Annotated in this window: 97 protein-coding genes (1 of these 97 running past the window's edge); 40 read left to right on the top strand and 57 right to left on the bottom strand. The window is 40.1% G+C overall.

From position 1 onward, the window contains the following. On the top strand, positions 1 to 991 hold part of the coding region annotated (locus KK060_RS06430) for a potassium/proton antiporter (protein ID WP_254152880.1) (this coding region is incomplete at its 5' end). 262 nt of the annotated region lie to the left of the window's left edge; 991 of 1,253 annotated nt are visible. Between the two features lie 54 nt (positions 992 to 1,045). Here the strand turns inward: KK060_RS06430 and KK060_RS06425 are convergent. Then, positions 1,046 to 1,465 (bottom strand): BLUF domain-containing protein, encoded by a 420-nt coding sequence (locus KK060_RS06425; protein WP_254152879.1) that lies wholly within the window; start codon positions 1,463 to 1,465, stop codon positions 1,046 to 1,048. A gap of 120 nt (positions 1,466 to 1,585) precedes the next feature. Between KK060_RS06425 and pgeF the strand changes: the two genes are divergently transcribed. Next, positions 1,586 to 2,368: a peptidoglycan editing factor PgeF gene (gene pgeF / locus KK060_RS06420; protein ID WP_254152878.1), complete on the top strand. Its 783-nt coding sequence runs from the start codon at positions 1,586 to 1,588 to the stop codon at positions 2,366 to 2,368. Between the two features lie 70 nt (positions 2,369 to 2,438). Here pgeF and KK060_RS06415 read toward each other — a convergent pair whose 3' ends face one another. From KK060_RS06415 to KK060_RS06405, 3 genes are all read right to left on the bottom strand, one after another. Then, on the bottom strand, positions 2,439 to 2,927 hold the full coding sequence (locus KK060_RS06415; RefSeq protein ID WP_254152877.1) for a DoxX family protein: 489 nt from the start codon (positions 2,925 to 2,927) through the stop codon (positions 2,439 to 2,441). Positions 2,928 to 2,931: 4 nt separating this feature from the next. Next, positions 2,932 to 3,291: a response regulator gene (locus tag KK060_RS06410; protein WP_254152876.1), complete on the bottom strand. Its 360-nt coding sequence runs from the start codon at positions 3,289 to 3,291 to the stop codon at positions 2,932 to 2,934. Positions 3,292 to 3,395: 104 nt separating this feature from the next. Next, positions 3,396 to 4,901, bottom strand: coding sequence for a PQQ-dependent sugar dehydrogenase (locus KK060_RS06405; protein WP_254152875.1), 1,506 nt, complete (start codon positions 4,899 to 4,901; stop codon positions 3,396 to 3,398). A 360-nt stretch (positions 4,902 to 5,261) separates the two neighbouring features. On the opposite strand from KK060_RS06405, the gene KK060_RS06400 reads away from it, so the two are divergent. The 4 genes from KK060_RS06400 to KK060_RS06385 all read left to right on the top strand — a co-directional run bounded on the left by KK060_RS06400 (position 5,262) and on the right by KK060_RS06385 (position 9,794). Next, the gene (locus tag KK060_RS06400) at positions 5,262 to 5,783 is read left to right on the top strand and encodes a nucleoid-structuring protein H-NS (protein WP_254152874.1); all 522 of its coding nucleotides are present in this window, start codon (positions 5,262 to 5,264) and stop codon (positions 5,781 to 5,783) included. A 19-nt stretch (positions 5,784 to 5,802) separates the two neighbouring features. Further along, entirely contained in the window at positions 5,803 to 6,384 is a 582-nt protein-coding gene (locus tag KK060_RS06395) for a hypothetical protein (protein WP_254152873.1), read from the top strand. 97 nt (positions 6,385 to 6,481) lie between these two features. Continuing rightward, on the top strand, positions 6,482 to 7,375 hold the full coding sequence (locus KK060_RS06390) for a hypothetical protein (protein WP_254152872.1): 894 nt from the start codon (positions 6,482 to 6,484) through the stop codon (positions 7,373 to 7,375). Further along, on the top strand, positions 7,365 to 9,794 hold the full coding sequence (locus KK060_RS06385) for a leucine-rich repeat domain-containing protein (protein ID WP_254152871.1): 2,430 nt from the start codon (positions 7,365 to 7,367) through the stop codon (positions 9,792 to 9,794). The genes KK060_RS06390 and KK060_RS06385 overlap by 11 nt, the downstream gene beginning before the upstream one ends. Positions 9,795 to 10,698: 904 nt before the next feature. Here KK060_RS06385 and KK060_RS06380 read toward each other — a convergent pair. The 3 genes from KK060_RS06380 to KK060_RS06370 form a co-directional block, all read right to left on the bottom strand. Continuing rightward, positions 10,699 to 11,103, bottom strand: coding sequence for an SWIB/MDM2 domain-containing protein (locus KK060_RS06380; RefSeq protein WP_254152870.1), 405 nt, complete (start codon positions 11,101 to 11,103; stop codon positions 10,699 to 10,701). Between the two features lie 1,288 nt (positions 11,104 to 12,391). Continuing rightward, positions 12,392 to 13,186, bottom strand: a complete 795-nt coding sequence (locus tag KK060_RS06375; protein ID WP_254152869.1) for a hypothetical protein — start codon at positions 13,184 to 13,186, stop codon at positions 12,392 to 12,394. 17 nt (positions 13,187 to 13,203) lie between these two features. Then, on the bottom strand, positions 13,204 to 13,356 hold the full coding sequence (locus KK060_RS06370; RefSeq protein ID WP_254152868.1) for a hypothetical protein: 153 nt from the start codon (positions 13,354 to 13,356) through the stop codon (positions 13,204 to 13,206). 558 nt (positions 13,357 to 13,914) lie between these two features. Between KK060_RS06370 and KK060_RS06365 the strand changes: the two genes are divergently transcribed. The 5 genes from KK060_RS06365 to KK060_RS06345 all read left to right on the top strand — a co-directional run bounded on the left by KK060_RS06365 (position 13,915) and on the right by KK060_RS06345 (position 21,702). Continuing rightward, complete coding sequence (locus KK060_RS06365; RefSeq protein WP_254152867.1) at positions 13,915 to 14,508, top strand: chemotaxis protein CheB; 594 nt, start codon at positions 13,915 to 13,917, stop codon at positions 14,506 to 14,508. A 140-nt stretch (positions 14,509 to 14,648) separates the two neighbouring features. Then, positions 14,649 to 15,230: a biliverdin-producing heme oxygenase gene (locus KK060_RS06360; protein WP_254152866.1), complete on the top strand. Its 582-nt coding sequence runs from the start codon at positions 14,649 to 14,651 to the stop codon at positions 15,228 to 15,230. 61 nt (positions 15,231 to 15,291) lie between these two features. Continuing rightward, positions 15,292 to 16,803: a GAF domain-containing protein gene (locus tag KK060_RS06355; protein WP_254152865.1), complete on the top strand. Its 1,512-nt coding sequence runs from the start codon at positions 15,292 to 15,294 to the stop codon at positions 16,801 to 16,803. 14 nt (positions 16,804 to 16,817) lie between these two features. Next, entirely contained in the window at positions 16,818 to 21,305 is a 4,488-nt protein-coding gene (locus tag KK060_RS06350; RefSeq protein WP_254152864.1) for a chemotaxis protein CheB, read from the top strand. Positions 21,306 to 21,315: 10 nt separating this feature from the next. Then, positions 21,316 to 21,702 carry a response regulator gene (locus tag KK060_RS06345; protein WP_254152863.1) on the top strand — a complete coding sequence of 129 codons (387 nt, stop codon included), beginning with the start codon at positions 21,316 to 21,318 and terminating at the stop codon, positions 21,700 to 21,702. Here KK060_RS06345 and KK060_RS06340 read toward each other — a convergent pair. The 3 genes from KK060_RS06340 to KK060_RS06330 form a co-directional block, all read right to left on the bottom strand. Continuing rightward, positions 21,693 to 23,195, bottom strand: coding sequence for an alanine/glycine:cation symporter family protein (locus tag KK060_RS06340; protein ID WP_254152862.1), 1,503 nt, complete (start codon positions 23,193 to 23,195; stop codon positions 21,693 to 21,695). The two genes, KK060_RS06345 and KK060_RS06340, sit on opposite strands and share 10 nt — an antisense overlap. Positions 23,196 to 23,459: 264 nt before the next feature. Next, positions 23,460 to 26,930, bottom strand: coding sequence for a DUF5689 domain-containing protein (locus KK060_RS06335; RefSeq protein WP_254152861.1), 3,471 nt, complete (start codon positions 26,928 to 26,930; stop codon positions 23,460 to 23,462). Between the two features lie 166 nt (positions 26,931 to 27,096). Beyond that, positions 27,097 to 27,861, bottom strand: a complete 765-nt coding sequence (locus KK060_RS06330; protein WP_254152860.1) for a PI-PLC domain-containing protein — start codon at positions 27,859 to 27,861, stop codon at positions 27,097 to 27,099. Between the two features lie 105 nt (positions 27,862 to 27,966). Here KK060_RS06330 and KK060_RS06325 point away from each other — a divergent pair, with 105 nt between their 5' ends. Then, positions 27,967 to 28,605: a hypothetical protein gene (locus tag KK060_RS06325; RefSeq protein ID WP_254152859.1), complete on the top strand. Its 639-nt coding sequence runs from the start codon at positions 27,967 to 27,969 to the stop codon at positions 28,603 to 28,605. Here KK060_RS06325 and KK060_RS06320 read toward each other — a convergent pair. The 4 genes from KK060_RS06320 to KK060_RS06305 form a co-directional block, all read right to left on the bottom strand. Further along, positions 28,549 to 29,874 carry a DUF5690 family protein gene (locus tag KK060_RS06320; protein WP_254152858.1) on the bottom strand — a complete coding sequence of 442 codons (1,326 nt, stop codon included), beginning with the start codon at positions 29,872 to 29,874 and terminating at the stop codon, positions 28,549 to 28,551. The genes KK060_RS06325 and KK060_RS06320 overlap by 57 nt on opposite strands. A gap of 169 nt (positions 29,875 to 30,043) precedes the next feature. Continuing rightward, entirely contained in the window at positions 30,044 to 32,299 is a 2,256-nt protein-coding gene (locus tag KK060_RS06315) for a xanthine dehydrogenase family protein molybdopterin-binding subunit (protein ID WP_254152857.1), read from the bottom strand. A gap of 11 nt (positions 32,300 to 32,310) precedes the next feature. Next, complete coding sequence (locus KK060_RS06310; RefSeq protein ID WP_254152856.1) at positions 32,311 to 33,345, bottom strand: FAD binding domain-containing protein; 1,035 nt, start codon at positions 33,343 to 33,345, stop codon at positions 32,311 to 32,313. Next, on the bottom strand, positions 33,342 to 33,890 hold the full coding sequence (locus tag KK060_RS06305) for a (2Fe-2S)-binding protein (protein WP_254152855.1): 549 nt from the start codon (positions 33,888 to 33,890) through the stop codon (positions 33,342 to 33,344). Before KK060_RS06305 ends, KK060_RS06310 begins: the two co-directional genes overlap by 4 nt. Before the next feature lie 200 nt (positions 33,891 to 34,090). Between KK060_RS06305 and fbaA the strand changes: the two genes are divergently transcribed. From fbaA to KK060_RS06290, 3 genes are all read left to right on the top strand, one after another. After that, entirely contained in the window at positions 34,091 to 35,149 is a 1,059-nt protein-coding gene (gene fbaA / locus KK060_RS06300) for a class II fructose-bisphosphate aldolase (RefSeq protein WP_254152854.1), read from the top strand. A gap of 81 nt (positions 35,150 to 35,230) precedes the next feature. Continuing rightward, positions 35,231 to 35,599 (top strand): hypothetical protein, encoded by a 369-nt coding sequence (locus KK060_RS06295; protein WP_254152853.1) that lies wholly within the window; start codon positions 35,231 to 35,233, stop codon positions 35,597 to 35,599. A gap of 120 nt (positions 35,600 to 35,719) precedes the next feature. Beyond that, a complete protein-coding gene (locus KK060_RS06290) occupies positions 35,720 to 36,520 on the top strand; it encodes an alpha/beta hydrolase (RefSeq protein WP_254152852.1) in 801 nt (266 codons plus the stop codon). A gap of 80 nt (positions 36,521 to 36,600) precedes the next feature. Here the strand turns inward: KK060_RS06290 and KK060_RS06285 are convergent, their stop codons facing one another. The 3 genes from KK060_RS06285 to KK060_RS06275 all read right to left on the bottom strand — a co-directional run bounded on the left by KK060_RS06285 (position 36,601) and on the right by KK060_RS06275 (position 41,498). After that, on the bottom strand, positions 36,601 to 37,113 hold the full coding sequence (locus tag KK060_RS06285; protein ID WP_254152851.1) for a DUF1003 domain-containing protein: 513 nt from the start codon (positions 37,111 to 37,113) through the stop codon (positions 36,601 to 36,603). A 34-nt stretch (positions 37,114 to 37,147) separates the two neighbouring features. Then, entirely contained in the window at positions 37,148 to 39,202 is a 2,055-nt protein-coding gene (locus KK060_RS06280; RefSeq protein ID WP_254152850.1) for a cation:proton antiporter, read from the bottom strand. 79 nt (positions 39,203 to 39,281) lie between these two features. Then, complete coding sequence (locus KK060_RS06275; protein WP_254152849.1) at positions 39,282 to 41,498, bottom strand: family 1 glycosylhydrolase; 2,217 nt, start codon at positions 41,496 to 41,498, stop codon at positions 39,282 to 39,284. A gap of 268 nt (positions 41,499 to 41,766) precedes the next feature. Here KK060_RS06275 and KK060_RS06270 point away from each other — a divergent pair, with 268 nt between their 5' ends. The 6 genes from KK060_RS06270 to KK060_RS06245 all read left to right on the top strand — a co-directional run bounded on the left by KK060_RS06270 (position 41,767) and on the right by KK060_RS06245 (position 51,411). Then, a complete protein-coding gene (locus tag KK060_RS06270) occupies positions 41,767 to 42,375 on the top strand; it encodes a hypothetical protein (protein ID WP_254152848.1) in 609 nt (202 codons plus the stop codon). A 195-nt stretch (positions 42,376 to 42,570) separates the two neighbouring features. After that, positions 42,571 to 44,187: a catalase gene (locus tag KK060_RS06265; RefSeq protein WP_254152847.1), complete on the top strand. Its 1,617-nt coding sequence runs from the start codon at positions 42,571 to 42,573 to the stop codon at positions 44,185 to 44,187. 505 nt (positions 44,188 to 44,692) lie between these two features. Then, positions 44,693 to 48,217, top strand: coding sequence for a carbohydrate-binding protein (locus KK060_RS06260; RefSeq protein ID WP_254152846.1), 3,525 nt, complete (start codon positions 44,693 to 44,695; stop codon positions 48,215 to 48,217). A gap of 291 nt (positions 48,218 to 48,508) precedes the next feature. Continuing rightward, entirely contained in the window at positions 48,509 to 49,036 is a 528-nt protein-coding gene (locus KK060_RS06255) for a hypothetical protein (RefSeq protein ID WP_254152845.1), read from the top strand. Positions 49,037 to 49,038: 2 nt separating this feature from the next. Then, positions 49,039 to 49,506, top strand: coding sequence for a DUF421 domain-containing protein (locus KK060_RS06250; RefSeq protein WP_254152844.1), 468 nt, complete (start codon positions 49,039 to 49,041; stop codon positions 49,504 to 49,506). A 51-nt stretch (positions 49,507 to 49,557) separates the two neighbouring features. Then, positions 49,558 to 51,411, top strand: a complete 1,854-nt coding sequence (locus tag KK060_RS06245) for a glycoside hydrolase family 15 protein (RefSeq protein WP_254152843.1) — start codon at positions 49,558 to 49,560, stop codon at positions 51,409 to 51,411. A gap of 304 nt (positions 51,412 to 51,715) precedes the next feature. On the opposite strand, the gene KK060_RS06240 is transcribed toward KK060_RS06245, so the two are convergent. Together KK060_RS06240 and KK060_RS06235 are read right to left on the bottom strand one after the other, a co-directional pair. Then, entirely contained in the window at positions 51,716 to 52,435 is a 720-nt protein-coding gene (locus KK060_RS06240) for a hypothetical protein (RefSeq protein WP_254152842.1), read from the bottom strand. A gap of 39 nt (positions 52,436 to 52,474) precedes the next feature. After that, positions 52,475 to 53,116 carry a DUF421 domain-containing protein gene (locus KK060_RS06235; RefSeq protein WP_254152841.1) on the bottom strand — a complete coding sequence of 214 codons (642 nt, stop codon included), beginning with the start codon at positions 53,114 to 53,116 and terminating at the stop codon, positions 52,475 to 52,477. Positions 53,117 to 53,365: 249 nt separating this feature from the next. Here KK060_RS06235 and KK060_RS06230 point away from each other — a divergent pair, with 249 nt between their 5' ends. From KK060_RS06230 to KK060_RS06220, 3 genes are read left to right on the top strand one after another with little or no spacing between them, the layout of a single operon-like run. Then, the gene (locus tag KK060_RS06230; protein ID WP_254152840.1) at positions 53,366 to 54,055 is read left to right on the top strand and encodes a DUF421 domain-containing protein; all 690 of its coding nucleotides are present in this window, start codon (positions 53,366 to 53,368) and stop codon (positions 54,053 to 54,055) included. A 21-nt stretch (positions 54,056 to 54,076) separates the two neighbouring features. Continuing rightward, positions 54,077 to 54,760, top strand: coding sequence for a DUF421 domain-containing protein (locus tag KK060_RS06225; protein WP_254152839.1), 684 nt, complete (start codon positions 54,077 to 54,079; stop codon positions 54,758 to 54,760). A gap of 20 nt (positions 54,761 to 54,780) precedes the next feature. Further along, entirely contained in the window at positions 54,781 to 55,869 is a 1,089-nt protein-coding gene (locus KK060_RS06220) for a M20/M25/M40 family metallo-hydrolase (protein ID WP_254152838.1), read from the top strand. Between the two features lie 43 nt (positions 55,870 to 55,912). Here the strand turns inward: KK060_RS06220 and KK060_RS06215 are convergent, their stop codons facing one another. From KK060_RS06215 to KK060_RS06180, 8 genes are all read right to left on the bottom strand, one after another. Then, complete coding sequence (locus KK060_RS06215; protein ID WP_254152837.1) at positions 55,913 to 57,094, bottom strand: S1C family serine protease; 1,182 nt, start codon at positions 57,092 to 57,094, stop codon at positions 55,913 to 55,915. An 83-nt stretch (positions 57,095 to 57,177) separates the two neighbouring features. After that, positions 57,178 to 57,834 carry an alpha-ketoglutarate-dependent dioxygenase AlkB gene (locus KK060_RS06210; RefSeq protein WP_254152836.1) on the bottom strand — a complete coding sequence of 219 codons (657 nt, stop codon included), beginning with the start codon at positions 57,832 to 57,834 and terminating at the stop codon, positions 57,178 to 57,180. Positions 57,835 to 57,850: 16 nt separating this feature from the next. Continuing rightward, positions 57,851 to 59,335 carry an aldehyde dehydrogenase family protein gene (locus tag KK060_RS06205; protein WP_254152835.1) on the bottom strand — a complete coding sequence of 495 codons (1,485 nt, stop codon included), beginning with the start codon at positions 59,333 to 59,335 and terminating at the stop codon, positions 57,851 to 57,853. Between the two features lie 2 nt (positions 59,336 to 59,337). Then, positions 59,338 to 60,204 carry an aldo/keto reductase gene (locus KK060_RS06200; RefSeq protein ID WP_254152834.1) on the bottom strand — a complete coding sequence of 289 codons (867 nt, stop codon included), beginning with the start codon at positions 60,202 to 60,204 and terminating at the stop codon, positions 59,338 to 59,340. 399 nt (positions 60,205 to 60,603) lie between these two features. Beyond that, a complete protein-coding gene (locus tag KK060_RS06195; protein WP_254152833.1) occupies positions 60,604 to 61,404 on the bottom strand; it encodes a glycosyltransferase family 2 protein in 801 nt (266 codons plus the stop codon). Positions 61,405 to 61,521: 117 nt separating this feature from the next. Next, a complete protein-coding gene (locus KK060_RS06190) occupies positions 61,522 to 62,256 on the bottom strand; it encodes an SDR family oxidoreductase (protein WP_254152832.1) in 735 nt (244 codons plus the stop codon). 7 nt (positions 62,257 to 62,263) lie between these two features. Then, the gene (locus KK060_RS06185; protein ID WP_254152831.1) at positions 62,264 to 63,268 is read right to left on the bottom strand and encodes a glycosyltransferase family 4 protein; all 1,005 of its coding nucleotides are present in this window, start codon (positions 63,266 to 63,268) and stop codon (positions 62,264 to 62,266) included. A 12-nt stretch (positions 63,269 to 63,280) separates the two neighbouring features. Further along, complete coding sequence (locus KK060_RS06180) at positions 63,281 to 64,408, bottom strand: glycosyltransferase family 9 protein (RefSeq protein ID WP_254152830.1); 1,128 nt, start codon at positions 64,406 to 64,408, stop codon at positions 63,281 to 63,283. A 220-nt stretch (positions 64,409 to 64,628) separates the two neighbouring features. Between KK060_RS06180 and KK060_RS06175 the strand changes: the two genes are divergently transcribed. Next, a complete protein-coding gene (locus KK060_RS06175; protein WP_254152829.1) occupies positions 64,629 to 65,381 on the top strand; it encodes an endonuclease/exonuclease/phosphatase family protein in 753 nt (250 codons plus the stop codon). A gap of 64 nt (positions 65,382 to 65,445) precedes the next feature. Here the strand turns inward: KK060_RS06175 and KK060_RS06170 are convergent, their stop codons facing one another. From KK060_RS06170 to KK060_RS06155, 4 genes are all read right to left on the bottom strand, one after another. Then, the gene (locus tag KK060_RS06170) at positions 65,446 to 65,850 is read right to left on the bottom strand and encodes a VOC family protein (RefSeq protein WP_254152828.1); all 405 of its coding nucleotides are present in this window, start codon (positions 65,848 to 65,850) and stop codon (positions 65,446 to 65,448) included. Between the two features lie 110 nt (positions 65,851 to 65,960). After that, positions 65,961 to 66,752, bottom strand: coding sequence for a carboxylesterase family protein (locus KK060_RS06165; RefSeq protein ID WP_254152827.1), 792 nt, complete (start codon positions 66,750 to 66,752; stop codon positions 65,961 to 65,963). A gap of 336 nt (positions 66,753 to 67,088) precedes the next feature. Next, positions 67,089 to 67,688, bottom strand: coding sequence for a DUF6624 domain-containing protein (locus KK060_RS06160; protein WP_254152826.1), 600 nt, complete (start codon positions 67,686 to 67,688; stop codon positions 67,089 to 67,091). A gap of 50 nt (positions 67,689 to 67,738) precedes the next feature. Beyond that, a complete protein-coding gene (locus tag KK060_RS06155) occupies positions 67,739 to 68,158 on the bottom strand; it encodes a winged helix-turn-helix transcriptional regulator (RefSeq protein ID WP_254152825.1) in 420 nt (139 codons plus the stop codon). Between the two features lie 129 nt (positions 68,159 to 68,287). Between KK060_RS06155 and KK060_RS06150 the strand changes: the two genes are divergently transcribed. Next, positions 68,288 to 69,043, top strand: a complete 756-nt coding sequence (locus KK060_RS06150) for an SDR family NAD(P)-dependent oxidoreductase (RefSeq protein WP_254152824.1) — start codon at positions 68,288 to 68,290, stop codon at positions 69,041 to 69,043. 89 nt (positions 69,044 to 69,132) lie between these two features. On the opposite strand, the gene KK060_RS06145 is transcribed toward KK060_RS06150, so the two are convergent. From KK060_RS06145 to KK060_RS06105, 9 genes are all read right to left on the bottom strand, one after another. Next, the gene (locus KK060_RS06145; protein ID WP_254152823.1) at positions 69,133 to 69,498 is read right to left on the bottom strand and encodes a nuclear transport factor 2 family protein; all 366 of its coding nucleotides are present in this window, start codon (positions 69,496 to 69,498) and stop codon (positions 69,133 to 69,135) included. A gap of 37 nt (positions 69,499 to 69,535) precedes the next feature. Next, entirely contained in the window at positions 69,536 to 69,985 is a 450-nt protein-coding gene (gene arr, locus KK060_RS06140) for an NAD(+)--rifampin ADP-ribosyltransferase (RefSeq protein WP_254152822.1), read from the bottom strand. Further along, a complete protein-coding gene (locus tag KK060_RS06135) occupies positions 69,972 to 70,430 on the bottom strand; it encodes a MarR family winged helix-turn-helix transcriptional regulator (protein ID WP_254152821.1) in 459 nt (152 codons plus the stop codon). The genes arr and KK060_RS06135 overlap by 14 nt, the downstream gene beginning before the upstream one ends. 103 nt (positions 70,431 to 70,533) lie before the next feature. Further along, the gene (locus tag KK060_RS06130; protein ID WP_254152820.1) at positions 70,534 to 70,944 is read right to left on the bottom strand and encodes a VOC family protein; all 411 of its coding nucleotides are present in this window, start codon (positions 70,942 to 70,944) and stop codon (positions 70,534 to 70,536) included. 174 nt (positions 70,945 to 71,118) lie between these two features. Next, positions 71,119 to 71,637: a GNAT family N-acetyltransferase gene (locus KK060_RS06125; protein ID WP_254152819.1), complete on the bottom strand. Its 519-nt coding sequence runs from the start codon at positions 71,635 to 71,637 to the stop codon at positions 71,119 to 71,121. 19 nt (positions 71,638 to 71,656) lie between these two features. After that, positions 71,657 to 72,100 (bottom strand): DUF1801 domain-containing protein, encoded by a 444-nt coding sequence (locus KK060_RS06120; protein ID WP_254152818.1) that lies wholly within the window; start codon positions 72,098 to 72,100, stop codon positions 71,657 to 71,659. Between the two features lie 311 nt (positions 72,101 to 72,411). After that, complete coding sequence (locus KK060_RS06115; RefSeq protein WP_254152817.1) at positions 72,412 to 73,443, bottom strand: PepSY-associated TM helix domain-containing protein; 1,032 nt, start codon at positions 73,441 to 73,443, stop codon at positions 72,412 to 72,414. Between the two features lie 21 nt (positions 73,444 to 73,464). Beyond that, the gene (locus tag KK060_RS06110; protein ID WP_254152816.1) at positions 73,465 to 75,840 is read right to left on the bottom strand and encodes a TonB-dependent receptor; all 2,376 of its coding nucleotides are present in this window, start codon (positions 75,838 to 75,840) and stop codon (positions 73,465 to 73,467) included. A 381-nt stretch (positions 75,841 to 76,221) separates the two neighbouring features. Further along, complete coding sequence (locus tag KK060_RS06105) at positions 76,222 to 77,016, bottom strand: hypothetical protein (protein ID WP_254152815.1); 795 nt, start codon at positions 77,014 to 77,016, stop codon at positions 76,222 to 76,224. Positions 77,017 to 77,480: 464 nt separating this feature from the next. Here KK060_RS06105 and KK060_RS06100 point away from each other — a divergent pair, with 464 nt between their 5' ends. Next, positions 77,481 to 78,479 (top strand): helix-turn-helix transcriptional regulator, encoded by a 999-nt coding sequence (locus KK060_RS06100; RefSeq protein ID WP_254152814.1) that lies wholly within the window; start codon positions 77,481 to 77,483, stop codon positions 78,477 to 78,479. A 211-nt stretch (positions 78,480 to 78,690) separates the two neighbouring features. Here the strand turns inward: KK060_RS06100 and KK060_RS06095 are convergent, their stop codons facing one another. From KK060_RS06095 to KK060_RS06085, 3 genes are all read right to left on the bottom strand, one after another. Continuing rightward, positions 78,691 to 79,746: a glycosyltransferase gene (locus tag KK060_RS06095; RefSeq protein ID WP_254152813.1), complete on the bottom strand. Its 1,056-nt coding sequence runs from the start codon at positions 79,744 to 79,746 to the stop codon at positions 78,691 to 78,693. Then, a complete protein-coding gene (locus tag KK060_RS06090) occupies positions 79,727 to 81,643 on the bottom strand; it encodes a glycosyltransferase family 2 protein (protein WP_254152812.1) in 1,917 nt (638 codons plus the stop codon). Before KK060_RS06090 ends, KK060_RS06095 begins: the two co-directional genes overlap by 20 nt. Before the next feature lie 351 nt (positions 81,644 to 81,994). Continuing rightward, entirely contained in the window at positions 81,995 to 82,336 is a 342-nt protein-coding gene (locus KK060_RS06085) for a hypothetical protein (RefSeq protein WP_254152811.1), read from the bottom strand. A gap of 127 nt (positions 82,337 to 82,463) precedes the next feature. On the opposite strand from KK060_RS06085, the gene KK060_RS06080 reads away from it, so the two are divergent. From KK060_RS06080 to KK060_RS06070, 3 genes are all read left to right on the top strand, one after another. Continuing rightward, positions 82,464 to 83,330 carry an SDR family NAD(P)-dependent oxidoreductase gene (locus KK060_RS06080; RefSeq protein ID WP_254152810.1) on the top strand — a complete coding sequence of 289 codons (867 nt, stop codon included), beginning with the start codon at positions 82,464 to 82,466 and terminating at the stop codon, positions 83,328 to 83,330. An 80-nt stretch (positions 83,331 to 83,410) separates the two neighbouring features. Next, positions 83,411 to 83,680: a DUF6496 domain-containing protein gene (locus KK060_RS06075; protein WP_254152809.1), complete on the top strand. Its 270-nt coding sequence runs from the start codon at positions 83,411 to 83,413 to the stop codon at positions 83,678 to 83,680. 242 nt (positions 83,681 to 83,922) lie between these two features. After that, the gene (locus KK060_RS06070; RefSeq protein ID WP_254152808.1) at positions 83,923 to 84,792 is read left to right on the top strand and encodes an NAD(P)-dependent oxidoreductase; all 870 of its coding nucleotides are present in this window, start codon (positions 83,923 to 83,925) and stop codon (positions 84,790 to 84,792) included. Between the two features lie 5 nt (positions 84,793 to 84,797). Here KK060_RS06070 and KK060_RS06065 read toward each other — a convergent pair whose 3' ends face one another. Further along, complete coding sequence (locus KK060_RS06065; RefSeq protein WP_254152807.1) at positions 84,798 to 84,998, bottom strand: hypothetical protein; 201 nt, start codon at positions 84,996 to 84,998, stop codon at positions 84,798 to 84,800. 112 nt (positions 84,999 to 85,110) lie between these two features. Between KK060_RS06065 and KK060_RS06060 the strand changes: the two genes are divergently transcribed. Continuing rightward, positions 85,111 to 85,341 carry a hypothetical protein gene (locus KK060_RS06060; protein WP_254152806.1) on the top strand — a complete coding sequence of 77 codons (231 nt, stop codon included), beginning with the start codon at positions 85,111 to 85,113 and terminating at the stop codon, positions 85,339 to 85,341. Positions 85,342 to 85,421: 80 nt separating this feature from the next. Here KK060_RS06060 and KK060_RS06055 read toward each other — a convergent pair whose 3' ends face one another. The 4 genes from KK060_RS06055 to KK060_RS06040 all read right to left on the bottom strand — a co-directional run bounded on the left by KK060_RS06055 (position 85,422) and on the right by KK060_RS06040 (position 92,940). Then, positions 85,422 to 86,429, bottom strand: a complete 1,008-nt coding sequence (locus KK060_RS06055; RefSeq protein ID WP_254152805.1) for a hypothetical protein — start codon at positions 86,427 to 86,429, stop codon at positions 85,422 to 85,424. 115 nt (positions 86,430 to 86,544) lie between these two features. Then, positions 86,545 to 90,690: an ATP-binding protein gene (locus KK060_RS06050; protein ID WP_254152804.1), complete on the bottom strand. Its 4,146-nt coding sequence runs from the start codon at positions 90,688 to 90,690 to the stop codon at positions 86,545 to 86,547. A gap of 45 nt (positions 90,691 to 90,735) precedes the next feature. After that, on the bottom strand, positions 90,736 to 91,110 hold the full coding sequence (locus KK060_RS06045) for a hypothetical protein (protein ID WP_254152803.1): 375 nt from the start codon (positions 91,108 to 91,110) through the stop codon (positions 90,736 to 90,738). A gap of 111 nt (positions 91,111 to 91,221) precedes the next feature. Continuing rightward, positions 91,222 to 92,940, bottom strand: coding sequence for a glycosyltransferase family 39 protein (locus KK060_RS06040; protein WP_254152802.1), 1,719 nt, complete (start codon positions 92,938 to 92,940; stop codon positions 91,222 to 91,224). Positions 92,941 to 93,381: 441 nt separating this feature from the next. Here KK060_RS06040 and KK060_RS06035 point away from each other — a divergent pair, with 441 nt between their 5' ends. Continuing rightward, the gene (locus KK060_RS06035; protein ID WP_254152801.1) at positions 93,382 to 94,335 is read left to right on the top strand and encodes an FkbM family methyltransferase; all 954 of its coding nucleotides are present in this window, start codon (positions 93,382 to 93,384) and stop codon (positions 94,333 to 94,335) included. A gap of 80 nt (positions 94,336 to 94,415) precedes the next feature. Here the strand turns inward: KK060_RS06035 and KK060_RS06030 are convergent, their stop codons facing one another. Next, the gene (locus KK060_RS06030) at positions 94,416 to 94,928 is read right to left on the bottom strand and encodes a hypothetical protein (protein ID WP_254152800.1); all 513 of its coding nucleotides are present in this window, start codon (positions 94,926 to 94,928) and stop codon (positions 94,416 to 94,418) included. Between the two features lie 11 nt (positions 94,929 to 94,939). After that, on the bottom strand, positions 94,940 to 96,097 hold the full coding sequence (locus tag KK060_RS06025; RefSeq protein ID WP_254152799.1) for a zinc-dependent alcohol dehydrogenase: 1,158 nt from the start codon (positions 96,095 to 96,097) through the stop codon (positions 94,940 to 94,942). Between the two features lie 527 nt (positions 96,098 to 96,624). On the opposite strand from KK060_RS06025, the gene KK060_RS06020 reads away from it, so the two are divergent. Next, complete coding sequence (locus KK060_RS06020; protein WP_254152798.1) at positions 96,625 to 98,919, top strand: GH92 family glycosyl hydrolase; 2,295 nt, start codon at positions 96,625 to 96,627, stop codon at positions 98,917 to 98,919. A gap of 27 nt (positions 98,920 to 98,946) precedes the next feature. Here KK060_RS06020 and KK060_RS06015 read toward each other — a convergent pair whose 3' ends face one another. Continuing rightward, entirely contained in the window at positions 98,947 to 99,333 is a 387-nt protein-coding gene (locus KK060_RS06015) for an acyl-CoA thioesterase (RefSeq protein ID WP_254152797.1), read from the bottom strand. A 186-nt stretch (positions 99,334 to 99,519) separates the two neighbouring features. Here KK060_RS06015 and KK060_RS06010 point away from each other — a divergent pair, with 186 nt between their 5' ends. Beyond that, positions 99,520 to 100,779, top strand: coding sequence for a metal-dependent hydrolase family protein (locus KK060_RS06010; RefSeq protein WP_254152796.1), 1,260 nt, complete (start codon positions 99,520 to 99,522; stop codon positions 100,777 to 100,779). 92 nt (positions 100,780 to 100,871) lie between these two features. Here KK060_RS06010 and KK060_RS06005 read toward each other — a convergent pair whose 3' ends face one another. The 3 genes from KK060_RS06005 to KK060_RS05995 all read right to left on the bottom strand — a co-directional run bounded on the left by KK060_RS06005 (position 100,872) and on the right by KK060_RS05995 (position 102,255). Then, the gene (locus KK060_RS06005) at positions 100,872 to 101,324 is read right to left on the bottom strand and encodes a cold-shock protein (RefSeq protein ID WP_254152795.1); all 453 of its coding nucleotides are present in this window, start codon (positions 101,322 to 101,324) and stop codon (positions 100,872 to 100,874) included. A 41-nt stretch (positions 101,325 to 101,365) separates the two neighbouring features. After that, on the bottom strand, positions 101,366 to 101,710 hold the full coding sequence (locus tag KK060_RS06000) for a hypothetical protein (RefSeq protein ID WP_254152794.1): 345 nt from the start codon (positions 101,708 to 101,710) through the stop codon (positions 101,366 to 101,368). A 257-nt stretch (positions 101,711 to 101,967) separates the two neighbouring features. Continuing rightward, a complete protein-coding gene (locus KK060_RS05995) occupies positions 101,968 to 102,255 on the bottom strand; it encodes a hypothetical protein (RefSeq protein WP_254152793.1) in 288 nt (95 codons plus the stop codon). A 296-nt stretch (positions 102,256 to 102,551) separates the two neighbouring features. Here KK060_RS05995 and KK060_RS05990 point away from each other — a divergent pair, with 296 nt between their 5' ends. The 4 genes from KK060_RS05990 to KK060_RS05975 all read left to right on the top strand — a co-directional run bounded on the left by KK060_RS05990 (position 102,552) and on the right by KK060_RS05975 (position 111,651). Continuing rightward, the gene (locus KK060_RS05990) at positions 102,552 to 103,529 is read left to right on the top strand and encodes a sterol desaturase family protein (protein ID WP_254152792.1); all 978 of its coding nucleotides are present in this window, start codon (positions 102,552 to 102,554) and stop codon (positions 103,527 to 103,529) included. A 276-nt stretch (positions 103,530 to 103,805) separates the two neighbouring features. Beyond that, entirely contained in the window at positions 103,806 to 106,283 is a 2,478-nt protein-coding gene (locus KK060_RS05985) for a zinc-dependent metalloprotease (RefSeq protein ID WP_254152791.1), read from the top strand. Between the two features lie 273 nt (positions 106,284 to 106,556). After that, positions 106,557 to 109,964 (top strand): SUMF1/EgtB/PvdO family nonheme iron enzyme, encoded by a 3,408-nt coding sequence (locus KK060_RS05980; RefSeq protein WP_254152790.1) that lies wholly within the window; start codon positions 106,557 to 106,559, stop codon positions 109,962 to 109,964. A gap of 250 nt (positions 109,965 to 110,214) precedes the next feature. Further along, a complete protein-coding gene (locus KK060_RS05975; protein ID WP_254152789.1) occupies positions 110,215 to 111,651 on the top strand; it encodes a family 16 glycosylhydrolase in 1,437 nt (478 codons plus the stop codon). Positions 111,652 to 111,788: 137 nt separating this feature from the next. On the opposite strand, the gene KK060_RS05970 is transcribed toward KK060_RS05975, so the two are convergent. From KK060_RS05970 to KK060_RS05960, 3 genes are all read right to left on the bottom strand, one after another. Next, positions 111,789 to 112,562, bottom strand: a complete 774-nt coding sequence (locus KK060_RS05970) for an isocitrate lyase/PEP mutase family protein (RefSeq protein WP_254152788.1) — start codon at positions 112,560 to 112,562, stop codon at positions 111,789 to 111,791. A gap of 39 nt (positions 112,563 to 112,601) precedes the next feature. Then, the gene (locus KK060_RS05965) at positions 112,602 to 113,084 is read right to left on the bottom strand and encodes a YybH family protein (protein WP_254152787.1); all 483 of its coding nucleotides are present in this window, start codon (positions 113,082 to 113,084) and stop codon (positions 112,602 to 112,604) included. Between the two features lie 91 nt (positions 113,085 to 113,175). Next, on the bottom strand, positions 113,176 to 113,991 hold the full coding sequence (locus KK060_RS05960) for a helix-turn-helix transcriptional regulator (RefSeq protein WP_254152786.1): 816 nt from the start codon (positions 113,989 to 113,991) through the stop codon (positions 113,176 to 113,178). A gap of 289 nt (positions 113,992 to 114,280) precedes the next feature. Between KK060_RS05960 and KK060_RS05955 the strand changes: the two genes are divergently transcribed. After that, entirely contained in the window at positions 114,281 to 114,622 is a 342-nt protein-coding gene (locus KK060_RS05955) for a PadR family transcriptional regulator (RefSeq protein ID WP_254152785.1), read from the top strand. Next, positions 114,619 to 115,343, top strand: a 725-nt coding sequence (locus KK060_RS05950) for a permease prefix domain 2-containing transporter (RefSeq protein ID WP_254152784.1), incomplete at its 3' end; no start/stop codon positions are given. The genes KK060_RS05955 and KK060_RS05950, both read left to right, overlap by 4 nt.

The following is a 115,343-nucleotide window of genomic DNA, read 5'->3' as shown; positions in this document are numbered from 1 at the left end:
ATTGGAAAGCGGTAGTAACGATCCAATGGCATACTTTCTCACAATAAGCTTTACTTACCTGGTAAAACATCCTGAAGCTTCAATTGCTGTGTTTATCCCCAAGTTCTTTATAGGAATGGCACTCGGAGGATTGTGTGGCTTCCTTTTCGGGAAGGCAATGATCTGGATTACCAACAAAATCCGACTCGATATAGAAGGATTATATCCCGTTCTTATTCTGTCAATGGTATTCTTTACATACTCATTCACCAATTACATACAAGGTAACGGCTTTCTTGCTGTGTATATCTCAGCGTTAATCTTAGGCAATGCCAACTTTATTCATAAGAAAAGTCTTATGAAGTTCTACGACGGGCAGGCATGGCTTATGCAGATCATCATGTTCATTACTTTAGGGTTGCTCGTCTTTCCCTCGCAAATGATTCCCCAAATTGACAAGGGCATCTTCCTTTCTTTTGTCTTGATCTTCATTGCAAGGCCTATTGCAGTTTTTATATCTCTGGCCCGGTCAGACATAAGCTGGCGCAAGAAACTTTTTGTCTCCTGGGTAGGCTTGCGCGGCGCTGTACCAATTGTCTTTGCAACCTATCCGCTAATAGCTGGCGTTCACAATGCCAGTATGATTTTTAATATTGTCTTTTTTATCTCCGTATCCTCCGTGCTGTTACAGGGTACAACGCTTCCGCTGGTTGCTAAGTTGCTTAAGCTCACGGTTCCTGAAAAACTAAAACGCAAGTTTCCGCTTGACATCGAAGTAAAGGATGATCTAAAGACCGAGCTTGTTGAGCTTGACATTACATCTAATTCAAATGCAGTAGGAAAAGCAGTTGTTGATCTCGATTTGCCGAGAAGTGCGCTTATTGTACTTATTCATAGAAATGGCAAATACCTTACTGTAAAAGGGGATACAACCATCGAAGCCAATGACCACTTGCTTATTATGGCCGACAGCAAAGATGCCATTGCCAAAACATTAAATACTTTTGCCTGAGTAATGGAAGATGAGTAATGCCCAGCCTTGGGCTGTTACTCACCTTTCTGTTTTCTATCTGAAAAATTTCTTCATGATATGCAGTGCTTTGTTATCCTCCTGATTCTTTCCCGAAAGTATTTCATTAAAGGTCAAGCGATCCTCCTCGGTAATTGATGTTTTAAAGGTTACACTTTCGTTATCTATCTTTTTAGCACCCATTTGCCAGCTTGGAAATGTTCTCTCTTTGATGGGAGCGCTGGTAATTAAAATAGTTTTTTGATGCCTGTTATCGGTTTTAATCCTGTCGTACAGATCGATGATCTCACTGTAGTTGCCCTCCAGGTATTGAACAAAATGTTTATCTGAGTACAGCAATACACCAGTAATATCCCTATTCGCATTGTTTCTTTGGCACGACTGAAGGATTTTATCAATTTCTTCGTCAGTACAATTTGCATTTCTGTTACTTACGTACACCAATTGAGATAGCATAAAAGTTTAGTTTAATCTAGTAACAGCTGCTTTGATAAAATGTTTAAAAAAGATAGAATCTGTTTAGAAAATAATTATCCCTGTAACCCTTATTGAGTTAATTTGCCTGGATTATAAGTTATGAAAAGAATAGATTTTAACGGAACACAGCTTTGGCAGTTCGAAAATTTTAGTAGAGAAGATAATATCAGGCACTTTGTTACGGACAGAAAATCTGTTACTGCTCCTAATGAATTTACACTGAGCTATTCCAGCTCACCAGATAAAGAAGAAATAAAAAGCAACAGACGCCTGTTAGCAGAGGCCATGCGTATTGCGGAAACTTCTCTTTATTTCCCGTCGCAGGTACATAAAGTGAGAATTGTAAACGTAACCTCACGAACCGTAAAGGAAGAACTCATGGAAACTGATGCCCTCATCACCAATCAACCGGGCTTGTGCATTGCTGTTATGTCAGCCGATTGTGTTCCTATTCTTCTTTATGATAAAAAGAACCAGGCGGTGGGTGCTGTTCATTCCGGATGGCGTGGTACGGTGGCTAAAATCCTAAGCAAGACACTTGAGGAAATGCAACGTGTTTTCGGAACAAAAGGTGAAGACGTAATTGCTGGCATAGGCCCTTCTGTATGTCAGGATTCTTATGAGGTAGGAGAGGAAGTTGTGAATGAAGTAAATAGTGCCTTCGGAAAGGATGTAGGGTTAATGATTCCTCAGGCCAATAACAAAGCGAAGCTGGATCTATGGAAGGCCAACAAATTTCAATTACTCGACTTTGGAGTACGAGAGAACGCAATTGAAGTATCTGATCTATGTACCGTTAAAAACAACTCACATTTCTTCTCTGCAAGAAAAGGCGATGCCGGAAGATTTGCCGCAGGAATTATGCTGTCACCTGAAAAATAAAAGTAGCATTACTACAATTATAAGGGTAGGTACTGTGTTAAGCCAGGGCTGGATTATCTTTTATCAAGGTTTATTGTTCTCCTTTTTGAGAAGACACAGTTTGCCTTTCTTTTTTATATCCAAAATACCACACCCATAGGATGAAAACGATTTGCATGGGAATCCTGATCCATAAATACTCAGGACCTTTGCCATCAAAAGTAGCTGTCTGGTAGTTTACATGGTGTAGTGAGGCATAAATGTTAGATGGAAGTATGGATACAAAAAAGATAATAATAAGAATAGAGGTGAGTCTTTGTGTTTTACTTACTAGAAGACCAATTGCTCCTAAAATTTCAAGAACGCCTGTCAACCAAACAATGAGTTCACGCTTAGGTAAGAATTGAGGCAGCATCAGGCTCATGCCTTTTGTAAAAATAAAATGGGATACGCCCGTGAGGATGAGCATTACAGCCATTGCTATACGTCCTGCCTGAGCAACGTAAACTTGTTTTTTTACTAAGCGCTGAATGAAAAGGGTTATTCCAAAGGCAAGCAAAAGAACAACAAGGGTTATCATACGCTCAGAGTTTCAGGTATTTCTTTAACTTCTTGTTAAGCTTCTCTGTATCGATTGGTTTTGAGATGAATTCGCTAACCCCCGATTTTAATGCAAGCTTAACTACCTCCTCATCGTCATCACTCGAGATCATGATAATAGGAATGGCTTTCTTTTGCTCTTCCCTTACGAGTTTTAGAATAGCGTCCCCATTAAAATAGGGCATGTGAATATCCGTAATAATAAGGTCAAAGCTTTGTTTTTTAAGCTGATCCATAGCCCTACTCCCATCCCGTGCAAAGGTAGCTTCAACATTTTTATCACTCAGCGTCAGCTGAATTACTTTTACAACAACATCATCATCTTCGCATACTAAAACCTTCATGCTGGCAGAAGTTATACGAGGGCAATATAGCCACTATCCTTTATACAATTAACTAAAAATTGGCGAAACTGCTTCTGACTTTAATAAAGAAGTAGCGGATCATCTTATTTTCTGCTTGTGTCACTGATGTTACCTTCGTAGCTATATTCAATAATACAACCTTTAAAGGTATTCTCTTTACTATGTTTCGCTGACGGTCCTGAGGTTACCTTGCTGTTATCGGTTGCCACATAAATCTTTTTGCCATCAGCTGATATCGCTATATCGCGGTATCTTGCATTTAGTGGAAAGTAGGAAATCTTATTATCTATTACACCATCGCCTCTTTCATTAAGCTTCAGCCTGATGAGCTTGCCAGTTTTTAAAGTAGGTATCAACAAAGAATTTTGCCAGCCAGGAATAGCGGAGGAAGTATACACTGCAATACTGCTTGGTGCTTCCGCCGGCCAATCAGGTTTCTTAGGGTCGTTGGCTACAGTTCTTTCAAAAATGGATTTGAGAGAATCCGGGGAAACTACATGCAGTACTTTAATCGGGTCGCGGTATGAGGCTCCAATTTTTATTGCATTGTTGTTTTCATTTTCAATTATCGGATAGGTACTATGCCAGGGTGCTGGCAACGTACTATGCTCAGTAACTCCTGCTGCGTAACCATTGTAATTGTTATCATTATATCCAATAATTAGCGGATGGCCGTAATTCATGCCACGTTCAATAATGTTAATCTCATCATCACCAAAAGGTCCATGTTCGGATGAGAATATCCTTCCTTTTCCTCCTATTTCCGCGTAAGCGATACCTTGTGCATTTCTATGGCCAATAGACCATACCGCGTTCTGCGTTTTAGTGTTAAAGGGATTGTCATTTGGGATCCACCGTTCAGCAATATTTTTGTCGTTGTCGGGTTCCAGATTAAAACGTAATACCTTGCCTTCATACTTGGTTACGGTCTGCGCATAGTTTTGTCGTCCTGCGTTTTCATGTTGGCCCGCGCCCATGTCTCCAACCGTATAAAATAAGTAAGGCTTGCCATCGTGCATACCAATCGCTAACCTTCCTGAATTATGGTCATTACTCTGGGGTATGGTATCGCACAAAACGACCGGCCTATGAAGCTTTTGATTTTTTTGATCGTATTCATAACGTACTAACCTGGCAGTATAGAAGCATCCTGTAAAATTATCAGAGCATCCGGTACTATCTTGATCAACACCGGCAAACCTGTAGATGTAAGTCAGATAAACAAAAGGTTTACCATTTAATAAAGAAGGGTGCAAGGCCAATCCCATCAGTCCTCCTTGTGGCCATGCCTTTCCTTTATCTTTATCATCTCCTATGGTATCATACCTCGGAAAATTTCTTTCAGTATTCAGGTCAATTAAAATTGACTTACTGCCGTCTTCAGGATTTATCCGGCTTACCCTGTATCCTTTTGCTTCTGTAACCCACAGGAAGTTGTCGGGCCCATACGTAATTTCCCAAGGGTCGCTTAGGTCAGACTTAACAACCCTGCGTGTAAAGTTTTCACCCTGCTCGCCGGTAACAGGTTGTGCCTGAAGTTTAGTTATGAAAAGAAGAATGAGAATCGGGCAACAGAATATTAATTTCATCAACTATCGTTATTACTTATTTCAAGAACGCTTAAAAGTGTGCATGCCCTTTGTTTGAGCTGCTATGAGGCATAGATAAAATCTTAAGCCACCTGGAGGATATAATCAACAGTTCGGTATTGCTTTTGCAAGTAACACCTCTTAAGATATGTTCACATCGGATGTAGTGATCTTCCGTTAGGGTGCATCTTCAACTCGGTATTGTAATTGTGGAATTTTTCCGCATTCTCACATGAATTTTTCCATTTTTACAATTACCTATACATTAATTCGTTGTTATTTCATTTATTTTCAAACTCCCTTAACCGGGCATAATAATTACTAGGAGATAAACTCTGAAGATTTAAAAACTTAATAAACATGATGCGCACAATTCGAAATTCGTCTAAACTAAGCATGATAGCTCTTTTGGTATTACTCATGTTTGGTGGAGCCGGTTGTAAGAGTAAAAAGAAAGCTATGGAAGCACAGGCCGCTGCTGAAAAAGCAAGATTAGAACAAGAGGCCGCAGCACAAAGAGAAAGAGAAGCTGAACTAAAAAGACAAAGGGAAGCTGAAGAAGAAGCAAAACGAGCTGCTGAAGCAAGAAGGGAAACACCGGCTCAAAAACTTGATCTCTATTTTAGTGCTATTGCTAATTCAGGCAATGTAAACTCTGCGAATAGCAGCATTAATGAAGCCCTTTCTCTGTTCTCATCTCCTGATACTCCTGTACTTATCGTTATCGCAGAAGAGAATGGCCAGAAGGACTACGACAGACCTACAACCATCCGTGATTATATGAACTACCTGAAAGATACCAAGAAGAATATGAACAAAATTGGAAATATCAAGTTTGATAACACAGGTAAAATCACAGAACTAGAATTGATCAGACAATAACTCCCAAACTCCCATAACCATGCTTAACTCTAAATTTTTATATACAGTAATTGCTAGTCTTTTTATTACCAGCGCTGTATTTGCCCAATCAGGTGCTGATATTAGCCCTAAAAGAAAACAAGCGATAGATTCTCTTGCGCTTGAAAAGGTAAGAGACCTTAGCAAGTACATCAGTATCATTGGCGATAAGAGAACGCCTTTTTCAGAAGCTACCCGTGTAATGGACAGGGCGGAAGAACTTTTCGCACCGGACAGTGAAATGGGTGTTTCTTCTATCAACAAGAAGGAAGTTTCTTACTATAAGGTGCGCAAGTACTTCGAAAGACTCATGGCATTAAACTACGACCGCGTGAGCATCGAGTGGTACAATATCTTTTATATCAGCGATCTTGAAAGACAACCCGATGGCCGTTATGTAGGTGTAGTAACTATCTACCAGCGCTTTGAAGGTACTTCTGATGATGGTCTCAAATACAAAGACACGACCAAGAAAGATATCACTATCTATGTCGAGAGAAAGAAAACCCAGATTGCAGGTAGAACTGTAGAGTTCTGGGATGTGTTGTTAGGTGATATTAAAGTAACAGAAACAAGCGCTTAAGCTTGAAAAAAACGCATCAGGCATTGGGCATTTAAGCTATTTTCTGGCTGAAAGTGCCCAATGACATTTTTATATATTACAATTGTATTTTAGTTTGATGTTTACTATTCGGTTAATCTCCTTTATTAATAGATCGTTCTTTAAGACGGCGTACACTGTACCGCGTATCTTTCTACTCCCTCTTATTTTCATCGTGCTCACACTATGCTCTACCAATGGTTATGGCCAGATGGTGAAGGATGGTGAAGACGAGAGCCGCTTATATGCACAAACGAAGCAAATCAACCAGTTCTTCCGGAGGTTTAATGGAGAAGAAGACGAAAAAGGTGAGCGCTACTACCCCAACAATAAGCAGTATAGAAATGTAAAACTTCGTAAGAAGTACCTAAGCATTCTATTCGACGAAAACAATGGGGGAATCAGCAAAGACCTGCAGGTGCAATTTGCCAAAGACGTTCTTGAGAAGAATCTCTTTTTGAATTTTCATGGAGGTAACTGGTTTGCTGAAGTACATACCATCTTTACAATGAACGGAAAGGATCAGCCCGTAACGTTATTTATGGAGCTGGAGAAACATCATCAGGGTACAAGGTGGATAATCTCCAAAGTGTATGCAGATATGTTTGAACCCTACTTCAAAAGAGATACTACTAAAATAGGTCAGTTTCTGCATCCTTTAAGTCATGAACTTGCTTTCATGAATCTTAGGAAAGCATTCAACAACCCGGATAGTGCCAACCACTATATCAATAAACGATTCAGGCCAGACCATTCTACCCTGTTTTTATACGAAGTGAAAAGAGGAAATCTAAGATTTAAAACAGTAGAGGATATGAAGTTTCACTTCTTCCAGGCTGCGGGATGGTACTTCGAATTATCATTATTTAACAGACCAGGATACAATACCGGATGGCTCATATCCAACCTTGTAAAAATCAATACAGATAAAGACAAAGAAATTCTTAGAAAACATCTCTATTATGAGAAGTAGCAGACTTTGTATTGCCGCTGTCTCTTTACTGATCTTTTTTTCAGGAGCATACGGCCAGAAGAAGGCAAAACGCGAACCCGTTAAACACGAAAAGGAAGTAAGAGACATGGTGGCCTTCCTTCAATTCATGTTAAATACGTTGGGCGATGCCACTACCGCCAGCCGCGATAAAGATGTGCTGATCACAGAAAGCTATACCAAAGTATTTCGCGATGCAAAAGTACAGGTAGAAGACGACCTGGACGAAAACAGAAACGTGATCACCAATAAAGATGTAACTGCTTACCTTAAAGACGTAGACTTCTTTTTTAAGGACGTAAAATTTGAATTCACCATAGAAGATATTAAAAGTGAAGGTGCTGGCGATAGACTATTTTATCGCGTCATTCTTACCAGAAATCTTACGGGCACTACCATAGGCGGTAAGAAGGTAAATAATACCAAACCGCGTTATATTGAAATTAATTATAACGCCAAAGACCAGGACCTTAAGATTGTTAGCATCTACACCAATCAGTACAATGAGAAAAAGGCATTACTTAGCTGGTGGAAGGAGCTCTCCTATGAATGGCAAAGGGTTTTAAGACAAAAGTTTGAATTATCAGACAGCGTTTCTGAGGACGACCTGAGAAAAATAACGGCAATCGAAAACCTTGATCTTAGTGGCAACACTTACCTGCAATCCCTTGAGCCACTGTCTCAACTGCTGGACTTGCGCATATTAAATCTTTCCGGAACGAGTATCGATGACTTGAGCTCGATAAGAAATCTTACCGAGCTGGCAGAACTGGATATATCCAATACCCGCATTGATGATATTTCTTCAATAAGATACTTTAACAATCTAACCAGATTAAATATCAGTCAGACGCGCGTCGACTCTATTGATGTAGCTGAAAAGCTAACAAAGCTTCAGCAACTCGATCTGAGTAATACGGTTATTACAGACTTCCAACCCCTGCAATATCTAACCGAGCTACAGGTTCTGAACCTTGAAAATACCCGGATCACTACGCTCGATCCGATAAGTTATCTCAGCAATCTTCGCGAACTTAATGTAGCAGGTACATCCGTTAATAATTTAAATGCTATTACGGCGCTTTCAAATCTGGCCGACCTAAACCTGGAGGCTACAAGAATCAATGACCTTGCCGCCCTTAGCGGTTTAAGAAATCTTAAGGTATTAAATGTTAATCGCACTGCAATTGCAGATCTCGATCCGCTTCTTGAGCTGGCACAGCTTGAACGTGTTTACTGCGACCATACCGGTATCAATCAGCAGTCGGCAAGCGCATTTATGGCTTCTAACCCCAAGGTGCTTGTTATTTTTGCAACAGAAGATCTAAGAACCTGGTGGGATAATCTTCCTTCTGTCTGGCGCGATGTGCTTAGCAGAAAGGCGAGAATAAATGTAAACCCTTCTAAAGAAGAACTTGCCAGAGTTACGAACCTCGACTCACTAAACATTGCGAATTATATATCTATAAAAACACTTGAGCCTCTGCAACGCCTTCAAAAGCTTAAGGTTATTATTATGGATCATACCGGAGTAACTGATCTTTCTCCTATTAAGGATCATAAGAACATTCACACCCTCGACATAAGCGATACATACACCACTGATCTTTCGCCTCTTCGTGATTTTGCGAGACTAAAGGTGCTGAAGGCAGACAACAGCAGGGTGAAGAATATTGATACGCTTTCCTATATTCCAGGGCTGCAAAAGCTCTTTGTTGATGGTACAGACCTTCCGGATAGTGTTGTATACAACTTCCTCCAAAGAAACAACGAATGTCTTATCGTGTATAAAACCGATCGTCTTGAAAGCTGGTGGAATGGACTTTCGGAAGATTGGAAGCAGGTTTTTCAGTTACAGATTAAGATTGATAACAGTGCATCACGTGAAGCCCTTCATAGGCTTGTTGAGCTGGAACGTATTGTTTTTGGAGATGTTCCTGTAAACGATCTCTCACCGCTTACCGAGTTTGTACGCCTCAAGGAACTACGTTTCTCGGCGACGGCTGTAAGTAGTCTTTCGCCGCTGGCCGATATACAAACACTTAAAATATTGTACGCTAATGACAACCCTATTAAAGATCTCACACCTGTAAGCAAATTAAAGGAGCTTCAGGAGATTGATATTTCCAACACACCTGTTGCAGCATTGGAGACACTCGGTGCTCTGGATAAACTTTTAAAGATGAACTGCGCAGGTACGCAGGTTAAAAAGCTCAACGCCCTGCAAAAGATGAAGAGCCTCGAATACCTCGACTGTTCTAATACCGACGTGAAAAGCCTTAGTCCTGTTATGGGACTGCCTTTAAAAACATTGAAGTGTTATAACACCAAGATCTCGAGCGGCGCTATTAAGAAATTCCAGAAGCAGAACCCGTCATGTAACGTAGTGTACTACAGGTAAACACTATGGTTCTCTTTTAACATAACTCTGTAAAGGCAAAGGGAGGAGCAAAGCCCTCCGGGTAATGATACAGGCTTTAGTTATACAAATACTTTAAAGAAGTAATACCTTAGAAGGAAGTGGTACACATCAATGCAAAGCACTGCTTCCTTTTCTCTATATATAATGGTCTTACATCCTGCTGAGAGCGATATGCAATGTTCTACTCTCACCTGTTCTGCATTTATAAATTTTGCTCCTTATTCCCTCTACTTTGTCCTTAGGTTGTAAAGCAGCATTGTAACCCGTGTATGCATACGTAGCAACATCTAATTATGCCGCGCTGGTAGCAGTAAGGTTCTATTCACACCGGGGAAGTGTTCTTAGTTTACCAGAGGAAAAACGATGATAGGAGAACGTGCTTCCTGGAATATTTAAGGCTGCAAATCCAAATGAGATGGCGTATGAATTGAGTTTAAAAGAGAACGGATGACCTGCATGCCTCCTGTAACATCTCTTCTTGTGGCTTCTGTAAAGGGCTCCCTTATGATGGAATGACGAATGTAATACGGCGGAGTATTGTGCTTGCAAGAGGGCTTGAACAAGCATTAACAGCATCTGTAACGAACAGTGGCTAACCCTCAGGAACAATTACATAGGGGAGGAACACATGGAAACATTACGTTACAGCACACTTCCCACGTGCTACGCAGGTAATCGAAAGACCTTTTATCCCGGTGTATTGACACAAGTTCAATCAACCATTTTTATGGTTAACATACGTCCCGGCGGTATTTAAAAGGCAACCTAAGGGCTAATGCAGTGGTTTAAGAATGTCTTTTGTGGATAACTTTTATCTTAAAACGGTAGAAAACAAAAAAGCCTGAGCAACTGCCCAGGCTTTTTCATTAAGAATCTCTCCTGATTACTTAACGTGTTTGTTAACAATTTTCGCTAACTCAAACATTGAGATTTGACCTTTGCCACCGAAAACAGTTTTCAACTTGTCATCAGCGTTGATCATTCTCTTGTTCTTCTGATCTTGAAGTTTGTTCTTCTTGATGTAATCCCAGATCTTCTTAATGATCTGTGTTCTTGGCAATCCTTTGTTGCCTACTACCTCAGCTAGTGCTGGACTAGGAGTAAGAGGCGCCATGAACGCCGCGTTCGGTTTTCGAGCCGACTTCTTCTTAGGAGCAGCCTTCTTAGCAGCTTTCTTTGCAGTCTTCTTAGCTGCCTTTTTTGCTGCCTTCTTAGGAGCTTTCTTCGCGGCTTTCTTTGCCGTACTCTTTACTGCTTTCTTAGCAGTTTTCTTCGCTGTTTTTGCCATAGCGTTTTTGTTATAATTAATTAGTAAAAGTTAAGTTGTTCTTATGTAAAGATGTATAATCTGAACTCTCCATGCAAATATACGAGTGTAATTGAGCTTTAAAATTTTTCATTAAGCATTCTCTTCGATGAACTACATGTTCAGATCAAACTGAACACTAAAATAGTAGTGCTACTATAAATATCCTAATGGTTACATTTCCATAGAGGAAAATTAAGTATCACTTCATGTATTACTTCTCTCTCTTAAGAAGAATTACATCTACTTCTCTCATTTGAAGTAACGCTTTAATCACTTCTCACTAAAGAAAATGTGCCCACTTGTATACTCGCTTATGGTTTTTACCTGGGTAAAATCATGTTTACCTCTCTTTCTTCTCTTTTTCATAGGTAATTTCTATGGTAAAAGAACATTTTCCCTAGGGAAAACAGACGTTATCACTGCGCTTATACCTATACATTACTACATCATCTTCCCTGCTAACGCACCGCTTCACCCTCATGTTACAATGACTTTCTCATGGTAATGGATCTCATTCCCCTCGGAAAACTGCTCTTTTACCAGGTAATTTTCCTTCTTCACTCTCTTTTATTAATGATTTTCTCCTCCCGAATGGGTCACCTTCTCCTACTGATTCGTATTTGTGGTGATCTTTTCTCCCTGTTAATAGCAGGGAGAAGTATAGGGCATTCACTCATTTTTGTATTGATGATAAAGGAAGCGGGGATACATTTTACTTAAGGCTTAGGCCCATTGAGCACGGCAATTTGAGTTATACATAGACAAATAGGTGCAGACGGATATCCTCATTCAGGATAAAAAATGCCTATCTCCCTAGGGAAAAAGGTATTTAAAGACATCGGCTCACCTGGTTTTACCTTCTGAATCTTCTTTATGAGGCAATAACCTGCCTTATAAAGTTGACCCTACAATCAATTTTTCCATAGGAGAATGGTGGCAATAAGCGTAGATACCATGGGCTGCGTTGTCTTTTACTATCGTGATTATAAAGCTGCATCATCGCTTCGTTGAAGTAAGAATTATTGAATTATTGAAGGGAGACTAAGACCTGACTCCCCTTTGTTCATCTGCTACACCTCTGCTTTACCTGGCGGATTAACCTTATCTGCTTATAGCAGGAGTATACTTTGCTGTTCTGTTCACCTAAGTATCAGGGTTGTTACACCTTCTGTTCGTTTTAGCTCAATACTCATTGTCAGAATAATAGCAAAAGCAAACAAAGCCCTCCCCGGAGGAGAAGGCTTTGTAAGATTTCAATAACAATTCACTAGAATACGCGCACTACCTTAAGCGCACTACCCTGTAATAATGGATAGTAGTCAGACTTTAGTTGCTGGAAGAAGCTGATACCGATACATTGGATTACACTTACATCTTCTGTAAGCACCGGGTTTCCGGGCAACAACGAGTTAATGGTAAACGATACCGGCGTGTTACCATTCAGTGGTATGTACTCACTTTCTGTAACAGTACCCAGTCCGTCCAAAGCTGGCGCCAATGCAGCGTAGCGCTTCAGGTTCTCGTCGTAAGCGTAATCGGAGACTACACCCAGAGCCTGGGTAAACAATACGTGGGTTGAACCTTCAGGACCTTTCGCAGATTTTTTCATCAGCACTTCATCCACTGTAATGGATGCACTGGCACGTTGTGCTGTGCTTGTTGCCGCAAAGGTAGCTGTAAACAAGGTTGTAAAACTACGATTGATGTTAAACTCAAGGTTTGCCAATTGAATCTGATGCTCAGACAGGGTGATGTCGCGTTTACCGCGAACACCGTCACCTTTGCTGTTAATCTCCTTAAAGATTCCCGTAAGCCTGGATGTGAACCTTGCATCCGCCATGTGGATAACAGGAGCAAATGCCCTTCGCATTGCTTTTGAGACCATAGCGCTTCCACCAAATTCGGTGTTGTTCTCGCGCGTTCGCTCAAATCGCGGATCATTGGCGATCTTCTCCTTATCCGGACCGTTAGACATTTTTGCGAGGTGTTTACCTTCGCTCTGAAAGAAAGAGATACCACCCATGTTCCCTTTCAACTTAATTAAACCGATCTGTTTCGACATATATTTATTTGTTTATGTTACTGTGTTTGTTCCAATGCAATGTTAGCCGCGCACTTTGCTACCAGCTTGCGCACTGAATTTTTCCTGAATCTTTTTTTAAATCTTTTTTCTCTTCCTTCTGTCTTTACATCGCCATAGTGCATTGCATTAAGCGCAATAGCTGAGCGCATAGGTTTAGTAAAGATTTTCGCGACATCTAAAGCACAGGACAAAAGTATCCGGGCACTAGGCAGCCAGCCTGCCCACTGAAAAAAAGTTGAAATTTTTTTTAAAGATTTTTAAGCGTTCCGCGGCAGATCAGTTGGGGTTGAGCCGTACTTGAGCCGTATATGAGCCGTATAGGTTGCGTTTTTACTGAAATTTAAGGCCTTACCCGGCTCATATACGGCTTATATACGGCTCAACCCCGGCTTATATACGGCTGAAGCTTCGCGGTTTTGAGGTAGGCCGTTAGAAAATAAAATTATCCTTAATAGCGATAGCATCGGGTGCTTACATGGAGTAAGAGATTCGGTAAAAACAACCGAAGGCCTTGACTTTCGGGGGGATCGGAGAGGGCGGACAAGTAGGTGCTTTCTATAAGTTGGAGCGCCGGTAAAAAGCGGTTTCAGGAGAAGTAAGCTGCGAGGTATTTAAAAGGTTTTAATTCGAACAAAATCTTTTAGAATGTGTTTTTACTATCCGAATAGTGAAAGTTTTACAGGCATAGAATTGGTAATAAAGCTTTTATGGCTAGCAATGATTTGTATGTGGTGGGGATAGGGGCATCGGCCGGTGGCCATGATGCACTGAAGAGTTTTTTTGAAAATCTGGATGACGATCTACCTGCCGCCTATGTGGTTGTCACCCATCTTTTAAGAAGTCACGAGAGCCAATTAGATAAGATTATAGCAAGGTTTACACCGATGCCTGTTCATCGTATTAAAGGGATTACACAGGTTCGTAGAGGCGAGGTTTACGTGTTGCCCGAGAACGCCGAGGTTAAAATAAAAGATGGCTTTCTGTACCTGTATCCAAGAAGGGAAAATGAGGGTATTAACAGGGCGATAGACATTTTTTTTGAATCGCTGGCTATTGATAAAAAGGAACTGGCAGTAGGTATTATTATGTCTGGTATGGGTTACGATGGTTCTGATGGCGCGCAAAAGCTGTTTGAATATAATGGAATGGTGTTGGTTCAGGAACCAGCTTCAACAAAATTTAACTCGATGCCCTGGGCCGCTATTATGAAAGACCATCCGGATTATATTCTTCCACCTAAACAATTAGCAGGTACAATCGGTAAGCTTATTAAAGAAAAGCCAATCAAAGTTGCGAGTTAAATTCTCTTATGTGATAAATTTTGTGCTGTAAAAAAGTATGCCATTCAATTTTTTCCGGAGACGGGCTGAAATTTAACCTTGCGAATTATTAATTCACTATTTCGCATAGTAATTTACCACCTTAACAGACTTAAAGCCTAATGCTTCACCAACACCTTAAAGAACAAACAGCTTATGCTCACCAGGTTTTGGAGAAGAAGCTGGTAACAAGAATTAAAAACATTAGGTCGGTTGAGGATTACGCGACTTTGTTAAAAGTAATGTATGGGTATTATGCAGCGATTGAGATACAAATACAACCATATATTACTGATGAATCACTTTTAAATTTCACGGCCCGCAGAAAAGCGGATTCTATTCTAGACGACATAAGTAGCTTTATGCCTGTTGGGCAATTACCACTTTGTACAGATTTACCAGTAGTAAAGTCATACGCACAGTCGCTCGGTGTGCTTTATGTACTGGAAGGTTCAACCCTGGGTGGGCAGATTATAGCAAAAATGATTGCCAATCAGTTGAACCTTAAGGACAAAAAAGGGATTTCTTTCTTTCTGGGATATGGTGAAAAGACTCAGGTGATGTGGGAATCGTTCAAGGAAAAATTGGATCAACCTTTTAATGATTTTGAGAAAGAAGAAATTATTGGTGCCGCCAACGACACGTTTATAACTTTCAAAAATTGGATAGATAAGCAGGAAATATTATTGCCCTTAGCAGTTTAACAACAGGTTCTATTGCTTCCCCTCTCATTTTACTTCCTCCTCTCTTTTAAGATTATATAAAATGAAACCAACTAATTACGATTCTGACTTTTGTGGCAGTTTGCCCATACACCTTACTAATCTTATTCAACCCTATGGTGTGCTGCTTATTGTTAATAAGGTAACGGCAGAAATTATTCAGGCCAGCGAAAACACAGATGCTGTTTTTGGAAAGCCCGTTCAGGAAGTGGTTTCATCTGCTTTAAGTGACCATTTGCAGGAGAAAACTTTTAAGCACCTGCAGGAGAAACTGAATAATGAATTTAATGACCATATACCTTCGGTTTGGGAGATAAACAAAAAGCATTTCCTGGTGTTAATACATCGCAAGGAAAAATACCTGGTGGTAGAAATTGATGCAGAGCCAGTAACGTTGGGCAAGCAGGAGTCTTTTGTTGAGGTTTACCAGGAGGTGAAGGTTGCTATGTCTTCTATAGAGGCTACAAAGACTATAGAAGAGACTTGCATGCTTGCCACGAAAGAACTGAAACGTATTTCAGGGTTTGATAAGGTAATGATCTACAGTTTCGATTCGGAATGGAACGGAACTGTTTTGGCAGAGGAAAAGGAGAGTGACATGGAAGCTTATATGGGCTTTACTTTTCCTGCATCAGATATTCCCAAACAGGCTAGGCAGTTGTATCTGAAAAATCCTTACCGTTTTATTCCTGATAGAGATTACAAACCGGTGAAGTTGTATCCGGTTATTAATCCTGCCACCGGCTCTTTTATTGATCTTTCAGATTGCAACCTCAGAAGTGTTGCTGCGGTGCATGTAGAGTATCTGAAAAATATGGGTGTAACAGCGTCAATGTCTACCCGCATTATGCATCAGGATACACTATGGGGGCTTATTGCCTGCCACCATAAAACAGCAAAGTACATGAGCTTTGAGATGTGCTCTATATTTGAAATGATTTCGAGTATGATCTCAGTAAAGATCACATCATTGCAGAACCAGTCCTCATTGGCATTGGAGAATAATATCAAAACCGGTTATGCTCAACTCATCGAATCTGTTTTCAAAAGCAATGAATTAGATAAAAACTTGCTTTCGCAACAGGGTGTGTTGCAGCTCTTTGATGCCAGCGGTGCTGTTGTTACCAGGAATGGAAGATTCTATACTGAAGGAGAAACGCCAAGACAAGATCAATTGGAGGAGTTGCTGCTTTGGCTGCATACAAAAGAACTAAAGAAGGTATTTGCAACCGAAATACTGGGGTATGAATATGAGTATGGCCGCGACTATGCAGACGTTGGCAGTGGCATGCTTGTAATTCCCATCAACTATTTAAAAGATCAGTATCTCATCCTGTTTAGAAAAGAAAAAGTACGCATCATTAACTGGGGGGGCAACCCGGAAGAGCGCATTCAATTTGAGAAAGACGAAAAGAATTACCATCCCCGTAATTCTTTTAAACAATGGCAGCAAAAAGTACAAGGGGTTTCGCAGTCGTGGAAAAAAGAAGAGCTGGATATAGCAGAGACATTGAGAAGCTTTATCTATGAATATGAGACTTCTTCAGCGTATTGAGGAGTAATTTTGAAATGGTAAAGAAAGTAGTAAAAGATAAAGGTCATTACATTGTAGCTATCGGAGCTTCAGCCGGCGGTCTTGAAGCTATTCATGAGTTCTTTGACAATATGCCAGAGAGCAGTAATCTTTCTTTTGTTATTATTCAGCACCTCTCCCCCGATTATAAAAGTTTGCTGGTAGAACTTGTTTCGCGCCATACGCACATGAAGGTGTTTGAAGCAGAGCATAACCTGCCCGTTCGTAAGAATTGCGTTTATGTTATCCCTAACAACAAGTTTATTGCTGTTAAGGACGACAAGCTTATTCTTACAGAAAAGCAGAATTTAAAAGTGCCTAATAATGCTATTGATGTTTTTATGCATTCTTTAGCAAAAGAAAAAAAATCGGAAGCTATTGCTGTAATCTTGTCAGGAACTGGTACCGATGGAACAAAAGGAGTGGCATCTGTTAAGGAAGAAGGGGGCCTTGTAATTGTACAGGAGCCAGGTTCATCCAAATTTGATGGAATGCCAAAAAGCGTGATCACCAGTGGTAATGTAGACTTTGTGCTTCCTGCCAATGAAATACCTCAGCAGATCATGAACTTTGTTGCTGATGCTGAATACTCAGAAGACAGTATTGATGATGAAACGCTCAAGCTCATTTTTGAAGAGATACACCGGCAGGCAGGGTTTGATTTCCATTACTATAAAACACCTACCATTACCAGGAGGGTGTTTAATAGAATGCGTAAGGAGAATTTTGATAACGTTAAAGACTACTATAATTTTTTAAAAGGTAACCCGGAAGAGTGTAAACTGCTGGGTAAGGATTTTCTTATAAACGTTACCAGGTTTTTCCGTGATAAAGAGGCTTTCGATGTGTTGAAGGAGAAAGTATTTCCTGAAATCATTAAACAGAAAGAACTTGGTGAACAGATCAAACTTTGGATTTGTGCCTGCAGTACAGGGGAAGAAGCATATTCACTGGCTATTGTTTTGGATGAAGTAATCCAGCAAGTGAATGCCCAACATCTACCTGTAAAGATCTTTGCAACCGATATTGAAAAATCTAATATAGAGATTGCCTCTAAAGGCTTCTATCCGAAAAGTATTGAAGAAGATGTAGATGCTAAAAGGCTGGCAACATACTTTACTAAACAGGACGATGGTTACGTTATTACTCAAAAAATAAGAAAGCAGATTGTATTTGCTGGGCATAACGTAATTAAAGATCCGCCCTTTATAAAAAACGACCTGGTTAGCTGCAGAAACATGCTCATATACATGGGGCCTGCCTTACAAAACAGGGTATACTCAGTGCTCTTGTTCTCGGCTAATAAAAATGGTTACATCTTTCTGGGCACTACAGAAAATGCCAACTCTATAAAACAGCATATTGCTGAGGTAAGCGTACGCTGGAAAATATACAAGAAGGTTTCGGAAGCCAAGCTTTCTCCATACCTGCCCGAAGTAGAAAGCAGGTCGCAACGTAGTAATGCGCAGGTGCTGGTATCGGCACATGAACGTAACAGTAAACGTAATACTAATCTTTGGGATGAGTTTAAGGAAACCTTGTTTACCGAGTTTAACTTTGCTGCATTCTACATTGATAGAAACTTTGAAATAAAAGAAGCGGTTGGAAATTTTGATCAGATCCTTTCGCTGCCCAAGCGTATTCTAAAACTTAACCTCCTGCGCATGCTGCCGGGTAGTGTTTCTTCTACGTTAGTAGGGGAGATAAAAAATGCCTGGAAGACCAACCAGAAAAAGGTAATACGCAACCTCCATATCCGCCACGGCGAAAAAGATATTGCTTTGCAAGTGATGGTGAAACCGGAGAGCCAGTCATATAATAAACAGTTTACCCTGATAGCATTCCATTTCATGCTGATAGAAGAGTCTCTGGTAACAGAGCCAGTTAAACTTGTTTATCCTGATGCGGGGCAGAGTGACTATGTTCTTTCGCTGGAAGAAGAGTTGAGTGAAACCAAAAACAACCTTCAGCATGCAATAGAAGATCTGGAGACAGCCAATGAAGAACTTCAGTCAAGCAATGAAGAGCTGCTTTCGGCCAATGAAGAACTGCAAAGTTCGAATGAAGAACTGCAGTCGTTAAATGAAGAACTACATACTTTAAATACCGAGCATCAACTTAAGATCAAAGAACTTATTGAACTTAATGATGATCTCAACAACTACTTCCGTAGCAGTAACATCGGTCAGATTTTTCTGGATAAGAATATGTTTATCCGCAAATTTAACCCTGCTGCCGTTCGGATGATCAATTTGATCGAGACTGATATAGGAAGGCCTTTCTCGCATATCTCTACCAACCTGAAGTACAGTGGCCTGAACAGTGATATTGAGAATGTTTTAAAGAACAGCGGTACGGTTGAGCGGGAGGTGGAGTTGCATAATGGTATGAATCTTCTGCTGAGGATAATGCCTTACATTACCCAGGATCAGAGAACGGCGGGTATTATTATTTCGTTTATTGATATAACCACAATAACGAGTCTTAATAATATTATTCGTGGTGTATTTAACGCAAGCCTAAGCGCAATTTTTGCCCTGGAAAGTGTACGAAATTCAAGAAGACAAATTGTTGATTTCTCTATTGTAACCGCTAATCATGCAGGTGCGAAATGGTTGAAAAAAGAGATGGACAATATTAAAGGCTTGCAGATAAAGCGCGATCTGAAGGCACTGTTTTTCGAGAACCTGTTTCAGCAGTTTTGCACTATTGTTGAGGAAGGCACGCAGCTGCATACTGATATCTTTTACGAGGAAGAGAAATTGTGGTTTGAAGTTACGGCCGTGCAGATGGCGGATGGCCTGGTAGCCACTTTTTCTGACATCACACAGAAGAAGAATGCAGAAGACAGACTCAAGAAAAATTATGTTGAGCTTGTTACGACAAAAGACAATCTGAAAAAACTAAACAGTGAGCTTGAGCGAAAGGTAACGGAAAGAACGCAGATGCTTTACGCCAGTGAAGAGCGGTTCAGGTTGGTAGCACGCGCTACCAATGATGCCATCTGGGACTGGGACCTGGTAAATAATAAGATTTGGTACAGCGATGCATTCTATCTGAAGTTTGGCTATAGCGAGGCAGATTCATTCACACATCAGGAGTGGCTTTCAAAAATACACCCGGAAGAACGCAAAGGAGTAGAGAGCAGTATTCATCAAACATTTAATTCTGGCAAAAAGCAATGGTCGAAAGAATACCGTTTTGCAAAAGCAGATGGTTCTTATGCCAATATTCTTGACAGGGCCTCTGTAATTCAGGATGAGTATGGCACCCCTTATAGAATGCTGGGTTCTATGCTCGATCTTACAGATCTGAAGAAGGCGGAGCAGGAGATTGAAAATATTATAGAGCAGCGTAGATTCCTGGCACAGTCAATGCCATTGATTGTATGGACTTCTGATGCAGAAGGAAAGGTTGATTTTGTAAACAGGCAATTTGAAACCTATACAGGTGTTAAACTGCAGCATGCGCTGAATGACGGGTGGAAGCGCGTGATTCACCAGGATGATTTGCGGCGTATTGAAGAACGCTGGGGCGATGCAATTACTTATAAAAGCGATTTTCAGGCAGAGGTGCGCATACGTCTTTTTAATGGAACGTACCACTGGAATATACTACGGGCCAAGGTTAGAAAAGACGAAGGGGGCAATGTAATCAATTGGGTAACCACCACTATAGATGTACATGAGCAGAAGCAGTCGCATGACGTGTTAGAGCAAAAGGTGACTGAGCGTACAGAAGAGCTCCTTAAAATGAATGAGGCACTTGAAGTAAGTAATAGTGACCTGCAGCAGTTTGCTTCTGTTGCCTCTCACGATCTGCAGGAACCTTTGCGGAAGATACTTTTATATACGAACCTGATTAAAGACAGGTATACATCTGAACTGGGTAGCGGTGCAAACTACCTGACAAAGATTCTTCATTCATCTACAAGGATGAAGTCCATTATTAACAACGTACTTAACTACTCCAAGTTATCTGCTGAAAATAATAAGTACGAAGCGACTGATATGAATCAGCTTATCTCTGAAATTATTGAAGACCTGGAAGTAGCAATCCAGGAAAAGCAGGCACATATTCAGGTAGATGATTTTCCATTGATAGATGTAATACCGGGACAAATAAGGCAGGTATTTCAGAATATGATTGGCAATGCCTTAAAGTTCTCAAAGCCTGATGGTATTCCGGAAATAAAAATAAGTGCAGTACGTATTGATAATAAAGCTTTTGACGGGAAACCAACTGCTGAAGGTGCATATTGCCGAATAACCATTTCCGACAACGGTATAGGCTTTGATAAAAAATTTGCAGAGAATATTTTTGTGTTGTTCCAAAGGTTGCATTCAAAAGATGCATACGAAGGAACAGGTATTGGTCTGGCCATTGTGAAAAAAATAGTTGAAAAACATAGTGGTATAATTACAGCATCAGGGGAGGAGGGACAAGGAGCTTCGTTTACCATCGTTCTTCCCATAGAGCAATAACAATAAAAGAATGAAGAGAATATTGCTAGCCGAGGACGACGCAGATGATCAGGAAATTTTTAAGGAGGTGGTAGAGGAGATTGATGGAGGTTATAATGTGCTTATCGCAGAAAACGGCGAGAAATTGATTCAGTTGGTCGAGGAGCTTTCCGATGGTGAATTGCCTCAGCTTATTGTTTTAGACCAGAACATGCCCCGACTAAAAGGGCTTGATACTTTAAATGTATTGAAAAGTAAGGATCGTTATAAGGATATACCCGCTGTGATATATTCTACTTACCACGATCCTAAATTTATACAGGACTGTAAAGATCGTAACATTGAATTACTACTTAAACCCGACAACTTCGAATCTTTAAGAGTTATGATCAGCAGTCTTCTTGACCGCTATTTCTGAGCCCAGAAGTCGGCATCTTTAATTCCCAATTCCTCGGGGTTAAATACGGGCTCTTCCCTTTCCTTCTTTTGTCTTTCGTAATCTTTTAATGCATCAATAGCTGGCTTTTGCAGAATGAGGATTGCAATAATATTTAGCCAGGCCATCAATCCTACACCCAGGTCACCAAGATCCCACGCTAGCTGTGCTGTTTTAACAGCACCGAAATAAACAGATATAAGCATGGCAATTTTTAGGAGGAACATAAGCAGTGGCCCTCCGCGTTTGTGTGTGAGGTAGGCCACGTTTGTTTCTGCAATGTAGTAGTAGGCCATTAGCGTGGTAAAGGCAAAGAAAAAAAGCGCAATGGCAACGAGGTAACTTCCGGCACCTGTGTAGTTATAATCAAAGACTTCTTTTCCGCTTAGCGCATTGTCAATAGCTGCCTGCGTATAAACAGAGTTGCCATCAAAATTCTTTACACCACCTTGCATGTAGTATACACCGTTATCAACGATCAGGTCTTTTTCAGGTCCTTTTACATTGTACATACCCGTAACAAGAATCATAAATGCAGTGGCAGAGCAAACCAATAAGGTATCTATATACACAGAAAAGGCCTGAACTAGACCTTGGTTAACAGGATGTGTAACTTCAGCCGCGGCTGCCGGATGCGGCCCTGTTCCTTGTCCTGCTTCATTGGAGTAAACACCACGTTTTACACCTATTGAAATCATGGCGCCTACTATACCACCAAAAGTTGCATTGGCACCAAAAGCGCTTGAGAAGATTAATCCGAAAACTTCTGGTATTTGATCAAACTTGATCACCACAACAATCAGTGAAATCAGTACATAAGCAATAGCCATGAAGGGCACTATAAATTCTGCTACCCAGGCAATTGTTTTAATTCCACCAAAAATGATTAAGCCTAACAAAACGGCGAGAAGTATACCGATATAAGTATGGTCAATAAAAAATGCATTGTGTACGGCGGAAGCAATGCTGTTGGCCTGAACGCCGGGTAACAATAAGCCTGTAGCAAGTATGGTAGCAATGGCAAAAATTATGGCGTATACTTTGCCGATGCTTTTATTCTTAAATCCCTTTTCGATATAAAACGCGGGACCGCCACGGTAAAGTCCTTTCTCATTGCGCTTGTAAATCTGCGCCAGTGTAGATTCTATAAACGCAGAACTTGCACCTAAAAATGCAACAGCCCACATCCAGAAAACAGCGCCCGGCCCTCCTAAAAAAATCGCGGTAGCAACTCCAGCAATATTGCCTGTACCCACGCGCCCTGATAATGATACTGCCAATGCCTGAAAAGGAGAGATACCCGCACTTGACTTTTCTCCTTTAAACATTACCCTTAACATTTCCCTGAACAACCTGACCTGGAAGAAGCGCATTCTTACGGAAAAGTAGATTCCTACCGTGAGTAGCAGGTAGATCAATACGTCACTCCAGATGATACCATTGGCTACAGAAACAAATTTTTCGAAGTATTCCATGTGTAGTAAGTAAGTTCAGGGTTAATGAGTAATTTTTTAAATGAACGAAAGAGCTAAGCTAATGCTATTCAGTAATTATTGAAATACACAAGGATTAGTTTTCGCGGTTTTCCTGTAAAAGGTGTTGCAATCGTTCTAAAATTTTAATGAAACCCGGACAGAATGGTAAGGGAGAGAAAAATAAAAGGAGCAGATCAAAACAAAAATCTGCTCCTTTATGAAATGTACTACTGATAGTTATTTTGGCTAATGCGTATGTGAGCCTTAGTTCCTGATGATCCTTACGGTGTACGTTTCGTCATCAACAACTGCCTTGAGAATATACGTGCCCCTTTTAGAAGAAAGTAATGACAAACTTAATCTTTGATTCAACTTTTCTATTGAACCAGTACCCTGGTATATTATCGATCCTCTTTCGTTCGTGAGCACTGCTCTTATCGTAATATCTTCTTCACATTCTTCGCAAAGCAGTTTAAAGATGCCATTGGTTGGATTAGGATAAGCGTAGAAATTTCGTTTTTTCTTTACATCAATAATTCCAAACAATGAGTATTTAGGAGTTGCGATACGAAGGCCGTCACTCACTTCAGCGAGGTTGAAAGTTAAAAGCTCTATTGGTAGTTCGCGTTTATTATCAGCTTTAGCCTGAATCATAAATCCGGCTTCTGCGCTACCCGCGGGAATATTTACTTCAACTTTATTCGTTGATGCACCTTCAACTTCATAGTCTGCACCTGATGATATCCACGGCGCACCGTAAATGTTGATAATGGCAGTCTGCTCACTTGCTGCAGGTGTTGAGAGGTTAAGTTTAACATAGTAAGCATCTGATCCTTCTTTGGCACTTGCGTATCTTTCATTAAAAGCTATAGAAGGGATATCATTATCTTCAACAGTTACAGTAAGTGTTGAGTTTGCTGCAATTTCAATTCCCGGATGTGGTTGTATAATAAACTTGATGCTCTCCGCCAGCTCGTCAAGCTTGTCATCAAGAATTGAAATAGTAAAATGTGCCTCAGCTGCCCCTTGGTTAACAGTTAAAGTTAAGCTGTTGTTTTGCGTGGCAGGAGTGGTTGTAAAATCTGAGCCGTATAGCGCATTACCTTCTATATGAATTGCTATTTGAGTTGTTTGTGTAACGGGCTTGTTAAATTGTAATTGTACGGTATATGCACTGCTATCTTCACTAAGTGTAATTGAATTCTGTACAAATACAACAATAGGCTGGTGAAGTTTATACCTGGTGAGCACCGGGAGATGATCGGAAGTGGTGGCTGCGTAATTTTCAACCTGCCTGAAAGGAACAATAATTTGAGCAGAGCCTTGCAAGTATTCTTCATGAAGATCATCAGAAGCAATCTGATGATCGATTACATCATTAAAGCTTACTGTTGACCGGGCACCAGCCTCACTTAATACTTTTGTAAGCGCATTATAATTTGAGGTGTCGGCCACAAAACTTGCATAAGGTGATGGCTGCCCTGCAGTAATTGATTGATCCAGGTCATCATTCAGGTCGCCGAGAATAATAAATTGCTCTCCTGCAAATTGAGTGTCAAGTGTATCTTTTAAAACCTGGGCATCGTAAGCCCTGCGGTTTCTGTCTTCAGGTGCTGATCCTGATTTTGCATGGATATTGATGAAGGATACTCTTTCAGTAACGTTACCAATCCTTACATCTGCAGTTAACAAAAAGGGTAATCTGCCACTGGAGTAGAAACTTGATGGGCTTCCTCCTGGATATCCAGGTAACAGGGTCGGATTTATTGTTCTTACAGAATCGTACAGGTTTTCAAACATCACTCTTGTTGAAAGTATGTTAATGGTTGTAGTGTCATAAATGAAACAAACTTTTTGGGGAGGAAATGTATTGCTTGGTCCTTCAAAGGAGTATGAATAGCGCTGCGAACAGGTGTAGCTATAACCTGAAAGCTGGCTTACGAGTTCTCCGAAATAGGCTTCATCTGAGATTTCCTGTACAGCAATAATATCCGCATTTAACGAGGAAAGAACCGTGCGAATATTTTGTAACTGCAGCGCCTCATCCTCAGGGCCATATTCTTCATTATAATCTTCTCTACGTGCACCAAAGAACTCAAAGTTCCAGTTTACAACATCAAACGTAGTTGCTTTTGGAATAGAGTCATATTCAGTACCAGGCTCGGTTGCTCCGGGTATATCTTCAATAAAACGGGGCTGAAGTTGAGCATTGGCTCTGAACCGCCCTACTACACCAGTAATATCTACTGTTTCCTGTGGTTTTTGAAAGCCCGGAATACCCGTATCACCATCAATGCGTAGGTCTGCTTCTGTTGTGCCATCTGTTATGCGCTCTGTACTTTGCGGATAGAAGACAAATTTATTGTTGACAAGCGAAACATTTTGAATAGTAACAAGCAAGCCCTCATTTGCAGCAAGGTCATGAAGCATAATTGGTTTGGGAGTAATCCCGCGCGAAGGTGTATTTATTCTTGTATAACGAATGCCGTTACCACTGATTTGAACCTGGTCGTTAAATGATCCGATAGGACCAGTAACAATTACAGAATCACCTATAGAGACACCTGAAGCCAAAGGAGCATAGAAGACAGGTATACCACCGGTTGCATCCTGTATGTACGCCGGATTCCCTAGTTCATCTGCTACTGTTACCCGGCCTGCAACTGTTACTTCAGTGCCTATTGACCTTGTACTTGCTGAAGATATTGGTATAATGCTACTGACCTGGTCAAAACCGGTACCGGAAACAGTAAAGTTTGCATTGATGCCATCGGAATAATGTGAGATCGTTCCGTTATAATTTCTGTTTTCTACAGGAGTAAAACGGACATACACAACACCGCCTTCTGCAGGTAGTCCGGTAGAATCCGAGAAGAAGACGTTGTCTGTGGATATTGAGAAGGATGGATCCTGTGAGAAAATAATAACGGGATAATTGTTGATATTAGTGGTAGTTACTTCATAACGTAGCGTGTCACTTTCGTTTGCATTGACGTTCCCAAAGTTTAGAGTGGCAGGAGAAAAAGTAATAGCTGGTTGGTTACCAGTTGTACCCGTGGCAATAATGGAGAAGTCATCTACAGCCAATGCATCATCAGATGATGCAACATTAAAATCAAGCCAGCGAATAAAGAAGGAGCTTCCGGGAGTAATCTCTAATCCGGTAACCCGGAAAGAGATGGCGCTGCGGTTAGCATCTGCATTACCATCTAAAGGGCCTGCTGTACCGGACGTAATGGGACTTGAAAAATCAAGTGCATCAACGTCAGTCCATGTGCCGGTAGAGAGATTGATTGCATTGGTGCTGTATTGGAAATCGAGTCTGTCTGCTCCACGGTTGATGGCACCAAGACGCCATTGCTCGCCGCTGTAACTTATCGTTAAAGACGTAATTGTTGATGCTGTGTTGTTTACAAAGGCAGCACCTATGGTAGGGTTAAGTGATCCCGATAGCAAACCACCGAGAGCTCGATCGGTAGTATCTGTGCCGAGGCTATAGGTATTGCCAGCGTTGGATGTACCATTGCCTGCAGCGTACGTGGTGTTGGCGTTGGTTCCCGTTTCTATGAATGTCCAGCCCAATGGTAGTGTTGAAACATCATTTGTAATACCGGTAGCAGAAAGCCTGTTAAAGTTCTGCTCGTAAGCAATGTTAAGGTTAGTTATAGCAACCTGACCATAACTTGTAAAGAAGAGCAATAACATCGAGATGTGAATGAGGTAGAGTTTTTTCATAATGGTTTGTTTGTTGAAGGAAAGCTAGCGTAAACGTATTAAGGCAATGTTTTGATGGAGTTAATTTACGCATTTAATCCACCTTCAACCAAGAGCCGGTACCCTGTTAAACATTCTTGAAAAAAGATTGATTCTGTTAGGTATAGGAAGCGTTGTAAGGGTTCGTTTAATGAAGGGACTGAAGGAAGTTTGCCAGCTCTTCAACGTGATCAGTTCCGATTAAGTCTACCTGATGATCTATAAGAAACTTCCAGGTTTTTTCATCATCTTTTGTTGCCCAGAACCGAAACTTCTTTTGAAGGTTCTTGCTCTTATTTATTGCTTTTTTAATTTGCTCTATGTTGATTTCAATCGAGCTGTCGTCTTTAGTCGCGCAGTACTTCATGAAGTTATCACTGATCAGACCTATTCTTGATAAATGTTCTTGGGCATAAACGTTGCCAGGCCTGCCATCGAACGACATATACTCGGGATAACTTTTCCAGCGGCTGGTGTCCGGAACATTGCCACTGATTATGATGCTGAGGTTTTTATTGTTTGTAAGAACAGGAAAAGATTGAAACTGGTTTACTAACGCACGCAGGGTACTATCTCCCTCTGTTTTTAAATCAATTAACAGAATAAGCGCTTTGTCTTTTTCCGAATAAATATTTCCCCTGTTCTTCTTTATTTCATTTGCCAGGGGTTCAAGATAGAGCTTTGCTAAAGTTTTGGATGAGTCAATTTCTTCTTTGGTATGGGCTACCAGTAAAGCACCGTTTTCCAGGAAAATGTCTGCTTCTATTGACCCTACCTGGAAGTTGTAAGCGTTGTAAAATGGAAGATCTTTTTCGTAGTCGTTATGCGAGTGAATGTTTGAGTTGTTGTAAGAACGGGAACATCCAAACACGAAGATGAAGCAGCAGATAAAAATAAGCAGATAGATGCGCATGGTTTAAAAGGTCGATGTTATTTGTTATACAAAAAAATTAGATCCTTTATAAGAGCAATTGCTGGCATGTTAATTTATTATTAAATTCATGTTACGTAAATTAACATGAAGCGCATTCTGTTTATATGGATAATCTTACTATCCGCTTTGGCGCTTCGGGCAGGAACTACTTGGAATGAAGGTTCGGTAGTACTTAAAACCGGGGAAGTATTGTCAGGCTTCTTACAGATAAAACCCGAGTACGATATTGTATTGTTCAAGACGAGCAACAACGAACAAATAGAAGTGTTTCCTGCTCATAAGATATGTTCTGCTTTTGTGCATGATACTTTTTTAAATATTAACAGGAAGTTTACATCTATTAAGCAGGGTAACGATGTGTTTTCAACCAGCAGGCTTTATGAAGTTGTACTGCAGGGAGAAGTTAGTGTTCTTCGCAGGCATCTAATTGATCGCTACGACGAACAAAAAGGGTCGGTATCATATGCATATTTCGTATTGGATAATGAGAATCTTGTTAACCTGAAGGAGTTTAAAAACAAGATTTATCCAAAGTTGTTACAATCAGAAAGAAAGCTTTCAAAATATGTACAGGAGCAAAACCTTGGTATGAGAGATCTTTCTTCAACTATCAAAGTTATCAGGTTTTATAACAAGCAACGTTATCATAATCCTACAGTAAGTGAATTAAACGGGGAAGGTGGCTTTCCAAATCTTGTGCTTGAAATGAAAGTAAGTCGCTGAGCAGAGAATTAGTATTCCTCCAGATACGGATACAATATATCCAGAAGAAATAAATACGTTAAGCCAACTTAATTTTGCGTAACTGAATTCCTTAAACAGCAGGACACCTACACTTCCCAGGTAGCCAAAGGAGTCTGCTACGTACATGATAAATCCTACGGTGCCGACATAGTTAAAGGCGGCGATAAGCCTATCAAAAAATACACTGTTGAACGGTACGTATCCGAGGTACAGCCCTGTGCCTATAAGTATCATCCAGGTGGGAGGACTAATCTGGTTGTTTTCAAATAGCAACGTACTAACGCCAATCATTGCCATCCCAAGCGCGATAATAAGATGGTTGACCATTAATGCTGTTTTGTTGTTTTTTATTAACATGAGGCTTCCTATTACTACAAGAACAGCAATGGATACAGGTACTTCAGTCTTGGTATAAATTGCTGAGGAGTTTCCATAACCCAGTACTTTCCAAACTTCTGCTGAAAAATTATCACGGAAATCTCTGAAGATGGTGAGTAATACATATACTGTAACGAACAACACGATTCCGGGAAAGAAAGACTTAAGGAAATGCTTTCGTTCTTCATGCAGCATCGGTTTTCTTTTAGTTCTTAATTCTTCATCTAATACGCTTGGAGGAGGTACTTTATCCAGGAGCCATAAAAAAAGAAGCAGCGGCAACAGAAAAAGACAACATGTTACAAAAGGCATCCAGGTTTCACTAACATGCCACGCTTGCATAATATAACTACCTACTGAACGACATAACCCTGCTGAAAAAATAAAGCTCACAGAAAGAGCTGCGCCCAATACTTCTGTTGTTCTTCTTCCTTCAAGATATCCAAACACCATGCCCCATACCATTCCTAAAGGGAAGCCATTTGTAAAAAGGAAAATTAAATTATACGGTTTAGGGGTTATTGCAAATAATAACCATGACAATCCTGCAATGGTTATCATGGCCAGTATGCCGAGTGCCCGAGATTGAGCTTTTAATTCTGAAATTACTTTTATGCCTATAAACTTAGAAAGACCGTACCCTATTACCTGGAATGTAACAAGCCATACCTTGTAACTTACTCCAAGAAATGCTGACTCTTCAAAAGTTGCCGCAGTGAAAGCTTTACGAAACGCAAAAACGCAAGTGTATAAACTAAAGGCCGTGAGAGAAGCATATAAAGTAAACCAGAAAGGATGTAACCGGGAGAGATATTGTGTTATCCTGTGTTTATTGCTTTCTGTTTGTAATTGGATTGCCGGAGGCTGCAAGCTGTTAATATTTATATAAATGATCTCTCCAATATAACGATTTCCAATTATACTTTGCTAGGCATGACAAGGGGAGGAGGGGGACAGAGTAGAATTTAGTAATTAGAGAGGTATATAATTAAGCGCATGGTTTTAGTGACTTACACCAAACCATGCGTTTGTTATTCTGTTAAAATACTTTATCCAAAGTAATAGGAAATTCTCTGACACGTTTTCCGGTGGCATGGAAGACGGCATTGGCTACTGCGGAGGCAACCCCGATAATTCCTATTTCTCCTAAACCTTTCACCCCAAGAGGATTTATTATTTCATCTTTTTCCCTTACAAAGATTACTTCTATTTCAGGGTTATCAGCATGAACAGGAATATGATATTCGGCAAGGTCATGATTCATGAATCTGCCAAGGTTATTGTCCAGAAAGGTATCTTCATGCAATGCCATTGATATTCCCCATATTACTCCACCCAATACCTGGCTACGCGAAGTTTTGGGGTTGATGATTGTGCCAGCTGCAACCGCACTCACCACGCGGGTAACGCTGATCATTCCCAAATCTTCATCTACTTTGACTTCTACAAAGACGGCTGAATGCGTATTTCGTGAATACTTTCCCTGCTTAATTAAATTCTTAAGCTTCAGGTCTGTACTTTTTTCTTCAATAAATTTTACTCCTGACCTTTGTAATACTTCAGCAATTGCAATTGTTTGTTGAGGGTCGTCCTCGGATGTAATATATCCGTTTGCAAATACTACCTTCTCGATTGACGTATTGTGAAAAGGTGATCCGTCAATTTTCTGTGCAAGTTTGAAAACTTCTTCTTTAATGTTCTGGCACACATAGAGGACAGCAGTGCCTACAGAGGCTGCAGTAGATGAGCCACCTTCAAAAGGAGCAAAAACGAAACTACTGTCTCCCAACATAAATGTAACATCATTAAGAGGCAGACCTAACGTTTCAGCAGCTATCTGTGTCATAATGGTATATGTTCCTGTTCCTATGTCTGCCGTTGCACTGCTTACTGTCAGTTTTCCATCTGGCGTTAATCTTGCCTTTGCGCGTGCAGGCATCATCATGGCATCCCACATACCTGAAGACATGCCCCAGCCAATAAGATGTTTGCCATCCTTCATCGACCGCGGCTGATACGACCTCTTCTCCCATCCAAAATGTTCTGCTCCCTGCTTATAGCAATCCATAAGATTTTTGCTTGAGAACGCCCTCTTCATAGCAGGATCTATTTCTGTATAGTTTTTTAATCTCAGCTCCAGCGGGTCGATGTTTAGCGCATAAGCAAGTTCGTCCATGGCACATTCAAGGGCTAGTACACCGGTGGCAGCACCAGGGGCGCGCATATCAAGGGGAGAGTTGACATCCAACGGAACGAGCTGGTAATCCAGTCTAACATTCTCACACTCGTAAAGCCTGCCCGACCAGTTTACAACATTTTCAGTGTAAGTTTCAAACCGTGAGGTTTCAGAAATAGCTGTGTGACTTATTCCCATTAACCTTCCTTCTTTGTTAGCACCGAGCTCCAGCTTTTGCCAGGTGATTGGCCTGTGCCCAAACGAAAACATTTGTTGCCTGGTTAACGTAACTCTTACTGATTGCTTTAAATCCAGTGCTGCGAGCACTGACATGAATAGCTGATATTGAGGTCTGAGACCTGAACCAAATGCTCCACCTACAAAAGGTGACAATACCCTAACATTCTTACTCTTTAAACCAAAGACACGTGTAACGTAACTCTGGCTATTTAGCACACCTTGTGTTTTATCGTATATCGTCAGCTTATCATCGTTCTCATACAAAACAGTAGAAGAGAACATTTCCATTGGATTGTGATGCTCTGCGCCGTGGAAATATGCCGCCTCAACTTTTACATCTGCTTTTTTCAATGCGCGTTCTGCTTTCCCTCGTGACTTCGGTTTTTCATATCCTGTCTTTCCCCGCCGTGGTGTAAACCCTTTTTTAAGATTTCGCTCAAGACTTGTCTCAAACTCTGCCGTCTCGTACTGGATGCGCACAAGAGTTGAAGCATACCTTGCTAACTCAAGACTTTCAGCAACTACCAACGCTACAGGTTGTTGGCTGAATAAAATCTCATTACTGTAAAATGGCCTAAAAGGTGAGCCAGGTAGAAGCTCCATATCCTTGTAACTTAAATCGAACCACGGGAGGCCTTTCACGTTTTCATGAGTAAATACTTTCTTAACTCCCTTTACTTTTAGCGCATCGCTTGTACTCACCGAAGTTATCTTTCCGCGTGGTATTGGACTACATATTACAATACCATGCAGCAAGCCTGATGTATTATATTCCCCTGCATACTGTGCTTTGCCTGTAACCTTAAGTACGCCGTCAACTCTATTGACTGGTCTTCCTATATAACTGGTGTCCGTATTTGTTGTATTTGAAGCATTCATTGTCTTGCAGATTAAAGTTGATGGTGACGGTTGTAGGTGTAACAGTTAAGCGGTTCAGGTGTTTGAAGATCTCTTGCCTCTGTTAAGGCACGTACAATTGCACGTTTTGCAAGCTCTATCTTAAACATATTGTACTTATAGCCTTTTGCTTCTTTAAGAATCATTTCTGCTGCCTTTTCAAAATTTTCAGGTTCAGCAACTTTTCCCTGAAGAAAGGTTTCAGCTTCAACGTCGCGCCACGGTTTGTGCGCTACTCCCCCTAAAGCAATGCGTGCTTCAGCAATGCTATCTCCGTCCAAGTTTAATGCTGCGGCCACGGAAACCAGTGCGAAAGCATACGACCTTCGGTCTCTCACTTTTACATACTGATAATGTTTCTCAAATCCCTTCGCCGGGAGTTCAATAGAGGTTATAAGTTCGCCTTGCCTAAGGGTTGAATCAATATGCGCGGCGTCATCAGGCAGTCGATGAAAATCATTAAATGCAATGGTTCTTTCTCCTTCCCTACCTTTAACGTTTACGATTGCATCCAATGCTGCAAGTGCCACACACATATCAGAAGGATGTGTGGCGATACAATAATCGCTTGTCCCTAATATGGCATGAATACGGTTATAACCATGAATAGCAGAGCACCCTTGCCCTGGTATGCGTTTATTGCAAGGCGTTGCTGTATCATAGAAATAGTAGCATCGGGTGCGTTGTAGGAGATTTCCTCCGTTTGTTGCCATGTTCCTTAATTGCGGCGAAGCTCCGGCAAGAATTGCTTTTGCTAATAAAGGATATCGCTTTTGTACCAACTCATGATAAGCCGTATCAGAATTTTTAGCTAAAGCTCCTAATCTCAAACCTCCTTGTTCTGTCTCTTCGATCTGATGAAGATCGAGATGTGTGATGTCGATCAGATGATCAGGTCGTTCGATATTAGCACGCATCAGATCAATAAGGTTTGTGCCACCAGCGATAAACTTCGTTCCGTCATTAGGGATAACCTCATGGATTGCCTCTTCTAATGTATGTGTTTTTGTATAAGAGAACCTGTTCATTTTTTCTCGGGGTTTATGTTTTCTTCCATCACTTGTTCTATAGCATCATGGATGTTGCTGTAAGCGCCACACCGGCAAAGGTTTCCGCTCATTAATTCGTGAATATCATTGGAAGACTGTGCACGTCCTTCCTTCATCATACCTATCGCGGAACAAATTTGCCCTGGCGTACAATATCCGCATTGAAAAGCGTCGTGGTCGATAAATGCTTGTTGTAAAGGGTGAAGTGTATCTCCTTCGGCTACTCCTTCTATGGTAGTAAGCGGTATGCCATCGTACATAACTGCTAATGTTAGGCATGAATTAATACGTTTTCCATCTGCTAGTATGGTACAGGCACCACATTGTCCATGATCGCAGCCCTTCTTCGTTCCCGTTAGATCTAAATATTCTCTCAGCGCATCTAAAAGGCTTGTCCATGGCTCAAGATGAAGCAGGTAATTTTTGCCGTTTATATTCAACTGCACGGGTAAAAGCTGGCCCTCGGAAGCCGGTTGTTGCCCCTGAGCAATACCCGGCTGTTTAATTTCTGCAATATTTTCCATGGGTTGACAGAAGAAAATTAAAATGCCAGTTGATCCGCTTGTTTTTCTTAACTGCTCCTGGCATATATGGGGATAGGATGGGAGGTTATGAAGTAGGCCTGGAAGTGGCAATTAGGGGTAAATGATATAACTGAATATAAATGCGCATTGCATTTAATAGTATTTAAATTAACTTATCGTCGAAATTTTAAATTAATATCATGTCACTCGTTGCAGATTATACAACAGCCAAGCAGATATTTGCAGATGCTAAAGCAAAGCATTTCGCTTTGCCTGCTGTTAATGTCACCAATTCAAACACCATTAATGCTGTACTAGAAACAGCTAAATCAATTAATTCCCCTGTCATTATCCAATTTTCAAACGGAGGGTCGCATTTTTTTGCAGGAAAGTCTTTGCCGAATAATTCTCAACAAGCTTCTATAGCAGGTGCAGTAAGTGCGGCAAACTATGTACATACCGTGAGCGAGTTGTACGGTGTTCCTGTGATTTTAAATACAGATCACGCCGCTCATAAACTATTGCCTTGGGTTGATGGCATGATCAAAGAAGGTGAAGCTTTCTTTAAAGCCCATGGTAAACCGCTGTTTTCATCGCACATGATCGACCTTTCAGAAGAGCCAATAAAGGACAATATTGAGATCAGCAAACGTTATCTTGAAAAGTTAACAAAGCTTAACATGTTCCTCGAAATCGAGCTCGGTGTAACGGGAGGTGAGGAAGATGGTGTAGATAATTCGCACGTTGAAAACTCGAAACTGTATACACAACCTGAAGAAGTGGCTTACGCTTACGAAGAGTTAATGAAAGTGAGTGACCATTTTGTAATTGCTGCCTCTTTTGGAAATGTGCACGGTGTTTATGCCCCGGGAAATGTAAAGCTGGAGCCAACTATTTTAAAGAACTCTCAGGAATATGTACAGAAAAAGCATAATACTTCTCACAATCCAATAAATTTTGTTTTTCATGGAGGCTCAGGTAGTGAACCAGAGAAGATACGTGAGGCAATTGATTATGGCGTGGTGAAGATGAACATTGATACAGACATACAATGGGCTTTTTGGAGTGGAATACATAAATACTACAAGAAGAATCAGCCTTACCTGGAATCTCAGATCGGAAACCCAACAGGCAGTGATTCACCTAATAAAAAGTATTATGATCCTCGTGTATGGCTTCGTGAGGGTGAAGTTTCTATCAAGGAACGACTTCTTATTGCATTCCAGGAATTAAATGTATTGGAGTCAGTAGCTAAGTAGAATTGATTGCATGCGGTTGCCTGCGTAAAGGAGTTCTGGTATTGTTTTTTTCACTGAGGTGTTTCTCTTAAACTAATCAACATGGAAACAAACAGAAGCCAATCCATACGTCTTACAGATGCAAGGCGTACGGTAGAACGGACAGACGCTACGAGGATGCCGGAAGGAAATGGAGGAGCAGAGAATAGCGCTGACGAAATAGCAACAGGCAGTCCTGTAACGTCTGGTGAGATAATAAGCAGCGGACCAGATGCACCTACCGCAGGTAGCATAAACAACGAAACACCGGAAGCTTCTTCAGCTAGTCGTATTAGTGATGACGAGCGCCGGGGAATCAAGGAATCAATTAACAGGGATGTTGAGAATGACACAGGTCGTTCCACCGGAGCTATTCTTGGTAATAGTGAGGACGTAATGTCAATACCTGATAACTTTGATCGCGAAGACTGACTGTCGTATAAGCAGACAGATCAAATTAATTTATCGAAATTATATATTTAAGAGGACAGTTATGTTTTAGAGCGTAACTGTCTTCTTTGTTATAATAAAAAGAGACATCAATATATTTTGTTGCTTCTAAAAATTGTTATATCTGTTACCGCTATAACTGCTATTCTATGCGGTAAAAACAATATTGAATCTAGTTTGCCAGGAGAGGGGAAAGAAGGGAATATGGTCACGCAAAGAGAAGTTTACAGACAAGGCCGTCTAATGGCAAGGCCGAAGGAGAATCTTAAAAACAGCGATGGTACCGTAGGTTTGCAACAACTGAAGCTGGATAAAGGACGAGATGGATTGATGTACGTACCAAAAGGATACAATAAAGATAGTCCTGCTGCACTTGCTGTTATGCTTCATGGTGCAGGAGGTAATGCTGAACATGGGCTCGCACTAATTCGCGCCTATGCAGATGAGAATAACATTATTTTATTAGCGCCCTCTTCTAGAGGACAAACGTGGGATATCATTGCAAATGATGGCTTCGATCGTGATGTCATTTATATAGATCAGGCATTAGAACATGTATTTAATACATATTCAGTAGACACTTCACGAATTGCTATAGGTGGTTTTTCAGATGGCGCTTCTTATGCATTATGCCTGGGGTTAACGAATGGCGATTTATTCACGCACGTTATCGCTTTCTCGCCCGGGTTCTTTTACACGATATTAACTAAAGGGAAGCCACGTATTTTTATCTCACATGGTACAAGAGATTCTGTATTACCAATAGATCCTTGCAGCAGACGTATTGTACCTCGACTCAAACAGCAAAGCGTTTTAGTAGATTATAATGAATTTGACGGTGGACATGAAATACCAAAAGGAGTTTCACAAGCTTCAATCCGATGGTTCCTTAAAAATGAATAGAAATGGGTACTTCTGAATACGCTTATTCTTCTCTTTATAGACTAAAAGTTTTAGATAAGAAAATACATTGGTTGGAAATATTATTTTGATTTAACGTTCTTCTCCTTTTCTTCGAGGATATCAAGAACTTTTTCCGGCATCACATCCTTTTCCAGCTCCGGTAACTCCGGGTTTGCTGCTTCCTGCACATCCATTTTAGCGGCAATGTCTTTCACAAGTTTAATTAGCCGTGTAAGTTCATGCTCTGAGAGTAAGCTTATATGAAGGTCAAGATCGGCTCTTTTATCCGCGAGTACAGCCATTCTATTTTGTGAGATGAGAACAAACGTTGAGAGAAATATTGCCTCAACAGATGCGAACATTGCCAGCACGACAAAGGAAGGATCAAATTTTTTAAACGGGGTAAGACCTAGATTTATAATTATCCATGACGAAAACAAGACCAGATGAATAATAACAAAAGTAATTGATCCGGTAAAACGTGTTACAGTATCTGCAAGTTTGTCTTGCCACTTCTTGTTCTTTTCCGCATCTCTTTTCCTTTCCAGTAAGGCCTTAATATTTCTTTCAACCAGCTTTGTTTCCCGTTGCATATTATTTCCAGTTTTTACTGGTTGGACACTTTTTTCAAATACTGTACCTGCCCTTATTCTTCTGATTTTTTATGCGATTACTAGTTAAATTAACCTGTTCTGGTATTTGCTGAGGAAATAATACCATTGAGCTGATGTGTCTAAAGTTACGTGAAAGGTCCCGAGGTACCCGCTCCATATTCTTTAGATACGAAAGGGTATTCTGTCTAGCCATTACTACCATAAAAAGATCGTTCTCTTCAAGGTCGCTTAGTAGGGTGAGAAAGTTATCCCAGTTTTGAAATGGAATATAATCAGCATCGATTGCCTTCTCCTTTGTTGTATTATAGTAATTGAATTTTCGAAAAGTTTCTGGCGTGCAATATAGTCGTAAAGTTGTACCCGCATTTCTTACGAGTTGTAGAATAGTAGCTACCCATTCAGGAAAACCAGATTCTTGTTCTGCAAATTTAGGAACAACCACTACTACTCTGGCTATTGTATGTAACGGCTGAATCAACCTGCATATCAGAAGCTGCGTTGTAGTATTAGCTATAACCCGATCGCAAACGGGCCCAAAGCGTTGGCCGCTACTTATCTCACCGTTCCAGCCCATAATGATTTCCGTTATCTGTAGTTCCTTAACCGCACGTAAAACACCTTCTGCAACATTTACATCAATCCTGAACACAGGTTCTTTATCTGTTTCTAATGCACTGTTTTTTAGGGCCAGTTCCATTTTTTTCTGGTACTCCGCCATTTTCTCATCTATCGTTCCATCGTCTTTAACTACATAAAGAGGGTATATAGGCTCTGTAGACAGTTGGTCTTTTATGAGCATAGTCAGGTCAGCTATACGATCAACATTTTGAAGATTCGCTATGGGCACAAGTATTCGCTCTTTTTGTCGTGATGTAAAATTGTTTGCTTCTTCTGCGGCAATCTTTCTTCCTGCTTTTTCCGAGATGAAACTGCTACCGATGCACGAAATGAGAATCAGAAGTACAGTGGCATTTAATATGTTTTCATCCAGGATCTTAAGATTGAAGCCAATGAGCACCACAGCTATCGTTGCAGCGGCATGTGCACTACTCATACCCCAGATTAGGTTTCGCTCTGTTCTTGTAAACCTGAATACTTTTTGGGTGATAAATGCAGCGAGCCACTTCCCTATAAATGCAATAACAATAATGATTAAAGCTATAATAAGAGATTCAGGTCCTTTAAATAAAACCCCCACATCTACCAACATGCCTACGCTCACGAGGAAGAATGGAATGAAAAGTGAGTTCCCGACAAAGTCTATTCTGTTCATCAATGTTGATGTATTTGGAATTAACTGATTCAGGGCAAGGCCTGCAAGAAAAGCTCCGATGATCGGTTCTACACCGATTAAATGTGCAAGTGAACCGGAAACAAAGACAACACTAAGTACAAAGATGTAGTGTGAATAAGCCTCTGTTTCAAGATTCTTAAAGAAATACCGGGCAAGACGAGGAACTCCCCATAAAATGGCAAATACCAGAAACCCAAGTGATGCGAATAGTTTGATGAAGATGAGTGCGTTCAGTTCATATGAAACCACATTGGTGATGACAGCAAGAATAATAAGCACCAAGGCATCTGTAATAATTGTTCCTCCTATGGTTACTGTAACAGCTCGATTTTGTGTTATGCCAAGTTTGCTGATAATAGGATATGCAATCGGTGTATGTGTTGAAAACATACTGGCAAGTAGTATAGAGGCATTTATACTATAGTGAAGGAGATAATAAGAAGTAAGAAATCCGAGAGTAAAAGGAAGCAGGAAGGTCAGGATTCCAAAAGTCAGTCCTTTATTCTTGTTCTTTTTAAAATCATGCAGATCTATTTCCAACCCGGCAAGAAAAAGAATGTAGAGTAATCCTATTCTTCCGAACAAAATAATACTACTATCTCTTTCGATAATGTTTAATCCGTGAGGTCCAATTAAAACCCCTGCCAGAATCAGTCCTACAATTCCTGGAATTTTAAGTCTGGTAAATAAAAGCGGACCGAGAAGAATCACCAGCAAGACGACCGCAAATACCATTACAGGTTCGTCAAGCGGAATAGTTACTGCAAATATCATTATATATTGTTCGGCAAAATTTAAACAAAAATATATACCGAAGCTATTTGACTTCTTCGGTATATATTATCCACAACGGCTACGCAATTGCCATCTTTCTATCCGTTAGAAATCTATTAATAGCACTATCAAGCTCCGGCATTAATAAACCACGAGCGCTTTTAAGTGCGCTATATTGTGGCCTGACAGCTGTATAACCTAACTCTTTTGGATTCGCCGTTGTGATAAGTGAAGTATCAAGGTTAGCGATCTCCGCTGTCATTAGAGCGAAATCTCTCCAGCTTAAGGCAGAAGGCTGAGTAATATGCCAGATTCCATTTTCTTCATCTGTTAAAAGATCAAGGCAGGCATTTACAAGATCAGGTACATAGGTAGGCGAAACTATAAAGTCTGATAATGCCATGAAGCGCTCTCCTTTTTCGAGATTACTGATCATCATTGAAAGAAAGTTATAATTATCCCATGGGCCAAAGAAAGAGCTGGTGCGAATAATAAGAGAAGAAGGATGTGCATTAAATACTCTGGTTTCTGCTAAAAATTTTGAAACGCCATAAATATTTAATGGTTTTGCCTCATCTCGCTCAAGATACGGTCTATGTGTATTTCCGTTAAAAACAAAATCAGTTGAGAACGTTAGAAAAGAAGCTCCGTATTTCCTACTTATAGCCGCGAGTATCGCTGGCCCAAGTGTGTTTTCTCTCAGGCATACAGAAGGGTTCAACTCGGCCTCGTCAACCTTAACAAAGCCGGCGGCATTTATCACAGCCCATGGCTCATAATGTTTTATCACTTCTTCTACTGAATCCCGGTCGGCAATGTCCATATCCTTCCTGCTTAATAGTACATAGGATATATTCCGGATTTTACAAAGCCTTTCAAATGCCCGCCCCAAGGTACCTGTTGCACCAGTAATCAACACTGGCTTTGGTGTTGGAGCGGGGAGGTCAGGATTTACGTTTTCAACAGTTGTAAGTTGGCGCTCTTCCTGCTTAGTACCAAACATAATATTTACCGTACCAGGATTCATCCACCATCCATCCGCATGAAGTACCTGGTGATCAGCTTTCTCTCCATTGCAGACTTTTTTAATAAATTTAGCAAGAGCCGTTGGCCTTGGCTTTCCGGAGCTCACATCAAAAACACCTGTCTCATAAAAGTTGTTTTGTTTGGTTAGAAGCGTATTCCAATCAAAAGCACCGAACATAGACCACACTGTTAAGCCTCTGAAATCTATGCCTTCGCTTTTTAATTTGTTGGCTGCCCTTAACGCTTCTACAAACCACCTCAACTGTTCGTCTCGTGTGGCACCAATATGTACTTCCGTAAGTGCTATTGGCAGCCCGTAGCGCTCATGCGTTTCTTTTAATATTGTATAGTGGCCAGCTCGTTTACAAATATCGGCACGAACTATATCAACATCTGCATACTTGTCAATGCCATTGCCCCCGTGTGACCATTCAGGATATTTTTCGTACTCATGATCAAGGTAGCGTTCACTAGTTATATAGTAGTTAATTCCGATAATGTCCGGAGGATAGAAATTAGCTGAAAGGTATTCTATGTCAGCGGTAAGACTTGGAATGTTCTTGAAAAACCTCTTAACAAATTCATTCTCGTTTATTCTACCTGTCAACATATCCAGCGATAACCACCGCCTTTCATTTTCTAAATTCCACTGGTGTTGCAATTCAGGTGTACCATGGCATTTGCCCAGATCTTCTGTTTGTACAAGTTTGGCTGAAGGAATTCTTTTCTTTATTTCGTTCACCGCCATTACAGTAGCTTTGCATTGAATTAACAGCGCCTTACCAAAATTTTCATTATCTCTTTTGTGCGGATACCAATGCCCATACAAACAACTAAAGCGTGCAGTCGTCAGTGGTTCATTAACAGGGGTGAAGTATTCCAGCCATGGATATCTTTCAGCAACTGCAATGGCAAACTCTGAAAACTCCTTTGGTAAGTTAGAATCAATCAGACTTGTGTGAACCGGACCGCTACCATGGTGAAGAAAACTAGCAATAGGAGTAATCCCCAATTCTTTAAGCTTATGAAGTCGCTCATCAATCCATGACCAATCAGCTTTGTCTAACCCATGTGGGGCAATTGACTCCCATATCACTGGATATCGTATTGTCTTAATCCCGAGATCGGCTATCAGGTCGAGGTCAGAGAGGCGGTACTTGTGCCTATTTCTTTCCAACTGATTACCAAAACTATTTCCGATCCTATGCACCGTACATTCAATTCCTCCCCAAATGGGCACATTATATTTATTAATTTCATTCTGCTCCATATCAACGCCTTCAGGTAAATGTAATTGCTGTTCTTTCCTTCGTGAACTACGAAATATGAACAGGTACTATATACTTTCCAAATCCCATACCTTATGAGATCTTGTTGCGAATAATCCTGTTTATTCCCCATTAGATTCAATTCGTTCTACACTGATTAAAATGGAAGTAAGTTAAAGCATCTACAGTAGTACATACCCTGTAAGTGTCATTAGAAAAACTTTTGATATGAGCAGCTTTAATTTATTTTTACTGCTTATTTGAAATCTCTTGCGTAGATCAAAGGATAACGATACAATACATTATATCGCACAACTTGTGTCAATACTAGGTCACCCGTTATCCATGCTTAGTGTTTTTACATTACTTATCTCCTTTCAGCTGTATGATGCTATAAAGGCTTTCATCCTTTCATTCATCGTCATAGGTGTTGTGGTAATTCCAGTTGCCATAAGAAATTACATTAAAGTGAAAAACAAGGAGTATACAAACTTTGATGTATCAGATCAAAAGCAGCGACAATCATTCTATCCCTTTGCTATCATCTTACTTTCAATAGCCGCGATTGTTTTATATTTTATACCTGATACCACCGCGTTTTTTATCGGGACCTCCTGTGCATTGTTAATGGTGGGTTGTTCTGCTATTATAAACTTTAAAATAAAAACCTCTCTGCACACGAGCGTGTCAATATTCCTTGCCGTAACTTATCTTAATTTGAGCTTGCTTACCTTCCTGTTGCTTTTAAGCTTTTCTGTTTTAATTGCCGCCTCAAGGGTGGTATTAAGACGACATACTTTAGTAGAAATAATTACCGGGGCATGTATTGGTGTAGCCTTTGCCATCATTAATAACTACGTTCTAAGTGTTGCTATTTGACGCGAATGGTGTTAATAGAAATGTTTTATATCCAATAGAAATAATCGATTACTGCCTCTGAGCCTCGTAAGAGGTGTTTTTACGTACTTTTTCTGGTGAAGCAGCATTTAGAGGCATTAATTTTTTGCCTCTTCTCTTCTCATGGTTTCTTCATTTAAACCGGTTTAATTCTTCGTACTAAAAAACAAATAAGTCATGATTGAAGATGATAAAAACACACCGAATGGTAAAGGTGGAAATGGTAAGGGTACTTCTGGAGACAACATTCTCACTACACGCCAGGGACACCCCGTAACTGACAACCAGAATTTAAAGACAATAGGTAATCGTGGTCCGGCCACACTTGAGAATTACCACTTTATTGAGAAAATCTCCCATTTCGACCGTGAACGTATTCCTGAACGTGTTGTGCATGCCCGTGGTGCGGGTGCTCATGGTTACTTTGAAAGTTATGGAACAGTTGGCAATGACCCTGTCTCAAAATATACGAGAGCAAAGTTATTTCAGGAAAAAGGAAAGCGTACGCCAGTGTTTGTTCGTTTTTCTTCAGTAACACATGGCGGGCATTCACCCGAAACGTTGCGCGATCCAAGAGGGTTTGCCGTTAAGTTTTATACAGAAGATGGCAACTGGGACCTGGTAGGCAACAACCTTAAGATTTTCTTTATACGTGATGCCATTAAATTCCCGGATCTTATCCATGCATTTAAGCCGGATCCGGTAACTAACCGCCAGGATGGTGAAAGAATTTTTGACTTCATCAGCAACACGCCTGAAGCGATGCACATGATTACGTTTCTGTTCTCACCATGGGGTATACCTGCCAACTACAGGCAGATGCAGGGATCTGGTGTTAACACGTACAAATGGGTAAACCAGGATGGCGAAGCAGTGCTTGTTAAATACCATTGGGAGCCGCTGCAGGGAATAAAGAACCTGACACAGGCAGAAGCAGAACAAGTACAAAGCAAGAACTTTAATCATGCCACTCAGGATCTTTACGAGGCAATTGAAAGAGGTAACTTTCCATCGTGGGAGCTTTGTGTGCAGATCATGAGTGACGATGAACATCCTGAACTTGACTTCGATCCGCTTGATGATACCAAAATATGGCCGATCGACAAGTTTCCATTCTTACCTGTGGGTAAGATGACTTTGAACCGAAATCCTGAAAACTACTTTGCCGAAGTAGAGCAGGCTGCATTTGGTACTGGTGTACTTGTAGATGGACTCGCCTTCTCGGATGACAAAATGTTGCAGGGCAGAACATTCTCATACTCTGATACGCAACGCTACCGTGTAGGACCTAATTATTTACAATTACCCATCAACTCGCCAAGAAAGCATGTAGCTACAAACCAGCGCGATGGGCAAATGACTTATCACGTAGATCATGGCGCAGGACAAAATCCACATGTTAATTATGAGCCTTCGTCCTTAAATGGATTGAAGGAAGCTCCTAAGACAGGCAAAGACCATGAACCACATTACAACGCTAACCTGGTAAGACAAAAGATTGAACGCACAAACGACTTTAAGCAGGCAGGAGAGCGTTTCAGATCGTTTGAGGATTGGGAGCGTGACGATTTGATTAAAAACTTAGTAAATACATTAGCGCCTGCGCAAAAGCATATTCAGGACAAGATGGTTGAACTCTTTACCAAATGCGATCCAGAATACGGAAGACGCGTATCGGAAGGGTTACAGAAAGCTGCAAAAGAAAAAATAGACAAAGGACCTATTGGTTCAACACAAACGCATCAGGCTGTAAAACAAGCTGAAGCAACAGCGCACGAAGCTAAGCCATATTAGTACTAATACTTTAATTAAATAATGAAAGGAAGCTGCTCCAGTAAATGAGGCAGCTTCCTTTTTGTTAACAAGCATCCTACCATCCATGCGTATCTATTTCTAACCCATGTACGCTGCTTTTCTAATTTATATATTTAAAGGATAAAAAATCGGCCAATACGTCTCAAAAATATTCTTTGTTTTTTAATCCATGCGTTGCAGAACCTTTCCATTATTGGTTCCGCCTTATCCTATTTCCATGCAACGGCAGTAAAGTTCTTTTTAACGATCAATTCTGCCGCTCGTTAGGGCATCATTTGGGGTAGAAAAATTAGCCACAAAGTTTTCCTATTTGTAGGATAGACTTTCTGATGGAAATTCAAAATTCACTTATTAACAAAGGCCACCACAACACAAATAAGTGATTATGAAAGAAAGAATTTTTCCTTAAGGTTTTAGCAATGCTATCGTAAGAAAGAATTAGCAGTGTAGCATCAAACTATTTCTAAACAACTTACCACCAACTATGAAAACAATTAATACTTACTTTCTAAAAGCCTGTCATGATAAAGTATTGCGCATAGTCGCATATGTATTCATGCTGTTTCAATTATTTAACACAACACCTGTTGAAGCACAAAGCGATGGATTACCACGCGGCGCATACCAGATGCCATACAAAAGATACGAAGCTTCATCTACTTCAATAGGAGGAGGGGCAACCCTGCTAGGCCCTACTTTTGATCAGAAGAAAGTGGAATCAGAAGCCAGTGATCAGATATGCGCGAGCCTTAGTGTCCAAAATTCATTTGTGCGCTGGAATATAACGCAGGCCGCCCGCGGTCTGGTACTTCGCTTTAGTATGCCTGATGCTCCTGGTGGAGGCGGACAAACCGGAAGCCTTGCACTTTATGTAGGTAATACTTTTATTCAGAACATCAGTTTAACTTCTAAGTGGGCATGGCAATATTTTAGCCCTAACCGGGGAGATGGCACCAAAGATCCCACTAACTCACCGTCATCTGGCTGGACGCAGCGAATGCGATTTGATGAAGTGCGTGTAAAGCTTCCCACGCAGGTAGCAGTGGGAAGTGAGATCAGGTTGCAAAAAACAAACGCTGATGGCATTACTTATATCGTTGACTTTATTGAGATGGAACCTATTCCTGATCCTATTGGTCAGCCCGCAAACAGCCTTTCCGTTACCAGTTATGGTGCAAATCCTAACGACCAGGCTGATGATATGCAAGCCTTTGTAAACTGTCTTAACGATGCTCGCACACAAGGTAAGAACATTTACATTCCTGAAGGCAGATTTTTGCTGGGTTCACAAGGTGGTAAGTGGATGTTCTCTAATGTCAATAACCTTACCGTTCAAGGTGCGGGTATGTGGCATACAGAATTATACTTCAGTAATCCCGGGCCAAATAGCGGAGGTATTGAAACCAACGGTAGCAATCTTCATTTTAAAGATTTCTACATGAATACCGAAAACACAAATCGCACGGCAGGCTACAAAGGTTTTACCGGAGGATATGGAACCAACTCATCCATTGAAAGGGTATGGGTTGAACATTTTGAAGTAGGTGCATGGATAGCAAACTGGCAAAGTTCTACCATTACAGACGGATTATTGATAACCGGTTCACGCTTTAGAAACAACTATGCGGATGGTGTGAACTTCTCGAAGGGAACAAGCAATTCAATTTGCGAGCATTCAAATTTCAGAAACAATGGTGATGACGCGATGGCATCGTGGTCATCCTTTGATGGACCCGCAAGTGTCAATAACGAATTCCGTTATTGTACTGCAGAACATACGTGGCGTGCTGCGGGTATCGGTTTCTTTGGTGGTGGTGGTCATAGGGGACATCATCTTCTCATTAAAGACAATACGGAAACCGGGATTCGTGTGAATTCAGATTTTCCTGGCCCTGAGTTTAGCACTACACTTTGGATGGAGATTTATGAAACTACAGTTATCTCCTGTGGTACAAATGCAAACTTATGGTTTAACCGCTATGGAGCCGTTGATATCTTTACGCGACTCTATAATCTTCAAAACCTTCGTTTAAGAAATGTTGACATTCTCAATTCTCAGAAGGATGCGATAATGATTTACAATGTTGCATCCAGTTACCGGATCACCAACCTTGAGCTTATCAATGTTACTATCGATGGTACAGGAAGGGATAATAATGTAAACAATTACACACCGGAAACATATGACGATTATCTAGGTCATGGCTTACTTGTTCTTCCGCAGGTAAATGGTTTTATGTCCACCCAAAACCTGGTGATAAGAAATGCGGCTACGGCGCCTATTCTGAATGAGTCAAGTACAACTTTTGCAATTAATGGAATCACGGCGCAGCCTCCCGTTATTTCTAATACATCTCTTCCTTCAGGTACGATAAACACACCATACAATGCAAGTATTAGTGCAACCAACAACCCGACAACATACGGTGCAACTGGTTTGCCTGCGGGGCTTACTGTCAATGCCAGTACAGGTGTGATCAGTGGTACCCCAACTGTAGCAGGTAATTTTAATGTTACCCTTTCTGCTACTAACAGTGCCGGCGCTGCAACAAAGCAATTAAGTCTTGTTGTAAATCAGGCCACTGCTCCGGTTATATCAAATACTTCATTACCTGATGGTGTAGTAAACACAGCTTATAGCGCTGGCATTACCGCATCAAACAATCCGACATCCTTCACAGCTTCAGGCTTACCTGCCGGCTTAAGTGTAAATACGAGTACAGGTGTTATCAGTGGTACGCCTACCGCTACCGGTACATTTACAGTTACCCTCTCTGCATCCAATAGTGGTGGTACAGGCACAAAGCAACTTAAACTCGTTGTTAATTCTCCTGCATCGCAAACACCCTATGGAGGAACAGCAAGAAGCATCCCGGGGACAATTCAGGCAGAAGACTTTGATAATGGTGGTGAAGGCATTTCTTATCATGATGCAGATGCAACAAATTCAGGAGGGCAGTATCGTACCACAGGCGTTGATATTGAATCTTGTGCTGAAGGCGGCTACAACGTGGGTTGGATGCGGAGTACAGAGTGGCTTGAATATACGGTGAATGTTTCAACCGCAGGTGCTTATACTTTGCAGGCAAGAGTTGCTTCTGGTTTATCAGGAAGAACTTTTCATGTCGAACTTGATGGCACTAACATATCAGGAACTATTTCGGTACCTAACACCGGTAACTGGCAGACATGGCAAACGGTAAGTGTAACTACTCCTGCACTAACAACAGGACAAAAGGTTTTACGCATAGTGGTAGATGCTGATGATTTTAATCTTAACTATCTCACTTTCACAGCTACAAATGGAGGCGGTAATAGCGGAGTAACTTATAGAATTAAGAATCGGTGGCAAAACACATACTTATATGATGCCGGTGACAGGGTACGCTATGCTGCATCACCTTCAGGAACAACTTATGAATGGACGCTCGAAGATGTAGGTGGAGGTTTCAAAGAGTTGAAGAATGTTAGTACAGGTGAGTATATGCACATTGAAAATCTGCAAGGTTATGTTCAATGTACAGCACGTACTCTTGGGTGGAGCAGCTCTCGCTGGACAGTTGAAGACGCAGGTAGCGGATTTGTAAGGTTAAAAAATGCGTGGCAGAGCAACCAATACATTCATGTTGAAAACCTGCAGGGTCATGCGCAGTATGGCACTATTAACGCATCATGGCTTAGTGCACAATGGGTATTGGAATCAACTGCGGGACGATCTGCGAGTACAAGTACAGTTGCGTCTCAGCAAAATACTTTTTCTGAAGAAACTCCAAATGGGGGTGTTATAACCTATTGGCCCAATGAAGTAAAAGAAGAATTATTTATAAGAACAAACGGACAATTTGAACAGGCTCAAATTATCGACTTAACAGGAAGGCAGTGGTTTAGTGAATCCATCGGAGGAAAAGATGAGGTGCGGCTTGATGTAAGATCACTTACCGGAGGAATTCATATTGTAAAACTACGAGGCCGTAGCAATACTTATATGTTCAGGATTATTAAGAAGTAACACAATTAACTGTTGAAACAGAACCATTACAGTCGCTAGGATTGTAATGGTTTTTTTTATTGTGTAATGTGGTGGACTGTAGGATTCTTCCTCAACATTAAGGTCAATACAAAAGGAGGAAGAGTACATTATAGCAGCTGTAATTTTGGAGTAAATCTTTGTTTTTGCACGAATAAAAGGTATTTGAAAAACAGTAAGCATTCTTCTTAATTTTCCTTTAACGATTTCTCTATTTTCTATTTCTGTGGCACAACTTTTAAGCGAGCATAAAACGTTTGAAAACACGTGTTTATGAAAATAGCCCAGCATTCAGTTTCTGAAAAAGATTTATCCGTAATAAATATTGAGAAAGACATCTCTTCCATTAACAAGGATTATAAATATCAACGAATAAGTTGGCCAATTCAAAAAGTCTTTTGGATTCTTATAACAGGTGTTCTTGTCTTCGGCTTACTAGGCGGATTTGGTGACCACGATTTTATGAGTAGAAAAACTGCCAACCTTCCAGGAGCGGAGGTTGAATATGAAAGGTTTTTACGAATTGAAAAGAGTTTTGAAATGAGACTAACTCTGGATGATACGGTTAAAGATTTTTCTGTTGGTCTTAATAGAGATTATTTCGATAAGGTGAAAATAACTGACGTAATTCCTGAAGCACGCGATGTTTTTGCACGGGGTAATAGCATCGTTTATCAATTTAATTCAGATCAGGGCGGCACAATAGTTTTTCATCTAGATCCGATGAAGATGGGAAGTCAAAAACTGGAACTTGAGGTTAACGGTAAAAAAGCCTTCTTGTCTCAATACGTATATTTCTAGCAATGGAATCGGTCATTATACGGTCAGCAATTGTTTACATGTTCCTCTTCGTGGTGCTGCGAATGGCAGGAAAGCGGACATTGTCTGAGATGACAACATTTGATTTAATACTTGTGCTGATCATTAGTGAAGCAACGCAACAAGCATTGATTGATGATGACCACTCCATAATGGGGGGAATGCTTGTTATACTCACCCTTGTATTTATTGATTTCATACTGGCTATGTTTTCCAGTAAGTTCAGAATCTTCGACAAGATCATTAACGGTGTCCCCATGTTTCTGTTGGAGAATGGTACACTGCATCTCGATAGAATGAAGAAGGCCAGGGTGCAGCTTGAAGATATTTTGGAAGCTGCACGTAAAACACATGGTCTTGAAAGCATAGACGAAATTAAATCTGCAGTACTTGAAAAAGATGGATCCATTAGTGTTGTTCCTAAGTATAAGGACAAGCTCCTGGGTGTATAGCAGTATGTGAAATAAAAATGAGGTGATTTTTTAAAGTTTTAAATGTAGTTGATGGAGCAGGATAATAATGAATACCAACCGATTGAGAACTATGGTGTAATTGGCGACTTAAATACAGTAGCACTGGTTGGATTAAATGGTTCTATCGACTTTATGTGTTTCCCTTATTTTGACTCGCCAACTATTTTCGCCGCTATTCTGGATAAAGATAAGGGTGGGTATTTTAAAATTACTCCGGAACCTAACCACACACGGCAAAAGCAACTTTATCTTCCTGATACCAATGTATTGCTCACGCGATTTCTCGAGCGGCAGGGTATAGGCGAGATTGCAGATTTTATGCCTGTTCAGAGTGATCTGATCAGTAAAAGATTAATAAGAATTGTTACCTGTGTACATGGACATTTGCATTTTACTATGGAATGCCGGCCCAGGTTTAATTACGGCAGAACAGGGCATACTGTACATAGGCAAAGTGATACCGAAATACTTCTCAGAAGCAGTGACGGCAAGAACTCAACAGATCTGCGATTTTCCTCTACCATTCCCCTCAATGTAAAAGATAATGATATAGAAGTAGACTTTACATTAAATACGGGTGATAGTGTAATCTTTATCCTTGAATACCTGGATGGCAGTAATACCAAGGGCAATAAGGATCTGAGAGACTATGCGAGTAAGTCGTTATATGATACCATAAATTATTGGAAGAGCTGGGTAAGCAGAGGTACCTACAAAGGGCGTTGGATGGAAACAGTATATCGTTCAGCCCTGGTTTTAAAGTTGATGACCTCAAAGAAGCACGGTTCTATTATTGCGTCACCTACCTTTGGCTTACCTGAAGAGATAGGCGGCGTAAGAAACTGGGACTATCGTTATACTTGGATTCGCGATGCCTCCTTTAGTGTATATACTTTACTTAAATTGGGTTACAAGCGCGAAACCCGTGATTTTATTCACTGGGTAGAGAAGCAATGTAACGAAATTGCTGAGGCCGGAAGCTTGCAATTAATGTATCGGATAGATGGAAGCAAAGAACTGGAGGAACAGGAACTTGACCACCTTTCCGGATATAAAAATACACGACCCGTAAGAATTGGCAACGCCGCATACAACCAGGTACAACTCGACATCTATGGCGAGTTGCTCGATGCAATTTATCTATATGATAAGCATGCTGAACCCATTTCTTACGATTTCTGGTGTAACTTATCCAGGCAGGTAGACTGGGTGTGCGATCACTGGCATACACCAGACCAGGGTATATGGGAGGTAAGGGGAGGAGAGCGTGAATTTCTGTACTCGCGTATGATGTGTTGGGTGGCGCTGGACCGAGCTATGAAAATCGCGAAAGCACACTCGTTTCCATTGCCAGGCAAGTGGCGTAAGGAAAGAGATAAGATATTCATATCCATTCATGAAGAATTCTGGAATGAGGATCTCAAGTGCTTTGTACAATATAAAGGAGCTGACTCTGTCGATGCAGCAACCCTTCTCATGCCCCTGGTGCGTTTTATAGCACCAAAAGATCCAAGGTGGCTTTCAACACTAAAACGTATAGAAGAACAACTCGTATCAGATTCACTCGTATACCGGTACAGACCAGACGAGTCTATGGAAGGTCTGACAGGAGGTGAGGGAACATTCTCTATGTGTACCTTCTGGTATGTTGAATGTCTTGCTAAGTCTGGCCAGTTAAATAAAGCACGCCTCTGCTTTGAAAAGATGCTGGGGTATGCCAACCATGCCGGGCTATATGCAGAGCAGCTCGGTCTTCAGGGAGAACATCTGGGCAATTTCCCTCAAGCCTTTACCCACCTTGGTCTTATCTCCGCGGCCTTAAGCCTCGATAAACAATTTAATGATCAGCGTAACAAGGAAGAAGAGGAAATCGAGAATCAATGACGCAAGGATTGAAAGTGGTTTCCCAAGGCGTATTCCAAAAGCGATGTATATAAGTGCCGTTTCGGGTGAAATACGTTCGATATACATCGTAGAAACAGCGTAAATAGCTTGTAAATACGGTGTAGGATCGACAAAACGCCCTTTTCTCGAACCTACATCGAACATTCATCGAACCTACTTCGAGCCTACCATCTATTCAGCATGTTATCGCGGCGTAATAAGCCTAATGGGCCAGGAGTTAACCAGAGTTGGTTTTAGAGGTTGAATGACCGTTTTGGCAGGCTTCTGACTAAGAAATGAGGTGTTAATTCTTTGAGATCTGGATTATTCCTCCCCTGTCATTGTCACTTCCTGGTACAGGTAGTTGTATGCCAATTTCAATTTTCCAGTTCTTTGGAAGGGTAAATTCAAGGCCAGTATTAAAAACGCTTAAAGAAGAGTTTCCCGTAATTACTTCGCCAATAAAATACATCTTATTCTTTAGCAGGGCCAGGTCAATGCCTGCCATCGCTCCCCAATTTGTTCCTTCTCCCGCATATTGTTTATTGGCATAATAGGCTCCGGCAACAAATACGTAATCACCATCACTTATATCCAGCGCACCGTTGATGTAATCGAAGTTTACGAACTTAATTTCGTTGTTGTGTTTTGCAGCGTTTATGCCACTCCTTGTTCCGATACCTATCTGGAAATCATTTGTGATGATAAAAGCTTTCTGCATGTTGATAAGGAAGTCCGGGTTTTCATCTGGATGATTATCAGGGTCAACTTCTATACCTTGTGATCTTTTAAAATCAAGCTGATGGATTGTTAGTCCCACTTCGAAGTTGTAACCGAGTCCATAAGTAAAGGTTGTTGCAGCGTTGATCTCTTCCTTTGTGAAGACGGCTTGCTGCTGAAAGAAGAGTTTTTTATATTCTACAATTTCAGTTGTAGGTACATCAAACAGATTGTGTTGTGAAAATCCGGTGTCAGGTATGAGTACGCCAGTAAGAGAGAAAATTATAAGCACTAGTTTTTTCATCAGCGATGTTCATTAAAAACATGTACCTGATGGCTCTTTTTAAGCAATTACTTTTTTATTTGTGCTTGTATCTTTTGTGTTTGAGATAACACTTATTCTCCCATCCATTTCCATGTAAGCTTCCTTTACTTCCTTGAGAGAAGCCACTCCTTGCTCTCTAACCTGGCTCATGAGCTCGTCTTCTGTTATAAACTCTTTTCGTAAATTCTTTTTTATCAATACACCATTTTTAACCAATAGCAATGCAGGAGGGTGGATAAGCTTTTGAATCCATGGAAAATGAAATCCAAGATAATTTAAGAAGTGGCTCCATAAAAGTATGGTGCATACGAGAAGTATTCCGTCCGTTACAGAATGATAATCGTCGGACATTCCATTTTGAATGGCATCGGCAAGCATAACTACAACCAGTAAGTCAGTCATCCCTAAAGTACCCGCTTCTCTTTTTAAAACAACACGCAACAGTATGAATATGGCAAGATAGGTAACGCTGCCGCGTATAACGATTTCTATTAATGGTGTTTCAGGAACAAAAATCTTTTTCCAATCTGGCTGAGAAAACGGCCCTTCAATCTGCTTTCCTGCAATTTCCTTTTTTGTGCTTACTTCAGCTGTTGGCAGGAAAGCTGTAATTATAGATAAGCTTACCAGAAATAGAAATATGATAATGATAACCTTCATGTAGTGTCGTTAGCAGCTATCGATTAGTATAAATCGTGATTAATAAAATACCAATGGAATTGGTGTTACTCAACTTTTATACCTGAAGAAAGCATGTAATCAATTGTACATAGGGTTCAAAAATGGTTTACAAGCACTGCTAACGCTTGTCTGGATTTTCCTCTACAATAACGATGGGCGTTTACACACTTGAAACAGCACTTTCTTATGTGATGATTTTTGATTTATAATATAGTTGAAGAGTTGACTATGAAAAAGGACGATATACAGTCATGGGATTGGCAACGCATACTGTTTGGACAAGCGCCACCAACATTTCTTGTTGAAGTTCTAATCCGTACAATTATAGTCTATCTATTTCTGCTGGTTATTCTTAGACTTTTAGGTAAACGAATGGATGGCCAACTCACATTAACTGAGATGGCAGTAGTTGTTACCTTTGGGGCCATTGTTTCGGTTCCTATGCAATTGCCGGATAAAGGCATACTTCTCGGCATCCTCGCGTTACTTTTAGCAGCGGCATTTCAAAGAGGCTTTAACTGGTTAAATGTTAAGAATGATAAGATGGAAGAGATTACGCAGGGAACCATGAATATCCTCGTAAAGGATGGACTTGTGCAGTTGGATGAAATGAAAAAAGTAGGATTATCGAAACAACATCTTTTTGCCGCCTTACGAAAGGAAAAGATCTTTAATCTGGGAAACGTTAAGCGTGTATACTTTGAAGCATGTGGGCTTTTTAGTATTTATTCTGAAGAAGAGGCGAAGCCCGGCTTACCAACTTTTCCGTCCAATGAACTCGAGTTTGTTCATACTCAAACGAAAATAGATGAGTCAAGAATTGCTTGTTGTAATTGTGGTTATGTAGCCGAAACTACAGATCGTAATATCTCTTGTGAAAACTGCGGCGATAAAAACTGGATTGAGGCAATCTATTAGTAATTAGTTAGGAGAGACTTTATGAAACCGGAAGATATTAAATTATGGGATTGGCATCGCATGTTTATAGGAGAAGTACCTCCTGTATTTTTACTTGAGATTATGTTAAGGATGACGTTGGTGTACATTATCCTTATGGCATCCATGCGTTTACTGGGTAAGAGAATGGCAGCGCAGCTTACACGTAATGAATTAGCTGCCATGGTTTCGCTCGCTGCAGCCGTGGGTGTGCCTATTCTCTCTCCTGATAGAGGAATACTTCCATCTTTTGTTATAGCCATCGTTGTGGTTTCCATTAGCAGAGGAATTGCTTTAATATCAGCGCGAAGTCAAAAATCAGAAACAATTACTCAAGGACGGATTGACACACTTGTAAAAGACGGTGTGATGGATTTAAAAACGATGACGAAAACACGCATTACCAAAGAGCGGATCATGGCACAGCTGCGTTATGAAAAGCTAAAGCACCTGGGGGAGGTAAAGCGTTTATTCATTGAAGCGAACGGAATTTTTACGCTTATTAAATCCGATAAGCCAAAGCCTGGCTTACCCGTTATACCAGAGTCAGATAAAGAATTTTTAAAGCAATTAAAGCCCAACGGTATAATGGTTTGCTATGTTTGCGGCCGCCCGCGTGGGCCAGGAAAGCCTAATCAGGAGTGTCCGAATTGTAGACACATTAATTGGGTAATTGCAGTACAGTAATGAGGAGTAAAAAAGAAGTTATGATAACAACAGAGACAGCATTTAAAATTTCGAAAGAAGATATAACATGGCTTAAACAGTACATTAAGAATTCTTCCCCATCAGGAAATGAAGTGAGCGGCCAGAAAATATGGCTTGACTACATTACACCTTATATTGATGATTACTTTACTGATGCTTATGGCAACGTTGCTGCAGTAATAAATCCGGGTCAAAAATTTAAGGTGGTAATAGAAGCACATGCAGATGAGATTGCCTGGTATGTTCATTTTATTACCAAAGATGGATTTCTTCACGTTGAAAAGAATGGAGGCATAGACCCGGGTATTGCACCATCGCAACGCGTGATCATTCGCACGGAAACGGGTACTGTTAAAGGAATTTTTGGATGGCCTGCTATTCATACCCGTTCATCTTCAAAACAACCCACCCCTGATAATATTTTCGTTGACTGCGGATGTAGAAGTAAAAAGGAGGTAGAAGAGCTAGGCATACAAATAGGCGATTGTATTACCTATGAATCCGGTTTATCCGTTTTAAATAAAAGATTCTTTGTGGGTCGCGGGCAGGATAATAAGATGGGTGGATATATGATAGCAAATGTTGCTAAACTTTTGCGCGAAAACGACGTGAAGTTACCTTACACGCTTTACATCGTCAATGCTGTACAGGAGGAAGTTGGCTTGCGCGGAGCGAGTATGATGTCTAACAGAATACAACCAGATGTTGCTATTGTAACGGATGTTACACATGCAACACATACGCCATTGGTAAGTGAACTAAAGCAGGGAGACATAGCACTGGGCAGGGGCCCTGTAATCAAAAAGGCGCCGCCAATTCATAATAAGCTTCGGGAATATATTGTAAATACGGCTCGTGAAAATAATATCCCTTTTCAACTTTCAGTTTCTGCTAAGAAAAGTGGTACGGATGCAGATGCATTTGCATATACGAAAGCTGGTATTCCATCTGCTTTGATTTCATTACCGCTGCGCTACATGCATACGACAGTTGAGACAACAGCAAAAAGTGATATAAGAAATACGGTAAAGTTACTTTACGAGGTAGTTCAGAACATGTCCCCTGATTTCGACTTTAAATATTTATAAAATAGTATTGATTTAAGTGAATAGGAAAACGAGGAGCTGGTGATTATGAATTCACCAGCTCTTTTGCTTCTTGTAGCTTTACAGAAACTTCTTTTTTCTTTCCTTCTCTTTGTACAGTCACATTCAATACATCACCGGGTTTGTGGCTTGCAACGATCTCCATAAGCTGGGGTGTACTTTGTATTGCTGTTCCGTTAATTTCTGAAATTACATCTTTTATTTTGATACCTGCTTTCTGCGCGGCTCCGTTGCGTGCCAGGTTTGCTACTACAACACCTTGAGAGATATCAAGTCCCATTTCTTTAGCAAGTTGTCCGTTTAAATCTTGTATCACAACACCTAGGTATCCTCGTTGTACCTCTCCATGTTTGATGAGATCGTCCATTACGCGCTTTACGATGTTGCTGGGAACAGCGAAGGCATAGCCGGCAAATGTTCCGGTAGGCGTGGCAATGGCAGTATTAATGCCAACAAGTTCTCCTCTTAGGTTTACGAGTGCGCCGCCACTATTGCCTGGGTTAACTGCAGCATCAGTTTGTATGAACGACTCTATTGCAGAGTTGTCACTTAAAATATGAATGTTACGTGCTTTTGCACTTACTATGCCTGCTGTTACAGTAGAGGCCAGGTTAAATGGATTTCCTACAGCTAGCACCCAATCACCAACTCTTACTTCATCCGAGTTGGCCAGCTTTGCTACCGGTAAATTACTTTCATCAATTTTCAAAACAGCAAGGTCTGTTGAAGGATCAGCACCCACAACTTTTGCTTTGTAATCTCGACCACTGGAAAGTGAGACAATTACTTCCTGCGCATTATCAATAACGTGATTGTTGGTGACGATATATCCATCGTTAGATACAATAACACCTGAGCCAGAAGCTTCCTGTAACTGCTCTTCCTGCCATTCACGATTTTTATACTGTTGCTGCCAGAATTCGTCGCCGAAAAAGTCGTAAAATGGATTTCGCTGTGCTCGGGCTGCAATGCGAGAGCGAATATGCACTACTTGCTTTAGTGTTGTTTCTGCAGCTTCTCCAAAACCAACGCTAAACACATTGTTGATCGAGTCTGCTGCGGATGAACCAGTATATGATGTGCGCTTTGCTAATGGATTAACGATAGTGTTTGATGCAGACGTATCGTCTTTTTCAAAACTCTTATAGAGAAAGATGGCGACTATGCCACCAACTAAAGCGATAAGGAGTTGTCCCAATATTTTCATAGATTATAGATTAAGATTCTAAGGCTTCATGCTATAATTCTATGCCCTCTAAGTAGATGTTGTTTAAGAATACCTTATTCTTATCAATGCTGTGCATCATTTCTTAACGTACGAAGGGTAATTGAATATCGAACGGCTTTAACGGGGGTAATACTGTGCTCCCACTCACTCCGTGATGCCCCATCAATAACGTATAAAGAGCGCCTCTTTACAGGAAGTGAGATAATTGATTTTCTTCCTTGCTTTTCTTTGTCATAAGGACGTAGGCGAAAAGTGCAGTCTGATGAAAGCGAAATACCTGCAATGAGTTCAAAAGGTGGTGCATCACGGTGCCAGTTAATTACTGAACCTACTGGATATTCTGTGACCAGGAGTTCAGCAAAACGTTCTTTGTCGATATTTAACTTGTCGGATATTTTTTGTAGGAGGAAGTCAAATCCCTCTGGAATAGGTTCTCCCTTGGTAATAGACCTTTGATTGAAGTTATAATCGTAGCCAAAGCTCTTTACCTTTCTTTTTGCTTCATACCCTTGGAACTGAAAGGTGTGTAACTGTACTTCCTTTATTTCATGAAGAAGTTTTTCTTCTTCTGCCATTGATAAAAACTCAGGTATGTATGAAAAACCTTCAGGTGTAACGGGATTTATAGGGAATAACGTGTCCATGGTGATGCTTAGAAAACAATGATACAAAAAAGCAGTAAGAAGTGAGAATAGAATCTCGCTCTTACTGCTTTCCATAATTGAATTCTTTCCGTTAGATCGGGTAGTTTCGCGGTGTCATTTGAACACTTACCCATTGAACGGTGGTCATTTCTTCTATGATGAAATCATTGCCGAAACGTCCAACACCTGATTGTTTTTCACCTCCAAACGGTGTGTTTGGTTCGTCGTTTACTGATTGGTCATTAATATGGATCATTCCTGTTTCTACTTCACGCGCTACCCTTATTCCGCGTTGAAGATTTGTTGTATGCAGTGCACCGCTCAGTCCAAATTCTGTTGCGTTGGCAAGTTCAATAGCCTCATCGTCGTTGCTGAAAGATATCAATCCTACAGCAGGGCCAAATACTTCTTCCTTGAAGATTGGTGTGTCTTTCGTTACGTTAGAAAGAATTGTTGGCTGGAGTACATTACCTTGTGCCTTTCCTCCAATTTCCAATTTAGCTCCTGCTTTCACAGAACGGTCAATAAGATCAAGCACGCGTTTCACTGCTTTGTTGTCAATGAGCGGTCCTATGGCAATGTCTTCATTTCTTGGATCACCATACTTGAGTGACGATGCCTTGGCAATAAACTTCTCCTTAAATTCTTCAAATATATTTTTATGAATAAGAATGCGGTTGGTAGACATGCATATTTCAGCCTGGTGCATAAATCTTCCAAAGATTGCTGCTTTGACAGCAAGATCTACATTGGCGTCATCAAGAATGATAAATGGATTGTTTCCACCAAGTTCAAGCGCTAATTTCTTAAGGCCTTCTCCACCAATCTTCCCTATATTTTTGCCCACAGGCGTTGAACCTGTAAAGGAGACGAGTTTAGAAACAGGGTGACCTGTAAAATAGTCTCCGATAACGCTCGATCTACCTGTAACAATATTTAATACACCCGGGGGTAGCCCTGCTTCCTCCAATACTTTCGCCATAAATGTACCTCCGGTTACCGGTGATTGAGAAGCTGGTTTTACTACAACCGTGTTGCCACAGGCGATCGCTGGTGCAATGGAACGCATGGAAAGATACATCGGAAAATTCCATGGGCTTATTACCGCTATTACACCTAAGGGCTTACGAAATACATAGCTTTCTTTTCCTGGTGTTAGAGAAGGGATAATTAAGCCGTTCAATCGGGTAGGATAGGAGGAAGCTTCGAGTAGCATGTTGTATGTTTGTGTTACTTCAACATTAGCTTTTACATAAGTGCTTCCTACTTCTTTGATGAGCCAGTCTACGGCTTCATCTTTCCTTTGCATCAGAATTTGTGCTGCCTTTATCAGTATATCACGCTTTGTTGTAGGTAGTTCGTCGGCCCATTTTCTTTGCCTTTCTTTGGCTACCTGAAAAGCGTTATCTACATCTTTTTTGCCTACGCTTTTAAAAGTAGCTATCACTGAGTTATCAAAAGGATTATGCACTTCCAGTTGATCATCTTCGCTCCCATCTATCCATTGACCATCGATAAACTGTTTGTTCAGGTTGTCGTATAGGGCCACATCGTTTCTAACTTCGCTTGCTACCATAACTATTTTGTTATTTCAGTGGTTTGTAATTCTTCAAGTTCTACAATATCCTCCTCAGAGAGGGAAATGTCTTTTGCTTTAAAATTCTCTTCAAGATGCTTTACGCTGGATGTGCCCGGAATCAATAGGATATTGGGAGAGTGATGTAATAGCCAGCTTAAGGCCACCTGATGGGCAGTTGCATTATGCTTCTGCGCTATTTTTCCAAGTTTCTCTAGTGCTTTTACGTTACCTGCATTGAGTGGGTACCATGGTATGAAGGCCATGTTGTTATCCTCACAATATTCAAGTACTGATTCCCACTTTCTGTTATCTACACTATACATGTTTTGAACCGATACAATTTCTACGAAGTCCTGTGCCTTTTTAACTTCTTCAACACTTACTTCAGAAAGGCCAATGTGTTTTATTAGTCCATTTTGCTGAGCCTGTTTTAAAAAGTTCATTGTGTCTTCAAACGGCACCTTTGGATCTACCCGGTGCAGTTGATACAAATCTATTTTGTCAAGCTTTAAACGTTTAAGACTTCCTTCTAATGCCTTGGTAAGATGATCAGGATGTGAGTTAATTGGCCACTGGTTAGGACCTGTACGTGTAAGGCCTCCTTTGGTAGCAATTATAAGACCCTTCGTGTAAGGGTGTAACGCTTCAGCTATCAGCTCTTCTGATATATGCGGACCATAGCTATCTGCAGTATCAATAAAGTTAATACCTAGTTCTACTGCTCGCTTTAAGACTCTTATTGCTTCCTCGCGATCTTTTGGAGGACCCCAGATACCATCGCCGGTTATACGCATTGCGCCATAACCCATTCTGTTTACAGTAAGATCATTGCCGATCGTAAAAGTTTTTTCGAAAGTTGCTTTCATACATTTCCTTATTTTGTTTCTAATGATTTATTGTTGCCTTGCAGTTTTACTATGTCCAATTGTAATTGCTATAACCATGTAAAGAATCACCCTTACTGAAATTATCATTCCATTCAGGTGTATTACTTATTTCTTTATATGTTTAGTAACATCGTTGAATAAGAATTGTTCTTTCTAAAATTGTCAACAGTCTTGCTGCGCGCCAGGACGTATTTTATCAAGATGGATGTATCAAGAACAACTGGTAATGTGTAAATCGAAGTAAATAAAGAAACTTGTTATATAAGGGAGGTAAATACATGTATGTAAAGTGAGAGATAAAAGAGTAGTTGTTGCCATTTAGTAAATGGCAAGCTATGTCTCGTATCACTCTCTTTTGCTACCTATTTTTCGTCTTGCTTAAATAGCAAGGACTTCAGGAGCATTTATTGTTCTGTCAGGAACGGTAGTCTCCAATTCCTGGTGGTATACCCCTGTAGGCAGTATACCACATCCACCATGTTTCTTCATTACCCTTAATTGAGCAAGGACATCTTCACCACAGTGACGTTCCGGAAGTTTCTCCCAGAAATTAAATCCACCTACATCAGCAAGCTTTTGCGCATCGTACATAACACAACCTCCAACCCAGGCTACCTTGTAGCTGATTGGTGTGGACGGATCAGCTTTTAAATTTTGTTGTACGTGATATACATTAGCAGCATTATGTAATTTGTAGCGTTGCCATTCACTAGTGCCCGGCAGAACATCTTCCGGTTGAACTTTATCCCAAAGTTCAATGTGTTGTTCGTGCGGACGAACTACATTGAGATAACTTAATCCAATCACGGCAGAGCCTACAAATCCGCAGCCTTCTCTTTCTATTGTCTCTTTCATTACCTGTACTACATAAGGTTCAAGAATTAAGTCGTCATCGAGAAAGAGAACATAAGGTGCAGCGGATTGATCAAGTAAAAATTGCCGTTGCTGTGCCATGCCGCGAGGAGGTAGATTTTTAAGAATGCTTGTTTTTACTCCTCTCAGTTCTAAAAGCCTAATTGCTGTTTGTACCGAATTGTCTTTATAGATTTCGTCATCAGGGGATTGATCTGACACAATAATATCGAAATCGTTTTCTTTTTGATAACACAAGCTGGTTAACGTTACTGCTAGTGCTTTTAATCTTTTATAAGTAGGTATAAGTATATGAATAGATTTCATATCGTTTAGTAAGTAGTCTTATATGGACAGAGGTGTATAGAAAAAATCAGGCCTGTAACAATCCGAAGATTATTACAGGCCTGATGCTAGAAATTGAGCAATTAATTCTCTAGCCGATTAAGGCCATGATGTTTCTGTCATTGGTATAACCATAAGCTCTGGAATTACGCTGCCGTTTGGTTGAGTTAATACATAACGTATTGATTCAGCTACGTTTTCGGGGTTCTGCAGCAGGTTCAGATCAATGTCAGGGAAGCGATCTAATAAGAACGGAGTTTGCATACCACCGGCAACAAGTGCTGTTACTTTAATTTTATCTTTTCTCGCTTCTGAGTGAATAGCATGGCTGAAGCCTGAAAGACCCCACTTACTTGCATGATATGCGGAAGCATTTGGCCACGCTCTTTTTGAAGCCGTCGAAGTTATGTTAATAATATGGCCACTACCATTTTTCTTCATGTACGGATAAACAGCTTTGGTTACAATGAATGGTCCTGTAAGGTTAACATCTATTACCTGCCTCCATTCTTTATACGATAACTCTTCAATTGATTTTGTATAGTCAACACCGGCATTGTTAACAATTACATCAATTTTGCCGTGGTCGTTCACTATCTTCTTAACTGTTTCCTCTACATTATTTTCATCAGTAACGTTTAAAGTATAGCCATAAGCCTTCTTGCCCTGAGAAGTAATTTCGTTAACAGTCTTTTCCAGCAAAGATGCATTTACGTCTGTGGCAATCATAATAGCGCCATCTTCAGACAAAATGCGACATATAGCTGCGCCTAGGCCCCGGGCAGCTCCTGTTACGAGTATTACTTTTCCTTCAATTGTATTTAATTGTTTCATAATTTATTTATGGTTCAGATTCGCTGTAAATACTTTCTGTTATGTTATTGTTTACATACGTTTTGTTAACTACCTGGTGGAAAATCTTAAGCCAGTCATTAGTAAAACGCTTCATGTTGAATTTCTGGAGTGCTGTTTCTCTTGCACCCTGCGAAAGTGTTTGTGCCTTGTCAGGATTATTAAGCAACATCTTCATCTTCTCGATAAGAAAATCAACATCAGTTGATATATACCCCGATTGGCCATTGGTTACTGTTATAGACATCTCGGTTGTAGCCAATCCGACAATGGGCAGGCCAGCCATCATCGCTTCACAAACGGAAAGCCCGAGACTGGTATAACGGATTGGATTAAAGAAAAACCTGTATTGAGAAATTAGTTCGGGAAGCTTCCTGTTGTTAATATCCCCTAGTCCTCCAACTTCTTCTGAACCCATTCCTACAATGTCCAACGGAATTTCTTCTCTTACTTTTTTAAATACGTCTAATCCGAGACGTCTTCCTCGCTTAACGATACCGTTGATAACCACGATACCTTTATCAAGTGTACCTTTATATAAATACCCGGGGTCAACCACGCCATGCTCAATCACTGTTGTCGGAGAACTATTATTATCCCACATTAGTCTGTTGAAGTGTGTAACGTGAGCAAGTAAGGTATTTGGATCGTCTACCACATGTTTGGTGTCTGTTGGTACCTCACGTGGAGGATCATGCTCGAGATATATCTTAGGAAGAGCACGTTGCTTATCACTTAAAATTTCATACTGGTCGTGCGTATAGTTCTTTTTTGATTGGAAGAGTATAACATCAAATTCAAGATTCTTTACTTCCTCAGCAGGCACGCTTATCACATTATCACCCCATGGAAAGCTCGGTGTTCTTGCCCCATATCCTTCTTCCTTACTGTTTTTGTGAGGAAGATAAAACGTACAGGGGGTTTGTGTAAGGTAATATAAATAACTACCGTGTATGTGCCATGTTAAAACTCTCAGATTACTTCTCTCAGTCATGTTGTTGTTTCATTAATGATATACAAATTCCTTCTGCCTCACTTTTTTATCCATCGATGTTTGTAACAATTCTTCCGCTGCCCTGTAAACTTGATCAACAGTTATATCTCTCACGAATGATATCTCATGCCTGCACGTTGTAGATGATGGCTCAAAGGGATAAGGATCATTAGGAATGATACCACAATAAGGGCATTCCATTTTCCAGCTAATCACAGGCCTGTGAATTCTTCGGTTAAGAGGTGCCCAGTTAATAGCATTAGGAGCCCAGTATATTCCTACCGTGGGACACTGTACAGCTTGCGCTACATGTAGGGGCCCTGTGTCAGGCGATACCATCAGTGAAGCTGAAGAGGCGAGCGCAGCGAGACCTCCTATGCTTACGCCGCAGGCATTAATGGCTTGGTGCTGCATGCCATTGATGATTGTATCTGCTATCATGCGGTCGGCTTCAGATCCTGTAAATAGTACTTCAATACCATCCTGACGGAGCGAATCGGCCAGCCTGATATAGTTTTCCCAGGGCCACATCCTTCTGTTATCATTTGCTACAGGGTTGATGAGCACATAAGGCTTACCTCCCAGATAGCTCATAATCTCCCGTATCTCATTTTTGTCAGACTCAAGCACAGAGAGTCGTGGCTCTGTTTCATGTGTAACAGCGCCAATCAGTTTTACAATTTCGAGATATCGCAGTACTTCCGGCTGATAGTAGTAGTATTGGATAAAACGATCAACCCGCTCTGCTTCCTTTGTCCATGAGCCTACCGTGAGCTTTGCTCCCAATTGTTTAAGAAAGGGGTTAGCAGAAATACCATATCCCTGAAAGCTAATGGCTATGTCGAACTGCTCTTTACGCATCCTCTCAAAGAAGGCTTTTACATCATTCGTATCTTCAGCGCGATCTTCCTCGTTTCGGATTCCCTTTTTTACAGGTACAATGATTACCCTATCTATTGGTGTTCTGCCTCTAACAAGGAACTCCTGATGCCATGGTTTTCCGAGGAGGACGATTTCCGCATATGGGTAAGTTGCGCGAAGTGCATGAAGCGCGGGAAGTGTTACAACGAAATCACCGAGGGCGTTAGCTCTCAGGACAGCAATCTTCTTCACATCTTTTACGTACCCCGGATAATTCATCGTAGTTTTTGGAATGGGAATAAAAACAGGTGAATAGAAGCGTAAAAAAGTAATGCCGCCTGTAAAAGGATTTGTTCAGAATAAAAAGGATAGCAAATGGGGAACTAATTGCATTTTTTAGATGCCACGTCGAAGAAATGTGTTCTCTTTAGAGGAGGACCTGGTAATGCACAAGAGGCACAGAATTTTTAAAATCGCTACCTGATTTAAACTTACCGAAATGCTCCGAATCGTTACTTTGAACCTAAACTACTACGTGGATAAACACGGCCCCTGGGAAACCAGAAAAAAACTTATCATTGATCAACTTCAAAAAACTGATCCGCATATTGTCGCTTTCCAGGCGGTAGCAAAAGATGCAAAATTGTATGATGGAAAAGACCAGGCATTTCAGATATGTGAAGAGCTGAGCGGTTTTCAGTCACACTATTTTCAAGAGGCTCAAACAACATCTGAAGGTTTGCAACAGGGCAGTGCGATTATCTCAAAGTTTCATATGCTTGATAAAAGCTTTCAGAACTTAAGCCTGTTACAAGGCTTTGATGATACAAATAAGAGAGCGCTGTTGAAGGCTACGTTTAAGAGACCTAACGGAACTTTTAACTTTTATAACGCACACTTTTCATGGGTACATGAACAGGCTACTAAAAATGTTGAGGAAGCATTACAGTTTATGCAAAAAGATAACGCTCCTTCTTTGTTAGCAGGAGATTTAAATACATTATCTGACAGCACGGCCTTTGTGCCCTTCAAACAGGCAGGTATGATAGATGCATGGCAACAGGCAAATGGAGATAAGGAGGGATTTACTTTCGAATCCGATAAACCATCGATCCGCATCGATTACTTCTGGATTTCATCAGAACTTGCAAAAGAATTGAATAAGGTAGAAATCATTTCTCATCCTCAGAATAGCAATGCAAGACTTTCAGACCATCTTGGATTAATGCTCGAGTTGAATGTAAAGGTGTAATAGCTGAAGTTACCGATACTTTTCTTGGTAGGAATTAGCCGCCAATAAATGCGTGGCTAATTTTCTATTTAATTTTACTAACAATCTGCACAGGATTGCCATCAGGATCATATACCCAGGCAGCTCTAAGATTTGATAAAAAATTATGAGGCTTACTTATTTCTCTAACTTCATTTTTTATTAGTAGATCAAAAATCACGTCTACATTATCTGTCCAAAGGGCTATCTCTGCCCTTGGAGGACCCGATGAAGCAGGAATGTTATGAATATTTTTCGCGGCTTCCATTGAGGCTACACCTAAGATGAAGTTATCCAGTTTAAGTTCTATGTGAACAGGCTCGCCCTCTGACGGAGTTCTGAAAATTTCAGAGAAGCCAAAGAAGCGCACATAGAAATGCGAGACTGCTTGTACGTCTCTTACATAAAGATTTACTTGTGGATTTCTAAATGTTGGTTTCGAGCGTGTCATTGTTCGGCTTAGCTTATTTTATTAACAAGGTATTACATTTCGCCTTTCCAAATAAAGTAGCTTTTTAATTTACTACTGTTTATCACAGTTTATGTTCAATAAGGGACCTGCTATTTTTTAGAAGTAGAAAATATCCACGAGCAGAAATCAGGCTCAGCAGAAGCGTTGGCCCAACTCCTCTGATGACTGGCTTCAGGATACAACTTAAAGGATACTGAAGCGCCAGAAGCCTTGAGCGCTTTTGCCATCTTTTCAGTTTTACTACTTGATACAACATCGTCTTTCTTGCCTGCGAAGATGCGCCATTTTGTTTTGGCCATGGAAGCAGCTTTGTTTGCATCACCATCTCCTGAAACAGCAACAGCAGATTTAAATGTGCCGGGATACTGCGCAACCATTGCAAACGTGCCGTAGGCTCCCATTGAGAAACCAGCAATGTTTATTTGATTCTTGTCAATAGAATGTTTTGCAACAAGGCTATCCAATAAGCCCTTAAGTGTTTGTGTTATGGACTTATCAAACCAGTAATTGCTAACTGGACATTGGGGAAAGACAATAAATGCAGGATACTTTTCTCTAATAGTATCAGCCTGAAAAAGTTTTGAGCCGAGCGAGAGCTGTTGTTTATTATCGGTTCCTCTTTCTCCAACGCCGTGTAGTAATAGAAGTAAAGGATACTTTTTGCTTGCATCATAATTTCGTGGAAGTAAAATGCGGTAGGGCATTTCTTGAAACTTGCCAGATGCGTATGATTCGGAATTGATGGTTATCGTAGACCCTTCAGTGTTCTTCTTCTCTATAGCGGCAGTTTGCTGCTCAATTGTTGCTAGGACCTCTTCGTCTTTGTCACAACCTGCAATTAATAGGGTCATGAATATAAATACATATAGAACCGGCTTCATGGTTTAGGATAAGTAATTAAATGGTGATGAGTGATGCACTGACCTATAACGTCAAGTGATATTGAAATTAGCTGTAGCCAACTGGAATATCAGGAGAACCAAGTTTTTCTTCGATAGGAAGCGTATATCCAGAGATTAGTTACCCTATAATATGCAATAGGAGGGAGTAAAATGGAGGATTAAGCAAACTCAAATTGAAAGAACATTCAGTAATAACCAAGGAAAGCCGCTTCAAAAGTTAAATAGTACTAAAGTTACACCACTTGCTTTATAGTACCATCCAGCTAACTGCTTCTCTCGCTTCTGGATAAGGTGCCGACATACGGCTTTTAGAGATTATCTTATCCAGCCAACAGCTTTTCTCCATTGGTCTACTTTGTGTTTTCTTTCTTCAACATCCTGAGGGGGTAATTGATTCTCCGCTTTTACTTGTCTTCTCATAATTTCTGTTTGTTCCTCAAGCGTATTAAGTCCGATAGCCTTACGTCTTTCATTTACTTTCTGCAGGTTATCAAAAGGTTTTGGGTTTAGTTCTCCATTTGCATCCCAATCGAATTGTGTTCCGTAAGATTGTGGCTTTCCTTCCAGCACAGCTATACGGTCCGTAAGGTAGGCTAAATTTCTTGGATCCACTTTGTTTTCACTAACTGCATTAGCTAAAAGTTCAGCACATTTTCTCATGAAGTTTGGTTGACTTATTGAATGTTGGATTATTAACCAGGCTGCCTCACTTGCCTCTTTCCCTACTTTATCAATGGTAGGGTAACCAATTTCATCTATGATCTCTTCTAATCCCTTTGCATTTTGGTTATGCAGTTTCTCCATTTCCTCGTTATACCCTTCTCCTAGTTTTCCATTTTGTATAAGCTGATCTCTAAGTTTGAGGTCTGCATCTCTCATAGAGATTATTCTTTCAGCAATAGTGTTATATTCCATTTTGTTATGGGTATTTATACAAGAGGTCAGGAGAATAAATGTCAATATCACTAATGTACCGCTAATGCTGATGATTGGCGTGCAGGAGTTTTTCCGCACGACATTATTGTTCCTTTATACTTGTTTTCTGATTGTTCTTTTTCCAATTGCTTCTTTCCCCAGTTATGCAAATGCTTTATAAAAGGAATTAACTCTTTTCCTGTATCACTTAGTGAATATTCCACTCTGGGTGGTACTTCATGATATACTTTTCGGATGATGAGATTGTCGTCTTCCAGTTCGCGTAGTGTTTGAGTAAGCATTTTGGTAGTTATATCTGGAAGTGTTCTGCTTAATTCGCCGTAACGCAATACCTTTGTTGAATTTAAATGCCATAAGATGCGCGCTTTGTATTTTCCTCCGATGTGTTTAAAAGCGTAATCAACCCCACACATTTGTGTTGATGGTAAAGTTTTTAATTTATTTTTCATTTTTATAGGACTTTAAATTGTTGAAGACCAACATTACATACTTTTTGGTTCGTAGGATACCAATTGGTACGTACTTGCCTATTGGTATACAAGCAAATTAGTATTGCAGTTCATTTAAAAGAAATAAAAATGAACTTAAAATTAAAAGACAAAGTAGCCGTAGTTACCGGTGCGTCAAAAGGTATTGGTGCAGCCCTTGCAAAAGCATTTGCAAGTGAAGGGGCAAAAGTTGTTGTTAATTACGCATCGAATAAAGAAGGTGCGGATAATGTTGTAAATCAGATTATAAAAAACGGCGGCACTGCAATCGCAGTACAGGCGGATATTACGAAATCGGTAGATGTAAAGAGACTCTTCGAGGAGACAAAAAACGCTTTTGGAAAATTACATATCTTAGTTAATAATGCCGGCGTTTTCATCATTGAATCATTAGAGGCAATAACAGAGAAGAGCTTTCATACACAGGTAAACACGCATTTTTTGGGAAATGTGTTATGTACTCAACAAGCTGTTAAATTATTCGGAGACAGCGGAGGAAGCATCATCAACATCAGTTCTACCGTAAGCGCGAACCCTGTTCCAAATTCGGGTACACTGGTTTACTCTGCAGCAAAAGCAGGTGTCGATAACATGACGAAGTTGCTGGCAAAAGAACTAGGCCCAAAGAAAATTCGAGTAAATACAATTGCCCCAGGTATGACAGAAACAGAGGGGACGCAGGAAGAATTCAGGGGTAGTGAACTTGAAAGACAAATGCTGGCAATTACACCATTGGGTCGCATTGGTCAACCAGAGGACATTGCAAAAGTGGCGATATTCCTCGCGTCTGATGATGCCGGTTGGGTAACCGGTGAACGCATTACGGTTAGTGGTGGATTATTGTAATTATTCTGAGTAGTATAAGAGATGCCGTCTGTAATGGACGGCATCTTGATTATTTCGGAGTTGTTTGCTTTTAAAGGGAAGCTCTCACGTTACTTCTTACTTTCAACAACTGCTAAATTGTTTATAATTCTCCATTCATTATCGGTATCTAGAACCAATGAGTTATAAGAAACAAAGTGGTTTTCTGAACTCTCCAAGCGTAGCTTAACAACTGCAATTGTTTCATTCACGTCAATATTTTCAATATTTATCTTTCTTGGGAGTCCTCCAAAGATTCCTTCTTTAATGTTAGCCAAATATTTTTGCTTGTCAATAATTGTTACGCCTGCAGTGCCCATAAACCCATTATTAGTTACTCGGAAATCCTTGTGCAATACTTTATCCAAGAGCATCACATCACTGTTGTCTCCTCCTTTTACAAAATCCGTAACTGCTTGTTTTACTTTATCTGTCATTTAGATGTATAATATAAGTTCTTTTGAAATGTTGTGCTTACTGGTCGTTCAGAGAATTAATTCCTTGTTCTAAAAGTTTGGCTAACCCGTCTTTCATTGCTTTGACCTGTTCAGGAGGGTGTCCCTGCCAGATTGTAACTTCTCCAACAATCTTAAAAGGATGTGCTGAACGATAGGATTTTGTTGGATTGCCTGGGAATTTTCTGTCTGTTAAATCAGGGTCGTCTTCAATTGGTCCTGTAGGTTCTACTAAGTATATTCTTTCTCTTCCTTCTCCAAAAGCAAGTTCAGCACCCCAAACTGCAGCATCCAATGTAGCTGACAGGAAAATATACCTGGCATTTTTTCTTTGTCCATAGTTTGAATTGAAGCCTACCGTAATGAGGTCACCTATTCTCAAATCAGCTTTTGTGCCGTGAAAATAGGTTTGCTGGAACGGTGTATGTACTGTTGTTGCTGGTACATTATGGTCTTTATTGTTTGTCATTGAATCTTGCATTAGTGGCTGTCATTAGTTCGATAGATTTTAACAAATAGGATTGGATTATCTCTATTTCCTGCTCGGTAAAAGTTGAAATCAACTTATCTGTCTCATTCTGAAATTTTTTATAAAAAGGTTCGAAGAGTGCTTTGATCTTTTTAGAATCCGGTACAATGATTACCTTCCGTCGATCATTCTTGTCGAACTGTCTTTTCAATAGTTTCTTTTTCTCAAACCTGTCTATAAGACCAGTTACAGCACCCGTTGTTAATCCAGATAAAGCAGCAAGTTCACCTGCTGTTAAATTACCTTTTTGAAGAAAGAAGCCTAAATACTTGTGGTCCGTACCGGCAAAACCGGCCATGCGTGCAATGTTTTCATGCATTTGTAATGCGGTATAGGCATATCGCTGACTAACCTTTCTTAAAGCAATCCTGTTTTCGTTGGGCATTTATCTTAACTCATAAATATCTTAGTGACAAAGATAATTAAAAGTATGAATTGTAGATGGATAACTTTAACATTTAAGGAAATTCACAGGCCATTCAGAATTGTTATACTTTTCCTTCAAATCTTTTGATTGCTTCTGGTGAAACAGGGGTAAATAAATTTATCAGGTTGCCATCAGGGTCACGGAACAGAAGGGATTTATTACCCCAAGGCATGGTTGTTGGTTTTTGTATAATGTGGCTTTGAAGAAAGTTAACTAGTTTTTCATAGACGGCGTCTACGTCTTTGACTACGAATTCTATTATAGCAGTGCGGTTTTGAGCAGCTTTTGCAACTTCGTCACCTCCAAAAAATTGTAAAGTTTTAGTGCTTCCAATGGCAAGCGTTGCTGACGGTGTTTTTAATTCAGCAAAATCTGGAGTGTATTGTATTGCTGACATTCCGGTTACGTGCTCATAAAAGCTTACCAACGTTTTTACGTCTGTAGTAATGATTCTAGTTGAAACAAAATTCATAATCCTATCCTTTTTGTTTTAAAGTGAGATAATTGTTTGATACAAAAATGAAATAGGCTTGTGACAACAGTGTGTCAGGAAGGGTAACTTTTTTTATTTTCTTTTAAATAATCTGTAAGGCTTACTTTGGCAGGACTGAAACTTCATTAAGTAAGTTATTGTTGTGCTTTCAATTCAAGAAAACTTAAGGAACATTTGATGGCACAAGTCAAAGTGTGTTTCGTTGACGTAGAATTTGTGGCTTCCTATGCTTGTAAACCCTGCTTTGAGATAAAAATCAATGGCTCTGTTATTACCTACCCAGGTATACAGCCACATACCCGATTGGTTATTGTTTTTAGACAGTTCTATGTTGAAGTTCAAAAGCTCAAGACCTAGTTTCAAACCATAAAAATCTTTCAGTAAATAAATTCTGTCCAGCTTTGTTATGTTTTCTTCAGCAATATTGGGATGTTTAGCATTTAGGATAATTTTTGAAAACCCGGCTGGATTATCTTTGTAATGAATGATGTGGTAAATATTATTTATATCACTAAGTTCTTCCCTGATCGCATTACTGTTATAGTTCCTCTCAAGAAACGCTTGCATCTCTTCTTCTGAACAACTACCCCTGTGAGATTCTGCTACCGATGATTTACCAATAGCTACAATTGAATTGCAGTCTCTTTCCGTTGCCCTTGAAATTGAAGTCATTACTTTCGCTTGTGTTTATTCATGCCCTAGTCTCAAATCCATATCGTATTGCTTCTTCAAGAACATTGATGTTTATATCTTTCAATGTTTTGAATTTAATGCAATAACCGGTTACGCTTGCCTTTCCTAATTGTTTTCCATACGTATTGGTCAGGTATGTTTTGTCTTCAAGACCAAGGATATAGACAGAAATTCCGGTTGTGTTTGCACTTAAACCAATTCTATAAAATTCTTTGCTTGTACCATCAGCATATTTGATGCTGTAAGATCCGTAGCCTATGCTGGGATTGGAAACAACTTCGCCATCACTGTTCTTTCCATCAGCAAACCATAACTTACAGCCTGGTGAAATCTGAAGTGTTTGCTTGTGTAGGGCCTGCATTTCACTACGTTTTGCTTCAGGCTGTCTTGCAATATATTTTTTGATTTCCTCTTCTGTTTTATTGAGTCTTCCTTTTGCCATTGAGGTTTGTTTAGTCGTTAGAAAGTACAATTTATACGCCGCTGAATATTTGTCTTCGTAATACTGAGCGTGAAAGTTTTTTATGTAGGCATATCAGGATTATTGTACATCGGTTGTATTGCAAATTTAGCTTGAGTTTCCTGAACAGTCGGGTGTTGTTGCGCCAATATCAGGGTTAATCGCGACAACGCGCGAAACGCCGGTTGTTAATAATTAAGGAAATATGGAGATTAACAGGGCAGTAAAAAAGTTAACTGCGAACCTCACTTTATGTACTTTGTGGGTGACACATGAGGTGGTAGAAAAATCCATTACTTCTTTTTCTTACTCCACCAGATGAGAAATCCGGTGACTGGGAGGCTGGCCCCCACAAGTCCCGCAAGAAACATAATCAGCTTACCGGGGATGCCAAAAATACGCCCTGTGTGTATTTCGTAGTTAGATCCAAAAAACCGTTGTCCGAAAGACTTTTGCTGATAAACTTCTGTTTTAATCAATTTGCCCGTGTACTGATCGAACAGGAAATTATTTTGTTTTCTGAGACCTCGGGTCTGATAGCGTATACCTATAGTAATAACATCGACACTGTCTTTCGGGAACGTTACACGCAATACGTCAATAGGTTCCGAATGTTTTATCTTACTCATAACCTTATCATAGATACCTTGATCATGAGAAATTGTTATAAAGGATGATTTGACCTTTGGTTCTTTATTTCCACCTGTTGCCATGGCAATGCCTGTAATGGCAATAAGCATGAGCGGTATCCAAGCATAAAGACCCAGCATGCGATGCCATTCGTAATTTCTCTTTTTAGGCGCCAGGCCGCCCTTAAGTATTAAGTTTTTCCGAAGTTGTTTCAGGCGAGGTGGTAACCAGAGAATAATGCCTGAAATTAGCATTACTAAAAAGATACATACGTTGCAGAGAATGATGCGTTCCCCTGTCTTACCCAGCAGAAGTGTTCTGTGAAACGACAGAATAACAGAGAGTACGTCTCTCTCTGTATCTCGATAGCCAAGTATTTTTCCCTGATAAGGATTAACGGCGATGATCTTTTTATCGCGCGTGTAGCATTGTATAGCCTTGGAGGCATCGCCATAGATTCTAATCTGATTCAACTTTGCCGTAGGATTATATTCTCTTATGGCTTGCAGTATTTGCTGACAGCTAATTCTTGGTTTATCTTCTATGCTTACATTTAGCAGATCGTGCTGTGTAATGTTGCGTATCTCATCTTCAAAAGCAAGTATGCAACCTGTAACAGCAACTGTAAACAAGAGTATACCGGAGGTGAAGCCTAGCCAGAGGTGGATGTATTGTATAATTTTCCGAAAGCCCATGAAGATGAACGTAAATGTCTATTAAAACTTAAATGTTACGTTTCCGGTTACCCGCGTCGGATTCTGGGCCGCCAGTCTAAAAGACCAATACTTTTCATTCGTTAGATTATCTACTTTAAGTCCTAACCGATACCGAGGTTGGTCATAAAAAAGGGAGGCATCGAGAACTGTATATGAAGGTATTGTGAATGTAAATGTTTCTGTATTGCTCTGATATGACTCGCTGCCATAGATACCGCCAAATCCTATACCTAATCCTTGCGCTATGCCATTAATAATACGGTAACTTACCCAAAGGTTTGCCATGCGTGGTGGCCCTGCTGTGGCAGGTCGATGCCCTTCTATAGAGGCATTACTCTTGGTATATCGGCTTTCGTTGTATACATAGCCGGCAACAATATTTAATCCAGGTATAGGGTTAGCGATGACCTCCGCCTCGAATCCCTGACTTAGCTGCGTTCCGTCTTGCAAGGAGTAGTTGGGATGTTCGGGATCATCTCGTGTTATGTTTGTTACCCTGATATCATAATAGCTTAATGTCGCGGCAAGCATACTCCATTCCAGTTTAATACCGCCTTCTACCTGATTTGCCTGATTGGGTTTAAACGTGTTTCCGAAAAAGTCAGAACCACTTACGTTGCTGAAGCCATTCATATAATTCCCGAATACCGATACCTGATCTTTCACGATCTGATAAACAATACCAAATTTTGGTGATAAAGCAGTTTGATTAAAATTACCTGCAGTAGAATCAAGGCTAGCATAGTATGTGCCCTTGTTCCTGTAATGATCAACTCGCACACTTGCCATGGCCAGTAGCTGATCAGTAATGTTTAATACATTTGATACGTAGGCGCTATATGTGTTTTCGTTGGAAGCAATAATGTTCGAAAACCTAGCAGTTTCAAATAGAGGAGCGACTCTTTGAGCGGTAAAATTATTATACGCATCGCCCGGCTTTTTGAAGTTAATGGCAGGAAGATTTACGGAAGCATCATTGCGTGAAGAACGTAGGCTGTAAAAATCCAGACCAGCAACAATGCGGTTTCTCATGCTTCCTATTTTAAAATCGCCAATGAAGTTCTGTTGTATATCGGTACCGTAGTATGGAAATTCCTGGCTTGTTACTGTTTGCCTTAGTGTGCTGTCAGTTAATATAGTGAGACCTACAACATATCCATCGGATGAAGATCGTGTTCGTGAGAATACTGTTTGTGATGTCCAGCTGTCGGAGATCTTGTACTTTGCCTGAGCAAAAATATTATACTGCTGACTATTATAGGTAACGGTATTGTTGGCAAACGATAATCTGTAGGGAATTCCCAGGTCTTCAATATTTCTTGCTTTTCCCCTTGTAAAAGGAGATACCCGCATGGGAGATGTTGCTTTGTTCAAACTCATTTCTATGTCTAGCATGAGTGTGAGCCTTTCACTTGCCTGGTAAGCTAAGCTCGGTGCAATTAAAAAACTTCGTGTAAACCCGGCATCCTGAAAACTGCGTTCGCTATGCAGTGCACTATTTACGCGGAATAATGCTGTTTTATCATCATTCAATGGCGTGTTGACATCAAATGTAAGACGGTTAAGATCCCAGCTTCCTGCGGAATACGATACTTCTCCTTTAAATGTATCAAATGGTTTTTTAGTGACGCGGTTGAACAACCCGCCAAATGAGGATAAGGTACTTCCGAACAAAGTGGCCGATGGGCCTTTGATAACTTCTATTCGCTCAAGGTTAGCAGGATCAATGGTAGTAAATGTAAAACTGCCAACACCATTTCGCACCAGTTGTGGTGTTGCAAACCCGCGTGAAATATTACTGGATCTTCCCTGATTTCTGACTTCTGAGATGCCTGCGCCTGGAACGTTCTTAAAAGCGCTATTGTAGTCTGTCACTACCTGCTCTTTCATTAATTCTTTACTCACCACACTATATACCTGTGGGTTTTCAATATTTCGCAGAGGCATTTTTGAAACATCTTCGCTTTCTTTTTTTGCAAATCTGTTTCCACCTGCCGTAATCGTTACCTCGTCAAGTGTTCGCGAGTTTTCCTTAAGTACTATTCTCACATGTGCCTCAACCCCTTCTACTACGGTAACCTGTTGTGTTACCTTTTCAAACCCCAACAGCGATATGACCAGGTGGTATTCTCCCGAAGGAATATTCTTAATGGCAAATTCACCACTGGTATTGGTTTGCGTACCTTTCTGCAACTCCTGAATGTAGACAGAAACACCGGGTGCATATTGTCCGTCACTGGTTAGAATGACGCCAACAATTGATGCTGCCTTTTCCTTACCAAAAGTATCGTTTAGGAAGGTTACACTAAGAAATAACAGGAGCCAATAGCCATTGAACCGTGGGGATCCTGAGTTGTAAGAAAAGAGGCAATTCATGTTATTTAGATTGAATATAAATTACGCGAAAGTAGATAATTATCAGAATCAGCAATAATTGATGTGGTGTAGTTTAATGTTTCGACACATAGCAGTAGCCACTTCACTCATGTTTTAGTTACTTATTGGCTTGGAAATGAATCAGTTGACTTAGCTGTAACTAAAAAAGAGACTATATAAAAAATTGCGGCTTGGTAGGAGGGAGAGGGATAGCGGCTTTGGGATTGTAATTTAAAGTAGGCATTCTGATGCCGTTAATAAAAAACCTACCCTGTTGGGGCAGGATAGGTAAAACTTAAACCAACCAAAGGGGGAAAAAGTAACAGAAGTTTTTTTTATCCGTCAGGCCGTGACCTGACGGATATTATGATAAGGGTTCGGTTAGAACACGTCAGCGATGGACATAGCTAATCCATCATTTAATGGATACTGGATGTCGCCGACAAGTTCATAGAAGATGATTCCTACTCCCTGTAACACGCTAACATGTTCTGGCAATGGTGGAACATTAACGAACAACGTTTCTAACGTGATTGTTACTGGTTCTGTAGTGCTTACAGTAAAGTACTCGGAGAATTTAATCTCAGAGAGGTTTTCAAAGAATACATCCGAGGGCTTATACTTATCGGATGTTGTATCATACACAATATCCGGAATGGCAGTTATAAGCTGGGCAATTCGGAAGTGTGTTGCATTTACAGGAGCTTTGATCATCTCGCCTGTTTGCAAGGATGGAATTGTTACGGTACAACCTGTGCGGTCTGCCTTGTGGGTAACAGTAATCCTCGCTTCACAAACATCTTCAAATACATTTGTTGGATGTAGCTGCAGACCTTTCAATACATTCCGATTTTGAGAGAAATGAACAGGACGTTGCCCGCGTGGTCCTTCAGACAATTTGTTGATACGCCTGAATACCTTCATCATCCTGTTTCGCATGTCTCCATCTGTAAAGTTAGAGACTGGTCGCAATGCTCTTTTAAAAACACGTGAGGCTTGCCCTAAGGCTTGAAACTCCGTCAGGTTTTCTCGTGTACGCTTGAACTTGGGATCTGTGAGAATCCGTTCTTTGCTTGGACCGGTTGCTCTCTTAGCATAGAACGATCCTTTTCTTTTGTAAAATGAAATTCCATCCATTTTACCTTCTAGTCTGATTAAACTACTTTGTTTAGGCATATATGTATATTTAAATTGTTACATGTTAGGCATTGGGCATTAGTCATTAGTCACTAGTCAATGGTCATTGGTCAATAGTCATTTAGTCAATAGTCAATAGTCATTGGTCATTTTATCTGTTATTCGATTTAAATTTATTCGTTGTATTTGTTGATGTTTCAAAGGTATGGGGGCAGACTGCAGCCAGTTTGCAGTGTGATTTTTCTGATAATATTTTTTAAAAACTTTTTCTTAAATCATTGATTATCAATAGGAATAAAAACTATCGCGTTTTGCACACGTTTTCGTCTAGAGAAATCTAGACAAGGGTTAGACAAACGCTACTCAAACCATAGACAGAGGTAGGGTAAATGTTAGGGTGAGGCTAGGCTGAGGTTAGGAAAAGGTGGTTGTGAGTGGCCTGCTTTTGCTTGTACATTAAGAATAACTTTATTAGTTTGAAAGTGCCTAACACTTTTTAAACCATGTCCGCAGGTAAAAGACCCTACATGCGCTACCGGATTATTAATGCTTGTTTAAAAAACAAGTTTAATCCTTTCCCTTCTAAAGATAATATCTTAGAAAAGTTAAGACAGCATGACTTCAATATTGAAGAGCGTACTTTCTATGACGACATTCAAAAGATGCGCTTTGATGAGCAGCTCGGGTTCCTGGCTCCTATTGCTTTTTGTAAAAAGAATAAGGGCTACCACTACACGGATCCGAATTACTCTATTGAAAACCTTCCCTTAAGTGACGATGATATACAATCGCTTTCGTTTGCTCTTGAGCTGATTCAACAATATAATGACGTTGAACTGGTGGGCCAGTTTGCCGCTGCTTTTGAAAAGATTATGCGTGCTGTTGATCAATATAAAATGAAAGACATGGAGGCCCAACGCTTCATGGACTTTGAAAAAGCACCTTATTATAAAGGCATTGAACATCTCAAGACGTTGTTGCAGGCTATACGTGCTAAACAACCGCTGCGTATTGCTTACAGAAAGTTTTCTGAACTTCTGCCTATGGAGCATGTCTTCCATCCTTACTTTCTGAAAGAATACAAAAACAGGTGGTATGTGCTCGGCTATAGCAAAGAGCGCCATATTATCTTGACTTTGGCTCTTGATCGTATGGAATTTATTCAAGAAGAACCTGTTGTCTTTAAGGAAAATACCCGACTAAAACCGGAGGAGTATTTTCAGGATACACTAGGTGTTACGTTAGGAAAGGGTGGGCCGCAAGATGTTGTATTACTCTTCACGCCGATGCAAGGTCATTATATTAAAACTCAACACTTGCATCAATCGCAACAGATTTTACAGGACGATGAGGATGGCTTGCTGATAAAGCTGCGGGTGGTTATTAACTACGAGCTTCAGGAGGTGTTGATGAGCTATGGTGCAAGCGTACAGGTAAAGGAGCCTTTGAGCTTACGCGAGACGATAAGGGAGAAGCATAGGGAGGCGTGGGAGAGGGGGTAAGGTGGTGTTCTGGGTTCTGAGTTACAATAGTTTCAAGTTACAGGTTTCATGTTACAAGTTGTTAAAAGTTTATCGTGAACGTGACCTTGAACTTTAAACAACCTCGAACCCAAAACCCAGAACGAGATAGTTCTGCCCAAAAGAAAAGAACCAGGGCATTGCCAATGACTATTGCCTGATGCTTTTGCCCTGATTCCCAATGCTTATTTATTTATGCTTTCATTGCATTAAATGCAACTGCATCCTGTGCTTTTGCAATTAATGCCAGCATTTGTATGACGGTATTATCCCACGACGTTTTTTGGATAATTTCTTGCTGATCCTTCTCTCTTTTATTTCGGTCGTTGGCTGTCTCTTTGAGAAATTTATCTATGCTTTTTGCAAACGCATCAGCATCACTGGCAACAGATACAGCGTGTTTGTAATCTCTTACCACGTCATGTATAGGCGTAGACACTATGGGTTTTAGGGCTGCCATAAACTCCAATGTCTTGGTTGGACTAATGAAACGTGTTGCTTCGTTTATTGCAAAAGGCATAATGGCAACATCAATTCCTTTTAAATACTTTGGCAGAAGGGGATATTCCTTTTTGCCGAGATAAAAAATGTTTGGTGCTTTTGCAGCATCATCTTCACCAATTTTGGCAAAAGGTCCAATCATTACAAAGTTAACATCCGGTAATTTGTCTGCAACTTCTTTCAGTAACTGGAAATCAAGGCGCTCGTCAATTACACCATAAAAACCTGCAATTGGTTTCTTTAATTCCAGAAGGTCATTAGGGATCTCCGTCTCTTCCTGCAAAGCCAATAAAAAATGTTCACGATCAACAGAGCTCGGGAAACAATGAACTTCCGGATGAAGTTCTTTTTTCGATTCGTAGAGTGATTTGCCTCCGGTAAATACAAGGTCAGCCGTGCCCATTAATTGGCGCTCATACCTTGGCAGGTTTGGCGATGCATGCCTGAAAGCAGAAAGCTCATCCATGCAATCATAGATCACCATGGATGGCGTTACCGAATTTAGAATATGTACATATAATGGTGAATAAAACCAAAATATTGAATCTGTTAGTGAATGTACATGTTCTTTCAGTAGTGAAACGTACTGCGGACACATCACCTTCCAATCGTCCCATTTAAAGTGGGGCGTAAGAACACTTAAGTTATCATTCACTTCCTTAATCGAAAAATTGCTGCCCTTTTTTACGATCTTGTCGTCAGGCTCTTCTATAAAAAGTATTTTATATTTATCCGACAGCCTGTTCATGATGTGCTGCGGGCGTTGAGTCACCGAGTTCCATCTCAAGTGAGAAAATACCAGTACGTCGTATTGCATGTTTTCTATAATCAATTATTTGTTGAAAGAAATTAACCAGCTTGTGAACGTGTTCATCGAAAGTGAACATCATTCGCTTTTGCCAAACCTGCTTTCGGATTCGTTGCATTTGTTCCCGATCCGACAACTGATTAGCTAGCTGTTCAATTGAATTAAAAAATATGCCTATGCCATGCTCTTTTACTAACGACTGTGTAGCAACAATGTGCCCTGTATTATCCCGTTGTAACATTGGAAGTCCTGCAGCAGCAAGCGTAGCAACCCTTGCCGGATAGTTCAGGTCGTCCCAGTTTGCGCGCATGAGCTCTCCGTTGTTTTCGCTCTTGAAGAAGTGAAGCCAGCCTGCATCGTATTGAGAAAATTCTTTTACCCAATTATCCTGCGTGCAATTACTGTGAATGTGAAGATACTTCGGCGCAATGGTCATTGTCTTCTTAATCCATTCTTTCCATTGACCATGTGTAAAATCGCCATAGAAGTGAACATGTATTTTGTGTTTACCCAACTCTTCAACTGTATGCGGATGTAATCCAATTGGTCTGCCTGGAACTACAGTATGAATCTCTCCGTCTTTTTCAGAAAGTAAAGGTGTTCGCTCATTTGTAAACCAATTTTTTTTAGGAAGGTCTCCATCGAGTACCAGTGAGTTATTAACAACTTCTGGTATAAATTGATGAAACCAATCTCTCATCTCAGCGCTTGTATAAATTTGTCCGTCGGATTTCGTGTATAAATCTATCAGTTGATTCCAGGTTCCTTTTTCAAGGCAAATGAAAGGACCTTCTTTGAAATGCCATACAAATGGAATTCCGGGATTCTTTGTAAGCACTTCGTGTGCAAATGGCACAGTCTGCCAGTTAAGCAATGCATAAATTACGTCCGGATTGATTTCAGCAACGCGCTCTTCCCAATTATCGGCAGATATTGTTTCTATATTTCCGAAGGGGAATGGCCCTACATAGTTGTACCAATATGGATCTTTCATCCATAAGCCATATAACTTGTGGCCTTGTTCTTCAAGTGCAAGCACACGCTCAGGGTTATAAGCAAGTTCTCCTACAAGTAATATTTTCAGACTTCCTATTGTTGATGGATAATTCAGTTTCTCTTGGAAAGGTTTGTAGTAAGCAATTTCGTCAATAAGGTTGCCAACGGTACTATGGAAACGTAATGGTTTTTTTACGCCATAGTAGAGCCTGTAAGGATTTATTCCGCCTATAGGCTCCTGGATTATTTTATGACGCTGATGCGGATGATCAACCCACTCGCATGTTACTCTTCCTGTACCGATAGCTTGAGCATGTACTTCAAGCTTCGACCAAAACATTCTGTTAAGGTCATCTGTTACAAGTTCACTTCTTTCGATCCACCGGTCGTTCGTTTTGCGATGCATTACCTGAACCAATTGCAAGGTGTACCCCTCAATAATACCCTGCGCTTGTCTGTTATAATGATGTCTTACTCCTGAGAATGACATTAATGCTGCCGGGTTCTCTTGCAGGCATAGTGACAGATCCTGAAGATGATCTTTGTAGTAAATATCATCTGAAGGAAGGTAAGCAATCAGATCATAGACGGCTGCGGCCATGCCAATATTAAGGCAGGCACCTAACCCTTTATTCTCCTGGTGTTCTATGTACTTTATTCTGCTATCGCACAAAAACTTTCTTACCACCATTGAAGTATCATCCGTTGATCCATCGTTGATAATTAGTAGCTCCCAGTTTTCATGTGTTTGTTCTTTAAGACTTGTAATAGCTCGTGAAATAAAACGCCCTTGGTTGTAGCTGGGCATAATAACAGAAACTCCAGTAGATCTTGATGTCATATTGTTAATGGCTTTTGCATGTACAGAATGCAATCCTTCTGTTTGCATTCAGGATACATATAAAGAAATGCATGCCATTATGTTAATCGACATTTAGCCGTAAAGCTGGATGCACTTTAAACAGCGACAAGATGATAATCAATTTAAATTGCCGTATAGATATTGAAAAAGATCGATTTATTCCTGGCGGTATTACTCATAGATATATTATTCAAGTAAGAAATTGTATAATAATTTGCGCACCCGCTACGGTTAACGTTCTTGAATTGATATAGAAAGACCTGCGTTTGATTGCAGGTCTTGAAGCTAATTAGATTCCCTTTGCTTTGTTATTTTTCTCTTGACACAAACCTAAAGAATCGGCCTCATTGCCGTCACGTGTTTCTTGCTGGTATAAAAAATCCAGATTACTCTCTTCAAACTTTCGAAGAACTGTTCCCAAGTTATCTGCTGAAGTGTACCACCTCCGGAATAGCCTGGGAAATCAATACGTAGTACACCTACCTCATCACCAGTACCCTTTACTGTTGCTGGTTTACCACCGCGCTCCTCAACCCATTTTTGTATTTCGCCATGACCAGTTGTTTTAATGGATTTACTGGAAGATTCTGACTTCCAGGTTGTCGACTTTGTTTTAGTTGTAATAATACTGATCTGCAGACTGCCCGAAAGAGACGTTGCCAAACGACGCATTTAAAGCTGCGAAGTTTTTGATGAAGAAGCAGTGAGATGCTTTACAAAATACTTCTCGCAACAGGAAGGGCACGAAATTATGTGAGCCATAGCTTACAAGGAAATTAATATACCTAAAATTAAAGTCATGCTTAGATTAAATAATAAAGTTGCTATCGTTACAGGAGGTGCAACAGGTATAGGAGAAGCAATTAGCAAGAAGTTTGCAAAAGAAGGGGCATTGGTAATTGTAAACGGATATCCTGAAGATCCGGTGAATCAGGTGGTTGATGAAATTATCAAAGACGGAGGTAAGGCAGTTGCCTTTGTAGCTGATATCTCTATTGAAGAGAATGCAAAAGAGTGCGTTGAATTTGCTAAACGTATGTATGGGAAGTTGGACATTCTCATAAACAACGCAGGTACTTTTCCTGAAATGAAAGAGATCGATAAGTTTCCAACGGAGGCGTTTGATTATATGTTGAAGAATAACATTAAGAGTGCCTTTCTGATGACAAAGTATGCAATACCAGAGTTACAGCAAACACAAGGTTGTATTGTATCTGCAGGATCAGAGTCAGGCGAACTAGGTCTTGCAAAGAATACACCTTACGGAGGAACAAAAGGATTCATGCATGCTTTTATAAAGGGCGTGGCTGTTGAACAGGCCCAATACGGAGTGCGAGCTAATTGTGTTTGTCCGGGTGCTATTGATACAGCCTGGACACGGAGGAGCGAAGGGCCTATGAAAAGAGAGGATGAGAAGATGCTTATTTCAGCAACACCACTGGGAAGGAGAGGAACGCCCGAAGAAGTTGCCAATGTGTATCTCTTCCTCGCTTCTGAAGAAGCTTCCTATGTAACAGGTGCACTATACTATGTTGATGGAGGTGTTACTGTAGCGAAGGGACCTATAGGTAAGAAAGCTAAGAGCAAAGTAACAGAAGAACCGGAGGGAGACCTTGACCTTGAACACTCCATGGATGGAGCTACCGATATGAGAAGAGGAAACTGATAACGATCTGGTTATAAGAAGAAAAGCTATGCAACCGGCATAGCTTTTTTTATTTTATATAATGTTAAAATAAAAACGTTATGGCAAAATATTCAAAAAGTGCAGGTAACAGTGTTAAGAGAGCGATGGCCAAGAAAAAATCTGGCTCGTTGAAGACTGGGACCGGAAAGAAAGTAACAAGTCGTAAGCAGGCAATTGCTATTGGATTGTCGGAAGCAAGAAAGAAGGGGGCTAAAGTTCCTGCAAAGAAAGGTGCAGCAAAAAAGACAGCTAAGAAGGCAGCAAAGAAAGCACCGAAAAAGGCAGCAAAGAAGACAGCTAAAAAAGCAGCGAAGAAGAGATCCCGGTAGTATTTCGTAAATTGCTGATAGGAAGAAGAAAAGCCCTCGTCCAGGGCTTTTCTCTTTTGTAGAATGCATTAACCTAAACCTTGGAAAATTCTACTAACGGCACAAAGGTGGTACTTCAATATGAAGTTGTTTTATTGTCTGTGTGATCAATATATTAAGAATACATTTTTAGACTGTAAGAGTATGAGGTATTGTTTTTAGCAACACTTATGTATGTTTGATACAGATATTAGACATTAATTATGATTATCACATTTATCGGGCTCGGCAACATGGGACTTCCCATGGCCACCAATCTTATTAAAGCTGGATTTCAACTGCGGGCATTTAACCGATCTGCTGGAAAACGTGAAGCCATTAAAGCATTAGGAGCAACTATATTTGATAAAGCAGAAGAGGCTGCCAAAGATGCTGATGTAGTTATAACCATGCTAAGTGATGATGCTGCTGTTGATGAGATAAACAAAAGCATTCTTCCTGCAATGAAAAAGGGAAGTATTCATCTTTCCATGAGTACCATCTCTCCTGCATCGGCCACCAGGTTCGAGGAGCAATGCAAAAAGCATAATGTTGTTTATTTAGCGTCGCCTGTTATGGGCAGACCTCCTGCTGCAGAGGCAAAGCAATTATTTATTCTGCTTTCAGGGGCGACAGCAGAAAAGGGGAAAGTGCAACCTGTTTTGCAAGCTATGGGACAACGTGTATTTGATTTTGGAGAAGAAGTTGCATCTGCCAACACCGTTAAACTCATTATGAACTACATGATCTTTGTAACAACGGAGATGTTAAGCGAGGTAATGCTTGTAGCAGAGAAGGCGGGCATTCAAAAACAGGTTCTTCTTGATACAATGTTATCAACGATATTTGGTGCTCCTGTAATGAAGAATTATGGTAATCTCATTATAGAAGAAAAGGATAATCTGAATGGGTTTGCTACAAAACTTGCAAGTAAAGATTTAAGGTTAATGCAGGAGACAGCACTTGCACAAGATCTCCGTCTTCCGCTCGCCGAAATAATACAATCTAGCTTACAGGAAATCATTAATGCCGGGGGAGGAGGTAAAGATATTTCTTATCTTGTTACACACCTTCGCGAAAAGCTAAAGCAGTAGTAAAACTACTGCTTCTTTTCTTCTTTTGTGCTGGTATCAAAATCATTCTCGTCGCTATAGTAAGGTACTTTCACAAATTTCTTTTGTAGCTCGCGGTTGCCTGAACTGAGAATAACGTTTCCTTCATTGATGGTGTGCCACCAGATAAAGAATACAAGGACAAATACGCCTAACGTTACAAACAATAAAATTTTATCTCCCTTCATAGTATCTTCTTTTTTATAAAATTAAAAAAAACTATTCCCCAGTTGTATGTTCAGCTGATCAATAGAAGTGGATGGCATCTTTTTTATTCGGGTAGTAAGGAGATTTAATTTTATGAAAAAGATTGGTTTTGCTGTATCGAGTGTTTCAGGAGCATTTTTGGTGTTCGTTGTTTTATGCTCGCCAATTGTTACGGTGCCGCTGTCCATACTGATGCTATTTTTGCTTGTACTGCAGGCCGGCCTTATATGGATGGTAATTACTATTTTGAAGAATGGTAAACCTTCTGACTATACTTTTGATAACCGCTTTTATGAAGACAGGGATTTGGGGCCGCACAGCTAGTATTCAACATATTACTGAATAATAACAACAAAGCCACCTTTTTGCAGGTGGCTTTGTGCATAATTAAAATAAGAATAGTACTAATTCCAAGGCCAGCTTCCCCATGCCTCACAGAAATTTCCCTTATCGTTAGGTCCAAGGAAATTTCTAGGTTCGCCTATATAAATTGCATTCATTGTGTTAACAGGTTGGTATACTAGCTTGCTTGTGCCATTGATGGTAAATCTTTGAAGGATACCAAAATGACCTAAGTTAAGCGTATGCCCGAACTCATGAAGTATTACTGATTCGAGATCTATCTTTCCTGGTGCTGCACCGTTAGACCACGTAAAACCGTTATTAAACCAAACCTCTGTAAATGCTTTATCTTCTTTACCGCGTGTTGTTTTTGTTGGTTCTCCAGTTACAGGATCAGTAAACACAAATGAAAAGGCAACACCGAGTACATTGGGTGAACCAAATATTGAATTAAAGATTGACGCAGGTAAAAAGCCAATAACAGAAACATCAGCTAGTGGCTCAGCTGCGGGCGGCAATCCACCTATTCCCAGAATAAGGCTGGGGTTACCCATGGTAAGATCATAAGGCGATCTGTCAATATTTACAGTTTTACAAAAGCCTCCTGTTTCCCACTTATTGTACATGGCCTGATAAATAGGGTCTGCATTATAGGTGCCGTTGGCTATAGCAAAAGGAGTAAAGGAAAGCCAATCGATATCTTTAAGATCATTGTCGCCATTCCAGTTACGTCTTGTGTCTCCTGGTACCCAACGAGAGGGGAGTGTACTCTCAAATTGCTTGTCAACTGTTTCTACATTTACAATAGCATTGGCATCCGCCAACGTACAAACATGTACATCAGAAACTTTGTAAGGCGTTGATGCAAATAATGAGGCATTAAGCGTTGCTGCTATCTGGTTTTCAAGACGCCCTGAGCCAGAGCGTTTGCTGCTGTTGAGCGCTTCAGGAAATGTAACTTTAAGTTCGTCCTGATTTTTTAAGGCTGGCATTTCTTCTTTTAGATCCTGGTCTCCACAGGACCAAAATACCAATAGCCCTGCCATTGCAAGGAGGAGAGATTTTTTCATAGGTTAATGTTTTGGTTAAATCTTACAAAAATTAATACGAAAGAATTAAACCAGCAAGCGTCTATTAACCGAATGCCTATTATATGCTATGTAGCAGAATGGCATAAGAGCGCGTTTAACTACCCGAATGCGGTAGTAGCACTGTAAACTCAGCACCCTGATTCGGTTTACTTTTTGCAGATATGGATCCGCCATGGCGTTCAGCAATTTTCTTGCATAACGACAAGCCTAAGCCTGTGCCTTCATATTTATCTTTTGGATGTAAACGTGTAAACGTACTGAAGATGGCCTCCGCATACTGCTGTTCAAATCCAATACCATTGTCTTTTAAAATGATCTTTATAAAACGCTTTCCGTCTTTCTCTATCACGGAAGATGCTATATTAATAACGGGAGGTTGATCTTGTTTTGAAAACTTAATAGAATTGTTGATGAGGTTATACCAAAGCTGATAAATTAAAATAGGTGCTCCTTCTATAACAGGTAAATCTGTGTATACAATTGTAGCTCTCTTCTCCTGAATGAGCACTTCAAGGTCCAGCTCAATATCGTGAAAGACCTTGTTGAGATTTATTTTTTCTAAAGGTTGTTCTAATGAAGTAATAGCAGAATAAGATAACACGCCATTGACCATCGAATACATTCTGTCACTTGCACTCAGAATTTTACTGAGGAAGACATTTGCTTTTTCAGGGAGAGAAGTACCATACTCATCCTGCAACCTGTTGCCATAAGTCTTAATCTTTCGGATCGGCTCTTTAAGATCGTGACTGGCTACGTGAGCAAATTGTTGCAAATCTTCATTTGATAACTGGAGGGAATGATTAAGTTCGTTCAGCTCTTTTGTTCGCTCCTGAACCTGGCGTTCCAACAAGCTAGATTGTTCTTTTAGTTCCTGAATATCAGAGGCAGATCCAACCCATTTTATAACATTTCCTTTCGGATCTTTTAATGGAAGGGTCTTTCCTAAAAACCAACGGTATGTATTTGTCTTTATATTTTTCAACCTGTACTCTGCCTCCCAGTATTCTCCTTTAGCTAGGCAGTCCTGCCATTTACTAGTCACATGCTCCAGGTCATCAGGATGAATGAAGTTGCTAAAATTAATTAGGCCATCATGTGCGCTTGTCCCTGTATACTCTTCCCATTGATCACTTAAATAATCCTTGTTACCTTCAACATTGTTGGTCCAAACTATTTGCGGAATACTATTGGCAAGTAATCTGAAACGCTCTTCACTTGCTTTTAACTCCTGTTCTGATTTTTTTCTTTCAGTAATATCAAGCGTAGTACCTATAAAGCGATAAGGTTTATTTTCAGAATCAAAGAAAACCCGACCATTGACCCTTGCTATTCTTTGACGTTTGTCTTTAATATTGACAACCGAGTACTCGATATCACACCCGCCCCCCGAAAGCGGGTTAAATACATTATTTATAGCCTCAATTACTCTCGGCCTGTCCTGCTCAACAATAGCTTCAAGAATAGTTTCAATAGTAACTTCGGATGTTAAGTCAAAGCCGAATAATTCAGCTGTCTTTTCTGAAGAGAAGATCTTGTTTGTTCTGGGGTCGAATTCCCAGGTGCCAAGTTCAAGGATTTCAGTAGCTATGCGTAGGCGTTCCTCGCTTTCCTGAATTTTTTGTTTTGCCTTTACCTGTTCCGTCACATCAAAAGAGAATTGAAGAATGCCCTGGATATTTCCTTTAAGGTCTCTCCATGGCAGGTAAGTAATGTTAAAGTAATAATCTTCAGGCGCTCCTTTTTCGTTAGGGAAAATTACTTTTGATTCGTTTATTTGGATGGTAGCTCCTTCGTTGTATACGCGATCGAGCATTTCAAAATAACCTTGTCCTTCGAGGTTAGGTGCAGCTTCTCTTATCTTTAAACCTGTAATATCTTTGCCGGCGAATTTTACACCTAGCGGATGGAAGAATTCCACTACATGTTCAGGGCCTTTCATTATGTGTATGTGTGCAGGCGCCTGAATGAATAGCTTATAAAATTCTTTCTCGGTCTTCCTTCTGGTATCTGAAATGGCGATGTGATTGCTTACCCGTGCCATCAACTCTTTCGATGAGAACGGCTTGGTAAGATAATCATCAGCTCCGGCTTTTATTCCTTCTACTTTGGCCTCTTCACCCGCACGGGCAGAAAGAAAGATAAGCGGAATATTTCTTGTAGAAAGATTGCTTTTAAGCTTTTTCAATAAGCCGAACCCATCAAGGGTGGGCATCATAATATCAGAAAGAATCAGATCAGGATGATGTTCAATAGCTTTTCTAAAAGCTTCTTCTCCATCTGTTGCAATAATTAAATTGTAATCAGGCTCTAACAGTCTTTTAATGTACTTTCTCATATCTGCATTGTCATCTGCTAACAATACAGTATGCTGTTTGCTATTATTTTTTGCCGTCTCATAGGAAAGATCACTATCAGCGACTGTGTATTCGTTTTCAGGTAGCCATTGACTTGCTTCTTCAATGTATGCTGAGGTTCGCCTGGAATTTTCTTTTACTTGTAAACCTTTTTCAGCAAACAACGACTCTCCTCCTTTAATTGGTAAACGCACTGTAAAAGAAGAGCCTTCTCCAACTTTGCTCTCTACAGATATTGTACCGTTGTGAAGCTTTACAAGTTCTTTTACCATTGCTAGTCCTATGCCTGTGCCTTCCTGGCTTCTTCCGCCTACATTTTGTACCCGATGGAATCTTTCAAAGATCTTGTCAATTTCGCTCTGCGGTATTCCAATACCTGTATCTTTAACAGTAACTTCTACTTCTTCAGAATCTTTTGAGATGATTACTTCAATTGTACCTTCTGTAGTGTACTTAAAAGCATTAGAAAGAAGATTAAGCATAATCTTCTCCCACATATCCATGTCTACGAAGACAGGCTGGTCAATTGTTTCTTTTTTAATTATGAGCGCCATGCCCGCTTTCTCAATAGCAGAGCGGAAGTTACTAGCAAGATCTTCCGTTACTGAAACAATGTCTACAGGTCTGAAATGAGCCTCCATTCTTCCTGCTTCTATCCGTGAGAAATCGAGAAGCAGATTAACGAGCTTTTGTAAACGAAGGGAGTTGCGATATGCTACCTTTATCTTTTCCTTGTCACTTCCTTTTATTTGATCAGTATCTAATAGATCTTCCATTGGCCCTAGCAAAAGCGTGAGAGGTGTTCGGAACTCATGACTTATATTTGAAAAGAAAGCAGTTTTTGCACGGTCTATTTCGGCAAGTGCTTCAAGCCTTTTACGTTCTTCTTCGATAGCGTGTACGTTATTTAAACTTGTAGCTATTTGGTCTGTGATAAGATCAAAGAAGCTGAGATATTTATCATCCAGTACCCGATAAGGGTTTGTTCCTATAACAAATAATCCGGTTACTTCTTTTTGACCTTTTATGGGAAGTATGATTGCTCTGTCGGGAGGAATTGCCCAAGCTCCTGATGGGGTTAATCCTAACTTGTCAATTAGATCCTCCCAGATCTGGTGTTGTTTTTTAAAACAGGCAGAGCGACACAACTGTGAGAGTTCGTTGTCTTCATTAACATCGATGGTTTTCGGGAATTTATCAGATCCTGAATCTGATGCATTAACGAGGACAGCCTGATTTTCTTTAACTTCATAAATAAGCACAAAGGGAAAATCTTTTTGATTAGTGCTTACTGTATCAATCGTTCTCTTGTAAACGTCTTCTTTATTTTTTGCATCCGTCAATGTTTTGCCGAGTTGTGTTAAAGTAGTAAGCTGACGCTCACTGATTATCCTATCGGTATCATCTGTATTAAAGCAAATCATTCCTTCCGTACCACCCAGATCACCTGCAACCGGTGTATAGGAAAAGGTATAGTACGTTTCTTCAGGATAGCCGTTCCGCTCCATAATCAGTAACTGTTCTTCGACGTAGGTGCCCTCGTTTTCAAACATTACTTTTCGAAGCATAGGATCAATATCTTTCCAGATATCTTTCCATACCTGAGAGGCAGGCTTACCAAGAGCCCAGGGATGTTTACCTTTTACAATTGCCTTATAAGGATCATTGTATAACTTGATAAGATCTTTTCCCCAACCGATCCAAATTGGCTGCCTGGAAGTGAGCATAATCTGAACACATGTTCTTAAACTCCTGGGCCAGGTATCTACGCTACCCAATGGAGTTTTAGACCAATCGAATTCCCTGATTCGCTGGCCCATTTCCCCACCACCAACTAAAAATTCAGGAACATCAGTTTGTGCTTTTATCGCAGAGGATTCCATGCTTTTATAAGTACCTGTAAGATAATAAATGTTTGATTCAACTTTTTATAGTTCGTCCGGTTCACGTTCCCGCACTTCTTCCCCCTGTAACATGAGTAACTTTGCGTGCTCATCTATCCTGAACCTGATTGTCATTTTATCACTTTCATCAAAGTTTATATCCTGGCAGCCATTGTTGTAATTAATGTTATAGTGAATAATAAAATATCCTGTGGTATTGTCATCAAACCTGGTTTCTTCACTGCTTAATTTTAAGCCATGTACCTTGCCCCGCTTGCTGAAATAATAGCTTGTCAACAGATCCAGGATTTGCTTTAAACTATCTCGAAGTGTTTGTGACAGGAGTAAAGCCTTATTGGTTTCAATTTGTAGCCTATCGAAAAAATGATCGGGTAGGTGAATTGATGTACTTTCGTTCATGGTTCGTCAGATACCGTCAAAATAAACAAACTATTTTGAAGAATATCTGCTTAACAACTAAAAAGGTAAGCATACGCTTACCTTTTATATTATATCATAAAATAATTACGATTAGTTATCTCCGGCTGTTTGTAGGGTCAGGTTTTCCTGTGGTTTTAATACCATAAGTTCTCCCATGGTCTCTCTTGAAGCCCTTTTATAAATATAAAAATTCCTGCCCTTATAGTAATCCATTAGCTCTTTGTTCTTTTCCTTAAGGTCTAAAGCATAAATAACATCGTTTTTATAAGACTTATCATTTCTGGTCAAATCTTTATTTGGCATTGGTCGTAACAGACCCGCACCAGACGAAAGGAAAATCACTGCATTACGCACACCTTTTTCTTCAACCAGCTGGTACACGTGTTCACGTTCCTCTATAATTGCGTGCTCGTGGCTGGCTATAATCGGAATTTTGACAAGGGCATAAACAGTACCTGTAATAATTAAGGCGTAGCCCCACCTATTTCGGCTTTGTAAAACTTTTACAATAGCAAATACAATTACGAATGGAATGGCTTCAAAGTAGAACCGTGGTCCATATTGATTGCCTCCATTGTGATAGTAGAAGAAATAGCCGATCATGAGAAGGACAAAGCCATAGTCTTCAGGATGCATGAGCCATTTCGACTTATGCTTCATCTTATTCCACAAAAGGACAGCGTAAAGGATAAGGAAAGCCGGAGATACCCATGCCACGAACATAAGAATTCTACGCATAACATATTCAACGCCTTTGGCTGGAGTGTGTCCGTTAACAAAACCAAGTGCTTCGTCGTTATAAGCCCACATGGTTACTGGTAAAAGTGGATCTCCTGTAATGGTATAGTTATACCAGAAAAAGAAGGCCATAGGCGGTATTGAACCTAGTCCTATCAAGATAAACGCATTAATAGACTTAAGCCTGAGATTATATATCAGATAAACGATGAACGGGATAAATATCAAAAATGCGGTAAAGTACCGGGTGATTGTTAGTAGCGCAAGAAAGAATCCGGCGAGTAAAGCCTGATGAGCCTTTCTTTCATCCATATACAGGTAAAGGAAGTATACAAACAACAGCAATTCGAGAAAACTCGCTGTGTGAGAAAAGAAGGAAGCAGCGTTGAAGATAACGCATGCGGTGAACGCCGTACATACGGTGGCCCAAACCGCAACACGCTCGTTATAGAACCTTTTGCAGAATATAAAAAGTACAATGAGAGATACCGCTCCTAACACAACATTAACCAAATAGGTTGGAATGCTTGCGAGGTATCCTATAGCAAGTACCAATGGCCAGCCTGGAGGGAAGCGGCCAACCCATACATCATTGACCTGGGCTATATGGTGAAACTCGAAAAAGTCCTTCAACTGATGGGGAGTATCCCAAAGCTTCCCTCTGCTGATTGCTTCTGCCTGAAACAAGTAGGCATATTCATCTGCTGAGTTTGGAAAAGCATCGAGAATATAAGCCGCTACAAATGTTGAAAGCACGGTAAACAACAATACTGTTGCACCAATTGTTGCTGTGGTGTTCTTTAAAAGTCTTCCCTCGATTTTATTAAACAGCGATTGTGTATTTACATTCTGAGCAAGGTAAACTGTTGCTATAATGAAGATACATATTCTCACAAGTTCATTGTATAGCATGTAAGTTAAGTCTATCCAATAGACCATAGATTTATCACGCTGAGTAGGAAATAACTTGATGTAAGAACTTGCAATTTCTGTTTCGAAAGAAGTGATAAATAAGAAGAGCGCGATGAGTAGAGTTCCTAAGATGATGGTTAACCAGGTTACAGGCTTCATAATTATTTGGGTCTGACCCGCTTTTCGATAAAAAATGTGCCCTTACAGCCTGTTATTCAGAATAGTTGAGTAGACGGTTCAATAAAGCCGTGTAAACGATTGAAATTAAGATGGCTGGAGTCGATCTGGTGAAAGGGTGGTTTATCTCTTGCACTAAATTTCTACACTATCCTCAACAAGTTCCCAAGTGCGGATACCAATGGAGTTTTATATGGTACCATTTAATTGTTGCATCATAGAAAGCCTATCAGTTGCCTCTCAAGAAATGGAAAAGTGAAAGCTCCGATAGAATCGTTTTCATAACGGTTTAAACGTATCTATTGGGCATTAATTACCTAATTGCTTTTCTTTTTGGTGTTCGTTATGGACAAGCAACAGTTCAGATGCGATTTTTTTACAGGCACTTCTTTTTTCCAAATGCTGGTATTCAACCCTCTCTATATGAAAGCAACTCTTAAAAGGATTCTTAACACTACTTTAAAACCCATTAATTTCAAGATTAGTCAAGCAGGTGTTGTCATACCTGTGTCTGGTGGCATCGGATATACCAACCTTGTGTTGGGTAGTGAGAAATGGTTTAACGACCTGCTCAACAAACTAAGCATGCTTGAAGATTTCAAAGACGGTTTATTTGTTGATGTTGGAACTAATATTGGACAGACGCTTATCAAATTGAAGCGTGTTAATGCAAATTTTCGATATATTGGCTTTGAGCCTAATCCTTATTGCTTCCATTATTTAACAACACTCATTGAGGCGAACCGATGGGAAAACTGTTTTGTGATACCAGCAGCACTATCTGATAAAAATGCGCTTCTGAAGTTAATAATCGGGAATAAGATCGATGCTGAAGGATCTATCATAGCAGGATTAAGACCAGGTAAGAAGAAGGATAAAGAAGTAATGATCAATGCATCGGTTTTTGATCATCTTATTTCTACTGAAGAGATAAAGGATCTAAAGATAGTTAAAATTGATGTAGAGGGTGCTGAGCTTAATGTACTTGAAGGCATGCGAAAAACAATTAATATGCTAAGGCCGGTTATTGTTTGCGAAGTGCTACATGCACATTCAAAGAATGAGTTGGAAATAATTCATACAAGAAATGAAAACATAGAGGCTCTGCTGAATTCAATGCGTTATAATATTTACAGAATCTGTAAGTCTATCTCTAACGATGAAGTTAGAAACCTTCAGCGTATTGAGCACTTCGATAACCGCGTATACGATAAAAGTAGTGCGCAATTGTGTGACTACATGTTTATTCCTGAAGAGCGGGACGTTATTGTAGGTACGCTTGGTCAACGCAAAAGTAACTGGGACGTCAATGGTATTCAGTTTAAATCTGAGCATATTGATATATTAGGAACAGAGCCAGTTATTATGATTATTTAGAGCACGACTTTCTTTGCCATGTTGTAATGCAACAAAGCCGCACGTTCATATAGTGCGGCTTTGTTATTATAGCAAGGACTTTAATTTGATGACTTATTGTCTTTTCGATAAACAAGTACTGTTAAAAGGAAAGACGTTACAGCAACACCTATTGCTATTTTCTGTATGGCTTTATTACGGTTGTATTTCCATTCGGCATTCCAACCTCTTTCTTTAAAGATATTGGGAACGTAGCCTTGCTTGAGATCATCAACGATTCCTTCAACAACATTCACCCTGTCCGCAAGCATTAGTGGGAGCCAATGTCCCCAGCTCCCTTCGCTGAATTTAAAAGCGTACCTACGAATTTTACCGCTTAATCCTGTTGGAGGTGTAGATGTTCCAAATACAGCAGGTAATGAAGGCCTCTCATTCGATTGGAGTATCTCAACATTTTTTGGCTGCATTGGCGGACGTTCATAATTCATTCTCCGATGGTCGTCTCCTGTATACATTTTCATCGGATAGGTAGGCTCATTTGCAGGGTCAGCATCTATGCCCCAACCTTTGATGTGGCTATGCTCGTTAACAACATTTTCAGTTATATTTTCCATAATAAAGTTCTTTAAGCTGCTGCAGTTGATGGAATAAGAATAGTTTTAATACAATTATCCAGCTTCCTGGAAAAAATATGGTAGGCATCAGACACTTCTTCCAATGGAACGCGGTGTGTTATTAAACCCTTAGGATCAAGACGACCTGCCTGCACGTGTTCGATCAACCGCGGCAACAAACGTTTAACTGAAGCCTGGTTAGCGCGAATGGTTAGCCCTTTGTTGAGTACGTTACCAATCGGGATCAAATTTCCTGTAGGGCCATAAACGCCAACGATGGATACTACGCCTCCTTTCTTAACACCGTTGATAGCCCAGTGTAAGGCAGTGGCAGCACCTGACTGAAGCATCAATTTTCTACCGGTAATGGTCTGCATTGTACTTCCTTCAGCTTCGCAGCCAACAGCGTCAATACATACATCAGCACCAAAGTAGTCTGTCGTTTTCTTAATAAACAACACAGGGTCACCAAGGGATTTAAAGTTGTACGCTTCGCATTGGGCATAAGTACGTGCAAAATCGAGTCGGTATTCAATATGATCGATAATGATTACACGACCTGCCCCAAATAGCCAGGCACACTTTGCAGCCATAATACCAATAGGACCTGCGCCAAAGACTACAACAGTATCACCAGTCTTTATACCAGCCATCTCAGCTGCCTGATAACCTGTAGGCACGACATCAGTAAGCAGAACTGCATCGTCCAGATCCATTCCAGGAGGAATAATAGTAGGCCCTACATCTGCGTAAGGAACTCTTACGTATTCGGCTTGTCCACCATCGAAGCCTCCAGCTGTGTGTGAGTATCCAAAGATCCCTCCAACAGCAGTAGCTTCTGCGTTAGATTCATGACAATTGCCATAGAGCTCTTGTCGGCAAAATGGGCAGGTACCACAAGCAATATTAAATGGTACCAACACGTGGTCTCCTGGTTTAAGATTTTTAACACCAGGACCTACTTCTTCAACAATTCCAGTGAACTCGTGACCAAAGGTCATCCCTACCCGTGTATCAGGAACTAAACCGTGATACAAATGAAGGTCAGAACCACATATACATGAGCGCGTAACACGCACAATTGCATCATTTGGATGCAAAATTTCTGGATCTGGTCTATTACGATCGGCACGAACTCTAAAAGGTCCGCGGTAATTCATCGCTACCATAATGTCTTGTTTAAATTCTTTATTACTTCTATTTATTACAAATGATTAGTGACGTTTTAAAAGCCGTTTCATACTTAAGAACGATGTCACATCTTTAAAACGATCAAAATATCTTCTTTAAAAAATGTGCCCTTTATAGACCGAAAACCTTATTCATCGATATAGAGCAATACTTCGATGATAAGTAGTAGCAGCTTAAATTAACCCATGTAATTTATTTTAATAATTAAGCTGCTAATTACCGGCTTTTGTTTTATTTATAGAGTTTGAGATATGAGAAGATAGAACCAAGAACTAGTATTAACAGCAACAAATGTTCTTTTTCGATTGACTTCCTGCTTTCATGTGTTTTGCTGGATCTTTTATTTACAAGGGGAAGGGCTGAAAGAAGTTACTTGGTAAGTCTAGTGCCTAATCTGTTAGTGTTACTCTGTTAATGGTATCCATGTTTGATCATCTTTCTCGCTTGAACCATTAGGTAATAAATCCGACTTGATTATTTTTGGGATTCTGAAAATAACATCGTTGTGAAAAATATTATAATACCAGTTCTTCTCTTTCTTGCATTTACTTCGTTCGCTCAAACAAAAGATACTGATCTTGTAAAGTATGTAAATCCTTTAATTGGTACGCATAAGATGGGCCATACTTATCCTGGAGCTACTGTGCCTTTTGGTATGGTACAATTGAGCCCGGAAACAGATACATTGCTTTATGAACATAATGGTAAGTATAATGGTCCTGTATATAAATATTGCGCAGGCTATCAATACGATGATCCTACCATAGTAGGCTTTAGCCATACTCACTTTAGTGGTACAGGCCATTCGGATCTTGGTGATTTTCTGATCATGCCCACTACTGGCAAACTTCAGCTTAATTCGGGAACGGAAGATCATCCTGAGAAGGGATACCGTTCGGCTTTTTCTCACGAAAATGAAGTTGCAGAACCAAACTACTACAGAGTAAAGCTCGATGACCATAACATAATAGCTGAACTTACAACAAGCAGTCGCGTAGGGTTTCATCAATATACATTCCCTCAGTCCGAGCAGGCTCACATTATCCTTGATCTTACCAGTGGCATTTATAACTATGCTGATAAAAATGTTTGGACGTTTGTACGTGTTGAAAATGACACATTGATTACTGGATATCGCCAGACAAGTGGATGGGCAAGAACAAGAACCGTGTACTTTGCGATGAGTTTTTCAAAGCCATTTGTACAATATGGCAGTCAGGATAATTCAAAACCTCAGGTGTATCGTGGGTTTTGGGGTAAATTTGATCAACGGAAGAATTTTCCTGAGGTAGCCGGGCGCCAGCTTAAGTTCTACTTTGACTTTAAAACCTCTGAAAATGAAAAAATAAAAATCAAGTTTGCATTGTCTCCTGTAAGCACTGAAGGTGCTTTGCAAAATATGCTTTCAGAAATTCCTCATTGGGATTTTGAAGAGGTGAAGACCAACGGTCAACAGTTATGGAATAAAGAACTGGGCAAGGTAGTAGTGAACACATTAACACCTGGAGATAAAGTAAACTTCTACACGGCTATGTATCATGCTTTTCTTGGGCCTACATTGTATATGGATGTTAATGGCGAGTACAGGGGACTTGATCAAAACAACCACAAAGCAAACGGGTTTACAAATTATACCACATTTTCCTTATGGGATACTTACAGAGCTTTACACCCTCTTTTTAATATTCTTCAACCTAAGCGCAATCAGGATATGATCCAATCCATGATTGCTCATTATGATCAAAGCGTGCATCATATGCTTCCGGTATGGTCGCACTATGCAAATGAAAATTGGTGTATGATTGGATATCATAGTGTTTCAGTTATTGCAGACGCTATTATTAAAGGAAATGCAAACTTCGATGTTAACAAAGCATTGGATGCATGCGTTGCCACAGCAAACCAAAAATACTATGGCGCTATCGATGAATACATACAGTTAGGATATGTTCCTGATGAAAAGAGTGGTTCATCAGTGTCGATGACCCTGGAATATGCGTATGATGATTGGTGTATAGCACAAGCTGCAAAGAAGCTAAACCGTATGGATGTTTATGATACGTTTATGAAGCGATCGCAAAACTGGAAAAATGTATTCGACGCAAACACTGGGTATACAAGACCCAGAGATGGTAAAGGAGTATTCAGAAAGGAATTTGATGTCTTAAGTACGCATGGTCAGGGATTTATAGAGGGAAATGCGTGGAATTATAGCTTGTATGTGCCTCACGATGCTGAGTCTATGATAAAAATGATGGGAGGAACGAAGAGATTTGTAACACACCTCGACTCATTGTTTACCATGTATCTGCCTGACAAGTTCTTTGCAGAAACCGAAGACATTACACGAGAAGGTATCATAGGAAATTATGTTCATGGCAATGAGCCTGCTCACCATGTTGCCTATCTCTATAACTGGACCAATGAGCCGTGGAAAACGCAAGAGCGGGTACGCATGATATTAAAGAAACAATATCAACCGACACCTGATGGACTAGGAGGTAATGATGATTGCGGGCAGATGAGTGCCTGGTACATCTTTACTTCTTTGGGCTTTTACCCTGTCGCACCAGGTTCAAATGAATATGCTTTGGGAAGTCCCGCTATTCAAAAAGCAACCATTGCCCTTGAGAACGGCAAAACATTAATAATAGACACGAAGAACCAAAGTGATAAAAACGTCTATGTTCAAAAGGTAGAAGTTAACGGACAGCCATTAAAAAGGCTTCACCTTACTCATGAGGAAATCATGAATGGAGGCACTGTAACCTTTTATATGGGATCAAGGCCTAAAAAATAACGTGATGCAATAGAAGAGGAGTTCTTCCTACTTGAATTCCTCTTCTATGTATTTAATTTTCGTTTTGCCGTGTGGCGTTGGATTTCCCTCACTATCCAGGTTAACAAACACGATCTTTTCAATAGTTAGTATACTCTTGCGGGTGATTTTGTTTCTTACTTCACATCTCATGGTCAATGATGTTCTGCCAAAGTTTGTTGCTGTAATACCTAATTCAATAATGTCACCTTGTTTTGCGGAGCTTACGAAATTTATTTCCGAAATAAACTTTGTAACCACCCTATCGTTTTCAAGTTGCACAATGGCATAAATGGCGGCCTCTTCGTCTATCCATTTAAGTAAGCTGCCACCAAACAATGAACCATTAGGGTTAAGATCTTCTGGTTTTACCCATTTTCTTGTATGAAAGTTCATAATGTCTATTTTTAAGTACTGACTAATTAATTTTACCATTAAAAAGAAATACGAGGCCTTCAATAGCATCTGCCTTTTATAATCCTAATCCGCCATTTCTGTTAACAGAATCATAATTATATAAAGAACAGCCCTTATTACAATTTACAATGATAATGTGTTAAAAAAACGCATTACCTTTTCATCATGAGATTATATGTCGTTTTCATTTTATTATGCTTCTATTTGTTTCAGGGTAAGGCATATGCACAATCCGAGTACCTGATAGTTCCTCAGCAGGTCTTTGATGGTGAAGTTATGCATCCTGGATGGGCAGTACTGGTAAGGCAAGATAAAATAGTTGGGACAGGACCGCTGTCTTCATTAAAAGCAGTGGGTGCAGAGAGAATAAATTTGAAAGGAGCGACGCTATTGCCTGGCCTTATTGAAGGGCACTCGCATCTTCTTCTTCATCCTTACAATGAAACCGCTTGGGATGAACAGATTTTGAAAGAGTCCGACGCGCTAAGAGTAGCACGGGCGACGGTGCATGCACAAAAGACTTTATTGGCAGGTTTTACAACTGTAAGAGATTTGGGTTCTGAAGGAGCAGGGTATGCTGATGTAGGCTTAAAACAAGCAATAGAACAGGGGATAATTCCTGGCCCACGAATGCTTGTTGCAGGGCGTGCGATAGTAGCTACCGGAAGTTATGGCCCGAAAGGTTTTGACTCAGATTTTGAAGTGATGCTGGGAGCCGAGCCAGCTGATGGTAATAACCTTATTAAAGTGGTACGCGACCAGATAGGAAAGGGCGCAGATATTGTTAAAGTTTACGCAGACTACCGATGGGGAATAAATGAAAAGCCAATGCCTACCTTTTCTACTGAAGAGCTTAAACTTATTGTAGAAACAGCACGGAGCAGTGGCAGGCCTGTAGTTGCCCACGCCTCAACCGTTGAAGGCATGCGAAGGGCAATTGAGGCAGGAGTAGAAACCATTGAACATGGAGACTACGGAACTGCGGAAATTTTTAATCTCATGAAGCAGAAGGGCGTTGCGCTATGTCCTACAATAGCAGCAGGAGATGCAGTAAGTCAATACAAAGGTTGGAAGAAGAACACGTTGCCAGAACCGACACGCATTCAAGCTAAAAAGAAGTCATTTGCAGAGGCTTTAAAAGCTGGAGTAACAATTTGTGCAGGTGGCGATGTTGGTGTATTCCCTCATGGTGACAATGTCCGTGAGCTCGAAATGATGGTGGCTTACGGAATGAAACCGGTTGACGCGTTAAGATCAGCAACAAGTGTAAATGCACAAGTATTTCATCTTAGTGATAGTATAGGAAGGATACTCCCCGGAATGAAGGCAGACCTGATCGTAGTAAATGGTGATCCAGCTACGGACGTATCTGCCTTACGCAAACTTTTACTCGTTATGAAAGACGGTGTTATATACAAAAGGTAAAAAGTAGAAACTACTTCTCTATAAGCTATAAAAACAAAAAAAAGTCGGAGGTTACTCAGACTTTTGTTGGAGAATTGCACAATTCCAAGGGATTAGACCTTCTTCACATTAACAGCTGAAAGTCCTTTCACGCCCATTTGTGTTTCAAAAGTAACTTTGTCATTCTCCTGAATAGGAGCACTCAGGGCGTTCATATGAACAAAAACACTTTCCTGAGATTGTTCGTCTTTTATAAAGCCATAGCCCTTAGAGGTGTTGAAGAACGTAACACGGCCCTTTCTAACATTAAGAGGTCTTGCTCCTTCAACATTTCTTGAACCTAAAACAATATCTTCCTCTTTTATAACTGTCCTTCTTTTATTCGGATCAGGAGGAGTTGAAGTAATGTTTCCATTCTCATCTACGTAGGCCATCATTTCATCCAATGTTTTGCCTTCTTTAGCATTAGCTTTTCTTTCAGCCTTACGCTCTTCCTTTTCTTTCCTTTTTTGCAGTCTTTTCTTTTCTTTTTCTTTTTTACTAAATGTTTCTTGTGATTTCGCCATACTTTAATTTAACCGATTATACTATTTTATTTAATACTTGTTTAATTGAGCTTACTAACGTGGAGTACAAACAATTTATCCATCGATATTTCGTAAGAACCACCTTGTATAAGTTCAGACCCTTTAGGAGATGATCTCAATGTTTCGAGCAGGTCCTGCGCAACGATAGATTCTTTGATGTTGTTTTGCGCTTTGCCTTCTGAAACCTGAAGAATAAAATGATATCCACCCCTTTGCTTTGAGTTTAATGCCTTGAATTCATGCGCTGACAGTTGGTAACGCTGAGGCTCAGCAGCTGACTCAATTAGCATTTTCAGAATGGCAGGACGATATTTACTCCAGATCGGGCTATACATTTTAACTATTGTATCGCTATTATAATTCATTCAAACAGTAATTATTATATATTATTTTAACTGCAATGCAGTCTTTTTGAAGCTGCTTTGCGGCAAAAGCCATTTCAATTGCACTAGGACCAGCTTTATTAAAGAGCCATGTTGAATAATGCTTATCTCCGAACGGAGCAGAACAGACAGATAAGTGTTATAGAATTGATTGATTAATAAAGTTTTTAAATATAGCTCAATTAGCTGCTAAATCCAAAAGTATTATATTAATGCTTACCAATGGCGGTAGGTAATACTCAGTTATTGGCTGAATTCGGGCCGTAATAGTGTTCCCATAATTCATACAGTGATGAATTAATAAATTTATTGATGGGCTGAAGATTTTCAGACGTGAATATCAGCGATTCTTTAACCTGAAGTTCTCCATTGTCATCTTCCCACCGAACCTCACAGGCTACCTCATCACCGTACGACTTTAATGGAATAATAACACAGGCATCAGCCGGTATGCTGTAGTGATTTGTATATCTTTTGATTTTGTGGGAGAGTATTTTATAGGGCTGTTTTAAGTGTATTGCTGCCATAATAGTAGAATTAAGTTGAACAGAAGTGAAACAATGCATTTACATTTTCCAGATCAGGAAAAAAAGTCCTGGAAATAAAAAATACAGTGGAGTACTAGTGACTAAAAATAGAACAGTACTTAATAGAATAAAATTCTTCTTAGGTGAGTAGGTGTAAGATGTGCTAAACAAACATAAACAGGTCTTTAAGAGACTAGTGCTGGTTTAATCGTTTAGTTTAGTGCTATTGTAAGAACTTATGTAGTTCAATCTTTTGGTATAGTTTTTTAATATATTTCTCGTTTAAATTTTTCCTGATGACGTTCGACTCAATCTTCGGTGCTGAAAAAATTCCATTTGATGCTGTAAGCAGTTTGAATGGTGAAATTCCTAACATCATTGTGTATGCTGCACCCGTTATGTTTTTCTTTGTTGGTCTTGAGTACCTTATTTCTTATCTACAAAACAGAAAATATTATGAGAAGTCCGAAACCATCGGCTCTACATTAGTTGGAATAGGAAATGTGATTATTGGAGTTGCTTTGAAGACTCTTCTGCTCTATCTCTTTATTTTCATCTATAACCTTATACCTTGGCGCATGGAATTTAAGTGGTGGACTTTTATACCATGCTACATCATTTTTGATTTTTGTAGCTATTGGGCACATAGGGTGTCACATCACATGCGTTTCTTCTGGGCCACGCACGTCGCCCACCATTCCGGTGAGCATTATAACCTTACTGTTTCATTTCGGTTGAGTTGGGTACAGTATATCAAGATAATCTTTTTTATACCTGTCGCTCTAATCGGTTTTCATCCAATTATTATTTTCATAACAAATCAGATAGCGGTATTATTTCAGTTCTGGGTTCATACTGAATACATCAGAAGGTTACATCCTGTTATCGAGTATGTGTTTGCGACACCCTCTAACCATAGGGTACACCACGGCTCACAGGAGAAGTATATTAACAAGAACTTCGGCGCGACATTCATTATCTGGGATCGCATGTTTGGAACATTTGAACCTGAAGACGAACAGGTGATTTATGGAATAACGCATAACATTGACCACAAGCATGATCCTATCCATATTAACTTCCATGAATATGTTGATATCCTGAAAGACATTAAACAGGCAAAATCTTTCAAAGAGAAGTTATTCTACATTTTTGGCGATCCTGAGGATATAGCGAACTACAAAAAGCACCTTAACTTCGAATTTTCGAAAGTTAAAATAGAGGCTCCGCAGAAACCCGTACCAAGTATTCAAAGTGAGGGGAAAGTAATATAACATCAATTCTATAAGAGTTTACTGAAATAAAATGACTTGTCGTGATTGGGCTTCCTTTAAGGCCTTTGTCATGATCTTAGTCATTTTATTTTAAGCCAACATTGCTCGTTTTATCATTTTATGTTTCTTGTTCTTTAAAAAAGGATGGAAAATATCGAAGGAGCGATCTGATAGGCACGATTGAATTCATTCGATTTAAGCAGTTTTAAACACCGCAGATATAAATTTTTAGCGCATTCACTTAACACTTTGTAGATTTAGCTTAAACCTAAATCTATGAAACGCTATTTAACCATACTCTTTATAGCGATGTTTTGCTTCGCATCGCTTGCTCAAAAGAAAGATCAGAAGCCAGAGCAATCAACTATAAACACAGAAAACACTATCGGAGCAAAGGTAAAGGGGATGAAAAGCTTTGAAGGCTTTTTTAATTTCTATTACGATGAAAAGCAGGACAAGATCTTTCTTATCATAGACAAGTTTAATACTGAGTTGTTATACGTAAACTCTTTGCCAGCAGGGCTTGGCTCCAATGATATAGGGTTAGACAGAGGGCAGTTAGGAAATGAGCGGATCGTAAGATTTGATAGAAGAGGTTCAAAGGTTTTATTGATAGAACCAAATTATAAGTATCGTGCTATAACCGATAACCAGGATGAGCGCAAAGCAGTAGAAGAAGCATTCGCGCAGTCAGTATTATGGGGTTTTAAAGTAGAAGCAGAAGAAAACGGTAAAGTATTGGTTGATGCGAGTGATTTCTTTTTACAAGATGTACATGATGTAATCAATACGCTTAAATCAGCGCAACAAGGTACCTATTCGCTTGATAAGAGCCGATCCGCATTTTATATGGAACGCACCAAAAGCTTTCCGCAGAACACTGAGTTTGAAGTAATCCTAACCTTTACAGGAAAACCAGAAGGGGCGTACATCAGAAGCGTTACGCCCACACCTTCAAGTGTTACAGTAAGGCAACATCATTCTTTTGTTCAGTTGCCTGATGCAAATTATAAACCAAGAAAGTTCGATCCACGTGCAGGTTACTTTAACATGATGTATTTTGATTACGCTACACCCATAAGTGAACCTATCGAAAAACGTTTTATTACAAGACATCGCTTGGAGAAAAAAGATCCATCAGCAAAAGTTAGCGAGCCTGTTGAGCCTATTGTCTATTACCTCGACCGAGGAACACCCGAGCCTATACGGTCTGCTTTGTTAGATGGCGCACGTTGGTGGAATCAGGCCTACGAAGCTGCCGGTTATAAAGATGCCTTTCGGGTAGAAATGATGCCTGAAGGAGCAGATCCAATGGATGTAAGATATAATGTTATACAATGGGTACACCGTTCTACTCGCGGTTGGTCTTATGGTGCTTCCGTAACTGACCCCAGGACAGGTGAGATAATTAAAGGGCATGTTACTTTAGGTTCGTTGCGTGTACGTCAGGACTATTTGATTGCTGAAGGTCTGCTTGCTCCTTACGAGATGGGCAAACCTGTATCAAAGGAAATGGAACAAATGGCCTTAGCGCGTCTCAGGCAGTTAGCTGCTCACGAAGTAGGACATACGTTAGGACTAGCGCATAGTTACGCGTCAAGTACTGAAAATCTTGCCTCTGTGATGGACTACCCTCATCCCATGGCGACACTTAACAATGGCAAAATAAGCTTGAGTAATGCTTATGATGATAAAATAGGGCCCTGGGATAAAGTAGCAATTACATATGGCTATCAGGATTTTGCAGACGGAGTTAATGAAGAAGAGGAGTTGAATAAGATTATACAAAACTCGCTGAAAGAAGGGCTTACCTTTTTGTCTGATCAGGATGCAAGACCACAAGGGGGATCACACCCTTATGCACATTTGTGGGATAACGGCAAGGATGCGGCGGAAGAATTAAATCGTGTACTTGAAATACGTACCGTAGCACTGAAGAACTTCGGACAGAACAATATAAAACCAGGAACACCTATGGCCCTGCTTGAAGAGGTACTGGTTCCTCTTTATTTTGCTCACCGGTACCAGGCGGAAGCTTCTGTAAAACTTATCGGCGGATTAAATTACCGATATGCTTTAAGAGGTGATGGTCAGCCAGTGACTGAATTTGTATCGCCTGAAGTACAGTCGAAAGCATTGCAGTCACTTCTTAAGGCCATCGCTCCTTCAACATTGGCATTGCCTGAAAGCATTTTAAAGAACATACCACCCAGACCTATCGGGTATATACGCGGCCGGGAGGTGATTAAAACAAGAACCGATCTTGCTTTTGATCCCTTAGGTGCAGTAGAGAGCGCTGCAGATCTTACTTTAAGTTTGCTTATGTATCCGGCTCGCGCTACGCGACTAGTAGAACATAATGCACGCGATGGTAAACAACCATCATTGAGTTCGGTTTTGGATATTGTTTTTAATGCAACTATAAAAGCATCACCAAAAGATGGTTACGAAGGGGCTGTGCAGATTACAATAAACGATGTTGTGCTCAATAACCTGTTCAAACTATCATTGGCGAAAGAAGCGTCGCTTCAGGCGCGTGCCATAGCTAATCTGAAAATAAGCCAACTTAAACAATGGCTGAGTGACAAAACCAAGGGCACAACTTCTGAAACCTGGAGGGCTCATTATTCTTATGCTTTATTAAGAATAGATACTTTTCAAAATAATCCTGCTGAATACAAATTTGAAAACCTTCTGCCACCTCCACCTGGGCAGCCTATTGGAAATGACTTCTTAAGTTGTAGTGATAATTAGCAATTGTATTTTTAAAATATACACAGTGAGGGTTACACGTTACTTATAAAAATATTTGTACTGTAATTTCTCACTGTTTTTACTCAGGGATTATATCAAGATGTTCATAAGCTGTAAAAGTTGGATTATCGGAAGAGTATATAGACTATTTAATATTCCAGTTACAAAGAAAATCTAGCAGCCTACAAAGAAAAACAGCATTTCTCACTATAATTTGTCATCTTAACCATCGATCAGCTTAAGTTAATCCACAATTAACCCTGGTCTACAACTATGATTCGCCCCACTAAAATTGTTCTGGTTGCTCAACTCGTTCTGATTTGTCTTTTTAATAACATTTCACGAGCCGGAACTCCTCCTTTAAAACCTGTTTTAACTTTACCATCACGTAATGAGACGAAGGTCCCATTGATGCAATATTTGGAATGGCTTCCCTCTATTGATCCTGAAGGTGATTCATTAGCTTATGATATTTATCTGGGAACAGATTCCTCCCCTTCACTTTTCAGGGCTAATCTATATAATAATTGGATGAATGAAGAACAAAATGAGTTTGTAACTATAATTCAAGTTAACACTCCAAACGGAATTGAGAAGCGTTATAACTTTATTCCTCTGCTTGAAATATTTCTTCCTGAAACAGTTTATTACTGGCGTGTAGTAGCCAAAGATACAGAGGGGAATGAAACATCAAGTGAGATATTTACTTTCACCACTGCAAGACAAAATAGGTACCCCTCTGCGCCTGAGTTACTACTACCCACTGATAAAAGTGTAAATGTTACAAAAAGTAGCGTTACCCTGAAATGGAAGCCTAGCGTTGACAGCGATGGCGACCAAACAATATACAAATTATTCTTTAGCGAAGATCCTGTTTTTTCTTCTGGTTCCCTTATCGTCGATAATCTTACTACCTCATTCTATACTTTTATTTATGATTTAAAAGACCAGCAAACATATTACTGGAAAGTAGTAGCAGTAGATGGATATGATCAAAGCAATGTTTTAGGAAAGGAAATTTGGTCTTTTACAATTGAAAATTATATTAATGATACCCCAGAGCCTCCTCTGCTAACCTTTCCAATTAATGGCGCAATTAACATAGGAAACTCAGTTAAACTAACATGGAACCCATCTTACGACAAAGATGGCGATCACGTCACTTATGATGTTTACGCAGATAAGAATCCTAATCCAACTACGCTAATAGCATCCGGCATTTCTCAGAATTATTATATTACAAGCTTTGAAGGAACAGATACTTATTATTGGAAAATTGTAGCACACGATCCAAAGGGAGCTACGTCACAAAGTAAAAGCATATCTTCGTTTAAACCATGGCTTACTGCCTATGGTGGCGAGATTGAAATGGTTAATGTTGAGGGAGGTACTTTTACGATGGGACAAAATTCCTCAATCGCTACATGGGAAAGCCCACCTCATAATGTTACTGTTAGTGATTTCCAAATCAGTAAGTATGAAGTTACGTACGCCCAATTTGTTAAATTTTTAAATTGTATAAAGAACGATGTGAAATTGATGGAATCTGTCAAATCACATCGCGTGCTGGCATTTCCATACGTAGACGTATACTTTGCTCGTAAAGGGGTGGGTTCCGAGTTATATTGCCAACTTGTTCAAGTATTCGATGCTACTAATGTTACCAGGCCTGTAGGGTATGAAACATATTTTGACTGTCCTATTATATGGGATGGTACTTCATTTTCGGTAGACCCAGCATTTGTTAATCATCCTGTAAACTTTTGTTACTATGACGGTGCAAGGTTTTTTGCAGAATGGGCTGGATTATCTATCCCTACTGAAGCAGAATGGGAATATGCTGCCAGCGGAGGGAAATATACACATAATTACATTTATAGTGGGAGTAACAACTATAATGATGTTGCGGCCGAGACACAAACTTTTAACTTCTACTCTATACCTACAGAACCAATCGGGACTAAGCTACCCAACGAATTAAATGTATATGACATGACAGGGCCTATAGGGGAATGGTGTCTGGACTATTTTGACAGACAATTCTACGCTAATAGTCCCGCAGTAAATCCTGTCGCCACTTCCAACTCAGATCTTTTCTATGGACATATAATGCGAGGGCATGAATACATCAAAAAAAGGGACAGCTTTCACAATAATAATCCTGGAGGCATCAGATTAGTAAAAAGAAACTTTTCAACATTTACTGTTTCAGGAACTGTCGTAAAAGATAACTTTTATGTAATTCCGGGTCTTCATATTAAAGGATTTGAGTTACCAGTAAGATGTGATAAACTGGGGTACTATTTTTTCGCAGCACAAAAAGGTTGGTCAGGTACTATTACACCTTATTACCCGGGTTATTTATTCTCTCCTGAGAATTTTGCCATTACTAACCTGGAAGGCGACATAAGAGTGAGGTTTGCTTGCAGTTATGTAGGTGAGCAAACAGTAACAGGTAAAATTTTAGATGAACAGGGTAAACCTTTGAAGAATGTTAAGATAACTGCGGGCTTTGAAGAAACTACAACAAATGATGATGGAATATACAAAATAGAAATTACTAAGTACTCCTCATTTCATATTACCCCATCTTATAACGGCTTAGCATTTACACCTTCAGCAATTGAGATAAACGACATAACGAGCGACCTATTAAACCGAAATTTTACAGCCGCAGCGCTTGAAGTTTTTAATATTACTGGAACTGTAAAAGATAGCGATGGAAATCTTTTAACGGGAGTTACAGTTAGTGGTGCTCCGTCCAAAGTAGTAACAGATAAAAACGGTTTCTATTCTATCACAACAACGAAAGGATGGTCCGGCAAATTAACACCTGAAAACATAAATTATATTTTTTCTCCTTCGTCAATTCAGATAACCTCCCTTACAGGCAACCTTAATGACGTTAATTTCACAGGCGCGATAAAAACTTATACGGTAGCAGGCAAAGTTCTAGATGTTTCTGGAAGTCCAGTAGGAGGTGTTACAATTGATTATGGAACAGGTAAAGTTAAAACAAACGAAACAGGAGTTTATTCATTTACAGTTACCTCAGGTTGGTCTGGTACAATAATTCCCTTACTGGAAGGCAGCATTTTTGCGCCTGACCAGGTAACTATTAACACAATTGATGGTAATCAATTGAATAATTTGTTCCAATTAAAAAGCACGAATACCTTTCTGCTAACTGGAAGCATTGTTGACGATGGCGGTTATCCCCTGGCTCGAATTACTCTCAATGGGCTGCCTCAAGGTGTACTAACGGATGATAAAGGTAATTTTGCAGTTGAAGTACCGCTGGGCTGGTCAGGCACCATTGCTCCTTTTGCTTCGCAATACAACTTCTCACCTGCTGAAATGAGGGTTGGTCCCGTAAAGTCTAATATAAATAATATATATTTTAGAGGAAGCATAATTACCAACACCAATGATGACGTCTTATTCGAAATACATATTTATCCTAATCCATCAAACGGACTATTTATAATAGAATTACGTGAAAACCAATTGCCCATTTCATTAATGGTTTATGATTTTGTAGGTCGTAGTATTAAAACCGAAATTAGTCAACTAAAGAACGATACGACTTTACACTTGGCTATTCCTCATAAAGGCATTTACAATCTGGTAGTCCGTTTTGCCAATGGACATATTTATAGCAAAAAAGTCGTTGTAAAATAACCCTATAGCTTGAGATTGATAATATATAATGTTGTAACGTATACTATACCCCTTTTTGGACCTTTGATGTATTATTGATGTGTAGTTTTAGAAGGTTGAAGTATTTATGACGTAGTACCGAAGTAATTTGCTCCTCTTTATTATTCTTACTTTTATTCATTCGATTGCATTACGTGTTACAACGTTTGTTTTTGAAAGTAAACACCTGCTAGCAACAGTAAAACTTATTTTCAACCAAACTTTAAAAACTATGCAAGTTTTACGCTCTTTCTTTCTTCTAGCCGGAATGCTTCTCACTATAGAGCTATGGGCACAGAACTGGCAACTTGTATGGCAGGATGAATTCGAAGGTAGTATTGGGCCAGATTGGGTATTTGAAACCGGAACTGGTTCTAACGGGTGGGGTAACAACGAATTGCAGTATTATAGAAGGGAAAACGCTACCGTGTCTAATGGACAGCTAGTAATTACTGCGCGCAGAGAAAATTTTGAAGGCAGGCAGTATACTTCTGTGCGGATGAAAACGCAGGGAAGGAGATCCTGGAGGTACGGCAAAATTGAGGCACGTATAGCCATGCCGTCATTTCAGGGTGTGTGGCCAGCGTTCTGGATGTTGGGTGATAATATTTCACAACCTAATGTTGGATGGCCTGCCTGTGGTGAGATTGACATTATGGAACACGTGAATACCGGTGGAGCTGTACACGGTACTATCCATTGGCAGGATCACAACAACCAGTATGCAAACTACGGAGGTCCTACCAGCACCAACATTACTGCCTTCCATGTTTATTCCATTGAGTGGGATGCGTCGTCCATCAAATGGTTTGTTGATGGTGTGCAATACCATATTGTGAATATTGCCAATGGTGTTAATGGCACCAGCGAGTTTCATAATAACTTTTTTATACTTCTCAACATGGCCATAGGCGGCAACTGGCCAGGCTTTACTGTTGATAACAATGCATTTCCAGCCAGCATGTATGTTGACTATGTAAGAGTATACCGTGCCGGAACTTCCAATAGTGTTGCTCCAATAGGCAGTACCATTGCATTAAGGGGAAATAACAACCAGTTTGTGAGCTCCGAAAACGGTGAACAGCCAATGTGGTGTAACAGACCAACAGCACAGGCATGGGAGCATTTTACTGTAGTTGATGCAGGTGGCGGAAAAATTGCGCTCAGAAGCATGAATAAATATTTGTCATCAGAGAATGGTGAACAACCTATCACTTGTAACCGTACTACTATACAAGATTGGGAGAAATTTGACTGGATTGTTAATGCAGATGGTAAAATTTCCTTACGGGGAAATAATGGCAGATACATCTCATCTGAGAATGGTGCTGCTGCAATGACGTGTAACAGGGCCACTATTAGTGGATGGGAAGCTTTTACATATACTACAGTAAGCAGTGCTGCCCGCATTGCAGCGCAGTCCGCAGGAGAAGTTGAAGAGGTGGAGGTTAACGAGGAAATAGGTGTTTATCCTAATCCTTCCGTTGGCAACGTAACCATTCATGTGTCCCGTCCATCAATGGTAAGTATTAGTGATGTAGCAGGAAAGCCGGTGTTTAATCAGCTGGTCGACAAGACCACCACGGTAAATCAACTTAAAACTGGGCTCTACATTATCAATGTAAATGACGGAAATAAGAGAACAACAAGGAAGTTTATAGTTAAATAACATCTTTGTTATTAAAGCGCTTAACGTCCTTCGTTAGCACGAAGGACGTTTTGTTTTTTTTATCTCGCGACAAGAGGACGTTACGATAGTAACGAATGCAGCTTTAAATTTCTGTATGTTTGGTTTTATACAAGCAATTAAAACAAAACAGAAAACGTCTGCTCCTCAACAACTTGTTGGCAAAGTTCTTCCATACGTTGGTAAACAGCTTTGTTTAAGAATGGCCCCATACTGATTCTTTTTACACCAGCCGTTTTTAAAACATTAAAGCCAGGTAGGTTAGGCATACACATTACGTTAACCGGTAAAGTAGTTGCTGCAGTGGTTGCTTTAATATCATCAACATTTGTAATGCATGGAAGAAAGAAGCCATGAACACCTGTTTTCCCATAAGCGGAAGTTCTTCTAATGGCTTCATTTTTAGCATCTGTAAGATTAAGTAAGAAGGCATCGCATCGCACATTAATAAAGATGTCAATGTCTTCTTCATGCAGTCTACTAATTAATTTCTTTAATCTCTCAGCAAAGCTTTCAGCACTTACAATGGTACGGACAGAATTTGTGACGATCGAATCTTCAATGTTTATACCAACAACGCCCAATTCATGCAATGCTTTAATATTACTGACTATCTCATCTTCCGTTTTGCCATAACCTGCCTCCAGGTCTACAGTTAAAGGTATAGTGGTAGATGCTTTTATTCTTTTAATCATTAGGAAGTATTCATCAAATGGCATCTCTTCACCATCGTTGTAACCTAATGTTTGCGCTACTGCCGCACTTGAAGTACCAATGGCCTTGAATTTCTGTTTTTCAAAAACTTTAGCGCTTTGTACATCCCATACGTTTGCTAAAAGCAAGGGTTCGCTTTGGCGATGGAGTTCTCTGAAAACTTTTACTTGTGAATTCATATTGTGGTTGTCTTTTTCTTAGTTTTAATAAATTAGTTTTTACTTCCTTGTTCTGTTGCTGCTAAACGAATCTCTGAACATTTTCCAACCCTTTTCGGTCTTTTTCCAGAGCACGAGAAATTTGCCATCGTCAAACATCGTATTATTTGCATCAAATGATTGCCATAACCCTTCCTCTACTACGTAACCATTACCAACGCCGTAGATTGCTGTAGTGATAAACTTCCCATTTCTCAGTCCTATATCATGATAGGCAATGCGGAAGAATTGAAGCGGTGCTGTAGCGCCGCAAATCGAGGGGCCGTCAGGAGCCATAATATAACAATCTTCCGAGTAGCGACCGATAAAAATTGAAGAGTCTCCTCTTGCAAAAGCTTTAAAGTAAACATCATTGCTTTCTGCTATCGCCTTCTTTGCCTCCTCTAAATTCAGCTTTGCTTTAGGCTGTGCCGTTGTCAGAAAGGCACACATTGATAAAGATGCCATTAACACAATGGCAAGTGTAAACCTGGTGTAAATCATCTGTTCCTGGTATTAATTCAAGCTTTTAAAACATTACCATACAAAACTATGGCGTTATGTTCTCTCTGAATTGTATAAATCGGAACAGGAGTTAAATATTGGCAAAAGCCTGGCTTACAGGAAAGTTTTCTGGTGAGTAGGCAGATGGTGTAAAGCCTGTAAAAGATTTAAATTCTCTTATAAAGTGCGACTGATCGAAATAGCCACACTCGTGTGCTATGGAGGTGAGTGTTGCTTCCTTCTTTTGAACAAGTTGTAAGCTTTGTTGAAAGCGGTTTATTTTCCCGAACATCTTAGGGCTAACGCCCGTATATGTCAAGAATAACTTTTGCATGTATCGGGGCGTAATATTATAGCGAGATGCAACAGCAGCCATATCATCACTAAATGCGGCATGTTTCATGTCGTTGATGATGCCGGCTACCAAGGAAATTTTATGTTTTCTTCGTTCTGTAACAGACAACCTATTCTCAAGAAAATTTTCGATGAGCGCAATCCTTTTACTTAACAATGTAACGTTCATTAAACGCTCGTGCAATGTTCTTACAGAAGCACCTAACAGATCTCTTAAGTCTGCAATCTGATCATTGAATTCACTTACTTCTTCGTTTAGAAAGTAGGCTGCTGTGTGTGAAAAGAATCTGATACCCAGCATCATGTTTTTCCCTTTAGCCTTAATGGGTAATGGTCTTGTAAGCTGGCCCCACAATTCAACAGGTGGTGTTGTATAAAATACATTATCAACGGCAGACTTCCATAACCCATCTCCCAGGTTGAACATGATCTCCATAAAACCATTAGGAAATACAACATCTGATACTTCTACATCACCTTCTGATTCGAATATGAAGTAGCACTTCACATACGGCCTCAGCTTTTCTCCTGGTATAATTTCCCTTAAATTCATTTTCTACTACATGGTGAGAAACAAAGTTAAGAAGTTTGGCCAATAATGTTTCGAACAAGAACTTCCCTTTAATAATAGGGAAATATATTTACTCATGCATATTACGCTAACTCCTCTGCCTTAATAAAGATCGATAAAAACATTCGTTTCGATACCGGACAGTTTTGTGTTGTTTCCGAACGACCTGCTCAATCATATTATTACTGATTCTTTAATATTTAACAGGAATTAAAGTTCTACATCTGGCAGGCTATTTGATCAGCAAAAATGGATATAATATACCATTACATTGAAACGAACATACCTTGGCGAGTTTGAAGAAGTAGTTCTGCTTATGGTGGCCATCCTTGACGATCGTGCCTACGGCGTAAACATTACACATGAAATCATTGATCAGACCGGACGCGATGTACGACTAAATCAGGTTCACGCCTCATTGCATCGCCTTGAAGAAAAAGGAATGATCAGTTCAAGAATGAGTGATCCTACACCGGAGCGGGGAGGAAGAAGAAAGAGAATCTTTAAGATAACTGCTTATGGAGTTCAAACCCTGCAGGAGATCCAGGGCATACGCTCCAACTTGTGGAATATGATGCCATCTTCTCTGAAACCTTCAAATGCAATACTATGAGTAACAACAAGAAGAAACAATTACCACCTCGTTGGGCTAAACGCCTGCTAAAATGGTATTGCGCCCCGCATCTGCTGGAAGAAATAGAAGGAGATCTTGAAGAGGAATTTGAATATCAGCTAAAGTATACCGGTTTGCGAAGTGCTCAAATAGATTATATCAGAAATGTGTTGGGTTTTATAAAACCCTTTGCTATCAAAAGAAAAACAAGTACCAACCCAAACTCCTTTCTTCTTATGAACATGTATAAACATTATCTTACTGTTGCTAGCAGAAATCTTGTGAGGAACAAAGCATTTTCATTTATCAATATTACAGGATTGGCTCTTGGCATGATGTGCTGCCTTTTCATTTTCTTATGGATAAAGGATGAACAAAGCGTCGACAACTTTCATATCAATGGAGATAGACTTTATAATGTTTACGAGACAGCAAATATCAACAATGTTATCACGGGTAGTTACACAACAAGTAGGAATTTTGTTGAGGGGCGTACTTATTTACCACTAGCTGATGTAAAAGAGGCGGTGCCGGAAGTGGAGTATATTAACTTCTACGCGACCGGATACGAATTGCCATGGGGTTATCCTGAAACATTTCAGGTAGGTGAAATAATCCATAAACTCGAAGGCTCCCGCGCCACAGAAGATTTTTTTACAATGTTTAGCTATCCCGTTATAGCCGGCAATGCTATTAAAGCACTAAGTGACCCCAGTAGTAT

The sequence above is a fragment of the Chryseosolibacter indicum genome (genome assembly GCF_018598585.1).
GTDB classification, from domain to species: Bacteria; Bacteroidota; Bacteroidia; order Cytophagales; family Cyclobacteriaceae; genus Chryseosolibacter; species Chryseosolibacter indicus.
This window is presented reverse-complemented; position numbering and strand designations above follow the sequence as displayed.

Bases quoted from the DNA above. Each gene is read 5' to 3' on its own strand.
- KK060_RS06155 (WP_254152825.1), bottom strand. From the start codon at position 68,158: ATGAAAAATAAATTAAAAACTTTACCATCAACACAAATGTGTGGGGTT.
- KK060_RS06195 (WP_254152833.1), bottom strand. From the start codon at position 61,404: ATGAAATCTATTCATATACTTATACCTACTTATAAAAGATTAAAAGCA.
- KK060_RS06400 (WP_254152874.1), top strand. From the start codon at position 5,262: ATGATGCGCACAATTCGAAATTCGTCTAAACTAAGCATGATAGCTCTT.
- KK060_RS06245 (WP_254152843.1), top strand. From the start codon at position 49,558: ATGGAGCAGGATAATAATGAATACCAACCGATTGAGAACTATGGTGTA.
- KK060_RS06405 (WP_254152875.1), bottom strand. From the start codon at position 4,901: ATGAAATTAATATTCTGTTGCCCGATTCTCATTCTTCTTTTCATAACT.
- KK060_RS06210 (WP_254152836.1), bottom strand. From the start codon at position 57,834: ATGGAAAGCAGTAAGAGCGAGATTCTATTCTCACTTCTTACTGCTTTT.
- KK060_RS06410 (WP_254152876.1), bottom strand. From the start codon at position 3,291: ATGAAGGTTTTAGTATGCGAAGATGATGATGTTGTTGTAAAAGTAATT.
- KK060_RS06205 (WP_254152835.1), bottom strand. From the start codon at position 59,335: ATGGTAGCAAGCGAAGTTAGAAACGATGTGGCCCTATACGACAACCTG.
- KK060_RS06170 (WP_254152828.1), bottom strand. From the start codon at position 65,850: ATGACACGCTCGAAACCAACATTTAGAAATCCACAAGTAAATCTTTAT.
- KK060_RS06030 (WP_254152800.1), bottom strand. From the start codon at position 94,928: ATGGAAAATATAACTGAAAATGTTGTTAACGAGCATAGCCACATCAAA.
- KK060_RS06040 (WP_254152802.1), bottom strand. From the start codon at position 92,940: ATGAAGCCTGTAACCTGGTTAACCATCATCTTAGGAACTCTACTCATC.
- KK060_RS06385 (WP_254152871.1), top strand. From the start codon at position 7,365: ATGAGAAGTAGCAGACTTTGTATTGCCGCTGTCTCTTTACTGATCTTT.
- KK060_RS05970 (WP_254152788.1), bottom strand. From the start codon at position 112,562: ATGAATTCACAAGTAAAAGTTTTCAGAGAACTCCATCGCCAAAGCGAA.
- KK060_RS06100 (WP_254152814.1), top strand. From the start codon at position 77,481: ATGTCCGCAGGTAAAAGACCCTACATGCGCTACCGGATTATTAATGCT.
- KK060_RS06115 (WP_254152817.1), bottom strand. From the start codon at position 73,443: ATGGGCTTTCGGAAAATTATACAATACATCCACCTCTGGCTAGGCTTC.
- fbaA (WP_254152854.1), top strand. From the start codon at position 34,091: ATGTCACTCGTTGCAGATTATACAACAGCCAAGCAGATATTTGCAGAT.
- KK060_RS06010 (WP_254152796.1), top strand. From the start codon at position 99,520: ATGAGATTATATGTCGTTTTCATTTTATTATGCTTCTATTTGTTTCAG.
- KK060_RS06035 (WP_254152801.1), top strand. From the start codon at position 93,382: ATGAAAGCAACTCTTAAAAGGATTCTTAACACTACTTTAAAACCCATT.
- pgeF (WP_254152878.1), top strand. From the start codon at position 1,586: ATGAAAAGAATAGATTTTAACGGAACACAGCTTTGGCAGTTCGAAAAT.
- KK060_RS06105 (WP_254152815.1), bottom strand. From the start codon at position 77,016: ATGCCTAAACAAAGTAGTTTAATCAGACTAGAAGGTAAAATGGATGGA.
- KK060_RS06370 (WP_254152868.1), bottom strand. From the start codon at position 13,356: ATGCGCTCAGCTATTGCGCTTAATGCAATGCACTATGGCGATGTAAAG.
- KK060_RS06395 (WP_254152873.1), top strand. From the start codon at position 5,803: ATGCTTAACTCTAAATTTTTATATACAGTAATTGCTAGTCTTTTTATT.
- KK060_RS06130 (WP_254152820.1), bottom strand. From the start codon at position 70,944: ATGAATTTTGTTTCAACTAGAATCATTACTACAGACGTAAAAACGTTG.
- KK060_RS06360 (WP_254152866.1), top strand. From the start codon at position 14,649: ATGCTTCACCAACACCTTAAAGAACAAACAGCTTATGCTCACCAGGTT.
- KK060_RS06280 (WP_254152850.1), bottom strand. From the start codon at position 39,202: ATGATATTTGCAGTAACTATTCCGCTTGACGAACCTGTAATGGTATTT.
- KK060_RS06215 (WP_254152837.1), bottom strand. From the start codon at position 57,094: ATGAAAATATTGGGACAACTCCTTATCGCTTTAGTTGGTGGCATAGTC.
- KK060_RS06365 (WP_254152867.1), top strand. From the start codon at position 13,915: ATGGCTAGCAATGATTTGTATGTGGTGGGGATAGGGGCATCGGCCGGT.
- KK060_RS06375 (WP_254152869.1), bottom strand. From the start codon at position 13,186: ATGTCGAAACAGATCGGTTTAATTAAGTTGAAAGGGAACATGGGTGGT.
- KK060_RS06060 (WP_254152806.1), top strand. From the start codon at position 85,111: ATGAAAAAGATTGGTTTTGCTGTATCGAGTGTTTCAGGAGCATTTTTG.
- KK060_RS06200 (WP_254152834.1), bottom strand. From the start codon at position 60,204: ATGAAAGCAACTTTCGAAAAAACTTTTACGATCGGCAATGATCTTACT.
- KK060_RS05995 (WP_254152793.1), bottom strand. From the start codon at position 102,255: ATGGCAGCAATACACTTAAAACAGCCCTATAAAATACTCTCCCACAAA.
- KK060_RS06340 (WP_254152862.1), bottom strand. From the start codon at position 23,195: ATGGAATACTTCGAAAAATTTGTTTCTGTAGCCAATGGTATCATCTGG.
- KK060_RS06000 (WP_254152794.1), bottom strand. From the start codon at position 101,710: ATGAATTATAATAGCGATACAATAGTTAAAATGTATAGCCCGATCTGG.
- KK060_RS05960 (WP_254152786.1), bottom strand. From the start codon at position 113,991: ATGAATTTAAGGGAAATTATACCAGGAGAAAAGCTGAGGCCGTATGTG.
- KK060_RS06070 (WP_254152808.1), top strand. From the start codon at position 83,923: ATGATTATCACATTTATCGGGCTCGGCAACATGGGACTTCCCATGGCC.
- KK060_RS06145 (WP_254152823.1), bottom strand. From the start codon at position 69,498: ATGACAGATAAAGTAAAACAAGCAGTTACGGATTTTGTAAAAGGAGGA.
- KK060_RS06255 (WP_254152845.1), top strand. From the start codon at position 48,509: ATGAAAATAGCCCAGCATTCAGTTTCTGAAAAAGATTTATCCGTAATA.
- KK060_RS06090 (WP_254152812.1), bottom strand. From the start codon at position 81,643: ATGACATCAAGATCTACTGGAGTTTCTGTTATTATGCCCAGCTACAAC.
- KK060_RS06190 (WP_254152832.1), bottom strand. From the start codon at position 62,256: ATGAAACAATTAAATACAATTGAAGGAAAAGTAATACTCGTAACAGGA.
- KK060_RS06390 (WP_254152872.1), top strand. From the start codon at position 6,482: ATGTTTACTATTCGGTTAATCTCCTTTATTAATAGATCGTTCTTTAAG.
- KK060_RS06125 (WP_254152819.1), bottom strand. From the start codon at position 71,637: ATGACTTCAATTTCAAGGGCAACGGAAAGAGACTGCAATTCAATTGTA.
- KK060_RS06260 (WP_254152846.1), top strand. From the start codon at position 44,693: ATGAAAACAATTAATACTTACTTTCTAAAAGCCTGTCATGATAAAGTA.
- KK060_RS06415 (WP_254152877.1), bottom strand. From the start codon at position 2,927: ATGATAACCCTTGTTGTTCTTTTGCTTGCCTTTGGAATAACCCTTTTC.
- KK060_RS06165 (WP_254152827.1), bottom strand. From the start codon at position 66,752: ATGAAGCCGGTTCTATATGTATTTATATTCATGACCCTATTAATTGCA.
- KK060_RS06065 (WP_254152807.1), bottom strand. From the start codon at position 84,998: ATGAAGGGAGATAAAATTTTATTGTTTGTAACGTTAGGCGTATTTGTC.
- KK060_RS06110 (WP_254152816.1), bottom strand. From the start codon at position 75,840: ATGAATTGCCTCTTTTCTTACAACTCAGGATCCCCACGGTTCAATGGC.
- KK060_RS06225 (WP_254152839.1), top strand. From the start codon at position 54,077: ATGAAACCGGAAGATATTAAATTATGGGATTGGCATCGCATGTTTATA.
- KK060_RS06120 (WP_254152818.1), bottom strand. From the start codon at position 72,100: ATGGCAAAAGGAAGACTCAATAAAACAGAAGAGGAAATCAAAAAATAT.
- KK060_RS06185 (WP_254152831.1), bottom strand. From the start codon at position 63,268: ATGACTGAGAGAAGTAATCTGAGAGTTTTAACATGGCACATACACGGT.
- KK060_RS06285 (WP_254152851.1), bottom strand. From the start codon at position 37,113: ATGCAACGGGAAACAAAGCTGGTTGAAAGAAATATTAAGGCCTTACTG.
- KK060_RS06240 (WP_254152842.1), bottom strand. From the start codon at position 52,435: ATGAAAAAACTAGTGCTTATAATTTTCTCTCTTACTGGCGTACTCATA.
- KK060_RS06230 (WP_254152840.1), top strand. From the start codon at position 53,366: ATGAAAAAGGACGATATACAGTCATGGGATTGGCAACGCATACTGTTT.
- KK060_RS06325 (WP_254152859.1), top strand. From the start codon at position 27,967: ATGAAGCGCATTCTGTTTATATGGATAATCTTACTATCCGCTTTGGCG.
- KK060_RS05985 (WP_254152791.1), top strand. From the start codon at position 103,806: ATGAAACGCTATTTAACCATACTCTTTATAGCGATGTTTTGCTTCGCA.
- KK060_RS06330 (WP_254152860.1), bottom strand. From the start codon at position 27,861: ATGCGCATCTATCTGCTTATTTTTATCTGCTGCTTCATCTTCGTGTTT.
- KK060_RS06175 (WP_254152829.1), top strand. From the start codon at position 64,629: ATGCTCCGAATCGTTACTTTGAACCTAAACTACTACGTGGATAAACAC.
- KK060_RS06335 (WP_254152861.1), bottom strand. From the start codon at position 26,930: ATGAAAAAACTCTACCTCATTCACATCTCGATGTTATTGCTCTTCTTT.
- KK060_RS06220 (WP_254152838.1), top strand. From the start codon at position 54,781: ATGATAACAACAGAGACAGCATTTAAAATTTCGAAAGAAGATATAACA.
- KK060_RS06085 (WP_254152811.1), bottom strand. From the start codon at position 82,336: ATGCGTCGTTTGGCAACGTCTCTTTCGGGCAGTCTGCAGATCAGTATT.
- KK060_RS06005 (WP_254152795.1), bottom strand. From the start codon at position 101,324: ATGGCGAAATCACAAGAAACATTTAGTAAAAAAGAAAAAGAAAAGAAA.
- KK060_RS05965 (WP_254152787.1), bottom strand. From the start codon at position 113,084: ATGATTTACACCAGGTTTACACTTGCCATTGTGTTAATGGCATCTTTA.
- KK060_RS06380 (WP_254152870.1), bottom strand. From the start codon at position 11,103: ATGGCAAAAACAGCGAAGAAAACTGCTAAGAAAGCAGTAAAGAGTACG.
- arr (WP_254152822.1), bottom strand. From the start codon at position 69,985: ATGACAAACAATAAAGACCATAATGTACCAGCAACAACAGTACATACA.
- KK060_RS06160 (WP_254152826.1), bottom strand. From the start codon at position 67,688: ATGGAATATAACACTATTGCTGAAAGAATAATCTCTATGAGAGATGCA.
- KK060_RS06150 (WP_254152824.1), top strand. From the start codon at position 68,288: ATGAACTTAAAATTAAAAGACAAAGTAGCCGTAGTTACCGGTGCGTCA.
- KK060_RS06180 (WP_254152830.1), bottom strand. From the start codon at position 64,408: ATGAATTATCCGGGGTACGTAAAAGATGTGAAGAAGATTGCTGTCCTG.
- KK060_RS06250 (WP_254152844.1), top strand. From the start codon at position 49,039: ATGGAATCGGTCATTATACGGTCAGCAATTGTTTACATGTTCCTCTTC.
- KK060_RS06305 (WP_254152855.1), bottom strand. From the start codon at position 33,890: ATGGAAAATATTGCAGAAATTAAACAGCCGGGTATTGCTCAGGGGCAA.
- KK060_RS06345 (WP_254152863.1), top strand. From the start codon at position 21,316: ATGAAGAGAATATTGCTAGCCGAGGACGACGCAGATGATCAGGAAATT.
- KK060_RS06350 (WP_254152864.1), top strand. From the start codon at position 16,818: ATGGTAAAGAAAGTAGTAAAAGATAAAGGTCATTACATTGTAGCTATC.
- KK060_RS06265 (WP_254152847.1), top strand. From the start codon at position 42,571: ATGATTGAAGATGATAAAAACACACCGAATGGTAAAGGTGGAAATGGT.
- KK060_RS05975 (WP_254152789.1), top strand. From the start codon at position 110,215: ATGCAAGTTTTACGCTCTTTCTTTCTTCTAGCCGGAATGCTTCTCACT.
- KK060_RS06045 (WP_254152803.1), bottom strand. From the start codon at position 91,110: ATGAACGAAAGTACATCAATTCACCTACCCGATCATTTTTTCGATAGG.
- KK060_RS05980 (WP_254152790.1), top strand. From the start codon at position 106,557: ATGATTCGCCCCACTAAAATTGTTCTGGTTGCTCAACTCGTTCTGATT.
- KK060_RS06310 (WP_254152856.1), bottom strand. From the start codon at position 33,345: ATGAACAGGTTCTCTTATACAAAAACACATACATTAGAAGAGGCAATC.
- KK060_RS06355 (WP_254152865.1), top strand. From the start codon at position 15,292: ATGAAACCAACTAATTACGATTCTGACTTTTGTGGCAGTTTGCCCATA.
- KK060_RS06095 (WP_254152813.1), bottom strand. From the start codon at position 79,746: ATGAACAGGCTGTCGGATAAATATAAAATACTTTTTATAGAAGAGCCT.
- KK060_RS06080 (WP_254152810.1), top strand. From the start codon at position 82,464: ATGCTTAGATTAAATAATAAAGTTGCTATCGTTACAGGAGGTGCAACA.
- KK060_RS06050 (WP_254152804.1), bottom strand. From the start codon at position 90,690: ATGGAATCCTCTGCGATAAAAGCACAAACTGATGTTCCTGAATTTTTA.
- KK060_RS06235 (WP_254152841.1), bottom strand. From the start codon at position 53,116: ATGAAGGTTATCATTATCATATTTCTATTTCTGGTAAGCTTATCTATA.
- KK060_RS06015 (WP_254152797.1), bottom strand. From the start codon at position 99,333: ATGAACTTTCATACAAGAAAATGGGTAAAACCAGAAGATCTTAACCCT.
- KK060_RS06315 (WP_254152857.1), bottom strand. From the start codon at position 32,299: ATGAATGCTTCAAATACAACAAATACGGACACCAGTTATATAGGAAGA.
- KK060_RS06025 (WP_254152799.1), bottom strand. From the start codon at position 96,097: ATGGTAGCGATGAATTACCGCGGACCTTTTAGAGTTCGTGCCGATCGT.
- KK060_RS06425 (WP_254152879.1), bottom strand. From the start codon at position 1,465: ATGCTATCTCAATTGGTGTACGTAAGTAACAGAAATGCAAATTGTACT.
- KK060_RS06135 (WP_254152821.1), bottom strand. From the start codon at position 70,430: ATGCCCAACGAAAACAGGATTGCTTTAAGAAAGGTTAGTCAGCGATAT.
- KK060_RS05990 (WP_254152792.1), top strand. From the start codon at position 102,552: ATGACGTTCGACTCAATCTTCGGTGCTGAAAAAATTCCATTTGATGCT.
- KK060_RS06055 (WP_254152805.1), bottom strand. From the start codon at position 86,429: ATGAAAAAATCTCTCCTCCTTGCAATGGCAGGGCTATTGGTATTTTGG.
- KK060_RS06275 (WP_254152849.1), bottom strand. From the start codon at position 41,498: ATGGAGCAGAATGAAATTAATAAATATAATGTGCCCATTTGGGGAGGA.
- KK060_RS06075 (WP_254152809.1), top strand. From the start codon at position 83,411: ATGGCAAAATATTCAAAAAGTGCAGGTAACAGTGTTAAGAGAGCGATG.
- KK060_RS06295 (WP_254152853.1), top strand. From the start codon at position 35,231: ATGGAAACAAACAGAAGCCAATCCATACGTCTTACAGATGCAAGGCGT.